Source organism: Bradyrhizobium sp. HKCCYLRH3097, assembly GCF_051167875.1.
Lineage (GTDB): Bacteria > Pseudomonadota > Alphaproteobacteria > Rhizobiales > Xanthobacteraceae > Bradyrhizobium.
Genome location: NZ_JBNPTX010000007.1, coordinates 279,619 through 394,961, shown reverse-complemented (window position 1 = coordinate 394,961; position 115,343 = coordinate 279,619). Strand labels below are relative to the sequence as shown.

101 protein-coding genes and 1 pseudogene (3 of these 102 cut by a window edge) are annotated in these 115,343 nt (G+C 66.2%); 29 read left to right on the top strand and 73 right to left on the bottom strand.

The features are described from left to right. The 3 genes from ACQR0U_RS19845 to ACQR0U_RS19835 form a co-directional block, all read left to right on the top strand. Positions 1–608: the 3' portion of an efflux RND transporter periplasmic adaptor subunit gene (locus ACQR0U_RS19845; RefSeq protein ID WP_316170643.1), read on the top strand. 508 nt of this gene lie to the left of the window's left edge; only the last 608 of its 1,116 coding nucleotides appear in the window; the start codon falls outside the window, past its left edge; the stop codon is at positions 606–608. A gap of 32 nt (positions 609–640) precedes the next feature. Continuing rightward, positions 641–3,712, top strand: a complete 3,072-nt coding sequence (locus ACQR0U_RS19840; protein WP_316170644.1) for an efflux RND transporter permease subunit — start codon at positions 641–643, stop codon at positions 3,710–3,712. A gap of 111 nt (positions 3,713–3,823) precedes the next feature. Continuing rightward, a complete protein-coding gene (locus ACQR0U_RS19835) occupies positions 3,824–4,513 on the top strand; it encodes a PadR family transcriptional regulator (protein ID WP_316170645.1) in 690 nt (229 codons plus the stop codon). Positions 4,514–4,788: 275 nt separating this feature from the next. Here ACQR0U_RS19835 and ACQR0U_RS19830 read toward each other — a convergent pair whose 3' ends face one another. Then, on the bottom strand, positions 4,789–5,625 hold the full coding sequence (locus ACQR0U_RS19830; protein ID WP_315715661.1) for a class III extradiol dioxygenase family protein: 837 nt from the start codon (positions 5,623–5,625) through the stop codon (positions 4,789–4,791). A 5-nt stretch (positions 5,626–5,630) separates the two neighbouring features. Beyond that, the gene (locus tag ACQR0U_RS19825) at positions 5,631–5,984 is read right to left on the bottom strand and encodes a protocatechuate 4,5-dioxygenase subunit alpha (protein WP_315751972.1); all 354 of its coding nucleotides are present in this window, start codon (positions 5,982–5,984) and stop codon (positions 5,631–5,633) included. A gap of 123 nt (positions 5,985–6,107) precedes the next feature. Here ACQR0U_RS19825 and ACQR0U_RS19820 point away from each other — a divergent pair, with 123 nt between their 5' ends. Next, positions 6,108–7,040, top strand: a complete 933-nt coding sequence (locus ACQR0U_RS19820) for a LysR family transcriptional regulator (protein WP_315826444.1) — start codon at positions 6,108–6,110, stop codon at positions 7,038–7,040. Between the two features lie 24 nt (positions 7,041–7,064). Here ACQR0U_RS19820 and ACQR0U_RS19815 read toward each other — a convergent pair whose 3' ends face one another. The 3 genes from ACQR0U_RS19815 to ACQR0U_RS19805 form a co-directional block, all read right to left on the bottom strand. Continuing rightward, positions 7,065–7,451 (bottom strand): VOC family protein, encoded by a 387-nt coding sequence (locus tag ACQR0U_RS19815; RefSeq protein WP_315715658.1) that lies wholly within the window; start codon positions 7,449–7,451, stop codon positions 7,065–7,067. A gap of 73 nt (positions 7,452–7,524) precedes the next feature. After that, positions 7,525–8,802, bottom strand: a complete 1,278-nt coding sequence (locus tag ACQR0U_RS19810; protein WP_434843956.1) for a flavin monoamine oxidase family protein — start codon at positions 8,800–8,802, stop codon at positions 7,525–7,527. Then, the gene (locus tag ACQR0U_RS19805) at positions 8,795–9,514 is read right to left on the bottom strand and encodes a RibD family protein (protein ID WP_315751975.1); all 720 of its coding nucleotides are present in this window, start codon (positions 9,512–9,514) and stop codon (positions 8,795–8,797) included. Before ACQR0U_RS19805 ends, ACQR0U_RS19810 begins: the two co-directional genes overlap by 8 nt. A gap of 165 nt (positions 9,515–9,679) precedes the next feature. Here ACQR0U_RS19805 and ACQR0U_RS19800 point away from each other — a divergent pair, with 165 nt between their 5' ends. Further along, entirely contained in the window at positions 9,680–11,206 is a 1,527-nt protein-coding gene (locus tag ACQR0U_RS19800; RefSeq protein ID WP_315751976.1) for an alpha/beta hydrolase, read from the top strand. Positions 11,207–11,338: 132 nt separating this feature from the next. After that, a complete protein-coding gene (locus ACQR0U_RS19795) occupies positions 11,339–11,692 on the top strand; it encodes a DUF2200 domain-containing protein (RefSeq protein ID WP_434843955.1) in 354 nt (117 codons plus the stop codon). 24 nt (positions 11,693–11,716) lie between these two features. Here ACQR0U_RS19795 and ACQR0U_RS19790 read toward each other — a convergent pair whose 3' ends face one another. Then, on the bottom strand, positions 11,717–12,634 hold the full coding sequence (locus ACQR0U_RS19790; protein WP_315751977.1) for a PaaI family thioesterase: 918 nt from the start codon (positions 12,632–12,634) through the stop codon (positions 11,717–11,719). Between the two features lie 261 nt (positions 12,635–12,895). Between ACQR0U_RS19790 and ACQR0U_RS19785 the strand changes: the two genes are divergently transcribed. After that, positions 12,896–13,564, top strand: coding sequence for a hypothetical protein (locus ACQR0U_RS19785; protein ID WP_315751978.1), 669 nt, complete (start codon positions 12,896–12,898; stop codon positions 13,562–13,564). Between the two features lie 75 nt (positions 13,565–13,639). Here the strand turns inward: ACQR0U_RS19785 and ACQR0U_RS19780 are convergent, their stop codons facing one another. Next, positions 13,640–15,193 carry a L,D-transpeptidase gene (locus ACQR0U_RS19780; RefSeq protein ID WP_434843954.1) on the bottom strand — a complete coding sequence of 518 codons (1,554 nt, stop codon included), beginning with the start codon at positions 15,191–15,193 and terminating at the stop codon, positions 13,640–13,642. A gap of 463 nt (positions 15,194–15,656) precedes the next feature. On the opposite strand from ACQR0U_RS19780, the gene ACQR0U_RS19775 reads away from it, so the two are divergent. After that, positions 15,657–15,974 carry an antibiotic biosynthesis monooxygenase family protein gene (locus ACQR0U_RS19775; protein ID WP_315826451.1) on the top strand — a complete coding sequence of 106 codons (318 nt, stop codon included), beginning with the start codon at positions 15,657–15,659 and terminating at the stop codon, positions 15,972–15,974. Between the two features lie 13 nt (positions 15,975–15,987). Here the strand turns inward: ACQR0U_RS19775 and ACQR0U_RS19770 are convergent, their stop codons facing one another. Next, entirely contained in the window at positions 15,988–17,376 is a 1,389-nt protein-coding gene (locus ACQR0U_RS19770) for a pyridoxal phosphate-dependent decarboxylase family protein (RefSeq protein WP_316170650.1), read from the bottom strand. A 108-nt stretch (positions 17,377–17,484) separates the two neighbouring features. On the opposite strand from ACQR0U_RS19770, the gene ACQR0U_RS19765 reads away from it, so the two are divergent. Beyond that, positions 17,485–18,165, top strand: a complete 681-nt coding sequence (locus ACQR0U_RS19765; RefSeq protein WP_316170651.1) for an ArsR/SmtB family transcription factor — start codon at positions 17,485–17,487, stop codon at positions 18,163–18,165. Positions 18,166–18,337: 172 nt separating this feature from the next. Next, entirely contained in the window at positions 18,338–18,862 is a 525-nt protein-coding gene (gene fabA / locus ACQR0U_RS19760) for a bifunctional 3-hydroxydecanoyl-ACP dehydratase/trans-2-decenoyl-ACP isomerase (RefSeq protein WP_434843953.1), read from the top strand. Between the two features lie 12 nt (positions 18,863–18,874). Here fabA and ACQR0U_RS19755 read toward each other — a convergent pair whose 3' ends face one another. The 9 genes from ACQR0U_RS19755 to ACQR0U_RS19715 all read right to left on the bottom strand — a co-directional run bounded on the left by ACQR0U_RS19755 (position 18,875) and on the right by ACQR0U_RS19715 (position 29,421). After that, positions 18,875–19,753, bottom strand: coding sequence for a bifunctional helix-turn-helix transcriptional regulator/GNAT family N-acetyltransferase (locus tag ACQR0U_RS19755; protein ID WP_434843952.1), 879 nt, complete (start codon positions 19,751–19,753; stop codon positions 18,875–18,877). Positions 19,754–19,996: 243 nt separating this feature from the next. After that, on the bottom strand, positions 19,997–20,932 hold the full coding sequence (locus ACQR0U_RS19750; protein ID WP_315715648.1) for a sugar-binding protein: 936 nt from the start codon (positions 20,930–20,932) through the stop codon (positions 19,997–19,999). Positions 20,933–21,015: 83 nt separating this feature from the next. Next, positions 21,016–22,113 carry an ABC transporter permease gene (locus tag ACQR0U_RS19745; protein ID WP_434843951.1) on the bottom strand — a complete coding sequence of 366 codons (1,098 nt, stop codon included), beginning with the start codon at positions 22,111–22,113 and terminating at the stop codon, positions 21,016–21,018. Further along, positions 22,113–22,868, bottom strand: a complete 756-nt coding sequence (locus ACQR0U_RS19740) for an ATP-binding cassette domain-containing protein (RefSeq protein WP_315715808.1) — start codon at positions 22,866–22,868, stop codon at positions 22,113–22,115. Before ACQR0U_RS19740 ends, ACQR0U_RS19745 begins: the two co-directional genes overlap by 1 nt. Positions 22,869–22,914: 46 nt before the next feature. Beyond that, complete coding sequence (xylA, locus tag ACQR0U_RS19735) at positions 22,915–24,237, bottom strand: xylose isomerase (RefSeq protein WP_315767971.1); 1,323 nt, start codon at positions 24,235–24,237, stop codon at positions 22,915–22,917. Positions 24,238–24,241: 4 nt separating this feature from the next. Further along, on the bottom strand, positions 24,242–25,690 hold the full coding sequence (gene xylB / locus ACQR0U_RS19730) for a xylulokinase (RefSeq protein ID WP_315826456.1): 1,449 nt from the start codon (positions 25,688–25,690) through the stop codon (positions 24,242–24,244). A 118-nt stretch (positions 25,691–25,808) separates the two neighbouring features. Continuing rightward, a complete protein-coding gene (locus ACQR0U_RS19725) occupies positions 25,809–26,837 on the bottom strand; it encodes a LacI family DNA-binding transcriptional regulator (RefSeq protein ID WP_315767965.1) in 1,029 nt (342 codons plus the stop codon). A gap of 321 nt (positions 26,838–27,158) precedes the next feature. Further along, positions 27,159–28,331, bottom strand: coding sequence for a 4-hydroxybenzoate 3-monooxygenase (pobA, locus tag ACQR0U_RS19720; RefSeq protein WP_315715643.1), 1,173 nt, complete (start codon positions 28,329–28,331; stop codon positions 27,159–27,161). A 172-nt stretch (positions 28,332–28,503) separates the two neighbouring features. Continuing rightward, positions 28,504–29,421: a helix-turn-helix domain-containing protein gene (locus tag ACQR0U_RS19715; protein ID WP_434843950.1), complete on the bottom strand. Its 918-nt coding sequence runs from the start codon at positions 29,419–29,421 to the stop codon at positions 28,504–28,506. 133 nt (positions 29,422–29,554) lie between these two features. Here ACQR0U_RS19715 and ACQR0U_RS19710 point away from each other — a divergent pair, with 133 nt between their 5' ends. Further along, complete coding sequence (locus ACQR0U_RS19710; RefSeq protein WP_315767959.1) at positions 29,555–30,718, top strand: cytochrome P450; 1,164 nt, start codon at positions 29,555–29,557, stop codon at positions 30,716–30,718. Between the two features lie 104 nt (positions 30,719–30,822). Here the strand turns inward: ACQR0U_RS19710 and ACQR0U_RS19705 are convergent, their stop codons facing one another. Further along, on the bottom strand, positions 30,823–31,941 hold the full coding sequence (locus ACQR0U_RS19705; RefSeq protein ID WP_434843949.1) for an NADH:flavin oxidoreductase: 1,119 nt from the start codon (positions 31,939–31,941) through the stop codon (positions 30,823–30,825). Between the two features lie 181 nt (positions 31,942–32,122). Between ACQR0U_RS19705 and ACQR0U_RS19700 the strand changes: the two genes are divergently transcribed. Then, complete coding sequence (locus ACQR0U_RS19700) at positions 32,123–32,446, top strand: winged helix-turn-helix transcriptional regulator (RefSeq protein ID WP_409977936.1); 324 nt, start codon at positions 32,123–32,125, stop codon at positions 32,444–32,446. Between the two features lie 20 nt (positions 32,447–32,466). Here ACQR0U_RS19700 and ACQR0U_RS19695 read toward each other — a convergent pair whose 3' ends face one another. Continuing rightward, positions 32,467–33,951: an AMP nucleosidase gene (locus tag ACQR0U_RS19695; protein WP_315715638.1), complete on the bottom strand. Its 1,485-nt coding sequence runs from the start codon at positions 33,949–33,951 to the stop codon at positions 32,467–32,469. Between the two features lie 251 nt (positions 33,952–34,202). On the opposite strand from ACQR0U_RS19695, the gene ACQR0U_RS19690 reads away from it, so the two are divergent. The 3 genes from ACQR0U_RS19690 to ACQR0U_RS19680 are packed head-to-tail and all read left to right on the top strand — an operon-like array spanning position 34,203 to position 37,100. Next, positions 34,203–35,045: a shikimate dehydrogenase gene (locus ACQR0U_RS19690; RefSeq protein WP_315751987.1), complete on the top strand. Its 843-nt coding sequence runs from the start codon at positions 34,203–34,205 to the stop codon at positions 35,043–35,045. A gap of 24 nt (positions 35,046–35,069) precedes the next feature. Next, a complete protein-coding gene (locus ACQR0U_RS19685; protein WP_315715636.1) occupies positions 35,070–35,921 on the top strand; it encodes an amidohydrolase family protein in 852 nt (283 codons plus the stop codon). A gap of 24 nt (positions 35,922–35,945) precedes the next feature. Further along, complete coding sequence (locus ACQR0U_RS19680) at positions 35,946–37,100, top strand: ABC transporter substrate-binding protein (protein WP_315751988.1); 1,155 nt, start codon at positions 35,946–35,948, stop codon at positions 37,098–37,100. A 58-nt stretch (positions 37,101–37,158) separates the two neighbouring features. Here the strand turns inward: ACQR0U_RS19680 and ACQR0U_RS19675 are convergent, their stop codons facing one another. From ACQR0U_RS19675 to ACQR0U_RS19630, 10 genes are all read right to left on the bottom strand, one after another. Continuing rightward, the gene (locus tag ACQR0U_RS19675; RefSeq protein WP_434843948.1) at positions 37,159–38,118 is read right to left on the bottom strand and encodes a Gfo/Idh/MocA family oxidoreductase; all 960 of its coding nucleotides are present in this window, start codon (positions 38,116–38,118) and stop codon (positions 37,159–37,161) included. 1 nt (position 38,119) lies between these two features. Further along, positions 38,120–38,983, bottom strand: coding sequence for a class III extradiol dioxygenase subunit beta (locus ACQR0U_RS19670; RefSeq protein ID WP_315715633.1), 864 nt, complete (start codon positions 38,981–38,983; stop codon positions 38,120–38,122). Continuing rightward, on the bottom strand, positions 38,984–39,373 hold the full coding sequence (ligA, locus tag ACQR0U_RS19665) for a protocatechuate 4,5-dioxygenase subunit alpha (RefSeq protein WP_257168873.1): 390 nt from the start codon (positions 39,371–39,373) through the stop codon (positions 38,984–38,986). A gap of 12 nt (positions 39,374–39,385) precedes the next feature. Further along, the gene (locus ACQR0U_RS19660; RefSeq protein WP_434872220.1) at positions 39,386–40,300 is read right to left on the bottom strand and encodes an amidohydrolase family protein; all 915 of its coding nucleotides are present in this window, start codon (positions 40,298–40,300) and stop codon (positions 39,386–39,388) included. A gap of 8 nt (positions 40,301–40,308) precedes the next feature. Further along, positions 40,309–41,247 (bottom strand): NAD(P)-dependent oxidoreductase, encoded by a 939-nt coding sequence (locus ACQR0U_RS19655; protein WP_315715630.1) that lies wholly within the window; start codon positions 41,245–41,247, stop codon positions 40,309–40,311. Between the two features lie 2 nt (positions 41,248–41,249). Beyond that, entirely contained in the window at positions 41,250–41,945 is a 696-nt protein-coding gene (gene ligK, locus ACQR0U_RS19650; RefSeq protein ID WP_011925385.1) for a 4-carboxy-4-hydroxy-2-oxoadipate aldolase/oxaloacetate decarboxylase, read from the bottom strand. 17 nt (positions 41,946–41,962) lie between these two features. After that, a complete protein-coding gene (locus ACQR0U_RS19645; RefSeq protein WP_008971778.1) occupies positions 41,963–42,988 on the bottom strand; it encodes an amidohydrolase family protein in 1,026 nt (341 codons plus the stop codon). 48 nt (positions 42,989–43,036) lie between these two features. Further along, complete coding sequence (locus ACQR0U_RS19640; protein ID WP_434863314.1) at positions 43,037–44,413, bottom strand: MFS transporter; 1,377 nt, start codon at positions 44,411–44,413, stop codon at positions 43,037–43,039. A 444-nt stretch (positions 44,414–44,857) separates the two neighbouring features. Next, positions 44,858–45,757 (bottom strand): LysR family transcriptional regulator, encoded by a 900-nt coding sequence (locus ACQR0U_RS19635; RefSeq protein WP_315751993.1) that lies wholly within the window; start codon positions 45,755–45,757, stop codon positions 44,858–44,860. 246 nt (positions 45,758–46,003) lie between these two features. Continuing rightward, on the bottom strand, positions 46,004–46,417 hold the full coding sequence (locus ACQR0U_RS19630; protein WP_315752142.1) for a TspO/MBR family protein: 414 nt from the start codon (positions 46,415–46,417) through the stop codon (positions 46,004–46,006). Positions 46,418–46,693: 276 nt separating this feature from the next. On the opposite strand from ACQR0U_RS19630, the gene ACQR0U_RS19625 reads away from it, so the two are divergent. Then, a complete protein-coding gene (locus ACQR0U_RS19625; protein ID WP_315751994.1) occupies positions 46,694–47,653 on the top strand; it encodes an AAA family ATPase in 960 nt (319 codons plus the stop codon). 7 nt (positions 47,654–47,660) lie between these two features. Continuing rightward, complete coding sequence (locus tag ACQR0U_RS19620) at positions 47,661–49,034, top strand: vWA domain-containing protein (RefSeq protein ID WP_434872219.1); 1,374 nt, start codon at positions 47,661–47,663, stop codon at positions 49,032–49,034. Positions 49,035–49,336: 302 nt separating this feature from the next. On the opposite strand, the gene ACQR0U_RS19615 is transcribed toward ACQR0U_RS19620, so the two are convergent. From ACQR0U_RS19615 to ACQR0U_RS19600, 4 genes are all read right to left on the bottom strand, one after another. Continuing rightward, the gene (locus ACQR0U_RS19615; protein ID WP_315715622.1) at positions 49,337–49,612 is read right to left on the bottom strand and encodes a hypothetical protein; all 276 of its coding nucleotides are present in this window, start codon (positions 49,610–49,612) and stop codon (positions 49,337–49,339) included. A gap of 700 nt (positions 49,613–50,312) precedes the next feature. Beyond that, on the bottom strand, positions 50,313–50,759 hold the full coding sequence (locus ACQR0U_RS19610; RefSeq protein ID WP_315751996.1) for a RidA family protein: 447 nt from the start codon (positions 50,757–50,759) through the stop codon (positions 50,313–50,315). A gap of 21 nt (positions 50,760–50,780) precedes the next feature. Then, positions 50,781–52,472, bottom strand: coding sequence for a benzoate-CoA ligase family protein (locus tag ACQR0U_RS19605; protein ID WP_315751997.1), 1,692 nt, complete (start codon positions 52,470–52,472; stop codon positions 50,781–50,783). A 165-nt stretch (positions 52,473–52,637) separates the two neighbouring features. Next, positions 52,638–53,132 (bottom strand): MarR family winged helix-turn-helix transcriptional regulator, encoded by a 495-nt coding sequence (locus ACQR0U_RS19600; RefSeq protein WP_315751998.1) that lies wholly within the window; start codon positions 53,130–53,132, stop codon positions 52,638–52,640. A gap of 305 nt (positions 53,133–53,437) precedes the next feature. Between ACQR0U_RS19600 and ACQR0U_RS19595 the strand changes: the two genes are divergently transcribed. Then, positions 53,438–54,622, top strand: coding sequence for an ABC transporter substrate-binding protein (locus ACQR0U_RS19595; RefSeq protein WP_434841947.1), 1,185 nt, complete (start codon positions 53,438–53,440; stop codon positions 54,620–54,622). A gap of 20 nt (positions 54,623–54,642) precedes the next feature. Further along, the gene (locus ACQR0U_RS19590; RefSeq protein ID WP_315751999.1) at positions 54,643–55,101 is read left to right on the top strand and encodes a cupin domain-containing protein; all 459 of its coding nucleotides are present in this window, start codon (positions 54,643–54,645) and stop codon (positions 55,099–55,101) included. Positions 55,102–55,218: 117 nt separating this feature from the next. Here the strand turns inward: ACQR0U_RS19590 and ACQR0U_RS19585 are convergent, their stop codons facing one another. The 4 genes from ACQR0U_RS19585 to ACQR0U_RS19570 all read right to left on the bottom strand — a co-directional run bounded on the left by ACQR0U_RS19585 (position 55,219) and on the right by ACQR0U_RS19570 (position 60,602). Next, on the bottom strand, positions 55,219–56,466 hold the full coding sequence (locus tag ACQR0U_RS19585; RefSeq protein WP_434841946.1) for a flavin-dependent oxidoreductase: 1,248 nt from the start codon (positions 56,464–56,466) through the stop codon (positions 55,219–55,221). Between the two features lie 53 nt (positions 56,467–56,519). Beyond that, on the bottom strand, positions 56,520–58,868 hold the full coding sequence (locus ACQR0U_RS19580) for a bifunctional salicylyl-CoA 5-hydroxylase/oxidoreductase (protein WP_434843946.1): 2,349 nt from the start codon (positions 58,866–58,868) through the stop codon (positions 56,520–56,522). An 87-nt stretch (positions 58,869–58,955) separates the two neighbouring features. Continuing rightward, complete coding sequence (locus tag ACQR0U_RS19575) at positions 58,956–59,792, bottom strand: enoyl-CoA hydratase family protein (protein ID WP_315752002.1); 837 nt, start codon at positions 59,790–59,792, stop codon at positions 58,956–58,958. A 48-nt stretch (positions 59,793–59,840) separates the two neighbouring features. Further along, positions 59,841–60,602: an SDR family NAD(P)-dependent oxidoreductase gene (locus tag ACQR0U_RS19570; RefSeq protein ID WP_315752143.1), complete on the bottom strand. Its 762-nt coding sequence runs from the start codon at positions 60,600–60,602 to the stop codon at positions 59,841–59,843. A gap of 170 nt (positions 60,603–60,772) precedes the next feature. Here ACQR0U_RS19570 and ACQR0U_RS19565 point away from each other — a divergent pair, with 170 nt between their 5' ends. Genes ACQR0U_RS19565 through ACQR0U_RS19545 form a run of 5 tightly spaced genes read left to right on the top strand, consistent with a single transcriptional unit; the run spans position 60,773 to position 66,500 of the window. Further along, a complete protein-coding gene (locus tag ACQR0U_RS19565; RefSeq protein WP_315752003.1) occupies positions 60,773–61,600 on the top strand; it encodes an alpha/beta fold hydrolase in 828 nt (275 codons plus the stop codon). Next, a complete protein-coding gene (locus tag ACQR0U_RS19560) occupies positions 61,600–62,886 on the top strand; it encodes an acyl-CoA dehydrogenase family protein (protein ID WP_315715611.1) in 1,287 nt (428 codons plus the stop codon). The genes ACQR0U_RS19565 and ACQR0U_RS19560 overlap by 1 nt, the downstream gene beginning before the upstream one ends. Before the next feature lie 2 nt (positions 62,887–62,888). Next, positions 62,889–64,403: a class I adenylate-forming enzyme family protein gene (locus tag ACQR0U_RS19555; protein ID WP_316164299.1), complete on the top strand. Its 1,515-nt coding sequence runs from the start codon at positions 62,889–62,891 to the stop codon at positions 64,401–64,403. Positions 64,404–64,422: 19 nt separating this feature from the next. Further along, positions 64,423–65,517 carry an NAD/NADP-dependent octopine/nopaline dehydrogenase family protein gene (locus tag ACQR0U_RS19550; RefSeq protein WP_315752005.1) on the top strand — a complete coding sequence of 365 codons (1,095 nt, stop codon included), beginning with the start codon at positions 64,423–64,425 and terminating at the stop codon, positions 65,515–65,517. Continuing rightward, complete coding sequence (locus ACQR0U_RS19545) at positions 65,514–66,500, top strand: 3-hydroxybutyryl-CoA dehydrogenase (protein WP_315752006.1); 987 nt, start codon at positions 65,514–65,516, stop codon at positions 66,498–66,500. The genes ACQR0U_RS19550 and ACQR0U_RS19545 overlap by 4 nt, the downstream gene beginning before the upstream one ends. Positions 66,501–67,605: 1,105 nt before the next feature. On the opposite strand, the gene ACQR0U_RS19540 is transcribed toward ACQR0U_RS19545, so the two are convergent. The 6 genes from ACQR0U_RS19540 to ACQR0U_RS19515 form a co-directional block, all read right to left on the bottom strand. Continuing rightward, positions 67,606–68,652 (bottom strand): peptidase M29, encoded by a 1,047-nt coding sequence (locus tag ACQR0U_RS19540; RefSeq protein WP_315752007.1) that lies wholly within the window; start codon positions 68,650–68,652, stop codon positions 67,606–67,608. A 31-nt stretch (positions 68,653–68,683) separates the two neighbouring features. Beyond that, positions 68,684–69,445, bottom strand: coding sequence for an ABC transporter permease (locus ACQR0U_RS19535; protein ID WP_315752008.1), 762 nt, complete (start codon positions 69,443–69,445; stop codon positions 68,684–68,686). Then, entirely contained in the window at positions 69,442–70,218 is a 777-nt protein-coding gene (locus ACQR0U_RS19530; RefSeq protein ID WP_315715605.1) for an ABC transporter permease, read from the bottom strand. The genes ACQR0U_RS19535 and ACQR0U_RS19530 overlap by 4 nt, the downstream gene beginning before the upstream one ends. Further along, on the bottom strand, positions 70,215–71,060 hold the full coding sequence (locus ACQR0U_RS19525; protein WP_315715604.1) for an ABC transporter ATP-binding protein: 846 nt from the start codon (positions 71,058–71,060) through the stop codon (positions 70,215–70,217). The genes ACQR0U_RS19530 and ACQR0U_RS19525 overlap by 4 nt, the downstream gene beginning before the upstream one ends. Positions 71,061–71,165: 105 nt before the next feature. After that, entirely contained in the window at positions 71,166–72,872 is a 1,707-nt protein-coding gene (gene ilvD / locus ACQR0U_RS19520; RefSeq protein ID WP_315715603.1) for a dihydroxy-acid dehydratase, read from the bottom strand. A gap of 23 nt (positions 72,873–72,895) precedes the next feature. Continuing rightward, complete coding sequence (locus ACQR0U_RS19515) at positions 72,896–73,873, bottom strand: ABC transporter substrate-binding protein (RefSeq protein ID WP_316170664.1); 978 nt, start codon at positions 73,871–73,873, stop codon at positions 72,896–72,898. 287 nt (positions 73,874–74,160) lie between these two features. Between ACQR0U_RS19515 and ACQR0U_RS19510 the strand changes: the two genes are divergently transcribed. Continuing rightward, positions 74,161–74,511 carry a RidA family protein gene (locus ACQR0U_RS19510; RefSeq protein WP_315715601.1) on the top strand — a complete coding sequence of 117 codons (351 nt, stop codon included), beginning with the start codon at positions 74,161–74,163 and terminating at the stop codon, positions 74,509–74,511. An 18-nt stretch (positions 74,512–74,529) separates the two neighbouring features. Here ACQR0U_RS19510 and ACQR0U_RS19505 read toward each other — a convergent pair whose 3' ends face one another. The 10 genes from ACQR0U_RS19505 to ACQR0U_RS19460 form a co-directional block, all read right to left on the bottom strand. Then, positions 74,530–74,766, bottom strand: a complete 237-nt coding sequence (locus ACQR0U_RS19505; protein ID WP_316170665.1) for a hypothetical protein — start codon at positions 74,764–74,766, stop codon at positions 74,530–74,532. A gap of 187 nt (positions 74,767–74,953) precedes the next feature. Then, complete coding sequence (locus tag ACQR0U_RS19500) at positions 74,954–76,330, bottom strand: sigma-54-dependent transcriptional regulator (RefSeq protein WP_316170666.1); 1,377 nt, start codon at positions 76,328–76,330, stop codon at positions 74,954–74,956. Positions 76,331–76,342: 12 nt separating this feature from the next. After that, positions 76,343–78,145 carry a sensor histidine kinase gene (locus ACQR0U_RS19495; RefSeq protein ID WP_434843945.1) on the bottom strand — a complete coding sequence of 601 codons (1,803 nt, stop codon included), beginning with the start codon at positions 78,143–78,145 and terminating at the stop codon, positions 76,343–76,345. A 155-nt stretch (positions 78,146–78,300) separates the two neighbouring features. Then, positions 78,301–79,623, bottom strand: coding sequence for an NAD(P)/FAD-dependent oxidoreductase (locus tag ACQR0U_RS19490; protein WP_434843966.1), 1,323 nt, complete (start codon positions 79,621–79,623; stop codon positions 78,301–78,303). A gap of 303 nt (positions 79,624–79,926) precedes the next feature. Beyond that, positions 79,927–81,249, bottom strand: coding sequence for a dicarboxylate/amino acid:cation symporter (locus ACQR0U_RS19485; protein WP_315715597.1), 1,323 nt, complete (start codon positions 81,247–81,249; stop codon positions 79,927–79,929). A gap of 896 nt (positions 81,250–82,145) precedes the next feature. Then, on the bottom strand, positions 82,146–82,364 hold the full coding sequence (locus ACQR0U_RS19480) for a helix-turn-helix domain-containing protein (RefSeq protein WP_434843965.1): 219 nt from the start codon (positions 82,362–82,364) through the stop codon (positions 82,146–82,148). Positions 82,365–82,495: 131 nt separating this feature from the next. After that, positions 82,496–83,026 (bottom strand): hypothetical protein, encoded by a 531-nt coding sequence (locus ACQR0U_RS19475; protein ID WP_434843944.1) that lies wholly within the window; start codon positions 83,024–83,026, stop codon positions 82,496–82,498. Then, positions 83,016–83,906 carry an FAD:protein FMN transferase gene (locus tag ACQR0U_RS19470; RefSeq protein ID WP_434843943.1) on the bottom strand — a complete coding sequence of 297 codons (891 nt, stop codon included), beginning with the start codon at positions 83,904–83,906 and terminating at the stop codon, positions 83,016–83,018. The genes ACQR0U_RS19475 and ACQR0U_RS19470 overlap by 11 nt, the downstream gene beginning before the upstream one ends. Further along, positions 83,887–84,345, bottom strand: coding sequence for an FMN-binding protein (locus ACQR0U_RS19465; protein WP_315752014.1), 459 nt, complete (start codon positions 84,343–84,345; stop codon positions 83,887–83,889). Before ACQR0U_RS19465 ends, ACQR0U_RS19470 begins: the two co-directional genes overlap by 20 nt. A gap of 629 nt (positions 84,346–84,974) precedes the next feature. Then, positions 84,975–86,969, bottom strand: coding sequence for a multicopper oxidase domain-containing protein (locus ACQR0U_RS19460; protein ID WP_434843964.1), 1,995 nt, complete (start codon positions 86,967–86,969; stop codon positions 84,975–84,977). Between the two features lie 574 nt (positions 86,970–87,543). On the opposite strand from ACQR0U_RS19460, the gene ACQR0U_RS19455 reads away from it, so the two are divergent. After that, positions 87,544–87,846, top strand: a complete 303-nt coding sequence (locus ACQR0U_RS19455; RefSeq protein ID WP_316170669.1) for a hypothetical protein — start codon at positions 87,544–87,546, stop codon at positions 87,844–87,846. Positions 87,847–87,932: 86 nt separating this feature from the next. Here the strand turns inward: ACQR0U_RS19455 and ACQR0U_RS19450 are convergent, their stop codons facing one another. The 13 genes from ACQR0U_RS19450 to ACQR0U_RS19390 form a co-directional block, all read right to left on the bottom strand. Next, positions 87,933–88,619 carry a hypothetical protein gene (locus ACQR0U_RS19450; RefSeq protein WP_316186875.1) on the bottom strand — a complete coding sequence of 229 codons (687 nt, stop codon included), beginning with the start codon at positions 88,617–88,619 and terminating at the stop codon, positions 87,933–87,935. Beyond that, positions 88,616–89,173 carry a type II secretion system protein GspM gene (gspM, locus tag ACQR0U_RS19445; protein WP_434843942.1) on the bottom strand — a complete coding sequence of 186 codons (558 nt, stop codon included), beginning with the start codon at positions 89,171–89,173 and terminating at the stop codon, positions 88,616–88,618. The genes ACQR0U_RS19450 and gspM overlap by 4 nt, the downstream gene beginning before the upstream one ends. Next, a complete protein-coding gene (locus ACQR0U_RS19440) occupies positions 89,170–90,273 on the bottom strand; it encodes a PilN domain-containing protein (RefSeq protein ID WP_434863319.1) in 1,104 nt (367 codons plus the stop codon). The genes gspM and ACQR0U_RS19440 overlap by 4 nt, the downstream gene beginning before the upstream one ends. Beyond that, positions 90,270–91,211: a general secretion pathway protein GspK gene (locus ACQR0U_RS19435; protein WP_316172183.1), complete on the bottom strand. Its 942-nt coding sequence runs from the start codon at positions 91,209–91,211 to the stop codon at positions 90,270–90,272. The genes ACQR0U_RS19440 and ACQR0U_RS19435 overlap by 4 nt, the downstream gene beginning before the upstream one ends. Positions 91,212–91,213: 2 nt before the next feature. Beyond that, positions 91,214–91,915, bottom strand: coding sequence for a PulJ/GspJ family protein (locus ACQR0U_RS19430; RefSeq protein WP_315828117.1), 702 nt, complete (start codon positions 91,913–91,915; stop codon positions 91,214–91,216). Next, the gene (locus ACQR0U_RS19425) at positions 91,915–92,328 is read right to left on the bottom strand and encodes a PulJ/GspJ family protein (protein WP_315828116.1); all 414 of its coding nucleotides are present in this window, start codon (positions 92,326–92,328) and stop codon (positions 91,915–91,917) included. The genes ACQR0U_RS19430 and ACQR0U_RS19425 overlap by 1 nt, the downstream gene beginning before the upstream one ends. Continuing rightward, positions 92,297–92,770 carry a prepilin-type N-terminal cleavage/methylation domain-containing protein gene (locus ACQR0U_RS19420; protein WP_315828115.1) on the bottom strand — a complete coding sequence of 158 codons (474 nt, stop codon included), beginning with the start codon at positions 92,768–92,770 and terminating at the stop codon, positions 92,297–92,299. Before ACQR0U_RS19420 ends, ACQR0U_RS19425 begins: the two co-directional genes overlap by 32 nt. A gap of 2 nt (positions 92,771–92,772) precedes the next feature. Beyond that, positions 92,773–93,252: a type II secretion system major pseudopilin GspG gene (gene gspG, locus ACQR0U_RS19415; protein WP_315828114.1), complete on the bottom strand. Its 480-nt coding sequence runs from the start codon at positions 93,250–93,252 to the stop codon at positions 92,773–92,775. Positions 93,253–93,270: 18 nt separating this feature from the next. Continuing rightward, on the bottom strand, positions 93,271–94,485 hold the full coding sequence (locus ACQR0U_RS19410; protein ID WP_316204007.1) for a type II secretion system F family protein: 1,215 nt from the start codon (positions 94,483–94,485) through the stop codon (positions 93,271–93,273). A 4-nt stretch (positions 94,486–94,489) separates the two neighbouring features. Beyond that, positions 94,490–96,166: a GspE/PulE family protein gene (locus tag ACQR0U_RS19405; protein WP_410052311.1), complete on the bottom strand. Its 1,677-nt coding sequence runs from the start codon at positions 96,164–96,166 to the stop codon at positions 94,490–94,492. Between the two features lie 113 nt (positions 96,167–96,279). Beyond that, positions 96,280–96,807 carry a tetratricopeptide repeat protein gene (locus tag ACQR0U_RS19400; RefSeq protein WP_316194511.1) on the bottom strand — a complete coding sequence of 176 codons (528 nt, stop codon included), beginning with the start codon at positions 96,805–96,807 and terminating at the stop codon, positions 96,280–96,282. Further along, positions 96,804–99,161: a type II secretion system secretin GspD gene (gene gspD, locus ACQR0U_RS19395; protein WP_316194510.1), complete on the bottom strand. Its 2,358-nt coding sequence runs from the start codon at positions 99,159–99,161 to the stop codon at positions 96,804–96,806. The genes ACQR0U_RS19400 and gspD overlap by 4 nt, the downstream gene beginning before the upstream one ends. Positions 99,162–99,298: 137 nt before the next feature. After that, positions 99,299–101,137, bottom strand: coding sequence for a porin (locus tag ACQR0U_RS19390; RefSeq protein WP_316194509.1), 1,839 nt, complete (start codon positions 101,135–101,137; stop codon positions 99,299–99,301). A gap of 917 nt (positions 101,138–102,054) precedes the next feature. On the opposite strand from ACQR0U_RS19390, the gene ACQR0U_RS19385 reads away from it, so the two are divergent. The 3 genes and pseudogenes from ACQR0U_RS19385 (at position 102,055) to ACQR0U_RS19375 (ending at position 109,590) form a co-directional block, all read left to right on the top strand. Further along, positions 102,055–107,091, top strand: a complete 5,037-nt coding sequence (locus ACQR0U_RS19385) for a helicase (protein ID WP_316194508.1) — start codon at positions 102,055–102,057, stop codon at positions 107,089–107,091. Between the two features lie 37 nt (positions 107,092–107,128). After that, on the top strand, positions 107,129–108,643 hold the full coding sequence (locus tag ACQR0U_RS19380) for a formylglycine-generating enzyme family protein (RefSeq protein WP_434843939.1): 1,515 nt from the start codon (positions 107,129–107,131) through the stop codon (positions 108,641–108,643). A gap of 384 nt (positions 108,644–109,027) precedes the next feature. Further along, positions 109,028–109,590: pseudogene (locus ACQR0U_RS19375) on the top strand (DUF4399 domain-containing protein). A 507-nt stretch (positions 109,591–110,097) separates the two neighbouring features. Here the strand turns inward: ACQR0U_RS19375 and ACQR0U_RS19370 are convergent. Beyond that, positions 110,098–111,021 (bottom strand): NAD-dependent epimerase/dehydratase family protein, encoded by a 924-nt coding sequence (locus tag ACQR0U_RS19370; RefSeq protein WP_315828109.1) that lies wholly within the window; start codon positions 111,019–111,021, stop codon positions 110,098–110,100. 3 nt (positions 111,022–111,024) lie between these two features. Next, a complete protein-coding gene (locus ACQR0U_RS19365; RefSeq protein ID WP_315715577.1) occupies positions 111,025–112,026 on the bottom strand; it encodes a fumarylacetoacetate hydrolase family protein in 1,002 nt (333 codons plus the stop codon). Next, on the bottom strand, positions 112,026–112,601 hold the full coding sequence (locus ACQR0U_RS19360) for a cupin domain-containing protein (protein WP_315715576.1): 576 nt from the start codon (positions 112,599–112,601) through the stop codon (positions 112,026–112,028). Before ACQR0U_RS19360 ends, ACQR0U_RS19365 begins: the two co-directional genes overlap by 1 nt. A gap of 16 nt (positions 112,602–112,617) precedes the next feature. Further along, positions 112,618–113,775: an MFS transporter gene (locus ACQR0U_RS19355; protein ID WP_316174801.1), complete on the bottom strand. Its 1,158-nt coding sequence runs from the start codon at positions 113,773–113,775 to the stop codon at positions 112,618–112,620. Between the two features lie 49 nt (positions 113,776–113,824). After that, entirely contained in the window at positions 113,825–114,955 is a 1,131-nt protein-coding gene (locus ACQR0U_RS19350) for an FAD-dependent oxidoreductase (protein WP_315828108.1), read from the bottom strand. A gap of 37 nt (positions 114,956–114,992) precedes the next feature. Beyond that, positions 114,993–115,343, bottom strand: partial view of a Rieske (2Fe-2S) protein gene (locus tag ACQR0U_RS19345; protein WP_315715574.1) — the 3' portion only. The gene runs 9 nt beyond the window's last position; the window shows 351 of its 360 coding nt (coding positions 10–360); its start codon lies beyond the right edge, outside the window — the gene reads right to left on this strand; its stop codon occupies positions 114,993–114,995. Next, on the bottom strand, positions 115,336–115,343 hold the 3' portion of the coding sequence (locus ACQR0U_RS19340) for a VOC family protein (RefSeq protein WP_434843938.1). Its footprint extends 946 nt past the window's final position; only the last 8 of its 954 coding nucleotides appear in the window; its start codon lies beyond the right edge, outside the window; the stop codon is at positions 115,336–115,338. The genes ACQR0U_RS19345 and ACQR0U_RS19340 overlap by 17 nt, the downstream gene beginning before the upstream one ends.

Sequence of the window (115,343 nt, the reverse complement as noted above, 5' to 3'; positions counted from 1 at the left end):
TCGCCGGCCGGCTCGGCATCCGCGCCGTCGATCTCGGGCAGTATCTCGGCGCCGGCACCACCATTGTCACCCTGCAGAGCCTCGATCCGATCTTCGTCGATTTCTACCTGCCGCAGCAGTCGCTCGCCGACATTCGGATCGGCCAGGACGTCGGAATCGCCGTCGACGCCTATCCCGGCGAACGCTTCACCGGTCAGATCTCCGCGATCAACGCCAAGGTCGATTCGACGAGCCGCAACGTCCAGATTCGCGCCACCCTGCACAACGATGCGACGCGGTTGCTGCCGGGCATGTTCGCCAAGGTCGAGATCGCGACCGGCAAGCCCGAACAGCTCGTCACGCTGCCGCTGACAGCGATCGTCAGCAATCCCTATGGCGATCTCGTCTACGTGGTCGACGATCTCAAGGACGGCGAGGGCAAGGCGCGGCAGACGTTCGTGAAGAGCAAGCCGGCCAAGGGCGACCGGATCGCGATCACCGACGGCATCAAGCCGGGCGAGACGGTGGTGATCGCGGGACAGATCAAGCTGCGCAACGGCAGCCCGGTGAGAATCGACAATTCGCACGTGCCGGTCGCGGAAGCCGCGCCGGATGTCGTCGACCAATAATCCGGCCAGCCCGCACCATCAGAGTCATCACTATGCGTTTCACAGACATCTTCATCCGCCGGCCGGTGCTGGCGCTCGTGGTCAGCGCCCTTATTCTCGTGCTCGGCCTGCGTTCGATGACGACGCTCGCCATCCTGCAATATCCGCGCACGCAGAACGCGATCGTCACGGTGAGCACGGCCTATGCCGGCGCCGATAGCGACATCATCGCCGGCTTCATCACCACGCCGCTGGAAAATGCGATCGCCCAGGCCAACGGCATCGACTACATGACGTCGACCAGCGTCACCGGCAGCAGCACCATCACCGTGAACCTGCGGCTCAACTACGATTCCGGCAAGGCGATGACCGAGATCAACGCCAAGGTGAACTCGGTGCTGAACCAGCTGCCGACAGGCACGCAGCAGCCGACCCTGACCTTGAAGGTCGGGCAGACCATCGACTCGATGTATATCGGCTTCGCCAGCGACGTGCTGGCGCCGAACCAGATCACCGACTACCTCACCCGCGTGGTACAGCCGAAGCTGCAGGCGGTCTCCGGGGTGCAGACCGCCGAACTGCTCGGCGCCAAGAAATTCGCGCTGCGCGCCTGGCTCGACCCCGACAAGCTTGCGGCCTATGGCCTGACGGCAACCGACGTGTCGACGGCACTGTCGGGCAACGACTACATCTCCGGGCTCGGTACCACCAAGGGCCGCCTCGTGCAGGTCGATCTCGCCGCCGCGACCAACCTGCATTCGCTGGAGCAATACCGCAATCTCGTCGTCAAGCAGGTCAATGGCGCCATCATCCGCCTGCGCGATGTCGCCAATGTCACGCTCGGCAATGACGACTACGACAGCGCGACGCGCTTCAACGGCAAGACCGCGGTCTACATCGGCATCCAGGTGGCGCCAACGGCGAACCTGCTCGACGTCATCAACGGCGTGAAGGTCGTTTATCCGGAGCTGCAGCGACAGCTGCCGAACGGCATCACCAGCGAGATCCTGTACGACTCCACCGATTTCGTGAACTCGTCCATCGACGAGGTGATCCATACGCTGGTGGAGGCGATCGGGATCGTAATTGTCGTCGTCTTCATGTTCCTGGGATCGTGGCGCTCGGTGCTGATCCCGGTGATCGCCATTCCGCTGTCGCTGATCGGCACCTTCGGCCTGATGCTGCTGATGGGCTTCTCCATCAACCTGCTGACCTTGCTGGCGCTGGTGCTCGCGATCGGCCTGGTCGTCGACGACGCCATCATCGTCGTCGAGAGCGTGCACCGCCTGATCGACGAGGGTGTGCCGCCGGTCGAGGCTGCCATCCAGTCGGCGCGCGCGCTGGCGAGCCCGATCATCGCGATGACCGTGGTGCTGATCGCGGTCTACGTGCCCGTCGGCTTCCAGGGCGGCCTCACCGGCGCCCTGTTCACCGAATTCGCCTTCACGCTCGCCGGCGCCGTCACCGTCTCGGCGGTGATCGCGCTGACGCTTTCGCCGATGAACTGCGCCTGGCTGCTGCGCCGGACCGAGCGCGACGCCACCACGGTCGAGGCGCGGCTGGTGCGTGCGATCGACCACGTGCTCGAACGGCTCGCACAGGGCTATCGCCGCGGGCTCGAAAGCGTGTTCGCGACCAAGCCGGTGGTCGTGGTGTTCGCGCTGCTGCTGCTGGCGATGATCCCCTGGCTCTATGTCAGCTCCACCAGCGAGCTCGCGCCGGACGAGGACCAGGGCATCGTGCTGTCGCTGACGAATTCGGCGCCCTCGGCCACGCTCGAGCAGCGCCAGTTCTACGGCCAGCAGCTGTACGGCCTGATTGCCCAGCGGCCGGAGACGCGCACCGTGTTCCAGATCGACACCTCGACGCAGGTGATCGGCGGCTGGGTGCTCAAGCCCTGGGATCAGCGCAAGGCGACGACCAAGACCCTGCAGCCGGAATTCCAGCAGCTCCTGAACGGCATCGCCGGCGCCCGCTCGGTGGCGTTCCAGCCCTCGCCGCTGCCGGGCAGCAACGGCCTGCCGGTCCAGTTCGTGATCGGCACCACCGGCGCGTTCGGCGAGCTCAACGACGTGTCGCGCGATTTCATGGCCAAGGCGCTGGCGAGCGGCCGATTCATCTTCCTCGACAGCGATCTGAAGATCGACAAGCCGCAGACCACAGTGGTGTTCGATCGCGACAAGGCCGCCGATCTCGGCCTCAAGATGAGCGATCTCGGCGGCGCGCTCGCGACCATGCTGGGCGGCAATTATCTCGACTATTTCAGCCTGGAGGGCCGCTCCTACAAGGTGATCCCCCAGGTCCGGCAGAACGACCGCCTCACCGACAGTCAGTTGCTCGACTATTCGATCCGCACCAGCGGCAATGCCATGGTGCCGCTGTCGACCGTGGCCCGGCTCGAGCACAAGACAATCCCTGAGTCGCTCAATCACTTCCAGCAGATCAACGCGGCGACCATCTCCGGCGTGGCGATGCCGGGTATCGCGATGGGCGACGCGCTCGCCACCTTGAAGGAGATCGCGAAGTCGCTGCCATCGGGTTACTCGATCGACTATGGCGGCGCGTCGCGACAGCTCGAGCAGGAATCCGGCGGCTTCGTCACCACCTTCGTGTTCGCGCTGATCATCATCTTCCTGGCGCTCGCCGCCTTGTTCAACAGCTTCGTCGATCCGATCATCATCCTGGTGTCGGTGCCGATGTCGCTGGCGGGCGCGCTGATCTTCATCAGCCTCGGCATCGGCGGCGCCAGCATCAACATCTACACCCAGGTCGGCTTGGTCACCCTGATGGGCCTCGTCAGCAAGCACGGCATCCTGATGGTCGAGGTCGCGAACGAGCTGCGCGAACAGGGCAAGGACCGCACCGAGGCGATCATCGAAGCGGCGACCGTCCGGCTGCGGCCGATCCTGATGACCACGGCGGCGATGGTGCTCGGCGTGATCCCGCTGATCACCGCGAGCGGCGCCGGCGCGGTGTCCCGCTTCAACATGGGGCTCGTGATCGCGACCGGACTCGCGATCGGCACCCTGTTCACGCTGTTCGTGGTCCCCGTCGCCTATGCGCTGATTGCGCATCGCGGCACGGCGCACGAGGTCGCGGGTCGCGTGACCGAGGCAATCCCATAAATCGCGTGAAATAAACGCGTTATTTGCAGATTCGGAAACGTGCATCGGTCACGGTTGACAAACGAAACATATAAACGATATATCGTTCACACGAAACGGAGATCATATCGTATGAGACATCATCATTGGACATTTGGCCCCTCCCGCAGAGACGACGACAACCAGGAGCGCGGCTGGGGACATCGCGGACGTCATGGACGGCGTGGCTTCGACGAAGCCTGCGAGGAGATGCGCATGGGCGGGCGCGGCGGCGGGGTCGGCCCGCGGGCGGCCGGCCTGTTCGAGCGTGGCCGCCGCGGCGGTCGCGAGGAGTTCGGGCGTGGCGGCGGCGGCCGCTTCTTCGGTCCCGGCGATCTGCGCAGCCTGCTGCTGTGGCTGATCGGTGAGAAGCCGCGCCATGGCTATGAGCTGATCAAGGCGGTCGAACAGTTGGTCGGCGGGGCGTACTCGCCGAGCCCGGGCTCGGTCTATCCGATCCTCAATCTGCTCGAGGACATGGGCCAGATCGAAGCGGCATCGGCCGAGGGCGGCAAGAAGCTGTTCGCGATCACCGACGCCGGCCGTCAGGCGCTGAAAGAGGATGAAGCCGCCATCGATGGCCTGCTGAGCCGGCTGCGCATCATGGCCCGCACCATGGGCGGCATGCGCCCGCCGGAGCCGGTGCTGCAGAGCGTGCAGACGCTAAAGATGGCGCTCAAGATGCACCGGCAGGGCTGGAGCGACGCGGAAGCGAAGCGTGTCAGCGACATCCTCACCCGCGCCATCGCCGATATCCAGGGCGACGAGGGCACCGCGAGCTGACATCAACATCAGCCAGGAGCGGAGCCGTGGCAACCGGAATTGATATCCGTGCTCGCGCCGCCCAGACGCTGCGCTCCCTCTCAACCGTTCTTCACGGCGAGAGGGTCGGGTAAGGGCAGCCGCACGGAAGTCGGTCCGAAGCGGGCCACTGACAGCCGCATCCCTCGATAGCATCCGCGGTACGGGTCCGGCGTTCGCCGGGACCCATACCGCGTGATCGTCGTTGGCAGACGACTCTCAGTCGTCGCCTTCCGATAAAGACTCTCGCAGGGGCCCTACACCGGCTCCAGCACCATCAGCCCGGTCGCCGTATTCGAGATCGGGATGTGATAGTTGGCGTGCTCCTTGCGGACCTTCTCCGGCAGGGTGCCGCGCGCGACCATCCAGTTCAGCAATTCGACGCCCTGGGTGCCCGACAGCTCGACCAGCTCGGTGGTCGAATACTTCGTCGCCCAGGCGGGATCGTCGACCATGCTGGCCATGAACTTCTCGTCGAAATCCTTGTTGATGAAGCCGGCACGCTCGCCGTCGAGCTGATGCGACAGGCCGCCGGTCCCCATCACGACGACGCGCTCGTCCTTCGGCCAGGATTGAACCGCCCGCGCCAGCGCCTGGCCGAGCTTGTAGCAGCGCGCGGCCGACGGCAGCGGCGCCTGCACCGTGTTGACGACCACGGGCACCACCCGCACCGGCCATTTCTGATCGGGCCAGCACAGCGCCATCGGCAGTGTGAAGGCGTGATCGACCACCATCTCCTGGCAGGTGGTGAGGTCGAAATCCTCCTTCACCAGATGCTCGATCAAATGCCAGGACAATTCGCTGTCACCCTTGAACGGCGCGGTCTGCGGAATGCCCCAGCCCTCGTCGGCATTGCTGTAGCTGTCGGCCGCGCCGACCGCGAAGGTCGGCATCTTGTCGAGGAAGAAGTTGAGGCCATGGTCGTTATAGACGAGCACGACCACATCCGGTTTGACCTTGGCGAGCCACTCGCGGACATGCGGGAAGCCGTCGAAGAACGGTTTCCAATACGGATCCTGCTGCAGGCCCTTGGCGATCGCGCCGCCAATGGCCGGAACGTGCGAGGTGGTGATGCAACCGACGATCTTTGCCATGACGATTACCCCCTCGCCGCCAGAAGCTTGGCCTTGAACTGCTCTTTCGTCAGCCCGGTCTGCTGCGCGCCGATGTCCTGCATGTCGAGCCCGAAGATGCCGGCGAACTTGGCGAGGTAGTAGGCGTTGCCGCCGGCCTCGATCAGCTCCAGCACGTTGCGGTTCCTGATCGCCGCGCGCTGCTGTGCATTGAGGCCGTATTTGGCGCAATAGCCGTCCTCGTCGGCGACGAACGCCTTGCGGTTGGCGGCATCGTTGAACGAGTAGCACATCTTGTTGAGGGCGTAGCCTTTGCGGGCCTGCTCGCCGTCGAAGATGGTGGTGCCGGGCACGGGCTGCCGGGCTGACGTGGTGGACATCTGAGCCTCCCCTGGGCGTGTTTCGGACGGCCGCGCTTGATCTGGATCAAACGCGGCGCCGTTCGTGCCCGCCAGTATCGCCGACAGACACCGTCAATAAAGGCCGCGCGACCGATCCGATCCATGAGCCAATTCGATCATTTGGACCTCGACGGCCACCTGCTGCAGCTCCTGCTCGCCGTCATCGAGGAAGGCTCGGTCACCCGCGCGGCGCAGCGGCTCGGAGTCACGCAGTCGGCCGTCAGCCATCTGCTCGACAAGCTGCGCGCGATCACCGGAGATCCGCTGTTCGTGAAGTCCGGCCGCGGCATCGTGCCGACCGCGCATGCGCAGCTCCTGGCGCTGCGCGCCCGCGCGCTGCTCGACGATCTCCGGAGCTTCTCGCACACCGCTGCGTTCGAGCCGGCGAAAATCTCCGCGCAGGTGACGATCGCGGCCAATGATCTGCAGCGCGACCTGCTGCTGCCGTCCCTGCTCCGTTACGCCCGCGCGCAGGCGCCGGGCCTCAGCCTGCGCGTGATCCCTTCCGGCGCACCGACGCCGGAGATGCTGCGCGAGGAGCACTGTCAGCTCATCATCACGCCGCGCCCGCCCGAGGGCAGCGACATCCTGCAGAAGCGGCTGTTCGAGGACAGCTATCGCGTGTTCTACGATGCGAGCCAGCGCGAGCCGCCGCAGAGCCTGGAGGACTATCTCGCCAGCGACCACGTCACGGTACTGTACGAGCCGCGGCGCCGCCTCGACATCGACGAGGTCCTGGCCGAGCGCGGCCTCGTCAGGCGTTTCGCGGCGCAGGTGCCGGGCTTCGGCGGCATCGGGCCGTTCCTGCGCGGCAGCCGCATGATCGCGACCCTGCCGAGCCTGCTGCGCGCCTACATGCTGCGCGGCCTGGCGGTGGCGCCGGTGCCCGTCCCCTGCCCGGCGATGCCGATGTACATGGTCTGGCACCTGCGACACCACGAAGATCCGATGCACCGCTGGCTGCGCCAGCAGCTCGAGATCGTGGTCGCGCCGAGCTTGGCCGCGGCCGCCGAGCACATGCCGGTGATGGCCTGACTCATCCCGAGGGGTAAGCGGCCCTCACGCCGGCGCGTGGCACACCGCCTCGATGTTGTTGCCGTCGGCGTCGCGCACGAACGCGCCGTAATAGTTCTCGTGATAATGCGGCCGCAGTCCAGGCGCGCCGTTGTCCATTCCGCCTGCGGCGATCGCCGCTTGATAGAACGCATCGACCGTGGCGCGATCCTTGGCGTGGAACGCGACATGCGTCGAGGTCGCGGCCGTCCCGCCGGTGCCGATCCAGAAATCCGGACGGCCGTCGCCGAAGCCGGCGTGATCACCGTGGCCGCCGGTCTGCGCGTCGGTGATCTCCATCATCAGGACATAGCCGAGCGGCGCCAGGGCGGCCGCATAGAACGCCTTGGCGCGGGCGAAGTCGGAGACAGGGAAGCCGACGTGGTCGAGCATGGTGATCCTCTCGATGATGACGGCCGAATGCTAGCTCCGCGGGCAGGACGGCGCAACGAGGCACGCGGCACGATCACACCGCGAGGATCCACCGCGCCGTCCGTTGCCCGCTCGCCAGCGCCGCCTCGACCGTTCCCATGTCGCGGCCGCGATACAACGCCTCGCCGGAGATCAGCACTCGTCCGCCATCCCGGCGCGAAAGCGTATCCTGCGCCTCGCGCGACGTCAGCGTCGCGTAGGAATAGGCGCCGCGCGCGAACGGATCCTTCGCCCAATCCGTGACGTGCGACGCGACGAGTTGCCGCTTCAGCGAGCACACGGGCTGTGAGAAGATGTTTGCGAGCGCCGAAAGCCCTTTTTCGATCAGCGCGTCCTCGTCGCACGCGGCGAAGGCAGCGGCCGGCGGCCCGGCGAGCCAGCCAGTCATCACCGCGTCATCGTTCGGATGCTGCGTCCACCACACCGGCACGTCGGCGTCGGACAGCACGAACAGCATGTCGGAAAGGTCCTCGGTCCGGGCCTCTCGCCACCAGCGACGCTCGAAGCGCAGCAGCAGCTTGATGACGTTGCCGAAGCCGATGGTTTCGGCTGCGGCCAATTGCGGGCGCATGGCCGGCGGCAGCGCGATGGTTCGCAGCAGCGGCAGCGGCACGGTCAGGATGACGAGATCGCCGCGCTGCGCACGGCCGTCAGCCAAGCGCACGACGACACCATCGTCGGAGCTCTCCACCGCGCGGACCACCGCCTCGAGCAGCATCGCCACGCCATGCGCCCGGCACTCCGCCAGGAGATGATCGAGCAGCGCCGCGTAGCCGCCGACGATGCGCGCCTGAGCGCCGCGGTCGCCGCCCATCCATTCGTCGCGCAGCGCGAACACGCTGGCACGACCGGGATCGGCCGCGTCATAGCCCTGCACCATCCCCAAGACCGACTTGCGCAGGGCGGCAAACTCCGCGCCGGCGAAATGCCGATCGAGCAGCGCCGTCACGGTCATATCCTCGTCGAGCTGACGCGCCACGCGGTGCAACTGGCGCATCTGCCGATCAGCGGGATCCTCGCGCGAGAACGCGCCATCCGTCACGTACCAGCGCGCGCCATCGACCGGCGTCGAGGTGAGCCCCGCCTCGGCCATCAGCGCGTGGGTGACGGGCGCCTCGCCATGGATGAATTCCGCACCTGCATCCGCGCGATATCCGAACCTGCTCGCGGGCAGCGGATGGATGCGCCCGCCGCAGCGATCGCGCGCCTCCAGCAGCGTCACCTGCTGGCCTGAGCGGGCCAGTTCGCGCGCCGCCATCAGGCCCGCGGCACCGGCCCCGACGATGATGATGTGCATTCGCCGCTCAGCCATGACTTGCCTGGGTCGGCAAGGCCGAGCCGTTGGTGATCTTGTAGCGCAGCCACAGCGCGCCGCCCTCCAGCGCCGTGCTGCTTTCGAGCGTCATGGCCGTGATCGGGGCACGCTCGCCGGACTCGGCTTCCGTCGAATCGAACACGCTGGGCGCCCCCTTGGCGCCATCCACCGCCGGACACAGAACGAGGTTGAACTCGTCGACCAGGCCCGCGCGAAGGAACGCGCCGTTGGCACCGCCACCGCCTTCGAGCAGCAGGCGTTTCACGCCGAGCTCCTGCGCGACGATCTCGAGCACGCGCGAAAGATCGAGCTTCGCCTGGCCGGCGAAGATGTACGACACGCCCTCGCCGCGCAGTCCCGAAAGATGCGCATCCGACACGGCCTCGGTCAGCACGACGACGATCGGATCGCCGCCGATGTCGGAGCGACCCCAGCAGATCTTGCCATGGGGATCGAGCACGATGCCGTAGGCCTTGGCATCGCGGCGCGCGATCCACTGAGTGCGCGGGAATCGCTCCGTCGTCTCGGCCGGATAGGCCGAGCCCTTGGCGAATTCCTGGCCGGTGACGCGGCCGATCAGCCAGGCGTCGCCGCCGAGCTTGTCATGCACCTGCTCGAACAGATCGCCCGATCCCTTCGGACGCCAGCGGCTCGGCAGGGTCCGGCCGTCGACGCTCGACGCCATCAGGCAGATGACTTCCGGTTTCATGCATCCTCCTTGTCGCCGCTGAACGGGGGTCACCGAATATCGCTCCGGCGGCGTTGTCAACGAAGTGGCGTGCGTTTCGTTCGATTGCGCCGGTGCGGCTCGCCTGCGCTGTCGTTGTTACCGCACCAATTCCTGCGCTAGTTTCGGCTGCAAACGGAGCCGATCATGGACGCTGCGCCGCGCAGACGAGACGCCATCGGTTTGCGCGGGGCAGCCCTGCTGGCCGCAGCGCTCGCCGGCCTCGCGCTCTGCGTCGCCGGGATCTGGCGCCTCGAAGCCGAGCGCGCGGGCATCACGATCACCCTGCTGCAGGCAGGCACCACCCCCATCACCGTCTATCGGCGCGACGACGCGGCTGCGTCGCCCGTGGTCGTCATTGCCCACGGCTTTGCGGGCTCACGCCAGTTCATGGAGGCCTATGCGCTGACATTGGCGCGCGCGGGCTATGTCGCGGTCTCGTTCGACTTCGAGGGGCATGGCCGCAATCCGACGCCGATGTCGGGCGACGTCACGCGCGTCGACGGCACGACGAAGAAGCTGATGCGCGAGATCGGCCGCGTCACCGACGCCGCGCTGTCCCTGCCGGGGAACGACGGCCAGGTCGCCCTGCTCGGACACTCGATGGCTTCCGACATCATCGTCCGCCAGGCGCTGGCCGATCCGCGTATCAGGGCGACGGTGGCGATCTCGATGTTTTCCGAGGCCGTCACGGCGAGCGCGCCGCGCAACTTGCTGATCATCACAGGCGAATGGGAGGCGGCCCTGCGCCGGGATGCGCTGCGCAACCTCCGGCTCGCCGATCCCGCCGCGCGCGAGGGCGACACCGTGGGCGATCCCGCCGCAAATGGCGGACGCCGCGCCGTCGTCGCGCCCGGAGTCGAACACGTTAGCGTGCTGTATTCGACGACCGCACTGCGCGAGGCGCGCGACTGGCTCGATCGGGCGTTCGGCCGCGCCAGCAGCGGCCCGGTCGCTTCGACTGGCGGTGCGGTCGCGCTGCTGCTCGCCGGCATCGTGCTGCTGGCGTGGCCCTTGGCCGAGCTGCTGCCGAAGGGTGATGCGCCGCCGCCGACAATTCCGCTGCGCAGTCTTGCGATCGCCACGCTGGTGCCGGCGGTGACGACACCGATCGTCCTGAGGTTCGTCGAGACCCGCTTCCTGCCCGTTCTGATCGCCGACTACCTCGCCGTACATCTCTTCGTGTACGGCACGCTGTCGCTCACGCTGCTACGCGCGCAGGGCGTTCACTTCGGCCGCGTGGCCTGGCTCGCGGCGCTGGCGCTGGCCGCCTACGGCATCTGCGGCTTCGGTGGCGCGCTCGACCGCTACGTCGCCTCGTTCATGCCGATCGCGGCGCGCCTGCCGATCATCGCCGCGATCGCAATGGGCGCGGTGCCCTACATGCTGGCGGACTGCATCGCCAACAGGGGCGGCCACGCCGCGCTGTGGCGCACCGTGTGGATCCGCACCGCCTTCCTGGCCTCGTTGGGCGGGGCAGTCGCGCTCGACCTCAAGCGGCTGTTCTTCCTGCTCATCATCATCCCCGTGATCGTGCTGTTCTTCATCGTGTTCGGACTGATCGGCGGCTGTGTCGGTCGCAGGACCTGCTCGCCGATGGCCGAAGGCCTCGGTCTCGGCCTGATCCTGGCGTGGTCGCTCGGGGTGTCGTTTCCGATGTTCCTGCCGGGCTAGCGTCCGTTTCCGACATGTGCGAACGAACGTGCTGTCCGACGATCCGAAACGCGGACATGAAGCACGCGCTCGTGCCGCGCCGTCGCCCCTCGCAGACCCGACATGCCTCGCCTACGATCCGATGGAGTCAGCATGGCAAAACACCGCATCTACACGACGAGCTTCGCGAGCGTGTACCGATTGTACGTCGCGAAGGCCGAGAAGAAGGGACGCACCAAGGCAGAGGTCGATCAGGTGATCTGCTGGCTGACGGGCTATGGCCAAAGCGCGCTTGAGATCCGGTTGGAGCGTCAGACGGACTTCGAGACCTTCTTCGCACAGGCGCCAGCGATGAATCCGGCGCGGACCCTGATCAAGGGCATGATCTGCGGCGTCCGCGTGGAGGATGTCGAGGAACCGACGATGCGGGAGATCCGCTACTTGGACAAGCTGGTCGATGAGCTGGCGCGGGGAAAGGCAATGGACAAGATCCTGCGCAAGGCCTGATCGTGTCTCGCGACCCGGTCTCCCTCAATCCTGCTCCTGCCCTGGCGCCGGTCGTAGCATGAAATGGCCGAAGGCGGTGGCGATCGGCTTCGTCGCATCGTCCTGCCAGGCGCGGGCCTCGAAGGCGACGACGCGGCGTCCCTGCTTGACGATCGACGCCGATGCGACGGTGTCGAGCGCGCGGCCCGACCTCAGATAGTTGATGGTGAGGCCGACCGGCTTCGGCGGCGCCGTGGCGCCGAGCTCGCGCATCACGGTGACGATCGCTGCGGTCTCGAGAAACGCACCGGTCATGCCGCCATGGATCGCAGGCAGCACGGGATTGCCGATGATCCGGCGCGAGAACGGCATCACCAGCGTGTCGTTCTCGGCGAAGCGGATGCCGAGGCAGCGCGCGAACGGACTGGTGGGAAACGGCCCCGCCGGATCGTCCGGGGCGTCGAGCGGCGGTGGCACGCCGTCGAAGGCCGCCCGGTCGGTCAGCATGTTGGTGCGGTTGGCGCCAATCATGAAGCAGGCGGTCGCGGTGGCGACCGGTGCGGTCTCCTCCTCCTGATAGGCGGTGGCGCGCACGAACGCGATCGAGCGCGTGACGCGGAAGCAGACCGCATGGGCCTTGATGTCGAGACCGGGGGTCGCCGGCTTCTGATAGTCGATGCGCAGATCGAGCGTGGCGATCGCCCGGCTGCCGTCGAGCGCAAGCTGCACCGCCATGCCGCAGCTCTCGTCGAGCATCGCGGTGACGACGCCGCCATGGATCACCCCGGTTTCGCTGTCACCGACGAACACGGGACGATAAGGCAGGGTCGACCAGGCTTCGCCGGGCGCGCAGCGATCCATCCTGAGCCCGCTGATATGGCCATAGACCGAGCGGCGCTGCCCGATGGCCTCGGCAAGCGCGTCGAATGCCGGCGGTGCGGCGGTGGGTGGAATGTCGGACATGCGCGATTTAGATCACGATCCCGAGGACGCACGAAGCCTTTTCCGACGGATCCGATCTGAGTGCCAACGATCCAGGCTAGGCCATCACCGTCCCTGCATCCGCACTCTTGAGCGCCGCCGGTCATGCTCACAACTCGAGGCTGCGAGAGCCCATTCCCGCAAAACTACGTGGATGAAATGTTCCGCTGGAGCGGCGCGCTTAGAACATTGGCAACCTTAATATGATCATAATTGTCTCCATCAAATCCCGGAGACCCGTCGATGCGCAGATCCACCAAGACGCCGGACGCCCCGCCGAGCAGCGGCACGGCCTCTCTACGAATTGTCCTGAGCCTGGCGCTCGCAGCCAGCGCCGGTGCGATGTGGTGGAGCAGCGGCGGCGCCAACAGCTTCTCCTTCGGCACCGGAGCGCCTTCGCTCGAGAGCCGCGTCGCCACGCTGACCTCGGAGCTGGCGCAGCTCAAGGCCGAGACCGCCCAGCTGCGCGACCGCCAGAGCGACACCTCCGGCGAGCTTCTGCAATTGCGCGCCAGCCTCACCACGGCCGAAACGGGCCTGGCCGTCTTGCGCACCGCCGCCGACGAGACCGAGGCGCGCCGCCGCGATACGGCCGACAAGATCGAATCCGATCTCGCGCTGCTGAAGCGCCAGACGATCCGCCTCCGCGGCGCCCAGGAAGATACGGCGACCGAGCTGAGCGGGCTGCGCACCGCGGCCGCGAACAGCGACATGACCATCGAGCAGCTCCGGACCTCCACCGGCGAGATGCGTCAGCAGTTGACGCGCATCGAGACCGCTCGCGAGGCGACCAGCTCGATCTCCCGCAGGCCTCACCGTGTCAGGCGCGTGGCGCGCGCGACCGAGGCGCAGCACGAGCCGCAGCCTTTCCTGATGCAGTGGCCCGGCGTCATCCCCGCAGGTCGCAACTGATTTGAAGCGCCATCCGGCCTGACCCGCGAATCGCGGTCAGGCATCAGCCCGGCTGGTCACCACCAGCCCGGCTGGTCACCACCAGCCCGGCTGCACCGGCCGGTAGTAGGTCGGAGGCGGACCGCGACGGCGCGGCGCCGCGACGGGCTGGCCATCCCAGCTGCGCTGGAAGAAGCTGCCGAAGCCGTCGTCATATTCGTCCCCGCTGGCGACGACGTCGACATTGGTCGTCGGCCGGCGCGTGATGAAGCCGCCCTGCGGCTGGTTGCTCAGCACCGCGACGAACTCGGTCCGATAATTGGTCTCGCTCGACAGCGGCTCGTCCGAGACGATGATCGAGGAGCGCGGCACGGCCGTCGGCGCGATCCGGTCGAGCACGTCCTTCGGAATGGTGATGCGGTCGAGCGCGTCCTTGGCGGTGTCGCCGTCGTCGATGGTCACCGCCGTCCAGCGCAGCTCCGCGCCGTTCTGCGCCACCGCGGTGAACACATGCGTTCCGATCGGCCGGTCGGGATCGCGGATGGTCACCGGCGCCTCGATCGAGGTGTCGAACACCTCGCCGCCGCCATCGGGGGCCGGCTTGTGCGTGTTGCGCCTGACATAGAGCATCTGCGTCGAACGGCTGATATAGACCGAGACCGGCTCGGTCGCGAGCCTGGCGTCCGTCGCAGCCTTGCTCGCATCGGACTTCCTGGCCGCCGCCGCCTTGGCGGCATCCTTGGTCGAGGTCGCCGCAGCGAGCTTCGCGGTCGCGTCCGACTTGGCGGCCTCGAGCTGCGCTGCCGCGTCGGTCGCCTTGGCGGCGGCCTTCTGCTCCGCATCCTCGGCCAGCGTCCTGGCCTGATCGGTCTTGGCGGCGGCCAACTTCCTGTCGGCGAATTTGAGCTCGGCCTCGGCGCGCGCCTTGGCCTGCTCCAGCTTGCGCAAGGACGCCTTCAGAGCCTTGGCCTCGCGCTCGGCCGCGGCAGCCGCCGCCTTGGCCTCGTCGGCGCTCCTGGCGGCGTCCTCGGCCTCGCGGCCGAGCGTCGCGGCCCGCGAGGGCACCGCGGCGAGCGCCTGCGCATTCGGCGCGAACAGGGCGGGATGGGAGAACTCGACGGGCGCCGGGTCACCCGGCGCGATGATCACCCGCATGCCGATCCAGGTCCGGTCGAACAGCTTCTCGGCAAAGCCGTAGGGCATGCGGACGCAGCCATGCGAGGCGGCATAGCCGGGCAGCGGCCCGCCATGCAGCGCCACCCCGTTCCAGGTGATGCGCTGCATGTTCGGCATCCAGGCATCGTCGTAAAGAGTCGAGTGGTGGTCCTTGTCCTTCTCGATGATGGCGAACACGCCGGCCGGCGTCTCGCGGCCCGAGACGCCGGTCGACACCGGTGCGCGCCAGATCCAGCCATCGGCGTCGTAGAACGTCACCTTCTGGGTCTTGATCGACACGATCGCCATGATCGGATCGCCATGCGCACGCGGCGCCGTCGCCTCGATCACCGGCGCCGGACGCCCCTGCCGGGCGCGGGCCTCGACGCCGCCGGACAGCGCCAGCACAGCCAGCGCCGCAATGGTCACGAAGGCGGAACTTCCCCAACGCCGCCTGGCTGGAGCGAATTGCGACGCCGTAACCTGACCAGCCATGCCCTGCCTCGATTTCAATGCCCGTTGCCGCCCGCTCAGCGCGGGCGGCCGAGCACAGTCTTTGCGCTCGATCATGTTTTTTGGGTGAAGAACCTGGTGTCCAGGCTCGTGCGGGGCGCGAAGGCCGCGAGAATCGTGACTTGCCATACCGAGCCGAGAAACCTCCAGACGTGGCCGACGTGATCCTGCCGAGACGTGCCGTGTGCACAGGCGAACCACCCGGCCCCGTCGGACCAGAGACCCGGCAGGTTCCCTGCCATCCCGCGCGCTATCAGGAGAGTGGCGATTCGATTGCGCAAAGACAAGTCACCTACTCAGCAGTCGATCCGGCTCGCCCGTCGCATCCGCTGTCGCGAGGCGCGTAACAAATCCCAATGCCAATCGAATGGCCATTCAGCGCCCGGGGGGCGGCCCGCACCGACCTCTGGACGGCGCGCGAATTGATCGGCAAAGGAACGAAACCATGATCGGCGAAGTGATCGTCGTTGGCGATCTGAAGCTGCGCAGCGACGCCTCGCTCGACACATATGAGCGGCTGGGCGAACGCATGTACGGCATCGTGAGCAGACTTCCGGGCTTCCTGTCGGTCAAGTCGTACAAGGCGCCCGATGGCGAGGAGCTGACCGTGTTCCGCTTCGCCTCGGAGGAAGCGCTCGAAGCCTGGCGGACCCATCCCGAGCATGTCGAGACCATGAAGCGAGGACATGCCGAGTTCTTCGCCAGCGGATTCCTGCAGATCTGCAAGGTCGTCCGCGAGGTCGGACCGTTCGAGCACGACTGAGCTTTTCGATCCGTCATTGTGACGGACCGCCGAGGACGCACCGGGCTGCGGCAACGGCGCGATCGATGTCGGCCTCGTTCGTCTGCCAGTTGCAGACCGAGACCCGCATGCAGCGCTTGCCGCGCCACGTCGTGCCGCCGAAGAAAGCTTCTCCGGTGGCGCAGATCGCCGCGATCACGGCATCGGTCCGGCGATCGTGATCCATTTCGGTCGCGGCTGGACGCGGATCAAGGAACCTCAACAATCCCTGATTCAGGGTCGGCTCCCACATCACGGCCGCACCGGACAGCGTTCCGATCCGCATGACCAGGGCGTGAGCATAGGCACAGCATCGGTCGACGAGGTCAGCGATGCCCCGCCGGCCGAGCTGTCGGATGGCAGCATAGGTCGGAACGGCGCGGCCACGCCGCGACCATTCGGGGGTCCAGTCGATCGGGTCGCGGGCGCCGTCGACAAACATCGTATAGCTCGTACGATGCGAGAAGGCGCTCCGATGCGCCCCGGCACCGGCCACGAACGCGTAGCCGCAATCGAATGGCGTGTTGAGCCATTTGTGGCCGTCGTTGGTCCAGGAATCCGCGAGTTCGACGCCGCGCAGCAGATGCCGGTAACGCGAACTCGCAGCCGCCCACAGGCCGAAGGCCCCGTCCACATGCACCCATGCGTCGTGCGCGCGAGCGATGGGGATCAGGTCGACAAACGGGTCGAACGCGCCGATGTTGAGGTCGCCCGCCTGCAGGACCACGATCGTCGGCTGCAGGCTGTCTGCCAACGCGCGTTCGAGCGCTGACGGCGTGAGCTGCCCTGCATCGTTGCAAGGCAGAGACTGCACCGCGTTCTTGCCGAAGCCGAGCAGGCGCAGCGCGCGCTCGACAGAGCCGTGCCGCTCGCTACTCGTGATGACGCGAATGGAAGGCGCGCCGAACAATCCCCGTTCCTCGACATCCCATCCCAGCCGCGCGAGCAAGCGATGACGCGCCGCGCCGAGACAGGTCACATGCGCCATCTGCGTGCCCGTCACGAATGCGAAACTCGCCGTCATGGGCAGCCCGAACAACTCCTTGAGCCAAGCGCCCGCAATCTCCTCGATGACGGCCTCTGCAGGACCACAGGCATTGATCGCCGCGTTCTGGTCCCAGGCGGAGACCAGCCAGTCGGCGGCCAGCGCGGCCGGCATAGTCCCGCCGATCACCCAGCCGAAAAACCGCCCGGATGTGCTGCCGAGGATTCCACCGTCGACGTCGCGAACGAGATCATCGATGACGCGCGCAGCGGCAACTCCGTCACTGGACAGCGCACGGCCTAGCCGAAGTCGTAGATCTTCAAGTGAAGCCGTCGCGTGGACCGGCGTGCTGTCCTGGCGCTCCAGATGCCGCACGGCATGCTTCAGCGCCAATTCCAAGGTCCCGATCCATTCATCGCGTCCCGGCATATATCCGTCCATTCTTGCGTCAGGTCTGCAGCGTTATATGCGTTGAAACCGCCCCGATGCTTCGCTATCGATCACACCATGAGGGACGGTCCCAACTTCGCTGCCATCGCCGCGCTGATCGGCGATCCGGCGCGCGCCAACATTCTCTCCGCACTGATGGATGGACGCGCCCTGACCGTCAGCGAGCTTGCCAGGTCGGCGGACATCGGACTTCCGACCGCCAGCGCCCACGTCAGCAAGCTCGAGCGGGCAGAATTGCTCGTCTCGGTCCGGCAGGGACGCAATCGCTATGTGCGCCTGTCCGGCGAGGACGTCGTGCACACGTTGGAGACGCTGATGCTGCTGGCGGCGCGCACGGGACATCGGCGCGTTCGCACCGGTCCGCGCGATCCCGCGCTGCGCGAGGCGCGCGTCTGCTACGATCATCTTGCCGGCGCCCGCGGTGTCCAGATGTTCGAGAGCCTGCTGCGTGGCAGGCTGCTGGAGCGCAGCGGAGATCAAGTCACGCTGACCGACGCCGGGCGACTTTTCACCGAGCAGTTCGGGATCGATCTTGGTGAGCTGCAGTCGAAGGACCGCATGACCTGCGTCAGTTGCCTCGACTGGAGCGAGCGGCGAGACCATCTCGCCGGTCGTCTCGGCTCTGCCTATCTCGCGCGGATCTTCAAACTCAAATGGGCCCACCGCGACAAGGACAGCCGCGCCGTGCTGTTCAGCCCGCAGGGGCTGCGCCAGTTCGAACGGTTGTTTCCGGTCTGAGGACCCGCCCACCCTGGCGTGGCTCGCCTGCATCAGCAGAGCGCCTTTCGCTGCGTTATTTGACCGCCTCGGCTTGCACGGCCGGCACTGCATTCCCATCCTCTGTGGAGGAGGACGGCCCGCGGCTGGGTCCTTCCCTTGCCGATGCCCGATCGCTGACGGAGATGACGCGTTGCCCGACCCGCGCGATTTTCACGTGCCTCAATCGTCCTACGCCAAGGAGGATCTCCTTCGCTCAAGCGAAGGCGGCTATTTCGGCCCGGGCAATGCGCAGCTGCCGGCGCCGCCGATGCTGATGATGGATCGTATCACCGAGCTGAGGCTCGACGGCGGGCGCTATGGCAAGGGGCGTATCGTCGCCGAGTTGGACATCACGCCCAAACTCTGGTTCTTCGAATCCCTCTTCCGCGACGATCCGGTGATGCCGGGCTGTCTTGGCCTCGACGCGATGTGGCAGATGGTGGGCTATTGGCTCGGCTGGTCGGGCTCGCCCGGCAAGGGCCGCGCCGCCGGCGTCGGAGAAGTGAGCTTTAGAGGCCAGATCACGCCGGACGTCAATTACGTGCGCTACGAGGTCGACATGCGCCAAGTCAAACGCGGCCGCCTAGTGCTCGGCATCGCCGATGGCCGCGTGCTGGCGGACGGCGCGTGTGTTTACGAGGCCAATTCCATGAAGGTAGCGTTGACGACATCTTGAGCTTTGCTGCCGTTATGACGACAGCTGCTTCTCGAAGAACAGGTCCGGATAGGGATCGTCGTTGAAGCGGTCGATCTCCCTCCAGCCGGCGCGGCGATAGAGCTGGACGGCCTCGGCGAGCGCGCTGTTGGTGTCGAGGCGAAGAATGCTGATCGAGAGCGTGCGGGCAGCCTCTTCGGCCGCATCCATCAGGCGGCGGCCGAGGCCGAGGCCGCGCGCGGCGGGCGCGACCCAGAGCCGCTTGATCTCGGCGACATCGCCGCCGCTGCCCTTCAGCCCGACACAGCCGAGCGGCAGGCCGTCGGACAACGCCACGAAGAAAGCCCCGCGCGGCGCCATCATGTCCAAGGCATCGGGATCGCGCGACAGCGACACATCGAAGCCGCGTTCGAAGCGGCGCGACAGCTCGGCGTAGTACTCGCCGAGGCAGTAGCGCGACTGCTCGCCGCGCGGATCAACCTCGTCGATGGCGATGCGGCTGCGTCCGAGCGCGGCCGCGACCAGGTCCATCGCCGCCAAGAGCGCCTCGGGCTGCCCGTGACGCGCCAGCATCGATTCGGCCTGGGCGTTGGAGAGCGTCTCATAGGCCTCGAATTCGCGCCGCCCGGCGGCTGTGAGCCTGGCGACGCGGCGGCGCGCGTCGTCGGGATGCGGCCTGGTCATCACCAGCCCCTCCTCCTCCAGGCTGCGCAGCAGCCGGCTCATCAGCCCGGAATCGAGTGCGAGATAGTCGCGCAGCTCCGCCACGTCGCTGCGGCCATGGCCGATTGCATTGAGCACGCGGGCCGCCCCGAGCGGCCGACCGCGCCCGAGGAACGAGGTGTCGAGCGCGCCGACCTCCGAGGTGACGGCGCGGTTGAAGCGGCGGACGCGGGAGACGGGGTCGAGCATAGTATCTGACTTAAGTCAGATATTTCCGTCTGTCAATTGTGACCGTAGTCGAGTGCAGGCAGCCGCTCCAGCCTCTGTCGTCGTTGCCTGCGCAAGCAGGGCATCCAGTACGCCGCAGCGTTTCGATTGATCACAACCGTCATGTCCAGTCCGTGGGTACCAAAAGCATCCCCAAACAAAAAGGGCGGCCCAGCCGCCGGCCGAAGCCGGTTGCCGGACCGCCAGGTTTTCCCCGGGAGGAACTCAGTTCAAAAGCTTGGCGACGTTGTCCTTGGTGACGAGGTCGAGGCCGGTGTAGATCACCTCCGGCACCTTCTCGCCCTTCTTGATCGCGAGCAGCGTGTCCATCGCCTTCTCGCCCATCTCGAACGGACGCTGGCCGGTCAGCGCGTTGGAATAGCCGTCGCGCAGCAGCTCGAGCTGCATCTTCAGCGTATCGGCAACGACCAGCGTCAGCTTGCCAGCGTCGATGTCCTTGCGGTTCTTGTTGACGAAGGCCTTGTAGCCCTCGGGCGCGAACATCGGCCAGCCGCCGATCGGCACGATGGCGCCGAGATCCGGCGTCGCGGTGCGCAGATCGGCCATCTGCTGCACGGCGAGCGCGGGATCGTCGTTGCAGAAGGTCGGCGAGCCCGCCACTTCCGTCCACTTCGAGCCCTTGAGCGCCTCGCGCACGCCGTCGACGCGCTCGGCAAGGTTCTTGGCGCCGGGACCGCCGGAGACGACGGCGTACTTGCCGCCCTCAGGCCGGAGCTCGCGGAGCTGCTTGCCGAGCGCGAGGCCGAAGTCCTTGTTGTTGGTACCGATATAGGCAATGCGCTTCGAGCCCGGCGCATCGGCGTCGAAGGTGATGACGGGAATGCCGGCCGCCGTCGCCGCCTCGATCGATTTCGTCATCGATGGAACGTCGGCGACCGAGATGGCGAGGCCGTCGACCTTCTGGGTGATGAAGTCCTGGATGATCTGCGCCTGCGTGGCCGGCTCGTGCTCGACCGGGCCCTTGTAGATGCACTCGACATTGCCGAGCTCCTTGGCGCGCTTCAGACAGCCGTCGCGTGCGACGTCGAAGAACGGATTGTTCATCGCCTTCGGCACGATGGCGAAGCGGTATTTGGTCTCGGCCTGCGCCGGGGCCATCAAAATCGCGAGCGATGCGACCGCATAGAGCAGCTTCTTCATGGGTTTCCCTCCTCCATGTCTATCCCTGATCATTGTCTGTTCCGGGTGAGGATAGACGCGATTGTCACCCCGGCCAGTATTCGTCACAGCAGGCGCGCGCGGATACGATCCACAAGCACGGCGGCGATGATGATCACGCCGACCAGGGTCTGCTGCCAGTAGGAGTTGACCTGCGCCAGCACCAGCCCGTTACGGATCACCTCGAGCAGGACGCAGCCGACGATGGCGCCGAGCGGGCCTCCGAGACCGCCGGCGAGGTTGGCGCCGCCGATCACGGCCGCGGCGATCACGTTGAGCTCGTAGGACGTCGCCATGTTCGCGGGCGCCGATCCGAGCCAGCCCGAGATGATGATGCCCTGCAGGCCGGCGGCAAGCGCGCCGATCACATAGACCTCGATCTTCACCCGGGGCACGGAGACGCCGGTGAGCTCCGCGGCCTTCTCGTTGCCGCCGATCGCGAACACGTGGCGGCCGAACGCGGTGTGGTGCAGCACCAGCGCCATCACCAGCGCCAGCACGATGAGATAGATGAAGGGCGCCGGCACGCCGTACACATCGCCCTGCGTCAGCGCATAGAAATAATCGGCGTCGGGGCCGCCGGGGAAGCTGCCCTTGCCGTTCGAGATCACGTAGCTGAGACCGCGCACGATCGACAGCATGCCGAGCGTGGTCACGAACGGCGACAGCCCGAGCAAGGCGATGCAGGCGCCGTTGATCAGGCCGACCACCAGCGAAACCGCCAGGCCTGCCAGCACCGAGACGATCAGGATCAGGCCGGGCACGTTCGCGACCACGGTCTTGCCGTCCGCGGCGAGATGCACGAACAGCGACGACAGCGGCATCCCCGGTGTCGATAGCGTCGTCATCACCATCGAGGTGATCATCGCCGCGAAACACATCATCGAGCCGACCGACAGGTCGATGCCGCCGGTAATGATGACGAAGGTGATGCCGAGCGTCGCGATGGCGATGAAGGAGAAGTTCTTGGCGACGTTCTGCAGATTGCCTTCGGTCAGAAAATAGGGACTGGCGAAGCTCATCACGATGATGAGGGCGATGAGCGCCAGCGTGACGTAGGCTGTCTGCGAGGCGAACACGCCGCGGTGCCACCATCTGATGACGCCGACATTGGTGAAGGTGACGTCGGTGCCGGCGGAGCTGGTCTCGGATGGAACGGACATCACGCCGCCTCCTTGGCGCCAGTGATCAGCGCGGTCACTTCCTCGGGGCTGGTCTCGCCGACCGGCTTGTCGGCCTTCTTTTCGCCGCGGCGCATCACCACGACGCGATCGCACACCGCGAAGATGTCGGGCATGCGGTGCGAGATCAGGATGACGGCGATACCCTGTTCCTTCAGGCGATGGATCAGGCTCAGCACCTGCTCGACCTGGCGCACCGAGATCGCCGCGGTCGGCTCGTCCATCATCACCAGTCTGGCGTTGGACAGCCGCGTCCGCGCGATCGCCACCGCCTGGCGCTGGCCGCCCGACATGTCCTTGACGAGATCGTGCGGCCGCGTCTCGGAGCGCAGCTCGCGAAACAGCTCCAGCGCGCGCGCCTCCATGCCCTTGTGGTCGAGCAGCGCCAGCGGGCCGAAATTGCGCTTCAGCTCGCGGCCGAGAAACACGTTGGCCGCTGCCGTGAGGTTGTTGGCGAGCGCGAGGTCCTGGTACACGACCTCGATGCCGACGCTGCGCGAATCCATCGGGCGATGGAAATGCACCTCGCGGCCGCCGAAATGGATCGTGCCCTGGCTCGGCGGAAAATTGCCGGCGATGATCCGCACCAGCGTGGACTTGCCGGCGCCGTTATCGCCCATCAGGCCGACGACCTCGCCGGAGCCGATCGAAAGATCCACGCCCTGCAGCGCGCGGATCGCGCCGAACTGCTTGCCGATGCCCTTCAGCTCAAGGACCGGCTGCGCGGCGGTGCTCATCACGGCGCGCTCAGCGTCATTCGTCATCGTGCGCAGGCTGCTGTCGTCAGACATAGCGGTTCACCACGCTTTCGAGATATTCCTGCCGGCCGGACCGCGGCTGCGGATCGAGGCCGGTGTTGACGGCGCGGTCGGCGAGCTCGGCGAGCGAGCGGCGGCCGGCGAGGATCGCCTGCCCCTCGTCGCCGTCCCAGCCGGCGTAGCGCCGCGCCAGCGGCGCGGTCAGCGCGCTGTCGGTCAGCATCTCGTCGGCGGCGATCAGCGCCCGCGCGCAGGCATCCATCGAGCCGACATGGGCGTGCAGCAGGTCATCCGGATCGATCGACTGCCGGCGGATCTTGGCGTCGAAATTCAGCCCGCCCGTGGTGAAGCCGCCGCCCTTGAGCATGTCGTGGAACACCAGCGCCAGCTCCGGCACGTTCATCGCGAACTGGTCGGTGTCCCAGCCGAGCAGATCGTCGCCGCGGTTGATGTCGAGGGAGCCGAACACGCCGAGCGCCTGCGCCAGCGCGATCTCGTGCTGGAACGAATGACCGGCGAGGATGGCGTGGTTCTGCTCGATATTGAGCTTGACGTCGTTCAAAAGGTCATAGCGCTGCAGGAAGCCGTAGCAGGTGGCGACGTCGAAATCATACTGGTGCTTGGTCGGCTCCTTCGGCTTCGGCTCGATCAGCAGCGGGCCCTTGAAGCCGATCTTGTGCTTGTGCTCGACGACCAGCGCGACGAAGCGGCCGAGCTGGTCGAGCTCGCGCTTCATGTCGGTGTTGAGCAGGGTCTCGTAGCCCTCGCGGCCGCCCCACAGCACGTAGTTGGCGCCGCCGAGACGATGCGTCACCTCGAGTGCGGCACGCACCTGTCCCGCCGCGTAGGTGAACACGTCCGGATCCGGATTGGTCGCGGCGCCCGCCATGTAGCGGCGATGCGAGAACAGATTGGCGGTGCCCCACAGCAGCCGCACCTTGGCAGACGCCATCTTCTGCTCGAACAGATCGCCGATCGCATTGAGATTGGCAACCGACTCCTTCAGCGTCGCGCCTTCCGGCGCTGCATCGACGTCGTGGAAGGTGAAGAACGGCACGTCGAGCAGCCGGAACAATTCGAACGCCACGTCGGCCTTGGCCCGCGCCATCGCCATCGCGTCGTCGCCATGCTGCCACGGCCGCAGGAAGGTCTCGCCGCCGAACGGATCGCTGCCCGGCCAGCAGAACGAATGCCAGTAGCAGACCGCGAAGCGCAGATGATCCTCCATCCGCTTGCCCCGGATGACGCGATCCTTGTCGTACCAACGGAACGACAGCGGGCTGCGTGACTCGGGCCCGCCATAGCTGACGGTCGCGCCGGTCTGGAAGAAGGGGGCCTGGACGTTCACGACGTTACTCCTTGAGAGCAGGATAGAGCTTGCGCCATTGCGCGTAGGCGGCGTCATATGCCGCGCGCTGCGGCGCGCGGGGTTCGAAACTCTGCAGCCGCTGCGGCTTGCGGCAGACATCGGCCGGTGCTGCGCCGGTCGCGGCAAGACGGCCGAGCCGCGCGGCGCCGATGGCGGCGCCGACCTCGCCCTCCTCGACCCGGTGCACGGTGACGCCGAGCACGTCGGCCATGATCTGCGCCCACAACAAAGAGCGCGAGCCGCCGCCGACGAGATCGAGCTCTGTGATCGGCTGCGCGCTGCGCGCGAGCGCGGCGAACATGTCGCGTGAGGCAAACGCCACGCCCTCCAGCACCGCCTGCACGAGATCACCGCGGCCGGCTGCGCTGCGCAGGCCAACCAAGGCGCCGGCGGCATGGGCATCGTTGTGCGGCGTGCGCTCGCCGTCGAGATAAGGCAGGAACTGCACCGGGCTCGGACGTTCGACGCTGATACCGAGCGGCGCCAGCAGCGCGGCTTCCGGCGTCTCGAGAAGGCGGGCCAGCCACGCCAGCGAGGCCGCGGCCGACAGCATCACGCCCATCTGATGCCAGAGACCGCCGAGCGCATGGCAGAACGCATGCACGGCCGCTTCCGGCGCTGGCGCGAAGCGGTCGGTCACCCGGAACAGCACGCCTGATGTGCCGAGCGACAGGAAGGCATCGCCGGGCGTGATGGCGCCGAGCCCGATTGCGCTCGCCGCGTTGTCGCCGGCGCCGCCCGCGATCACGACGTCAGCGCCCATGCCCCAGCGCCGCGCCAGCTCGGGCGACAACACGGCACTGCGCTCATTGCCCTCGACGAGGCGCGGCATGTGATCGAGACCGAGCCCGGTCGCCGCCAGCAGTTTCTCCGACCAGCGCCGCGCGCCGACATCGAGCCACAGGGTGCCCGCCGCATCCGACATGTCCTCGACCATCTCGCCGGACAGCCGATAGCGCACATAGGCCTTCGGCAGCAGCACCTTCGCGACCTCGGCAAATATCTTCGGCTCGTGCTTCGCCACCCAGACGAGCTTCGGCGCGGTGAAGCCGGGCATCGCGAGGTTGCCGGCGATGGCGTGCAGTTCGGGACAGCGGCGTTCGAGCTCGGCGCATTCGGCCTGCGAGCGGCCGTCATTCCAAAGGATCGCCGGCCGCAGCGGCCGACCGGTGCGGTTCAGCAAGGTCGCGCCGTGCATCTGGCCGGACAGGCCGATGCCGCTGACGGCAGCGGTCTCGCGCGGACGCTCCCGCGCGAGATCATCGACCGCGCCGATGACGGCCTCGACCCAGTGATCCGGATTCTGCTCGGACCACAGCGGCTGCGGATGCGACAGCGCCAGCGGCCGCGCGGCGCTCGCGATCAGCGCGCCCGTCTCGTCCTCCAGCACGGCCTTCACGCCGGATGTGCCCACATCCAGTCCGAGAAACACGTCTCCACTCCTCCCACCGACCGCAAGGCGCTTCGGCGATCTGCCGTCGCCTCGAGACCAGCGCCTCGGTCGTTTCTCATTCCGTGTTCGGGCCGACCGCGTTATCGCGGCCACCCGCTCACGGCAGATTGTCCCGCATCACGATGTCGATGCGGATCGTCTCCTGTTCGCTCAGGATCGGCTCGCCGCGCGCCAGCGCGAGGAGCACGCGCACCGCGGAGCGCGCCTCGTGTCCCGGGTTCTGCGAAATCGCCGCGTCCATCACGCCGTTCAACAGCAGCTTGCGCGTCAGTGCCGTCACGTCGTGGCCGACGAACACGATGTCGTCGGCGCGCCCCGACTCGGTCAGCGCCTTGGCGACGCCGGCCGTGCCAGCGCCGACATTGTAGAGCCCGACGATGTCACGATGCTCGGTCAGCAGCTTGCGCATGAGGTGCTCTGAGCGATCGTCCACGTCATGCCCCTCAGCGACCGGCAAAACCTCAAGTTGCCGAAACTCCGCCGCGAGGACCTGGCCGAAGCCGAAGATGCGCTCGGCATGATCGCGTAGGCTTTGCGAGCCGGCCATGATCGCGACCCGCCCCGCCCTGCCGCCGGCGAAGCGTCCGACCAGCGCGCCCGCGGTGCGGCCGGCGGCGATGTTGTCGATGCCGACATAGTGATGCCGTCGCGACGACGGCACGTCCGACACCAGCGTCACCACCTTGGCGCCGGACTCGACGAGATCGTTGATCGCCGCGCGCACGCTCGGATGATCGAGCGCCACCACCGCGACGCCGTCGACCTGACCGACGAGCTGCTCGAGCTTCGCGGCCAGCACGGCCGCATCGAACACGTCCGTCGTGACCACATCGACCGTGAGCCGGCGCGCGGCCATCCAGCTCGTCAGATCGCCGAGATGCGCCTGAATCTGCTGCATGAAGGGATTGGCGCCGGACGGCATCACGAAGGCAAAGCGCCGCGCGCGGGCACGGGCGAGTTCGGAGGCCGCCGCATGCGGCTGGAACGCGCTGCGCTCCATCGCGTCCTTGACGCGTCGCACCGTATCCGGGCGCACGCCGGGCCGGTTGTGCAGCACGCGATCCACAGTGGCGAGGCTCACGCCCGCCTGCCGCGCAATATCCCGCAATGTCAGCGGCGCGTTCATGCTCCTCCCCTTTGGGTTGAGGACCATAGCGCGGTTTTTGAGGTGCGCAACTCATTTTTGAGGGCGAGCGGGGGAAGCCGACAGACTGAGGCAGCCGGCGCCCTTCCCGACAGCGCGTCCCGGATCGTCTGCCCCCTCCATCTCGAGCTGAGCGAAGTTGCACCAGCCGAAGCAGCCGCAGGCGGATGGGCAAAGCCAATCGCCAGCCTGCCTCAAACCGCTCCCTGGGTATGGGTGCCGGCGTTCGCTGGAACCACAGCGAGGCTATTGATGCGTGATGCCATCAAGCAGCGCAGGCGAAACGCGTCGCGATGACCCCGCTCAAAACGGCAGCCCGACATAGTTCTCTGCCAGCGACCGCTGCGCGGCCTCGGACGAGAACAGATAGGCGAGCTCGGTGTCCTGCAGTCTGTCGTCGTAGGACAGCCGGTCGGGGAAACGATGCAAGAGCGTCGTCATCCACCAGGAGAAGCGCTGCGCCTTCCAGATCCGCGCCAGCGCCCGCTGCGAGTAGCCGTCGATGCCGCGATCGTCGCCTTTCTTGTAGTGGTCGAGCAGCGCGTGATAGAGATAATAGATGTCGGACGCAGCCGAGTTCAGCCCGCGCGCGCCGGTCGGCGGCACGATATGGGCGGCGTCGCCGGCCAGGAACAGCCTGCCGTAGCGCATCGGCTCCGCGACGAAGCTGCGCAGCGGCGCGATGCTCTTCTCGATCGACGGTCCGGTGATCAGACGGCCAGCGATCTCCGCCGGCAGCCGGCGCTTCAGCTCCTCCCAGAACGCGTCGTCGCTCCAGTCCTCGACCTTGTCGGTGAGCGGCACCTGGACATAGTACCGGCTCAGCACCTGCGAGCGCAGCGAGCACAGCGCAAAGCCGCGCTCGTGCTTGGCATAGATCAGCTCCGGCGACACCGGCTTGGTGCGCGACAGCACGCCGAGCCAGCCGAACGGGTACACCCGCTCGTATTCCGTCAGCTTGTCGTGCGGGATCGACTTGCGGCTGACGCCATGAAAGCCGTCGGCGCCGATGATGTAGTCGCAGTCGATGCGGACGACCTCCTCGTCCTGACGGTAGGTGACGAAGGGCTTGTCGGAAGCGATGTCGTGCGGCGTCACGTCGGCCGCGTTGTGCACGACCTTGCCGCCGAGCTTGTCGCGGGCCTCGTAGAGATCGCGCGTCAACTCGGTCTGGCCATAGACCATCACCGAGTTGCCGCCGGAGTATTTGTGCAGGTCGACGCGATCGAGCTTGCCGTCATGGGCGATGTAGAAACCGTGATGGATCTCGCCCTCGCGGTCCATGCGCTCGCCGCACTGCGCCTCGCGCATCAGCTCGGCAAAGCCGTGCTCGAGCACGCCGGCACGGATGCGCGACAGCACGTAGTCGCGGCTGGATTTCTCCAGGATGATCGTATCGATGCCCTGCAGATGCAGGAGCTGCGACAGCATCAGGCCCGACGGGCCGCCGCCGATGATGCAGACTTGGACTTTCATGGGCGTGTTCTCCCGGATTCGCAGACGCAGGCTTGTTGGGTATGCTTTTCAGTCGCGGATTTTAGCAAGGAATGCGCAGGGATCACTTGGATGGACGCGGCATTCTCTTGCACTTTTCCGACACCATGCCGCGATGCACAACGAACGCTGCAATGGTATCGGGCGGTGCCGATCAGCCTGCCGGCGGCGCGTCGTCTCCGACGCCCATCGCACGGCGATAGTCGCGCGGGCTCGCCCCGGTGTGCCGCTTGAAGAAGCGGCAGAAATAGGCCGGGTCCTTGAAGCCGAGCTCGAACGCCAGCTTCGACACCGGCGCCGCAATATAGGTGAGCCGCCGGCACGCCTCGCGCGCCAGACGCGCATGCACGATGTCGAGCGCGGACTGACCGGTCTCGGCCCGCGTCAACCGATTGAGCCGCTCCGGCGTCATGCCGAGCTCGTCGGCGTAGCGCGCCACCGACCAGTGATCGCGGTGATGCGCCTCGACCAGCACGATGAAGCGGGTGAACAGCGCCGCGTGCCCGCTGCCGCGCCGCGCGCCTTGCGACTGCCGCGCGCTCTGCTGCGCCAGCCGCCACACGATCGAGCGCCCTAGCCAGTGCGGCACCGGCGAGGCCGCGGAATCGGCCGCGGCGAACTCGTCGGCGAGGTCGACGAACAGCGCGGCGATGCGCCGCGTCGCGACCGCCTGCGCGTCGAGATGCAGGATCTGCGCGGTTGCGAACAAGTCGCGCAACGCCTCGCCGGTCGCCGGGACGTCGCCCTCCACCACCGCCCGCGGATTGAACGTCAGCACATAGCCGTCGGTGTCGCGCGAGAAGCGGAAGGCATGGACGACGCCGGGGGGAATGATCACGGCGACCGGGCCGGTACAGCGCTCTCGGCTTTCGTCCAAGGCGATCTCGGCCGGACCGGCAGCGACCCAGAGGATCTGGTGGAGGCCATGATGGGTGTGCGCCTCGATCTCCCAGCGATACAGCTTGCTGCGCACCTGGATCGGCTCGACATGCAGCATGTCCGGCTGCGCGGCCAACGCTTCGCCGTACAGCGCGAACGCGGGGATCGATGGCTTGGTGCGAAAGCGGGGCATGAGCGAGAGCTAACCCTGAATGTCGGAAAAGTACAAGTCTTGGCCGGCTTTCGTGTCTCACGCCGCGGCCAAGGCTCGGCTAGATCAGTGAAAAGAACAACAACGACCACACTCAATGGAGAGGAGGCCCAACATGTTCGCGTTCGACCCGTATTCGCCTGCGGTCGATGCCGACCCGTTCCCGTTCTACAAGACGCTGCGCGACGAGCACCCCTGCTTCTGGAGTCCGCAGGCCCAGGTGTGGATCCTGTCGCGCTATGCCGATGTGGCGGCGGCCGGAACGAACTGGCAGACCTATTCGTCGGCCAAGGGCAACCTGATGACCGAGCTGCCGAACCGTGCCGGCGCGACGCTCGGCACCACCGACCCGCCGCGCCACGACCGGCTGCGCGGCCTCGTCCAGCATGCCTTCATGAAGCGCAATCTGGAGAGCCTGTCAGGCCCGATCCGCGACATCGCGCGCGACTGCGCCGAGGCGCTGCGCGGCCAGGACCGGTTCGACTTCATCGAGGCATTCTCGTCGAAATTCACCGTGCGCGTGTTGTTCGCCGCGCTCGGCCTGCCGCTCGGCGACGAGCAGACGGTGCGCGACAAGGCGGTGCTGATGGTGCAGAGCGATCCGGTGAGCCGCGCCAAGGGACCGCAGCACATCGCAGCCTACAACTGGATGCAGGACTATGCGGCCGGCATCATCGCGGAGCGCCGCGCGCGGCCGCAGAACGACCTGATCTCGCACTTCAGCATGGCCGAGATCGACGGCGACAAGCTCGACGAGCGCGAGGTGCTGCTGACGACGACCACGCTGATCATGGCCGGCATCGAGTCGCTCGGCGGTTTCATGACGATGCTGGCGTATAATCTCGCCGATCACGCGGAGGCGCGCCGGGCGGTCGTCGCCAATCCCGACCTGATGGCGGACGCCGTGGAAGAGTCACTGCGCTACAACACCTCGGCGCAGCGCTTCCGCCGCTGCCTGCAGAAGGACGTCACCCTGCACGGCCAGACCATGCGCGAGGGCGATTTCGTCTGCCTCGCCTACGGCTCCGCCAACCGCGACGAGCGGCAGTTTCCCAATCCGGATGTTTATGACATCAGGCGCAAGCCACGCGGCCATCTCGGCTTCGGCGGCGGCGTGCACGCCTGTCTGGGATCGGCGATCGCGCGCATGGCGATCAAGATCGCGTTCGACGAGCTGCACAAGGTCGTGCCGGACTATCGCCGCACCCAGGAGCAACTGCCCTGGATGCCGTCTTCGACCTTCCGCAGCCCGATGTATCTCGAGCTGACGGTGCATTAGTCATCGCGAGGACTAATGGCAGGCTCGCGCTCGCGCCTCGCTGACGGTACGCCCCCCTCGCCCCGCTTACGCCGGACGAGGGGCACCAACGGGTCTACAACAGCTCAAACCAGCGCGCCGAGATCCGCTGCGCTGAAGCCCTTCAGGCCCGCCTTGTCGCCGGCCTTGATCTTGGCGACCCATTCGGCATCGCTGATCAGCGCGCGGCCGACCGCGATCAGGTCGAACTCCTCCCTGGCCATGCGCTCCAGCAGCGCATCGAGATCGGCCGTCGTCGACGGCTTGCCGGCGAAGGCCGAGAAGAATTCATCGGACAAGCCGACCGAGCCGACGCTGATGGTCGCAGCGCCCGTGATCTTCTTGGCCCATCCGGCGAAGTTCAGGCCCTTCTCGCCGTCGACGTCCGGGAATTCCGGCTCCCAGAAGCGGCGCTGCGAGCAGTGCAGGATGTCGACGCCGGCCGCGACCAGCGGCTGCAGCCAGTCGGCCATCAGCGCCGGCGTCTCGGCGAGGCGCGCCGCATAGTCCTGCTGCTTCCACTGGCTGACGCGCAGGATGATCGGGAAATCGGGACCCACCGCCTTGCGGATCGCGGCGACGACCTCGCCGGCAAAGCGGGAGCGCTCCTTGATGGTGGCGCCGCCATAGCGGTCCTCGCGCTGGTTGGTGCCGGACCAGAAGAACTCGTCGACCAGATAGCCGTGCGCACCATGGATCTCGACGGCGTCGAAGCCCGTGCGCTTGGCGTCGGCCGCGGCTTGCGCGAATGCGGCAACGGTGTCGGCGATGTCGTTCTCGGTCATCGCGTTGCCGCGCGGCTTGCCGGGCGCAACCAGCCCGGATGGGCTCTCGACCGGCGCATCGGGCTCCCAGCGGCTCATGCCCTTGGTCGAGCCGGTGTGCCAGATCTGTGGCGCGATGCGGCCGCCGGCGGTGTGCACGGCGCTCGCCACGTTCTGCCAGCCCGCCAGCGCGGCATCGCCGTGGAAAAAGGGAATATTGGGCTCGTTGCGCGAGGCCGGGCGGTTGACGACCGTGCCCTCGGTGAGGATCAGCCCCACGCCACCTTCCGCGCGGCGGCGGTAATAGGCGGCATTGGCCTCGCCGGGAATGCCATTCGGCGCCGCATTGCGGGTCATCGGCGCCATGACGATGCGGTTCTTCAGCTCCAGCGACTTCAGGCGAAACGGACGAAACAGCACGCTGGTATCGAGGTCGGACATTCAGGGGGCTCCATTGCGTTCGGAACCGCTCCAGTATACTTCGTAAACCTGAAGTCAATCAGGCACCCGAAGTCGCTCAGGTATATCGGAGGAAACCGCTGTCGTGACCGCCGCATCGACATCACAGAGCGCCCCGCTCCGCTGCAAGCCGCAGCACTTCTCGTCGGAATGCCCGAGCCGGGTGCTGATCGACCAGATCGCCGACAAATGGTCGATGATGGTGCTGGCGGTGCTGGACTCCGGTCCACTGCGCTTCAACGCGATCAAGAAGCAGCTCGAGGGCGTCACCCAGAAGGCGCTGACGCAATGCCTGCGTCGGCTCGAGCGCAACGGCCTCGTCGCCCGCGAGGTGATCGCGGACTCGCCGGTCGCGGTTCAGTACGAGATCACGCCGCTCGGCCGTACCCTGCAGCCACCGTTCCGCGCGCTCTATGCCTGGACCATCGCCAAGATGCCGGAGGTCGAGCAGGCCCGGCAGGCCTTCGACGAGCGCCGGAGTCGCTAATCCCAGGCGGCCAAAGGCCGCTACTGGAAGGCCACCTCCGCGAAGCTGCGCAGCTTGCGCGAATGCAGCCGCTCCGACTCCTGATGCTTCAAGAGCTCCAGCGCCTTCAGCCCGATCTGGAGATGCTGGCCGACACGCTGGCGATAGAAGTCGCTCGCCATGCCCGCGAGCTTGATCTCGCCATGCAGCGGCTTGTCGGAGACGCAGAGCAAGGTGCCGTAGGGCACGCGGAAACGATAGCCGTTGGCGGCGATTGTGGCCGACTCCATGTCGAGCGCGATGGCGCGCGACTGCGAGAGGCGATGGATCACGGCCGGGCCGGAGATCTCCCAATTGCGGTTGTCGACGCTGGCCACGGTGCCCGTGCGCATCACCCGCTTCAGCTCGAACCCGGAATAGCCGGTGACCGTCTCCACGGCCTCCTCGAGCGCGACCTGCACCTCGGCGAGCGCCGGGATCGGCACCCAGGGTGGCAATTCCTGGTCGAGCACATGGTCCTCGCGGACATAGCCGTGCGCCAGCACGTAATCGCCGAGCCGCTGCGTGTTGCGCAGCCCCGCGCAGTGGCCGACCATCAGCCAGGCATGCGGCCGCAGCACCGCGATGTGGTCGGTGACGTTACGCGCGTTCGACGGCCCGGTACCGATGTTGATCAGCGTGATGCCCTGGTGCCCCGGCTCGACGAGATGAAGCGCCGGCATCTGCGGCGTGCGCGCCGGCGCGGAGCCGGTGGTGCCGCCGCCGAGACGGGCATTGCGGGTGATGACGTTGCCCGGCTCGACGAAGGCCTCGGCTGCGCCCTGCCCGGCCGCCAGTTGCTGGCGGCCCCAATCCGCGAAGGCGTCGACATAGAACTGATAGTTCGTGAAGATCACGAAGTTCTGGAAATGGTCCGGGTCGGTGCCCGTATAGTGATAGAGCCGGCGCAGCGAGTAGTCGACGCGCGCGGCGCGAAACAGCGACAGCGGCTCGGGCATGCCGGGCTTCAGTCCGAGCGTGCCGTCGGCGATCGCATCGTCCATGGTCGCGAGATCCGGAGCGTCGAACACGTCGCGCAGCGAGCGCGTCACCAGCGGGCTCTCGTGGTGCGGAAGCGCCGTCTCGATGTTGATGTCGCGGCGGTAGGCGAAATGCACCGGGATCGGCTCGGCCGACTCACCGATCTCGACCGGCACGCCATGATTCTCGATCAACAGACGGATCTGCTCGGTCAGGTACGAGCGGAACAGGTCCGGCCGCGTGACGCTGGTCTCGTGCACGCCGGGCCCCGCGACGAAGCCATAGGCGAGACGCGAGTCGAGCCGGGCGTGACTTGCGGTGGTCAGCCGCACGAAGGGATAGGTCGCGCGGATCCGTGTCGCCGGCACGACGCCGTTGGCATAGGCCTCGAAATGGCCGCGCAGGAAAGCGGTATTGCGCTCGTAGATCTCTTCGAGCCGGGCCACCGCGGCGGCCGCGTCGGTGAAGGTTTCTGTTGCCACGGGTGGCGGAGATTGGACAGTCAATGGCGATCCTTTGTATCCGGCGGACGGTCGTCGAGGCAGACTTGCGCAATCATAGAAATCACCCCTGGCTTTGCCCAGGGGGGCGGGTCACGCGACGACGCCCATGAACTGGACGTTGAGCCATGATGCGCTGCATTGCGACAAGGATTTGTGGCCGAATGTTTCAATTGCCTGTGCGCGTCATTGCTCATAAGACGGTTTCACATTGGCCGGAACAGGTCGATATCTGAAAAGGGAGGTCATCGCGCAGCATGTCGCAAGCGAATGGATTCGGATTGGCTGGCGTCATCGGCATGCCCGTCGCTCATTCCCGCTCGCCCACGATCCACAATTTCTGGCTCAACGCGCACGGCCTGCGCGGCGCCTACGTCCCGCTCGCGGTTCAGCCGGAGCGGCTGAAGGATGCGCTGGCTGGGCTGGTGGCGCTCGGATTCCGCGGCTGCAACGTGACCATGCCGCACAAGCAGACGGCGATGCCGCTGCTGCACCGGGTCAACGACACCGCACGACGCATCGGCGCCGTGAACACGATCGTGGTCGAAGCGGATGGCACGCTGAGCGGCTTCAACAATGACGGCAACGGCTTTGTCCAGAGCCTGCGCGATGCCAGGCCGAACTGGCGCGCCGACGAAGGCCCTGTTCTCTTGCTCGGGGCCGGCGGTGCAGCGCGCGCGGTCGTTGTGGCGCTGCTGGAGAATGGCGCCCGCGACATCCGCATCAGCAACCGCACCACCGAGAAGGCGCAGTCCATCGCAGCCGAATTCGGGACGGCCATCAGCACGGTGGCGTGGGATGATCGTTCGGCGGCAGTCGCCGATGTCGCGCTGCTCATCAACAGCACCGATCGCGGCATGATCGGAAAGCCCGCACTGGAGATCGATCTGGGACGACTGTCCGCGAAGACGCTCGTCGCGGACCTGATCTACACACCGCTCGAAACGCCCTTCCTGGTGGACGCGCGCGGGCGCGGCTGCACGACGGTGAACGGGCTCGGCCTGCTGCTCAACCAGGCCCGCCTCGCCTTCGAGGCCTGGTTCGGGGTTCTGCCCGACGTCACGCCCGAACTGATCAAGGCGATTCAGGCGACGTTCTGAACGTCGGTCAGAGAGGGCTCGACCATGGCACTTCCGGCAGGCCCCAGGATCGATTGCCACATCCACGCCATCGATCCCGCGCGCTTCCCCTACGCGCCGGATACGCCCTATCGTCCGACCGGCCAGGAAATCGCGCCCGCCGCGCATCTCATTCGCGTGCTCGACGTCTTCGACGTCCGGCACGCGCTGATCGTCGCAACCAATTCCGGCTATGGCTCCGACAGCCGCATCCTGCTCGACACACTCAGGCTCGGAGATGGCAGGTTCAAGGGCGTCGCGGTCGTCGAGAAGGACGTCGACATCGGAGAACTGGAGCGGTTGAAGGCCGCAGGCGTCATCGGCGTCGCCTTCAACGTGCCGTTTCATGGCACCGACTATTACCGTGACGCCGCGCCGCTGCTGGACAAGCTGACCGACCTCGATCTGTTTCTGCAGGTCCAGGTCGAGCAGGATCAGTTGCTCGACCTGCTGCCCCTCATCGAGCGGTCGACGGTCCGCCTCGTGTTCGATCACTGCGGCCGGCCTGCCGTGGAGCATGGGCTGCAACGCCCATCCTTCCAGGCCCTGCTCGCGCTCGGCCGCGACCGCGACGCGCATGTGAAGCTGTCCGGCTACTACAAATTCGCGCGCCAGCCCTATCCGTACGCCGACACATGGCCGTTCATCGCCGCGCTGGTCGAGGCCTTCACGCTCGACCGCTGCGTGTGGGGCTCCGATTGGCCGTTCCTGCGCGCGCCCGAACGCCTCGACTACGGGCCGCTGCTGGCCGGCATTACCGAGATCTTTCCGGACCCGGACGATCAGCACCGGCTGCTATGGCGAACGCCGTCGCGACTACTGGGTTTTGCAGAGGCACCCGCAAGTTCATCATCATAAGCAAAAAACAATCGGGAGGACGTCATGAGGCATCTGGGAAGATTGAGCGGCTTGGCGGCCGCCATGTCATTGTGGACGGGTTTGGCCTGGGCAGAGAACACCGTCTACATTCCCGATGTCGTCGAGCTGTCCGGCCCCGGAGCCGTGTCGGGCACGAACTGGCGCGATGGCGTCGCCCTGGCGGTCGACGAGATCAACAATGCCGGAGGCATTCTCGGCCGCAAGATTGCGACCGAGCACCTCGACACCCAGAGCAATCCCGGCGTCTCCCGGGCCCAGGTGCAGAAGGTGCTCGACCGCGAGCCCTATGTAGTGCTGGGGCCGATCTATTCGGGCTCGGTCAAGGTCAACATGGCGCTGACGCAGCAGGCCGAGGTGCCGCAGATCGTCGGCGCCGAGGCCGCCGATATCACGACGCAGGGCAATCCCTGGATCTTCCGCACCGCCTTCGGCCAGCAGTTCAGCATGCCGAAGATCGCCAACTATCTGCATGACCAGCTGAACGTGAAGTCCGTCGCGGTGGTCTGGGTGAACAACGATTTCGGCAAAGGCGGCCGCGACAGCTTCGTCAAGGAGATGAAGGCCCGCGGCATCGAGGTGGTGTCGGACATCTCGACCGAACAGGGCCAGGTCGATTTCGGCTCCGACGTCATCAAGCTGAAGAACGTCAAGGCCGACGCGATCTTCGTCTACACCAACGAGGAAGAAAGCGCGCGTTTCCTGATCGAGGCCAAACGTCAGGGATTGTCGGTGCCGCTGTTCGGAGAGACAACGCTGCTCAGCCAGAAGGTCGTGGAGCTCGCAGGCCCCGCCGCCAACGGCGTGCGCGGCCATGTCGGCCTGAGCGCGGATGCGCCCATTCCTGCCATCCAGGCCTTTGCGAAGAAGTTCAACGAGCGCTACCGCTACTGGCCCGACCATAACGGCATCAAGGGCTATACCGCGGTCTATCTCGTCAAATACGTGACCGAGATGATCGGCAAGTTCGACGGCCACGCTTTCGGCGCCACCATGAAGGGATTGACGCTGACGCCGGACAAGGCGCCGGGCATGCTGATGGAGGCAAGCTGGGACCAGAACGGCGACATCGACCGTGAGAGCTTCCTGGCCGAGATCGTCGACGGCAAGCAGAAGATCGTCGCGACGCTGCCGAAGCTGAAGCCGTCCAAGGCGCCGTAGATCTGCGCCATCGTAGAAGCCCTCCTCACGCGCAACGCGCGCAAGGAGGGAAGAAGTATCAGCCCTTGGCGAGCTGCACGTCGAGATCGTGCAGCACCTGGTAGCAGGGCAGCACCTGGGCCACGGAGGCGTTGGGCTCGCGGCCCTCGCGGATCGCGGCGAAGAACTCGCGGTCCTGCAGCTCGATCCCGTTCATGGAGACGTCGACCTTGGAGACGTCGATCTTCTCTTCCTTGCCGTTCACCAGATCGTCGTAGCGGGCAATGTAGGTGCCGGTGTCGCCGATGTAGCGGAAGAAGGTGCCGAGCGGGCCGTCATTGTTGAACGACAGCGACAGCGTGCAGATCGCGCCATTGGCGGCCTTGAGCTGGATCGACATGTCCATGGCGATGCCCAGGGTCGGGTGGATCGGACCCTGGATCGCATTGGCCTTCACGATCGGCGAGCCCGCCTGATAGGCGAACAGGTCGACGGTGTGGGCGGCGTGGTGCCACAGCAGATGGTCGGTCCAGCTGCGTGGCTGGCCCAGCGCGTTCATGTTGGTGCGGCGGAAGAAGTAGGTCTGCACATCCATCTGCTGGATGTGGAATTCGCCGGCCTTGATCTTCTTGTGCACGAACTGGTGGCTGGGATTGAAGCGGCGGGTGTGGCCGCACATCGCGACCAGCTTGGTCTCCTTCTGCAGCTCCACCACCTGCTGCGCGTCCTTCAGCGAGTCGGCGAGCGGAATCTCGACCTGGACATGCTTGCCGGCCTTGAGGCAGTCGATCGCCTGCGCCGCATGCATCTGGGTCGGCGTGCAGAGGATGACGGCATCGACCTCCGGCAGCCTGAGGCTGTCGGCGAGCTCGGTCGAGACGTGCTTGATGCCGTATTTGTCGGCGACTTCCTTGGTCTGGTCGAAGCGGCGGCCGACCAGCGACACCACCTCGACCCCGTCGATGTTCTTGATGCCGTCGAGATGCTTGATGCCGAAGGCGCCGGCGCCGGCGAGCGCGACCTTGATGGTCTTGACCATATCAGTTGTTCTCCAGGATCAGATGGCCGACGGCCGTGTTGCTCGCCGGCACATGATAGAAGCGGTGACGCACGGTCGGCGCGTTGCCCTTCTTGGTCTCGTTGACGTCGCTCATGGCGCCGCGCGCGATCAGCCACATCACGAGCTCGATGCCCTCGCTGCCGGCCTCGCGGACGTACTCGATATGCGGCACCTTGGACAGGCCTTCCGGATCGTTGATCAGCTTGTCCAGGAACATGTTGTCCCATTCGCGATTGATCAGGCCGGCGCGCGGCCCCTGCAGCTGGTGGCTCATGCCGCCGGTGCCCCAGATCTGCACGTTGAGCGGCTCGTCATAGCTCTCGATCGCCTTGCGGATCGCCTTGCCGAGCATGAAGCAGCGGCGGCCGGACGGCACCGGATATTGCACGACGTTGACGGCGAACGGGATCACCGGGCACGGCCAGGCATCGACCTGGCCGAAGATCAGGCTGAGCGGCACGGTGAGGCCGTGATCGACGTCCATCTTGTTGACGATGGTGAGGTCGAAATCGTCCTGGATCACCGACTGCGCGATGTGCGCGGCGAGCTTCGGATGCCCGATCACCTTGGGGACCGGGCGCGGGCCCCAGCCCTCGTCGGCCGGCTGATATTCAGCCGCGGTGCCGATCGCGAACGTGGGAATCATGTCCAGGCTGAAGGCGGTCGCATGGTCGTTGAAGACCAGGAATACGACGTCCGGCTTCTGCTCCTTCTCCCACTGCTTGGCGAAGTCGTAGCCGGCGAAGACCGGCTTCCAATAATCCTCGCCGGTCTTGCCGAGGTCGAGGGCTGCGCCGATCGCCGGGACGTGCGAGGTGAAGACGCTTGCGGAGATATGGGCCATTTACTTCTTCTCCCCGGTGTAGCGGTTGCCCTCGACCGAGCGGCCGCCCTTGATCATCATCTCGCGGTACTGGTCTTCGGTCATGCCGGTCATGCTGCCCGCCATCTGCTGAAAGCTCTTGCCGTCGGTCGCGCCGATCTTGGCGAGGAAGTAGATGTTGCCGCCGAGCGCAATGCAGCGGTTGAGGTCGCGGTCGAGCACGGCCTGCTTCTGCTCCTCGCTCATCGGCCATTCGTCGAGATAGGCGCGCTCATTGGCCTTGAAGCGGGCGCGGTTCTCCGCCTTCATCAGGGACATGCAGAACTGGTTGAGGTGATAGCCCATCCGCGACATGTCCGCGTCGAAGATGGTCGTGCCGGGAACGTCGGTATAGGGTTTGTCGAGCGACATCGCTTCCCTCCTTCAGGATTCTTCGGGCCAGTACAGCCGCATCGGATTGTCGACCAGGAGCTTGTGCTGCAGCTCCGCGGTGACGGCGATATGCGGAATGAAGTCGACCAGCAGGCCGTCGTCGGGCATGTGGTCCTTCAGGTTCGGATGCGGCCAGTCGGTGCCCCACAGCACGCGATCCGGGAAGGTCTCGACGATGCGCTTCGCAAACGGCACCACGTCGCGATAGGCGTTCTGCTCGCCATTCAGCGCCGGCGGTCCCTTGACCGAGAGACGCTCCGGGCAGCTCACCTTGGACCAGACGTTGCCGTGCTCGCGCATGAACTTCACGAACAGCTCGAACTCCGGACCGTCGACCGGCTTGGTGACATCGGGGCGACCCATGTGGTCGACGACCACGGTGGTCGGCAGCGAGGTGAAGAAGTCCCACAGCTCCGGCAGGTCGACGGCCTCGAAATAGATCACCACATGCCAGCCGAGCTTGTTGATGCGGTTGGCAATCTCGACCAGCTCGTCCTTCGGCGTGAAGTCGACCAGACGCTTGACGAAATTGAAGCGGACGCCGCGCACGCCGGCGTCGTGCATCGCCTGCAGCTCGGCGTCGCTGACGCTGCGCCTGACGGTGGCAACGCCGCGGGCCTTGCCGTTCGAATGCACCAGCGCATCGACCATGGCGCGGTTGTCGGCGCCGTGACAGGTCGCCTGCACCACGACGTTGCGGGCAAAGCCGAGATGGTCGCGCAGCGCATAGAGCTGCTGCTTGGAGGCGTCGCACGGGGTGTACTTGCGCTCGGGCGCATAGGGGAATTCGGCGCCGGGGCCGAACACGTGGCAATGCGCATCGACACTGCCGGCCGGCACCTTGAAGCGCGGCTTCGACGGGCCGTCATACCAATCGAGCCATCCCGGGGTCTTCTGGAACTCCATGAGGTTCCCTACTCCTTGGACTTGATCTTGTTGAGAATGCGATCGGCCTCGGTGCGCCAGTCCGGGCTGCGCGCGAATTCCTTGGTGCCGCGGGTGCCGAACAGGCCGCCATCGGCGAGATCGGCGACCCAGGCCTGGCGCTCGGCGGTGCCTTCCGCCGACCACGGCGTCAGCCCGATGTCGCGCACGGTCTCGGCAACCTCCCTCACCTCCTCGGCGCGGCGGCGGCCATGCTCGATCACGCGCTGAAAGAAATAGGCGCCCTGCTTCTCCCAGTCGATGCCGGGGAACGTCTCCTGCAGCGAAGCTAGCACCGCGTCCTCGACGCCATAGGCGCGCGCGGTGGTGAAGCTCTCGATCACCATCGCCTCGAGGCCCTTGATCATGATGCTGCGGCACATCTTGGTCGCCGAGGCGACGCCGAGCTTGTCGCTGGCGGGCTTGGCGGCGAAGCCAAGATCGTTGAGCAGCGGCGCCAACTCGCGCGCGCCGGCGCCGCCGAGCAGCAGCGGCACCTTGATGCGATACGGCGGCACCGAGGTCATGACCGCGCCCTCGACATAGCGGCCGCCGGCGCCGTCGATCAGCGCGGCGGCGCGCTGCTTGGCGCCGGGCGAGGCCGAGTTGAAGTCGAGGAACCACGCGCCAGGCTTGATGGCTGCAGCGCAGGCCTCGGCGACGGCCACGTCCTGGCTGGCGGTCACCGCGGAGACGATGAAGTCGGCCTCCGCCGCCAGCTCCGCATGCGATGCGGCCAGCGTCACGCCGATGCTGTCGGCGTGGTCACGCATCGCGTCGCCGCGCGAGTCGGCCAGCTTGACGTCATAGGCCGAGACGCGCACGCCGTCCTTGCGCAGATCCTCGGCGAGGATCTTGCCGACCTCGCCGTAGCCGATCAGCCCGACATGCCATCGGTTCGAAGGATTTGGGTTGGACGCCGCGGTCATGCTCAATCGATGTATTTGAGCCCGGCCTTCGCCAGCGGCTCGCGCATCTTGTACATGTCGAGGCCGAGCACGCCGGACGCGAGCTTCTCGCGCTTGTCGGCCTCGTTGGCCTCGCGCGCAGCAGCGGCGTCGGCTGCCTGGTGGGCGACCGCGGCCGGCACCACGACGATGCCGTCGACATCGGCGACGATCACGTCACCCGGATTGACGGCAGCTCCGGCGCAGACGATCGGGATGTTGACCGAGCCGAGCGTGGCCTTGACGGTGCCGCGAGCCGAGATGGCGCGCGAGAACACCGGGAACTGCATCTCAGTCAGATCAGCAACGTCGCGCACGCCGCCGTCGATCACGAGGCCCTGGGCGCCGCGGGCGCGGAAGCTGGTCGCCAGCAAATCGCCGAAGAAGCCGTCGGTGTTCTCGACCGTGCAGGCGGCGACGACGACGTCGCCGGGCTGGATCTGCTCGGCCGCAACATGCAGCATCCAGTTGTCGCCGGGCTGCAGCAGCACGGTGACGGCCGTGCCGCACATTTTCGCCGTCGGATAGATCGGGCGCATGTAGCACTGCATCAGACCGACGCGGCCCATCGCCTCGTGGATGGTGGCGACGCCGAACTTGGACAGCTTCTCCACCGCTGCCTTGTCGGCGCGGGTGATCTTCGTCTTGACGATGCCGAGATTGTTCATGGGGGTGCTCATATCGCCTGCCCTTTAGATTACTTGCCCTTGGCCTTCAACGCGGCGTCGAGCCGCGGGAACACGCGCCGTGCATTGCCTTCATAGATCTGGTGGCGCTGCTCGGGGGTCAGCTTGGCGGCCTCGATATAGCGCTTGGTGTCGTCGTAGTAGAAGCCGGTCTCCGGGTCGATGCCACGGACGGCGCCGATCATTTCCGACGCGAACAGGATGTTGTCGATCGGGATCACGCCGGTGAGCAGGTCGATGCCCGGCTGGTGATAGACACAGGTATCGAAGAAGATGTTGTTGAGCAGGTGATCCTTCAACAGCGGCTTCTTCAGCTCCTGGGCGAGGCCGCGGAACCGGCCCCAGTGATACGGCACCGCGCCGCCGCCATGCGGGATCAGGAACTTCAACGTCGGGAAGTCCTTGAACAGGTCCGACGTGAGGCACTGCATGAACGCGGTGGTGTCGGCGTTGAGGTAGTGTGCGCCCGTGGTGTGGAAGCAGGCGTTGCAGCTGGTCGAGACGTGGATCATCGCGGGGATGTCGAGCTCGACCATCTTCTCGTAGATCGGATACCAGTGCCGGTCCGACAGCGGCGGCGAGGTCCAGTGGCCGCCCGAGGGATCCGGGTTGAGGTTGATGCCGACGAAGCCGTATTCCTTGATGCACTTCTCCAGTTCGGGAATGCAGGTCTTGGGGTCGACGCCCGGCGACTGCGGCAGCATCGCGACGCCGATGAAATTGTCCGGGAACAGCTTGCTGACGCGGTAGCACAGCTCGTTGCAGATCGCGGCCCAGGTCGAGGACACCTGGAAGTCGCCGATGTGGTGAGCCATGAAGCTCGCGCGCGGCGAGAACACGGTGAGGTCGCTGCCGCGCTCCTTCATCTTCTTGAGCTGGTTGCTCTCGATGCTCTCGCGCAGCTCGTCGTCGCTGATCTTGAGCTCGGAGGCCTTCGGCATGACGGACGGATCCTTGATGCCCGCGATCTGCCGGTTGCGCCACTCTTCCAGCGCCTTCGGAGCCGTCGTGTAATGGCCGTGCACGTCGATGATCACGTCAGTCTCTCCCTCAAAGCTTCTGTGTCTTGCGGTGGCGCGCGCCGCTCAATGCGCCACCACGGCGGAGCCGACATCCTCGCCGCTGCCGCGGCCTCCCGGTCCCACGACCTGCTTTACCACAAGGGCGAGCGCCGCGATCAAGCCGGGAACCGCGATCACGGTGAAAATCTCGCTGAAGGTCAGGTGGCGCGCGGTCAGCTCGGCGACCAGGAATGAGCCGGCGATACCGCCGAAGCGGCCGATGCCCATCATCCAGGCCACGCCGGTGGCCCGGCCCTGGGTCGGATAGAAGGAGGCGGCCAGCGCCGGCAGCGACGACTGCGCCGTGTTCATGACGACGCCGGCGACGAACACGATCACTACCAGGAAGCCCATGTTGCCGACCGCCTGCCCGATCAGGAAGATCGTCACCGCGGTCAGGGCGTAGCCGACCGCGACGATGCGGTTGGCGTTGAAGCGGTCCATCAGCAGGCCAAAGAACACCGCGCCGACGCCGCCGAGCGGGAACAGCGCCGAGATCAGGGTCGCGGTCTGCGGATTGAGCCCGACATCCTTGAACAGGACCGGCATCCAGTTGATCAGCGAGTAGAAGATCACGAGCCCCATGAAATAGGTGACCCACAGCATCACCGAGCCGACGCGCAGCACCGGCGACAGCACCATGCCGATGCCAGTCGCGTTGACGCGCCGGGTGGTCTCGGCGTGCTCCGGCTCCAGCATCACGAACTGGCCGACATCGGAGGCTGCAGCCGATATCCGGCGCATCACCTTGCGGACGCGCTCGACGCTCGCGCCGCGCGACAGCAGGTAGTGCACCGACTCGGGCAGGATCGCGATCAGCAGCACGGTCAGCACCAGCGGCGTGACGCCGCCGAGCACCAGCACGCTGCGCCAGCCCCATTGCGGGATCATCCACGCCGCGAGGAAGCCGCCGCAGGCCGCGCCGAGCGGAAAGCCGCAGAACATCAGGTTGGTCATGGTCGCGCGCAGCCGGCCCGGACAGTACTCGCTGAGCAGGGTCACGGCATTCGGCATGGCGGCACCGAGGCCGATGCCGGTGACGCAGCGGAGCACGGTGAGCTCGGTGAGGTTGGTCGCGAACGCCGAGGCCAGACAGGCGATGCCGAAGACCAGCACGGAGCCGACCAGCACCAGCTTGCGGCCGAGACGATCGGCGATCGGCCCCGCGAACAGCGCCCCGCCGGCAAGACCGAACAGCGCCGCGCTCAGCACCGGTCCCAGCGCCGATTTCTCGATGCCCCACTCCTTCAGGAGCGACGGCGCGATGAAGCCGATCGCCGCGGTGTCGAAGCCGTCGAGCAGCACGATGACGAAGCCGAGCGCGAAGATCAGCCACTGGAAGCCGGAAAAGGGGTGGTCGTCGAGAAAGGCCTGGACGTCGACGCGGGCGGTCGTTGGCATCGCTTCTGCTTCCTTGGGTGCTGTTCTGGCGCGTTGGCCGAGGTCCGCAGGGCGCGCGATCCCTGACGGGATCGGCCCTGCTGCTTCGGCGGCTTGACCGGGTATGTGACCGAGCGCGCCGGCCCGCGCCAGCGCCCGGGGGCTTCTATCAGCTATTCTGAAACGGCATAAGATATCAGATGAGCCATGCTGATTTTAGAATGGGTCTGAACAACTCCGCTGTTGGCTTTCGCACGGCTCAGACACCGCGGGCTCCACCCTCCCCTGGAGGGGGAGGGTCGGCTCACGGGGAGCGAAGCGAGCCGTGAGGCGGAGTGGGGTGATCTCTCCAGATGCACCGGTGCCCATGGCTTCACCCCACCCCGCTCGCCCGCTTCGCGTGCGAGCGACCCTCCCCCTCCAGGGGAGGGTGGGCACCGGTAGAGCGGATACAGAGTGCTTCAGTTACCGCGGTAGCTTCCGGATCAGCGCGGTCGCCAGCTTGATCGTCTGCTGCACCAGCGGCGTCGGGCGCTTGTGTGCCGAGGTGACGAAGCACAGCACGCTGGTCGGGGCGGGCTCGGTCAGTGGGCGGATGGCGAGCTCGCTGGCGCGGCCCGAGGCGGCGACGCCACTCGGGGTCAGCACGGCGTGGCCGTAGCCGGCGCAGACGAGATCGATGATCGAGGGCACGCTCGACACCTCCCAGGCGATGTCGAGCTTGATGCCGGCGAGCGCCGCCTGCGTCTCCAGCAGGCGCCGCATCGCGTGCACCCGCTCCGGCATGATCAGCTGGTAGCGGGACAGCTCGGCCATCGGCAGCGGCGCGGTGACGCGGCGCTTGCCCTTGGGCGCGTGGCTCACCAGCGCCAACGGCTCCTGCAGCACCGGCGTGATCTCGATGCCGGGCTGGGCTTCCGGATTGTAGACCATGCCGACGTCGATGCGTCCGGTGGTGACCCACTCCACCACATGCGTCGACAGCCCCTCGACGACGGCCAGTCGCGCCGCCGGATACTCCTTGCGGAAGCGATCGATCAGCGGCAGCGTCAATTGCCGCGCGATGCTCGGTGGCAGACCGATGGTGACGCGGCCGACCGGCGCATCGCGGCTGGCGCCGAGATCTTCGCGCGCATGCGCCACCAGCTGCAGCACGCCGACGCTGTGGTCGAGCAGCCGCTTGCCGGCCTCGGTCAGCGCCACGCCCCGCCCGTTGCGCGCGAACAGCTGCTGCTTCAACTCCGATTCCAGCGCCCGCACCTGCCGCGACAGCGCCGGCTGCGCGACGTCGAGCACGGACGCGGCCTTGCTGAACGATCCGAGCTCGGCGACCTGCACGAAATATTCGAGCTGCTTGAGGTTCATGGGTGAACGCCTCGACCATCAAGCGTCAGTCTGCCGCGCTGCCCGCCCCACCCCCGACTGTCGTCCCTGCGAACGCAGGGACCCATAACCACCGGCCCTGATTGTTGAGCACGAAAGGCAACTCGGAGTCTTTTCCGACAATCGGCCGTCCGCGGTATGGGTCCCTGCGTTCGCAGGGACCACAGCGGAGGATGCGGCGGCAGCACACCCGATTGTTGACAGCGTCGCCCCATCAGCCGCCTCATCTCAATTCAGCACGTTCACCGAGAAATTCAGCGCCGACGCGAACGCGACCCAACAGGCATAGGGCACGAGCAGCAGCGCCGCGATCCGGTCCTCGCGCCATTGCATCACGATGAAGGTCACGATCAGCACGAACATGCTGGCGATGATCGCGAACGCGACCCACATCAGATGCGCGGTGAAGAACACCGGCGACCAGGCGAAGTTCAGCACTAGCTGTCCCCACCACACCTGCATCACCGCACCGCTTTCGACCCGCTCATAGGTGCGCCAGCCGGCGACCGCGATCATGACGTAGAGCACCGTCCAGGCGATCGGAAACAGCCAGCCGGGCGGGGTGAACCAAGGCTTGTTGAGCGAGCCGTACCAGGCGCCGGGCATGTTGGAGGCGCCGATGATCCAGCCGCCTCCGACCACGAGAACCAGCAGGACGAGGAGATGCAGGATGGATCGGTTCATATTCCGCTCGGCGTGATTTGCAGGAGGAGGTTCTCGGTCCGGTCCGCTGGCGACCGGCAGCCATGCGGCCGAGGCACCCACGCGCGCACTGGACAGGGCTGCCCGGGACGCGTAGCCAGGACATAACACAATGCGAGGAAAAGTCAGGGTTTTCGCCTGACCACCAACGTCCAGGGACCGGAACGCCGATCACATCTGCGCCGGGTCCTGATACCAGGAAACGGAGTTTCGTCAGTGGCTGATTCCCCGGCCCCCTCTTCAGCCATCGCCTCGATCGCGGCCGTCGAAGCCGGCCTCGCCGCCGAGGGCTATATCGCCAGCCGCCAGATCGCCACCGCCGTCTACCTGTCGCAGGCGATCGACAAGCCGATCCTGGTCGAGGGCCCAGCCGGCGTCGGCAAGACCGAGCTTGCCAAGGCGATCGCCGCCTGGCGCGGCCTCAAGATGATCCGGCTGCAATGTTATGAGGGGCTCGACGAGGCCAAGGCGCTGTATGAGTGGAAATACGCCAAGCAGCTGCTCTACACCCAGATCCTGAAGGACAAGCTCGGCGAGGTGCTCGGCGGCGCTCAGACCTTGCATGCGGCGCTCGGCCAGCTGCACGATTTCGGCGACGTGTTCTTCTCCAAGGAGTTCGTCGAGCCGCGGCCGCTGCTGCAGGCGCTGCTCGAGCCCAACGGCTGCGTGCTGCTGATCGACGAGATCGACAAGTCCGACGCCGAGTTCGAGTCGCTGCTGCTGGAGATCCTTTCGGACTTCCAGGTCACGATCCCCGAGCTCGGCAGCATCGCCGCCGCCAAGCCGCCGACCGTGATCCTGACCTCCAACTCCGAGCGCAATCTCGGCGACGCCCTGAAGCGGCGCTGCCTGCATCTGCACATCGGCTTCCCCGAGCAGCGGCTGGAAGAGCGCATCGTCGAGAGCCGCGTGCCCGGCATCTCGCAGAATCTGCGCCGGCAGCTCGTGGCCTTCATCCACGACGTCAGAACGCTCGACCTGAAGAAGCAGCCGTCGGTCAGCGAGACCATCGACTGGGCGCGCGTGCTGGTGCTGCTGCAGGCGGCCGAGCTCGGCCATGACGTGGTGAAGGATACGCTCAACGTGCTCTTGAAATACGAGTCCGACATCGAGGTGGCGCTGCCGCAGGTGACGACCTTCGTCGCCAAGGCGCAGCGCCAGAACATCTTCGGGTGAGGCTCTCATGCAGGAGAACCTGTATCGGTTCTTTCGGGCGGCGCGCGGCGCCGGCGTGCACGTGTCGCCGGCCGAGAGCATCGACGCGATGCGCGCTGTGGCGAGCGTCGGTCTCGCCGATCGCACGGTGCTGCGCGACAGCCTGCTGCTGACGCTCGCCAAGAGCGAGGACGAGAAGAAGGCGCTCGGCGCCTGCTTCGACCTGTTCTTCGCCCATGTCGATCCGGCGCAGGCCGAGGCGAATGACGAGACGCAGCAGGACGCGGCGTCGAATGAGGCCCAGTCGGCCCCGCCATCCGGAGAGCCGATCGGCGGTGAGGCGGACGCGGAGCTCGGCGCTCTTGCCCAGATGCTGCTGGCGCAGAACACGGCTGACATCTCGGCCGCGATCGCCAACGCGTCCAGCGCCGTCGGGCTGTCGGAGATCCGCTACTTCACCCAGCGCGGCCTGTTCTCCAGCCGCATGCTGGAGACGATGGGGATCCAGCGGCTGCGCGACGATCTCGATAGGCTCACCGAGACCAATCCGGCGTTGGCGGAGCGGCTGCAGGCCGGGCTCGACGGCCTGCGCGACACCGTGCGCGATGCGGTCGCGCAGGCGCTCGCGCTGTACGGCCGCGAGGAGACCGAGAACCTTCGCCACGAGATCCTGCGCAACGCGCAGCTGTCGCGGATCGAGCCGCGCCAGGTCGCGGAGATGCGGGCGCTGATCCGGCAGATCGCGCGCCGCCTGCGCGAGCGCTATGCGAAGCCGCGCAAGCGCCAGCGCCGCGGCCATCTCGACGTCCGCCGCACGCTCCGCCGCAACGCGGCCTGGGGCAGCGTGCCCTTCCTCACCGCGTGGAAGCGCCGGCACCGCGACCGCCCGAAGATCGTCGCGCTGTGCGACGTCTCGGGCTCCGTCGCCCGCGTCTCGGATTTCTTCCTGCTGCTGATCCACAGCCTGCACGACGTCGTCAGCGATGTTCGCTCGTTCGCGTTCTCCGGCCACCTGATCGAGGTCAGCGAGATCCTTGAGCAGAAGCCGGCCGAGGAGGCCATGGCCGAGATCATGCACAAGGTCGGCTTCGGCTCGTCCGACTACGGCTCCTCGCTGGTGGATTTCGAGAAGCAGTTCATGTCGTCGGTGACGCCACAGACCACCGTGATCATTCTGGGTGATGCCCGCAGCAACAAGCTCGACCCACGCGCCGACATCCTCAAAGCCATCTCCGAACGTGCCAAGCGCGTGGTCTGGCTCAATCCAGAGGGCCGCATGACCTGGGGCTGGGGCGATTCAGAGATGCCGCGCTACCAGACCTTCTGCAACGTCGTGCGCCCCTGCGCGACAGCTCAGCAATTGGAACGCGCTGTGAGCGACATCGTCTCGGCGTATCAGTAGCACTCCGCTCTCCCCACGCGTCATTGCGAGCGCAGCGACGTGTCCGCCGAAGCCCTCTCGGGCGAAGGCGGAAGCAATCCAGGGCCGAGTGCGCGACTCTGGATTGCTTCGTCGCTGCGCTCCTCGCAATGACGCCATAAGTTCGTAGGGTGGACAAAGCCGTCGTGCGGAGTAAGCCGCACGATCGCGTGCCCACCGGCGGACCATCCGCGAACAACGGCGGGCACGGCGCGATCAGACCGTGCCAAAAAACAATCGCGATCAGGGCGCGCCTTTGCCCACCCTACGCACCGGGAGCGGAGCTACCGTCCCCCCGCGGCGCGCTTCAGCAACGCCGCGCGCTGCTGATCTGTAAAAGTCACACCCGACTTCTTCTCGACCACCCGCACGGCCCACGACCGCATCGGATCGTCATCCACCCGCGCCGGCTCGCGCAGGATGGCGACGCCGATTTCCAGCATCTTGGCGTCGGCCTGATGCTCGATGCCGCCGCCCCCGGCCGTCGCCAATGCCAGCGCGCCGGCCGCGGCGCCGATGCCGGCGGCCAGCGCCGTCGTCACGAAGAGTTTCCAGTCCAAGTCCGCCCCCTGCTCTCACCCGCCACTGCGCCGTCACGCTCGAACAGGTTGATGTCTGCGACATGGCGATCCCAAGTCGTTCATTCGGCGACAGGATCATCAGACGACCACAATTGTTCCACTAACGAAGCGACATGCCTGCGAACTGTGATGTCTTGTGTGACTGCCCGTCGCGTTACCATGTCGCAGCGCGCTGGCCTTGTGCCGTCGGGCAAATCACGACGATGCTTGCGCCCAACCTGCCCAGGCGAAGAGGGGCGTACGCGTCGTCACGATACGTGGGGCAGGCCGCGGTGGACGCCGTTGCATCATGCGCTTGTTGCGCGGACGAGTGATGTCGTGGCGTACGGTGAAGTCGTGATGTCCTGATACCCCGACGCTGGTATCACGTTCGCGACGATGCTCAGTGCATCGCGCGGATCATGGTGGCCAACAAGCCCGGCGCACCAGGGAGACCACGTATAAGCCGTCAAACATCGCGCAGGGAAGGCCGGCATGTTCGGCCCACCTGTGGTTCCTGCCCCGTGCATTTTCTGTCGCACGGGGGCCGCGGGTGTGGTGGACACCCGGCCTTCCCTGCGCCCTCGATTTTCGCCGGGGGTGATCGACCAGCAAAGCTCGGGCCGACCAGCCGCGAGAACGCGATGTCACATTCCAATTCGACCGATCAAAGACCAGCCCCTGCCGGCAGCACGCGCCCTCAGCGCGGCACCACCGCAGTCGCCTCGATCTCCACCCGCGCGGCCTTCTCGACCAGCCTGACGACCTGCACCAGGGCCATCGCGGGATAATGACTGCCAAAGATCTCGCGATAGATCTTCCCAAGCTCCCTCAAATTGCCGAGATACTCATCCATGTCGACGACGTACCAGGTCAGCCGCACCAGGTGCTCCGGACGCGCATTGCCTTCAGCCAGGATCGCGGCGATGTTTTCCAGCGCCTGCCGCACCTGCGCCACGAAGCCACCGGCGAGCGTCTCGCTCGCGTCCCAGCCGATCACGCCGCCGGTGACGACGATGCGCCCCTCGGCACTGATGCCGTTGGCGTAACCCTTCGGCATCGGCCAGCCGCTCGGCTGCAGAACGCGCATGCCCTCGGCCTCATCCTGCTTCACCACGGCCAGCGTGGGCGCCTTGGTCGTGCTCACGAACGTCTCTCCTTGTCTCTCCTACGAGGCCGCGCCGGGCGACGGCGTAGCGGCAGCCTGCGCGATCTGCCGCAGGGCGAACCGCTTCAGCTTGCCGGTCTCGGTCTTGGGCAGTTGCGTCACGAACTCGATCGCGCGCGGATATTTGTACGGCGCGATCTCGCGTTTGACATGCTCCTGCAGCTCGGCCACCAGCGCCGGCGTGCCTTCTACCCCCGGCGCCAGCACGACATACGCCTTCACGACCATTCCGCGCGCGTCGTCGGGAGCACCGACGACGCCGCATTCGGCGACCGCCGCATGCGTCAACAGCGCCGCCTCGACGTCGGTGCCGGCGATGTTGTAGCCGGACGAGACGATCATGTCGTCAGAGCGCGACTGATACCAGAAGTAGCCGTCCTCATCCATCACATAGGTGTCGCCGGTGACATTCCAGCCGTTCTGGACGTATTTGCGCTGACGCTCGTCGGCGAGATAGCGGCAGCCGGTGGGACCCCGCACCGCGAGCCGCCCCATCGTGCCCGGCGGCACGTCGTGGCCCTCGTCGTCGACGATCTTGGCCTCGTAGCCCGGCACCGGCTTGCCGGTGGCGCCGGGACGGATCTCGTCCTCGACGGCACTGATGAAGATATGCAGCATCTCGGTCGAGCCGATGCCGTCCATCAGCTTCAGCCCGGTCGCCTTCAGCCAGGCGTCGAAGGTCGGCTTCGGCAGGGTCTCACCGGCGGAGACGCATTTGCGCAGCGAGGAGATGTCGCGCCCCTCGAGCTTGCTCAGCATCGCCCGATAGGCGGTCGGCGCCGTGAAGCAGATGGTGGCCTTGTAGCGCTCGATGGCCGCGAGCAGATCGTCCGGCGAGGTCTTTTCCAGCACGACGTAGGATGCCCCGATGTGCATCGGAAACAGCACGCCGCCGAAACCGAAGGTGAAGGCGAGCGGTGCGGTGCCGATGAAGCGGTCGCTCTGGCTGGCGCGCAGCACGTTGCGGGCGTAGCCGTCGCACACCGCGAGCATGTCGCGGTGGAAATGCATGGTGCCCTTGGGATCGCCGGTCGTACCGGAGGTGAATGCGATCAGGCAGAGATCGTCGGAGGCGGTATCGACCGCGGTGAACTCCGGGCTGGCATCGGCGATCAGCGCCTCCAGCGCGTTGGGCTGGCCGTTGCCCCAATAGACCACCTGCTTCAGCGCCGGCGCGATCGGGCGGGTCTTTTCCATCTCGTCGGCCAGCTTGCCGTCGCACAAGGCCAGCGCGATCTGCGCCTTCTGGATCGGATAGGACAGCTCCTTGGCGCGCAGCAGCGGCATGGTGGCGACCACGATGCCGCCGGCCTTGATGACGGCCAGATAGGTGGCAACCATCATCGGATTGTTTGCGGAGCGGAGCAGCACGCGGCCGCCGGGCACGAGACCGAGCTTGCCGACCAGGACGTTGGCGATCCTGTTCACCAGTGCCTGCAGCTCGCGATACGTGTAGCTGATGTCAGCGCTGATGATGCATGGCGCATCGCCCCGCCCCTCCTTGACCCAGCGATCGACGAAATGCGTCACGCAGTTCAGCCGCGGCGGATACTGGAATTCGGGCCGGCTGAAGACGAAGTCTGGCCACAGCTCACGCGGCGGCAGATTGTCCTGGGCGAAGGTGTCGACGTGGGCGCTATGCGCATGCGCGCTGGCGCTCTCCGGCTGCTGAACCTTGGCGGCAGTGGCCATCACACGCTCCTGTCTGAAGGGAAGGACGCCCGGCACGTTTCAGTCCTAAACATTTTAGACTTAAAACATCTAGGCGCAAGAGCCGAAGATTGTGCGCTGCCCGCAAATTGTTTGAGCGCCTGCCGCGCGTGGCAGCGTGGCCTGCGACGTCCTGTCAGGCCCGCTTCAATCCTGCCGGCGCTGCACGGCCTTCTGCGCCGATCCCTTGGTCTTGGCGAGCAGCCGCATCAACTCGCGCACGTCCTTCTCCGTGAGATCGCCGAAGATGTCCGCGATCCAGGTCTCGTGCTCGGCCGCCATCTTGCGGAATTCGGCGCGGCCGAGCTTGGTCAGCCGGATCACCTGGACGCGGCGGTCGGTGTCGGAGGTGCGGCGATCCAGATGGCCGGATTCGACGAGGCGCTCGACCAGTCCGGTGACGTTGCCGTTCGAGACCATCATGCGCTTGGAGACGTCGGACAGGGTCATGCCATCAGGCGCCTTGTCGAGCTGCGCCATCAGGTCGAAACGCGGCAGGGTCACGTCGAAACGCTCGCGCAGCCGGCTGCGGATCTCGCCTTCGATCAGGGTCGTGCAGGTGAGCAGGCGCAGCCACAGCCGCAGCTCCTCGGCATGGTCCTCGGGCAGCTCGACGGCCTTGGTCTCGGAATCAAGCGTCATGACGGAATCACTTGGGCACTTTCAGCCTCGTCTGGCGAGGCTCGTGAGTTTGACCTTCAGGACCTCCTGGGAGCAAGGAAAAATGTACCGTCATTTTGCGCAGGACGATGAGGCGGCAATTCCTTTAACCTTCAAGCAATTGGCGCGGCGCTTGCATGCGTGCCGAAACTGCCCCTTCCGCGAGCAGCTCGCTTGCAGCTGAGGGCGTCATCAGACTAGGCTTGTGACCAAGCTGCGGTCTGGCCCATCGTTTGGTCAGGTGCAAAAAACATAAACCTGAATTTCCGCATCCCGGGGGAGTTGTCATGAAAATAAGTTCGAAGCTGGCCGGTCTCGGCGTCGGTCTTGGCATTGCCGCGAGCCTGCTCGCCCAGCCGGCGCTGGCCGACGACAAGATCAAGATCGGCGTCATCGTCACCCTCTCCGGCCCCGCCGCCGCGCTCGGCGGCCAGGTCCGCGACGGCTTCAACCTTGCCATCAAGGACCTCGGCGGCAAGATGGGCGGCAAGGACGTCGAGGTGGTCGTCGCCGACGACGAGCTGAAGCCGGATGCCGCGATCACCAAGGTCAAGGGCCTGCTCGAGCGTGACAAGGTCGACTTCGTCGTCGGTCCGATCTTCTCCAACATGCTGCAGGCGATCCACCGGCCGGTCACCGAGAACAAGACCTTCCTGATCAGCCCGAATGCCGGTCCGTCCAGCTACGCCGGCAAGGAGTGCAGCCCCTACTTCTACGTGACCTCGTACCAGAACGACCAGGTGCATGCCGTTCTCGGCAAGGTCGCGCAGGACCGCGGCTACAAGAAGATGTATCTGCTGGTTCCGAACTATCAAGCCGGGCGCGATTCCGTCGCCGGCTTCAAGCTCGACTACAAGGGCGAGATCGTCGAAGAGTCCTACGTTCCGCTCAACACGCTCGACTTCCAGCCCGAGCTGTCCAAGATCTCCTCGCAGAAGCCGGACGCCGTGTTCACCTTCATGCCGGGTGGCATGGGCGTGAACCTCGTCAAGCAGTTCAAGCAGGCCGGCCTTGCCGACACCATTCCGGTGCTCTCGGCCTTCACGGTCGACGAATCCACGCTCCCCGCACAGCAGGATGCCGCGGTCGGAATGTTCGGCGGCGCCAACTGGGCGCCCAATTTCGACAATCCGCAGAGCAAGAAGTTCGTCGCCGGCTACGAGGCCGCCTACAACAGCGTGCCCGGCACCTACGCGATGCAGGCCTATGACGCCGCGCTGCTGATCGACAGCGCCGTGAAGGCGGTCGGCGGCAACCTCAGCAACAAGGATGCAGTGGCCGCGGCGCTGAAGAAGGCCGATTTTGCCTCGCTGCGCGGTAACTTCAAGTTCAACACCAACGGCTATCCGATCCAGGACTTCTATCTGACCAAGGTCGCCAAGCGGCCGGACGGCAAGTTCCAGACCGAGATCGTACAGAAGGTGTTCGAAAACTACGCCGACCGCTACGCCAAGGATTGCGCGGCCAAGTAACAGCAGGGAGCGAAAACGACATGAACCATCCGGAAATCGCCGGCATCACCCGGGCCAATGAGGGCATCCAGGGCATCTCTTGGAACATCCTCGGCCAGGTCTATGTGCCGAAGAACCGCACAGAGCACAGCTTCTCCTGGCACGCGACGTTCCCGGTCGGCACCTTCGTGCCGCCGCACATCCACCCCGACCAGGACGAGTATCTCTACATCCTCGAAGGACGGCTCGACTTCTTCCTGGATGGCGCCGAGGAATACGCCACCGCCGGCGACACGGTGCGGCTGCCGATGGGCAAGCCGCACGGCATCTTCAACAAGTCGCAGCAGACGGCAAAGACGCTGTTCTGGGTGTCGCCGACGCGGCGGCTCTACGAGCTGTTCTGGGCGATCCACAACATGCGCGAGCAGAACCCGGACGACGTGGTGAAGCTCGCCGCCGAGCATAACATCCACTTCCTGCCCCCGCCTCCGGGGGCGTGAGCCGGATCTGGCGCTTGTTTCGAACTGTCGCGCAGAACGCAGCGCGCTCCCTCTCCCCGTCCTCACGGGGAGAGGGATGGGGCGAGGGGCAGCCGTTCGGGCAGTCTCAGATCGTTGCTACGACGCCTGCCGCGTCACCATCCGCGCGGCAAAGCCGGCCCGGCTCGCATAACCGCGCACGATACCCTCTCGGGCCTCGTAGTTGAGGATGGTGTTGATGTCCGTGAAGCCTTGCGGCGCGAGCTGCTCGACGGCATCGATGACGCCCTCGGGGCCGCCGCGGCGGTTCGACGCGACGATCTCGGCGGTCATCGGCAGCCGCTTCTGCTCATAGGCCATCAGCGCCTGGCGCGGATGCTCGGAGCGGGCCAAGGCATCGGCGAGCGCGCGGGCATCGAGAATGGCCTGCGAGGCGCCATTGGAGCCGACCGGGTACATCGGATGCGCGGCATCGCCCAACAAGGTGACGCGGCCGCTCGACCAGTACGGCAGCGGATCGCGGTCGCAGCAGGGATATTCCCAGAACTCCGGCGTCGCCCGCACCATCGCGGCGAAGTCGACCTGGGGAATGGAGAAGCCGTTGACATGCGGCATCAGCTCATCCGTCTTGCCGAGCCGCGACCAGTCCTCACGCCGCGGCGGCGCGGTGTTGGCATCGCCGATGCGCACCAGCACGGCCCAGTTGGTGAGGCGGGTCGCGGGGCTCGAGCCCTCGGCGATCGGATAGATCACCGCCTTGGCGTTCAGGCCGCCGGCGATGATCATCGACCGCCCGGTCAGGAACACCGGCCAGTCGGTGGCGCCGCGCCACAGCATCAGGCCGTTCCAGCACGGCGCGCCCTCATTGGGGAACAGCGTCTGCCGGACCTTGGAATGAATGCCGTCGGCGCCGATCAGGACGTCCCCGCGGACGGTGTGAACATGAGCGCCGGTGCGGTCGAAGAAATAGGCGGTCACACCGCCCTCGTCCTGGGTGAACGAGCCGAGCCGGCAGCCGGTGTGGACCTTCTCAGGCCCGAGCCGCTGCATCACCGCCTGATGGATCACGCTCTGCAGACGGCCGCGGTGAATCGAGAATTGCGGCACGTCGTGGCCGGCGTCGAGCCCGCGGGTCTCGTGCCAGACCTCCTGGCCGCGCCGAGTCAAGTAGAACAGCTCATAGGTCCGGATGGCGACTTCGTCGAGCCGGTCGAGCAGCCCGAGCTGGGCGAGCTCCCGGATCGCGTGCGGCAGGGTGTTGATGCCGACACCGAGCTCGCGGATTGCATCCGCCTGCTCGAACAGCTCACAGTCGATGCCGCGCGCCCGCAGCATCAGGGCCGTGGTCAATCCGCCGATACCGCCGCCAACGATGATCGCCTTCATCGCCTCTACTCCACTCGTACTTCTCGTACCGGGCAGCAGCGTGGCACGGAGCCTTACTCCGCCGCAAGCGGCTTCGCAGCCTCTGCCGTCAGCTCGGCCCGCGTCTTCGGCTTAGCCTTAATCTTCAGCTCCTCGAAATCCTGCCGGTCGCGGACGCTGTTGCGGAAGATTTGCTCCTTGCCCGGCAGATATTGCGGCGGACAGAACATGTCGGCGCCGTACCAGGCCGCGGCCTTCATCGTGAAGGCGGGGTCGACCAGATGCGGACGGCCGAGCGCGACGAGATCGGCGCGGCCGGCGGCCAGGATGGTGTTGACCTGGTCGGCCGAGGTGATGTTACCGACACACATGGTCGCGACATCAGCCTCATTGCGGACCTGATCGGAGAACGGCGTCTGGAACATGCGGCCGTAGATCGGCTTGGCCTCGCAAACGGTCTGGCCGGTCGAGACATCGACGAGATCGACGCCGGCCTCGCCGAACGCGCGGGCGATCAGCACCGCGTCGTCACCAGTGACGCCGCCGTCGGCCCAGTCGGTGGCGGAGATGCGCACCGACATCGGCTTGTGCGCCGGCCACGCCGCGCGCATCGCCGCGAACACTTCCAGCGGGAAGCGCAGCCGGTTCTCCAGCGCGCCGCCATAGTCGTCGGTACGCTTGTTGGTCAGCGGCGAGATGAAGCTGGCGAGCAAATAGCCGTGGGCGCAGTGCAGTTCGAGCATGTCGAATCCGCAAGCGTGGCCGCGTTCGGCGGCCGCAACGAAGTCGGCCTTGATCGCGTCCATTGCCGCGCGGTCGAGCTCGCGCGGCACCCGGCTGTCCGGGAAGTACGGCAGCGGCGACGCCGACACGATGTCCCAGCCGCCCTGCTCCAGCGGACGGTCCATGCCGTCCCACATCAACTTGGTCGCGCCCTTGCGGCCGGCGTGGCCGAGCTGCAGCGCGAACTTCGCCCGCGAGTTCGCATGAACGAAATCGACGATGCGCTTCCACGCCGCTTGCTGCGCATCGTTCCAAAGGCCGGCGCAGCCAGGCGTGATACGCGCATCGCGGCTGACGCAGGTCATCTCGGTGAACAGCAGGCCAGCGCCGCCGATCGCCCGCGAGCCATAATGCACGAGGTGGAAATCGCCGGGCACGCCCTCCTCGGCCGAGTACATGCACATCGGCGACAGCACGGCGCGGTTGGCGAGCGTCATCTCGCGCAGCTTGAGCGGCTGGAACATCGGCGCGACCGGCTTGTCGACATCGACGTCAAAACCCTTGGATCGCACCTGGCGCGCGAAGGCCTTGTCGACCTCGGCCACGAAGTCCGGCGCGCGCAGAGTGAGATTGTCGTAGGTGATCGCTTTCGAGCGCGTCATCACGCCGAACGCGAACTGAACCGGATCGAAATCCCAGAAGCGGTCGACGTGCTCGAACCAGACCAGCGACACGTCGGCGGCGTGCTGGGTCTTCTCGACCTCCTCGCGCCGGCCATGCTCGTAAAGATCGAGCGCCGCCGGAATGTTGGGCGCGCGCTGCATGGCGTCAGCCAGCGCGATCGCGTCCTCCATCGCAAGCTTGGTGCCCGAGCCGATCGAGAAATGCGCAGTCGACTTGGCGTCACCGAGCAGCACCATGTTGTCCTTGACCCAGCGCTTGTTGCGGATCATCGGGAAATTGCGCCACATCGAGCGGTTGATCAGCAGCGGATGGTCGCCGAGGAACCAGCCGAAGATCTCCTTCATGCGGTCGGCGGACTGCCGCTCGTCGAGCCCGGTCAGGCCGGCCCGCTCAAAAGTCTCCGGATCGGTCTCGAAGATCCAGGTCGAGTGCCCCGCCTCGTATTGGTAGGCGTGCGCGATGAACGGACCCCACTCGGTCTCCTGGAAGATGAAGGTGAAGGCATCGAGCGGCTTGGTCGAGCCCATCCACGCGAACTTGTTGGCGCGCAGATCCACCTCCGGCTGGAAGTGATCGACGTACTTCTGACGGAAACGACTGTTGATGCCGTCAGACAGGATCAGGAGATCCGCATCAGCGAATTGCGACTCGTCCTCGAGGTCGACCTCGAACTGCAGGGTCACACCCAGCTCGCGCGCTCGCTCCTGCAGGATTCGCAGCAGCGTGCGGCGCGAGCAGCCGCAGAAACCATTGCCGCCGACCCGGTGGACCGTGCCGCGGAAATGCACGGCAATATCATCCCAGTAGGCGAACTCCTGGGTGATCCGCTGGTAGCTCGGCAGATCGTGCTTCTCGAAATTGTCGAGCGTGGCGTCGGAGAACACCACGCCGAAGCCGAACGTATCGTCGGCGCGGTTGCGCTCGTAGACCGCGATGTCGGCGCTGGGCCGCTGCTTCTTGAGCAATATCGCCGCATAGAGACCGGCAGGTCCGCCACCGATGATCGCGATCTTCATGAGCGCCTCCACTGGAGAGCCGAGCCAATGAAAATTATTTTAGACCTAAAATATCTCCTGGCAAGTCCCTTCGGTTCCCGCAGCAGCTCAATTCCCCTGGAAGACCGGTTTGGACTTGGCGGCGAAGGCTTCGAAAGCGCGATTGAAATCCTCTGTTGTCATGCACAAGGCCTGGGCAACTGCCTCCGCCTCGATCGCCTCCTCCACCGACATCGCCCATTCCATGGCCAGCATGCGCTTGGTCATGGTGTTGGCGAAGGTTGGACCGTTCGCGATCTCGGTCGCCAGCGTCACCGCCTGGGTCAGCACTTCGGCCGGCGCAACGATACGGCTGAAGAAGCCCCAGCGCTCGCCTTCGTCCGCGCTCATGAAGCGGCCGGTGTAGAGCAGCTCGGAGGCGCGCGACTGGCCGATGATGCGCGGCAGGATCGCACAGGCGCCCATGTCGCAGCCGGCAAGGCCGACCTTGTTGAACAGGAAGGCGACCTTGGCACCGGTCGTGGCGAGCCGGATATCCGAGGCCATCGCGACGATCGCGCCCGCGCCGGCGCAGATGCCCTCCACGGCAGCCAAGACCGGCTGAGGACAGGCGCGCATCGCCTTGACCAGATCGCCGGTCATGCGGGTGAACGCGGTCAGGCCCTTAGTGTCCATCTTCACCAGCGGACCGATGATCTCGAAAACGTCGCCGCCGGACGAGAAATTGCCGCCTGCACCGGCCACGACGATCGCCTTGACGTCATCGTCGAACGCGCAGGCCCGGAAGAAGTCGGTCAGCTCGCGATAACTCTCGAAGGTCAGCGGGTTCTTGCGCTCGGGCCGGTTCAACGTCACGGTCGCGACGCGATCCTTGACCGCAAGCAGGAAATGGCTCGGCTTGTAGTCCGCCAGCGGCACGGTGACGGGATTGGCCGGTCTCGACATGTAAGCTCCCTCTGTTCAACTGTCTTCGTTAGGCCAGGGCGCTGCGGCTCACACTTCGCCGCCGGCAACCGCGATCGCCTGCCCTGTGATCGCACCGGCACCGCTGCCGCACAGCCACAGCACGGTGTCGGCAACCTCCTGCGGCGTGATGAGACGCCCCTGCGGATTGTGCTTGGCAAGTTCGGCGATCGCTTGCTCCCGGCTGCGGCCGGTCTTTTTCATGATGTTGTCGACGCTTTCCGCGACAAGATCGGTATCGGTAAAGCCGGGACACACGGCATTGACCGTGACGCGCGTCGCGGCCAGCTCCAGCGCCAGCGATCGCGTGAGGCCGACGACCGCATGCTTGGCCGCGGTGTACGCGCTGACATAGGGATAGCCCTTGAGACCCGCGGTCGACGCCACGGCGACAATCCTGCCATAGGGCCTGCCCTTCATCGCCGGCAGCACCGCCTGCACGGCGTGTACGACGCCCATGAAGTTGATGTCCATCATGCGGTGGAACAGCGCGGTGTCGGATTTCAGGAACGGCGCCGATTCTGCGCTTCCCGCATTGGCAATCAGGATGTCGATCGGCCGACGCGCGGCGGCGCTTGCGGCTGCGGCATTGAGCGCCGCCGGATCGGCAACATCGGCGATTGCGGCGTGATCCGCGCATCCGGCCGCGACCGCCTCATCGAGCGTTGCGCTGTTGCGACCGACGATCGTCACGGTTGCGCCCGCAAGCTTCAAGGCGCGCGCGATTTCACGGCCGATGCCGCGCCCGCCTCCCGTCACCATCGCATGCGCGGCTTGCGGAAGTCCGGACATGCGTGCGCCTCCTCTGATTTCGTTGGCAGGTCTCGACGGGGAAGTTATTTTAAACTTCAAATTTTTGCAACAACGCGCCGGAAGCGGCTTGACACCTCGGTTACCGCGACTAGCGTTCAAGGGCCCGGAGCGAGCAACGTAGCGGCCTCGGGCATATCTCGGAGGTCTGCGTGCCTGCGTCGCAAATCTTTACCACGAAGGACGGCCGCTTCGGCTACGAGGCATCGGGGACGCCCGAGCAACAGAGCGTTGTGTTCCTGCACGGCATCGGTGGTGCCGCGCGCGCATGGCGTGGTCAGCTCGATTATTTCGGCGAGCGCTGCCATGCGGTGGCCTGGGACATGCCGGGCTATGGCCGATCCGCACGGCTCGACATGGTCAGCATCACCACGCTCGCCGCTGCGCTTGAAGACTTCCTGATCCAGATCGGCGCCAAGCAGCCGATCCTCGTTGGTCATTCCATCGGCGGAATGATCGTACAGGAATGGCTGACGACGCATCCGCAGGCCGCGGCAGCCGTGGTGTTGGCTCAGACCAGCCCGGCGTTCGGCAAGGCCGACGGCGACTGGCAGAAGTCGTTCATCGAGGCGCGTCTCGGACCGCTCGATCGGGGCGCGACGATGGCGTCGCTGGCGCCGGACCTGGTCAAGGAGTTGGTCGGCGACGATCCCGATCCGCATGGCCTTGAAATTGCAACCTCCTGCATGGCCGGTGTACCCGAGGCAAGCTATCGCGCCAGCATGCTGGCCCTGCTCGGTTTCGACCGGCGACAAGCCTTGAAGGACATCAAGGTGCCGGCGCTGGTGCTCTCGGGCTCGAAGGATCGCAACGCGCCGGCGCCGATGATGGAGAAGATGGCGAGCTTCATTCCCTCGTCCGACTACGTCGAACTTCAGGGCGCCGGTCATCTCGTCAATCTCGAACGGCCCGGCGAGTTCAACGCCGCACTCGATACGTTCCTGACGGCACGTGCAACACCAGCGACAGCGGAGAGATGATGACGATCCCGGTCCAGAAGACGGCGACAGCCTCCGGCGAAGCCCTCGATGCTCCGATGTTCGATCCGGCGGCATATCGGCTCACGGCCGAGCAGGCCGACATCATCGCACGGGCCCGGGAACTCGGGCAGAGCGTACTGGCGGGCCGCGCCGCGACCTGGGATCGCGAGGCGAGCTTTCCGACTGAGAACTACAAGGACCTGCATCGCGCGGGCCTGCTCGGCATCTCCGTTCCCAAGGCTCTCGGTGGCCTCGGTGCGGGCTACCAGACCTATGCACTCACCGCCGCCGAGATCGGCCGCTATTGCGGCGCCACCGCGCTGACCTGGAACATGCACGTCTGCTCGACCCTGTGGTCCGGACCGCTCGCCGACGATCTCGACATGGACGAGGACGTCCGCGCGGAGCACGAGCGGCGGCGCGCGATCCACTACAAGCGCATCGTCGACGACGGCGCGATCTATTCGCAGCCGTTCTCGGAGGGCGGCGCGGCGGCAGCGGGCGGCGTCGCGTTCGGCACCGAGGCCAAGCCGGTCAAGGGCGGCTGGCTGATCAACGGCAAGAAGATCTTCGCCTCGCTTGCCGGACACGCAGATTATTATGGAGTGCTATGCACCGAAGTCAGCGAGGGTGAGAAGGCGTCCCGCCGCAACACGCTCTATCTCGCGGTGCCGGCGAAAACGGAGGGCGTCTCTGTCGTCGGTGACTGGGATCCGCTGGGCATGCGCGGCACGGTGTCACGCACACTGCTGTTCAAGGATGTCTTCGTTGCGGAGGACGCCGCCTTGATGCCGCGCGGCGTCTACTTCCAGGCAGCGATGCGCTGGCCGCACATGTTCATGACGCTGTCGCCGACCTATATGGGGCTGGCGCAGGCCGCGTATGACTTCACCGTCAAATATCTGCGCGGCGAGGTGCCGGGCATGCCGCCGGTCAAGCGGCGGATGTACCCGACCAAGCAGATCGCGGTCGCGCAGATGCAGATCAAGCTGGAACAAGTCAAAGGCATCTGGTTCCAGGCCGTCACCGAGGCACGCGCCAATCCGACGAAGGAGCAGGTGCTGCGCGCCTATGCGGCGCAGTACTCGGTGATGGAGGGGGCCAATGATCTGGCGGCGCTCGCCATCCGCACCTGCGGCGGACAATCGATGCTGAAGACGCTGCCGCTGGAGCGCATCTATCGCGATAGCCGTTGCGGCTCCCTGATGTTGCCCTGGACCGCGGAATTGTGCCTCGACCGCATCGGCCGCGAGGCACTGTACGAGCCCGGCGAGACGGACGACTGAGCGTGGACCTCTGCAGCCTGATCGAGCGCAATGCGGCGTTCACGCCGGACAAGCCGGCGATCCATTTCGAAGGCGTAACGCAGAGTTATGCCGATTTCAGCGAGCGCATCGCGCTGATGGCCCGCGCGCTCAAGTCGGAGTTCAGCGTCGGACGTGGCGACCGCGTCGCGATTCTGAGCCTCAACCGGCCGGACTATCTGGTCCTGCTCTATGCCTGTGCGCGGCTCGGCGCGATCCTGGTGCCGTTGAACTGGCGGCTTGCAGTGGCCGAGCAGGTCTTCATTCTCTCGGATGCTGCCGCCAAGGTGCTGGTGCTGGAGCAGGCGTTCGCGCCGGTGCTGCCGGCGCTGGCCGAGAGCCACCCGGAGACAGCGCCGGTCGGCATCGACTTTGCCCCGGCCGACGGACTGACGCTCGATGAACTGCTGGCGCGCGGTCATGGCGACGACCGCAACCCGCACATCGATCTCTCCTGCCCGCTGCTGATCGTATACACCTCGGGCACCACGGGCCGACCGAAGGGCGCGGTGCTGCGGCAGGAGGCGCTGCTGTGGAACGGGGTGATGAGCCAGCACATGCATGGCCTGACCTCCGATGATCACGTACTGACGGTGCTGCCGCTGTTCCATGTCGGCGGCCTCAACATCCAGACCACGCCGGCCCTGCATCACGGCGCCACCGTCACGCTGCACGCCCGCTTCACGCCGGATTCGACGCTGGCAGCGATCGTCAACGACCGGCCGACATTGACCGTGCTGGTGCCGGCAACCATCCAGGCCGTCACCGAGCATCCCGATTGGAACGCGACGGACCTGTCCTCGCTGAGAGCTGTTGCGACCGGATCGAGCATCGTGCCGCCAGCGCTGATCGAGCGTATCACGGCGCGCGGCGTGCCGGTGCTGCAGGTCTATGGCTCGACCGAGACCTGTCCGATCGCGGTCTACACACGGCTCGGCGGCGACCTCTCGCGCGCAGGCTCGACCGGCCTGCCCGGGCTGTGCTGCGAGGCCAAGATCATCGACAAAGACGGCGACGAGCTTCCGGCGGGCAAAGCGGGCGAGATCGCCGTGCGCGGGCCCAATTTGTTCTTCGAATATTGGGGCAACGCCAAAGCCACGCAACAGGCGATCCATGACGGCTGGTACCGCACCGGCGACATCGCCCAGCGCGATGCCGAGGGGTACTTCTTCGTGCTCGAGCGCAAGAACAACATGATCATCTCCGGCGGCGAGAACGTCTATCCGGCCGAGATCGAGCGCGTGCTCCGCGAGCATCCCGACGTCGTCGAATGCGGCGTGATCGGCCGGCCCGATCCGCGCTGGGACGAGGTGCCGGTGGCGTTCGTCGTCAGGCGCCAGGGCTGCGCGCTCGATGTGGACACCTTGCGCGCGCATCTGCAGGCGCAGCTCGCGCGCTTCAAGGTGCCGCGCGACATCGTGTTCGTCGACGACCTGCCGCGCACTGCGCTCGGCAAGGTGCAGCACCATCTGCTGCGCCAGATCGACGGCCCCAAATAAGCGAGACGGAGACGCACTCTTGAAAATTGCAGTGCTCGGCGGCGGCAACGGCTCCTTTGCAGCGGCAGGCGATTTCGCGCTGGGAGGTCACGAGGTCCGGCTGTGGCGCCGCGATGCGGACGCTGTCGCGCAGCATCGCGCGGCGGGCTCGACGATCGTCGTCAAGGACGTCAATGGCCGGCATGAGGCGCGGCTCGCGCTGGTCACGACCGACATCGGCGAGGCTATCAGCGGTGCCGAGCTGATCCTCTGCCCGGCGCCGGCCTTCGCGCAAGCCGACATCGCCCGCCTGCTGGCGCCGCATCTCGCCGATGGGCAGGTCGTGTTCCTGCCCCCGGCGACCTTCGGCACCATGATCTTCGCAGCGGCGGCGCGCGAGGCCGGCAATGAAGCCAGCGTCAGCTACGCCGAGACCGGCACCCTGCCCTGGCTGACGCGCAAGCACGGCCCGTTCGAGGTTGCCATCACCATCCGGGCCAAGCGGCTCCCGGTCGGCGTGTTTCCTCTCAAGACGGCGGAGCACGCGCTCGCGGTGATCGGCCGCGCCTTCCCCGGCGTGATCGAGCCATGCGGCGATGCGCTGTCGGGCGCTCTGATGAATGCCGGCTGCATCATCCATCCGCCGCTGATCGTGATGAATGCCGGCCCCATCGAGCATTTCGAGCGCTGGGACATTCACAAGGAAGGCACGCAACCTTCGATCCGCCGCGTTACCGATGCGCTCGATGCGGAGCGGATCGCGGTGCGCGAGGCGCTCGGCTACGGCGCGCCGCATTTTCCGCTGGCGCATCACTATGCCAAGGAGGGCGAGATCTGGATGTATGGCCGCGGCTCGCACGATCGGTTGACCGATTCCGGCGATTGGCGCGAGCAGCTCGTGCTGACGCAGCACCGCTACATGCGCGAGGATCTCAGGCTCGGCCTGTCGTTCCTGATCTCGGCCGCCGAGCTGACCGGCACGCCGACGCCGCTCGCCCGCGCCTTCCTGGCCATCGGCGGTGCGATCTGCGGTGAGGATTTCATGGCAACGGGACGCACGCTGGCGAGCCTCGGCCTGGCTGGTCTCGACCGGACCGCACTGCAGGCGTTGCTGCGCGATGGATTTGCTCAATGAGCGCGCGCGGTCATATCGCCTGCCTCGGCGCCGGCCGCATGGGCCGCGGCATCGCCGTCGCCTTCGCCTATGCCGGCCATCCCGTGACGATGATCGACATCAAGCCGCGCACGGCGGAAGAGTTCGCCAGCCTGCAGCGCGATGCGCTCGGCGAGGTCGGCGCGACATTCGCGACCTTGGCGCGGCTCGGGATGCTGCAGGCCGCTGACGCCAACAAGCTAATGGACAAGATCGCCGTCGCGCCGGCCGGCTCGAGCGGCGATGTCCTCGCACAGACCACGCTGGTGTTCGAAGGCGTGCCGGAGATCGTCGACCTCAAGCGCGAAGTGCTGGCTGCGGCGTCGCGCGCGGTCGCGCCCGACGTCATCATCGCCTCGACGACATCGACGATCCTGGTCGACGATCTCTCTGGTGCGGTGGAGCGTCCTGAGCGCTTCCTGAATGCGCACTGGCTCAATCCAGCCTATCTGATTCCGCTGGTCGAGATCTCGCCGGGCAAGGCGACCGATCCCGATGTCACCGCGCGGCTGAAGGCGCTACTGGAAGACATCGGCAAGGTGCCGGTGGTCTGCGCGGCGACGCCGGGCTTCATCGTGCCGCGCATCCAGGCGCTCGCCATGAACGAGGCGGCGCGCATGGTCGACGAAGGCGTCGCCAGCGCCGAGGAGATCGACAAGGCGATCCGCTACGGCTTCGGCTTCCGCTACGCGGTGCTCGGCCTGCTCGAATTCATCGACTGGGGTGGCGGTGACATTCTCTACTACGCCAGCCGCTACCTCGAAGGCGCGCTGGGCAGCGACCGCTACCGCGCACCCGAAGTGATCGAGCGCAACATGGCCGAGGGCCGCATCGGCCTGCGCACCGGCGCCGGCTTCCTCGATTATTCCGGCATGGACGTTGCGGCCTATCGCGAGCAGCGGCTCGGCGCGCTGGTCGAGATGCTGCGGCATTTCAAGCTCGCCCGGCCGCCGGTGGTGGATTGAGGCGGAGCACGCGGCAGCAACGGAGCCGTGAGGTGGGCAAAGGCGCGCCACGCCGTCGCCGGATCGTGACGATCTCTCGCGCGCCGTGCCCACCAGTCGCGCCGATTGCGTGGATCTACGGTGGGCACGCAACCGCCCTGCGGGTGGCCGCTTTGCCCGCCCTACGGCTGCGGTGATCTTCGCCTCTCGCGAATGTTGACCGCAACGACATCAACGAACTCCGACGTCGTCCCGGCGAACGCCGACGGCGGTGGGTGGGGTGGGTTCACGGCTCAAACAGCGGGCCAAATAAACAGCTACGACATAACTGGTCGTTCTCGCGGCGCATCTCGCCCGAGTCATGCATCGAATGGGTCCCTCGCGAATCATGCAGAGGGCGCAGGGAATGCCGGGTGAAGGCCTCACCCATGGCCCGCCTGCGAAAAAAATGCAGGCGGCAGGTACCACAGGCAAAGCCGAACACGCCGGCATTCCCTGCGCGATGGGTCTAACGCTTATACGCAGTCTCCCTGGTGCGCCGGGCTTGTTGGCCACCATCACCGCGCGGCACTCAGGCCGACGCGACTTGATACCAGCATCGGGGTATCAGGACGCTGCGACTTCACGTCCGCGAGCGATCGTTCGTCCGCGCCCTCGTAAGAAGACGCTGCGATCTCTCGCGGCCATCGCATCCCCACCTCGCGTGTCGTGACGATCGCGCGCAACGCCCCTCCGCAGTGAGGCGGGATGCAGAGAGAGAACCATGATTTCCGAAAAATCGCAATAAGATTATTTTTAACAGAATAGCGGGATGATTCTGTCTCGGCGCTTGTCATTTGGGCCGGCCCGCCCCGTGAGGACGGTGCGCTCCCCTCCCCCTTGCGGGGAGGGGTTGGGGGTGGGGGTCCACGAGTTGTGCTTGGAGCGACGAGCACAAGAGCCCTGCATCGATCAACCGACGGCGTGTTGCGGCCCCACGCGTCTCACAGTGGAGGTTTGGGTACGAGCAGTTGTGCCCACAACGAAGTTCAGCGTATGGGGACCCCCACCCCCGCCCCCTCCCCGCAAGGGGGAGGGGAGCGCACTACCGCCGCGGCGGCAGCTCGCCAGTAGAATGCGCAGGACTCTACCCGAACACATCCTGCAGCACGCCGTGCTTGATCACGGCGACCCCATCCAGCTCGATCGTGGTGCCCATCATCGGCAGGTCGAAATGACCCGCCGTGTAGCGGCCGGCAAACTCGTTGGCGCCGGTGGAGAACAGGAAGTTGCCGGGGACGGCGCGCAGCTCGGTGCCGTTGGTGTCGCGCTGGTCGTACATGGCCAGCGCCTCGTAGCGCGCGCCGGGGTTCATGCCCCAGCCGACATGCGACACGGCGTATGCCTCGCGGTCGCCCCAGGACGCGAGATAAGATCGCATCATCGCTGCGTCGGCGCCCTCGCCTGCCAGATCGGTCACGTAGTCGTCGCGCAGGGTCATCGTGACAGGCGAACTCAGATAACGCTTGAAGGTGAGGTTGATGTCTCCGGGCGCCATCACGATGGTGCCGTTGACCGATTTGCTCTTGGGGAAGCTGACGACGATGCCACCCGGCCAGTGCGCCAGGGTGCCCGGACGATCGGTCCAGCCCCAGACGCCGACGGTGGAGGCGCCCTCCATGATCACGTCGAGGTCGGTGCCGGCCTTCGACGTCACGCGCATCCGCTTGGTTCCGCGCAGCATCTTGGCTGCGGCGCGCACCCGCTTTTCGAGCGCCGAGTCCGGCACCATGCGCTCGAGCGCCTCGGGATGCTCGTTGGAGATCACCAGGATGCGCGCGCCGGCCTTCAGGATCTCCGGCGTCTCCACCGCATGCATCAGGCCTTCGATGGTACAGTCGACGACGAAGCCGGCCTGCTGAAGCGCTGAGACCACCGGCCCGAGCTTGCCGATCGCCTCCGACGCGCCGGTCGAACGGACGGGAACGGGATGCTTGTTGCGCGGGGTCGGCACCACGACATGGAACGGCCGCGCGCCCATCCGCAGCAACGCCAGCTCGGCGATGTGGACGTTCAGCGCCCGGGACTGCGTCTCCGACAGGATCGCAGCGGTGTCGCCCGCCTTCACGGCGCAGCGCTCGAAGATCTCACAGAATGCGTCGATCCATTTCGCCTCGATGCGATCCGCCAGCATGGTCGTTCTCCCGATTGTCGTTGTGTTGTTATCAGACCGAGGGGAAGCCGCGCAGCAGATAAGCGCGCAGGCCTTGCAGCAGGGCGTTGAGAATGAGGCCCAGCAGCGAGATCGTGATCAGCGGCACGAACATGTCGACGGCCTGGAAGGTGCGCGCGGCGGTCACCAGCACGTGACCGAGCCCGTCGGTCGAGGTGATCATCTCGGCCAGGAACACGACGATGCAGGAGATCACGAGGCCGATGCGGCAACCGGTCAGGATCGAGGGCATCGCGGCCGGCAGCACCACCTTCCACAGGACGTCGCGCGGCGGCGTCCCGGCGGCGAGCGCCGACCAGATCAGCTTCTGCTCGACCGTGGCGGCGCCGTAATAGCTCGACAGCAGGATCGGAAACAGCGCATCCGCCGCCACCAGCATGATCTTGGATTCGTGGCCGAAGCCGAGCAGCAGCAGGAAGGCCGGATAGAGCGCGACCTTCGGCAGCGGCGCCAGCACGCGCACGATCGGCTTGACGGCGGCGTTGACAGGCGGGCTCACCGCGGCGGCAATTCCCAGGGAAACACCGAGCACCACGGCGATCGCAAAGCCCGCGAACAGCCGGAACAGCGTCGCCACGATGTCCTGCTGGAAGGTGACGCTGGTGAGTTGCTGGCCCATGCGCTGGAACACCTGTCCCGGCGGCGGCAGCAGGGTCGGCGGCGCGTAGCCGAACGACACCAGCCCCTGCCACAGCAGCAGGACCAGCACGATCGGCGCGGCGCCCAGCAGGATGTCGTTGGAGGTGCGCGTCATGAGAAGCTCAGCGGCATGTCGAACTGCGGCTCGGACCAGCGCACCAGCCAGCGCCTGACGACCTCGAACGCCGCATCGAGGCAGATGCCCATGGCGCCGATGATGATGATCATCGCGAACACCGTGTCGTACTGGCCCATGTCGAGCGCGTTGAACAGGATGTTGCCGGCGCCGGACTGCCGCGCGATCATCTCGCTGGTGACCATCGTGATCAGCGCCAGCACCAGGCCGGTACGGCAGCCGGTCAGGATCTCCGGCAAGGCTGCGGGCAGGACGATGCGCAGCAGGCGCTCGCCGGCCGAGAGTCCCATCGCCGCGCCCGACCACAGCATCTTCTCCTCGACCGCCTTGGCGCCCTCGAAGCTGTGGTAGATCACCGGAAGGCTGACGCCGAGGAAGATCACCAGCGTCTTGGAGATGTCGCCGACGCCGAGCCACAGCATGATGATCGGCATCAGCGCCGCCTTCGGCACCGGGTAGATCAGCATCAGCAGCGGATTGAAGAAGGCGGCGGTCGACCGGCTGCGCCCCATCAGCAACCCGAGCGGAATCGAGAACGCAAGCGCGAGCGCGAAGCCGATCGCCATCCGCCGCAGCGAGGCCATGATATTGATCAGGGATTCCTTGTCGGTGAGGATCGGCGGGATCGCGCGCAGCGATTCCAGCGCGGTCGGGAAGCTGTCGTTCTTGAGCCCGAGCGAGGCGAGCTGCCAAGCCAGCAGCAGGCCGCAGCAGGCCAGAATCGGCGCGAGCGGCTTCGACAGACCATTCATGACGGCAGCTCGTTGTCACCGGAATCGTCGAACATGCGCTCGATGTCGACGATGTATTTCTGATAGCGCGGGTCCAGCAGCAGTTCCTCGCGGCGGCGCGGCCGGGGCAGATCGATGTCGATCACCTCGCGGATTCGGCCGGGCGAGCGCGACATCATGACGACCTTGTCGGACAGGAACACGGCTTCCTCAACCGAGTGGGTCACGAACAGGACCGTCTTACGGTCGCGCTCCCAGATGTCGAGCAGGTCGTTCTGCAGCCGCGTGCGCGTATGCGCGTCGAGCGCGCCGAACGGCTCGTCCATCAGCAGCACCTCCGGCCCGTAGGCCAGCGTGCGGGCCAGCGCGACGCGCTGCTTCATGCCGCCGGAGAGCTCCTTGGGATAGAATTTCTCGAAGCCGGTAAGTCCGACCATGGCGAGCAAAGTCCGCGCGAGCGCCTCGGCCTTCGCCGGCTTCTTGCCCTGCTGCAGCGGACCATACATGACGTTGCCGAGCACGCTCTTCCAGGGAAACAGCGCGAACTCCTGGAACACCGGGCCGCGATCGGTGCCGGGACCGGTGATCGGCTTGCCCTTCATTTTCGCGGTGCCGCTGGTCGGGCTGACGAAGCCACCGACGATGTAGAGCAAGGTCGACTTGCCGCAGCCGGAGGGACCGAGGATCGAGACGAAGGCGCCCTCGCCGACCGTCAGCGAAATGTCCGACAGCGCGGTGTGGTCGCGGCGCGACGAGGTCTTGAACACCTGCGACACGTGATCGATCTCGATGATCGGCGTGGCCGCGCGACGGCCGAGCGGAGTGCCCGCGAGCTGGCCGGGTCGGATCGGGGTCACGTCCATGTCGGCTTCTCTTTCCGATGCAGCACGCTCAAACGCTCCGTGAAATCAGGCAAGACAGACTGCCGCAGATTAGCAAGAAACCTGCCAATCGTCGCCACGCGCGGATCATTCCCGGTCCTGATCGAACCAGGGCCATTCGGCCGGCCCTTCGTGAGTCACGGCGCCGAGCGGTGCCTGCCCAACGAGTTTCGCGTATTTCGCCAGTGCCCCTGCCCTGTGCCGCGGCGGCCGCTGCGACCACGCGCTGCGACGCACCGCGAGCTCGGACTCATCGAGCAGCACGTCGAGCGTGCGCGCCTTCGCATCGATGCGGATCGGATCGCCGTCTTGCACCAGCGCCAGCGGACCGCCGACGAAGGCTTCCGGCGAGACATAGCCGATGCACATGCCGCGGGTGGCGCCGGAGAAGCGGCCGTCGGTGATCAGCGCGACCTTCTCGCCCATGCCCTGGCCATAGATCAGCGCCGTGACGCCGAGCATCTCGCGCATCCCAGGACCGCCGACCGGACCCTCGTTGCGGATGATCAGCACCTCGCCGGCCTGATAGTTGCGTGCGCGCACCGCGGCGACGCAGGCCTCCTCGTCCTCGAACACCCGCGCGCGGCCCTCGAACACCAGGTTCTTGAGGCCGGCAACCTTGATGACGGCGCCGTCGGGCGCGAGGTTGCCCTTGAGGACAGCGACGCCGCCATCCGCCATGATCGGCCTGGCCGGGCTGAACACGATCTCGCCGTCCGGCGCATTGGCCGCGCCATATTCCTCGGCCAGCGTGCGGCCGGAGACCGTGATGCAGGAGCCGTCGATGTGGCCGCTCTCGATCAGCGCGCGGATCACAACGGCGGCGCCGCCGATGTCGTAGACGTCCTTCGCCGTGTACTTGCCGCCCGGCCTGAGATTGCCGATCAGCGGCGTGCGCGCGAAGACCTCGCCGACATCGTCGAGCGTGAAACGGATGCCGGCCTCATTGGCGATCGCCGGCAGGTGCAGCGCGGCGTTGGTGGAGCCGCCGGTGGCCGCGACAATGGCCGCCCCGTTCTCCAGCGCCTTGCGGGTGACGATGTCGCGCGGCAGCGGCCCGCCGCGCGCGAGCATCTGCATGATCAGGCGTCCGGCCTGACGCGCGACGTGCGCTCGCTCGGCATAGACGCCGGGAATCATCGAGACGTTGGGCATCGACAGGCCCATCGCCTCCGACAGCATGCCCATGGTGTTGGCGGTGAACTGCCCGGCGCAGGCGCCGATCGTCGGGAGGCAGGTCCGCTCGATGCCTTCGAGCGTCCGTGCATCGATCTCGCCGGTCATGTAGCTGCCGACGGCCTCGTAAGAATCGAGCACCGTGAGCGTCCGGCCCTGGTAGTTGCCGGGCAGCGCGCTGCCGCCATAGATGAAGATCGACGGCACGTTGCAGCGGACCATGCCCATCATGACGCCAGGCAAGGTCTTGTCGCAGCCGCCGAAGCCGATCAGCGCGTCATAGGCGAGGCCATGGACGACGGCCTCGATGGAGTCGGCAATCAGCTCGCGCGAGAACAGAGAGAACTTCATTCCCTCGTGGTTCATGCTGATGCCGTCGGAGACCGAGACGGTGGCGAACTCGCGCGGCGTGCCGCCGGCCTCCGAGATGCCCGTCTTGGCCGCATCGACCTGGAAGTCGTGCGTCATGTTGCAGGGCGTCTGCTCGCCCTTCTGGCTGACGACGCCGATCATCGGCTTGGCGATGTCGGCATCATCCAGCCCCATCGCGCGCATGAAGGCGCGGTGCGGGGCGCGATCGAGCCCCTCCACCGTCACGCGCGATCGCAGCTTCCTCATCGACAAGGCTCCGCGCCGGCCGCCTACTGGATCGGCGCGACGATCGTCGGATGCTTGAACTGGGCGACGTCGAGCTTCGGCAGCATGCCGGTCTCGGCGTAGATGTCGAGCATCTTCTGGATCGCCGGGAAGTTCGGCGCGGCGACCGGATCGCGGCCGAAATCATTGTCCTTCAGCAGATAGGTGTCGATGACGGCAACCGGCGCCTTCATGACCTCCGACACCACCTTCAAGGTCTCGTCGCGATTGGCGAGCGCCTTCTTCATGCCCGTCGTGATGTCGCGGACATAGGCCTTCACCAGCTCCGGGTTCTTGTCGACGAAGTCGGCGCGGCAGGCCTCGAGGATGTGCACGATGTTCGGCATCGCCTCGGACAGCGAGAACAGCTTGCGGGTGCCGCCCTTGGCCTCGGCGCGCGCTGCAAAGGGTTGATTCATGTTGACGGCGTCGACGCGGCCCTGGCGCAGCGCATCCTCCGACACCGCGAAGCCGACCTCGACCAGCTTGATGTCCTTGGCGGGATCGAGCCCGGCCTGCTTCAGCAGCATGTTGAACGGCCCTTGCGTGCCGCCACCGATCACGGAAATGCCGACCGTCTTGCCCTTCAGGTCGGCGATGGTCTTGATCGGGGAATCGTCCTTGACCGCCCAGTAGACCGAGAAACCGCCCGGCTTCTCATAGACGTGCTGGGCGACGATGTAGGCCTTGAGGCCGCCGCCGACCACGCCGTTCGCCAGCGACAGCGGCGCCTGCGTGGCGCAGTCGAGCGCGCCGGCGGCGAGCGCCTGCGTCATCGGTGCCGTTCCCTGGAACTGGGTCCACTCGATGTTGTAGGTCTTGCCGAGATCCGGAAATTCGGTGGGCCGCTTCATCATCCAGTACTTGGATTCTTCCGCCGGGATGGTCCAGCCGACGCGGATCGTCTGCTGTGCGAATGTCGGCCCCGCGCTCGTCACCAAAGCCATCGCCGCGAGTGCCGCCAGCATCGATCGTTTCCGCATCACGCCCCTCCGCCATTCAAAAAGCAACCTCGCGGAGAATGTTTCATGTCTCAAATATCTGTGCAAGCGCGGAAAACGCCCGCCTTTGCCTGCCCCATGGGCAAGCCCGCCTTGCAGCGCGACAAGGGCGGATCATCGTGAAGTGCCGCGTTCCGTGTGCCGCGGCGCTGTCGACAACGCAAGGTCGCACGCCCCAAGGTGGCGAGAGTGGCCGTTCGGCCGACTGGCGTTGCCGCGTCGCACGCGCTAGGGAGAAGCCCCGAATTGACCTTTTGAGGAGTTCTTCGATGTCGATCCAGCGTTTCGAAATTGGCCCGCGCATGAGCCAGGTCGTCGTTCATGGCAATACCGTCTATCTCGCCGGCGTCGTCGCGCAGAAGACGGCCGGTGAAAGCGTTACCAAGCAGACCGAGGAGATTCTCTCGATCATCGACGGCCATCTCGCCAAGGCCGGCACCGACAAGTCGAAGCTGTTGTCGGCGACGATCTACCTCACCGACATCAAGACATTCGGCGAAATGAACGCCGTGTGGGACGGCTGGGTCTCGGCCGGCAACACCCCGGCTCGCGCCACCGTAGAGGCCGGGCTTGCCGCGCCGCAATACACCGTCGAGATCATGGTGATCGCGGCGAAGTAGGCGCTGGGTCGCCGCGCACTAGTCGGTGTCGCGGCGACCAGTGTTGCGATTGAGCGGATCACGCCGCTCGCGCCTGAGCCCTTCCGGAAGCACCGGCTCGGTGCCGGGCAACGGCTCGGCCCGCACGTCGGCGCCCCACTGCTCCTGCTGGTGGGGCGTCGTTTTGTCCTTGACCTGTTGCGGCTGCGGCAGACCGTCCTTGCTGACGGGGTCGTAGGCGCCGGAGCGCAGGTCGCGGGTGTCTCGGCCTGTCATGATCCTTCAACAAGCCTTCTCCAGCATTCGTTCCTGATCGCCGGCATGGAACAGATGCCTTCCTGCCGCCGCAGGACGCCCCTGTCCGCGAGGAGCATAAGTCGCGCGTCGCAACATCAGATGAGCGCAGTGGTGGTCGGCGTCGACGCGATGATGATGCGGACGAGCGCTGGCGATGCAGCCACGGTCAGGACTGCGGCCGCAGCGGCGCGCCCTCGCGGATGCCATCGACCTTCACGGCGAGCCGCTTGATCTTGTCGTAAAGCGTCTGCTTCGGAATGCTCAGCAGCGCCGCGGTCGCCGGCACGTCGCCGAGCTTGCGGCGCAACGCATCCTCGATGATCGAGCGCTCGATGTTCTCCAACTGCCGTGGCAGCGACAGCTCCGAGGCTGCGGCGCCCGAGCGGTCGAGGACCTTGCGGTCGAGCACACCGAGCACGAAGCGGTCGGCGACGTTGCGCAACTCGCGCACGTTGCCCGGCCATGAGTAGCCGAGCAGCAGCGACATGGTCTGCTCGTTCACGATCGGCGCGTCGCGCTCGAACCGCTTGGCGGCCTCGAGGGTGAAGTGCTCGAACAGGATCGGGATATCCTCGCGGCGTTCGCGCAACGGAGGCAGCTCGATGAAGGCGACGCCGAGACGATAATACAGATCGGCACGGAACAGCTTCTGCTCGCTGAGCTCGAGCAGATTGGCCTTGCTGGCCGCCACCACGCGGCAGTCCACCGCCACGGGCTTGTTGGAGCCGACGCGCTCGACCGAGCGGTCCTGCAACGCCCGCAGCAGCTTCACCTGCACGCTGAGCGGCATGCTCTCGATTTCGTCGAGGAACAGCGTGCCGCCATGGGCATATTCGATCTTGCCGATCCGCTGCTTGGTCGCGCCGGTGAAGGCGCCGGCCTCGTGGCCGAACAATTCGCTCTCAACCAGTGATTCCGGCAGGCCGCCGCAATTCACCGCGACATAGTTGCCGCCGCGCCGGGCGCTGTGAGCGTGCAGGCAACGGGCGACGACGTCCTTGCCGGTGCCGGTCTCGCCATAGATCGTCACGTCGACATTGGTCGAGGCCAGATTGGCGACGAGGCGGCGCACCTCCTGGATCTGCGGCGAGCGCCCGAGCAGGCTCGCCTCGATGCCCTGGCGGTCGGCGAGCGCCGAGCGCAAGGTGCGGACTTCGAGCGTCAGGCGACGCTTGTCGAGGGCGCGGCGCACGACGGAGACGAGCTGCTCCGACGAGCACGGCTTCTCGATGAAGTCATAGGCGCCGTTGCGCATCGCTTCCACGGCCATCGAGATGTCGCCATGACCGGTGACCAGGATGACCGGCAGGTCCGGATCGAGCCGGTGCAGCTCGGACAGCCACTCGGTGCCGCTCTTGCCGCGCAGCCGCACGTCGGAGACCACCACGAACGGCATGTCGGCGCGAACGATTCCGCCTGCGGCTTCGGCGGAGGCGAACGGCGTCACCGACAGGCCGGCGAGCTGCAGCGCCTGGACGGCGCCGATGCGGACATCCTCGTCGTCCTCGACATAGATCACGCCGACCGGTTGCTCAGGAGTCATGTGGGAACCTCTTCAATCGGCGAGCGGCAGCAGCACGATGAACTCGGCGCCGGACGGCTCAAGATTGCGCGCCCGCAGCTCGCCGCCGAACGACCGCGCGATGTGATTGGCGATGACGAGCCCAAGTCCGAGACCCTTGCCGGCCGGCTTGGTCGTGACGAAGGGCTCGAACAGGCGCGGCAGGACATCGGCGGCGATCGCCGGGCCGCTGTTGGCGATGGCGATGCGGCACTGCTCCTCCTCACGCACGGCGCAGATGTGGATGGACTTCCGCGCGGCGCCCTCGACGGCATCGAGCGCGTTGGCGATGATGTTGCAGAGCAGTTGCTCGAGCCGGATCTGATCGGCCCTGACATGAAGCTCGGGCGCGAGATCGATGGTCACGTCGACATGGCCGTCCTTCACCCGCGCGCCGAGGATCTTGAACGTCTCGGACAGGGCCTGCTCGACCGCGACGGCATCGAGCGGCGCGTTCGATTTGTAGGCGAAAACGCGCAACTGACCGGTCAGGCGCGCGAGACGGCGGACCATCTCGCCGATGCGGATGAGATTGCCGCGGGCCTCGCCGATCATGCCGCGATCGACGAATTGCACGGCATTGTCGGAAGCGGTCTGCAGCGCCGCCAAGGGCTGGTTGATCTCGTGCACCATGCCGGCCGACATCTGGCCGAGCACGGCAAGCTTGCCGGCATGGACGAGCTCGTCCTGCGCGGCGCGCAATTCGGCGGTGCGCTCCTGCACCCGCATTTCCAGCCGATCATTGGCGGCCTGCAGCGCGGCCTGGCTCGCCAGCCGCTGCCGGATCTCTCGGCGTCGCTGCGCCAGCAGGCCGAGCGCCAACAGCGCCACGATGCTGGCGAGACCCGAGAGCGTGCCGATGATCAAGGCCGTCCGCCGGATCGGCGTCTCGTCGTCGAGCAGCAGCAGCTGCCATTGCCGCCCGTTGAGCGGACGCTCGTCGACGCTGTAGACCGCGCCGCGCTCGGTCGCGACCTGGCCGCCGCGATCGGTCCTCTCCATGAAGGTCCAGCCGAGCGGCGCGAGGCTGGAGCTGCCATAGGGCTTCGACGTCGCGATTTCCTCGAGCGCATCCACCGAGAGCGGCGTCAACGGGCGGAAGCGCCATTCCTCGCGCGAGGCGAGAATGGTGACGCCGCGGGCGTCGACCAGCAGCATGTCGGCACCGCGGTTGCGCCATTCGCGCTCGAAGGCATCGAGATTGACCTTGACGACGGCGACGCCGATCGTCCGTCCCTGTTGCTTGACGGCATAGGACAGGTAATAGCCGGCGCGCGCGCTGGTGATGCCGATGCCGAAGAACGCGCCGCGGCCGGTCGCCAGCGCCTGGCGCATATAGGGCCGGTAGGACAGGTTGCTGCCGACCGGCGTCCCCGGCTGATCGAAATCGGCGGCGGCGATCGCATCACCGGCGACGGTGAGGACATAGAGGTTGTCGGCGCCGGCCAGCAGATTGATCGACTTCAGATGCAGGCTGACGCTCTGCTGCAGCGCGCGATCGTCCGGCGTGCCGAGCAGCCGGAAGACATCGGGCGAGGTCTCCAGCAGCGAGGGCAGATATTCGAAGCGCGAGAGGTAGCCGTCGAGCTGCGCGGCCTCGACCGCCAGCCGCTGCTGGGCCGCGGCGTGCCGCTGATCGAGCCCGCGGGAAAAGGCAATGGCATAGCCGAGCCATGCCGCGACGCCGACCAGCGCAGCCGCCATCACTCCGCGAACGACCAGGCCCGCGCGCCTGCGGACCACCGCGGTGACGTCGGGATGTCCCTCGAGGCCGATCCGGAATGGAAGGTCCGTCATTCCCTTTTCCAGGCCCATCATGTCCAGGCCCATCACGCCCCGGACCCATGTACCGGGCCGGGCCTGCCGTATCCGTAATTGTGCTGCAAGTCTAAGGTCTTGCCGGGCAATAGGCGACAACAAAATCGGCCGTGCCGGCGCCCTCGGCGCGCCCGTCAGTGCAGCTTGACGTGCGGCTCGGTGCGGCGGGTGATCAGGCGCGCCAGCGTGTCCAGCGTCACCTTGGCGAGCCCGTGCAGCGCGTATTCGTGCAGCTTGTAGAGCGACAGATACATCATGCGCGCGAACAGGCCTTCGAACACCAGATTGCCCCCGACCAGCGCGCCCATCATCGAGCCGACCGTGCTGAACTCGCCAAGCGACACCAGGGAGCCGAAATCGTGATAGCGGTAGTCCGCCAGCGGCTCGCCCCTGACGAAGCGCGGAATCTGCTTGTAGAGGTGCGAGGCCTGCTGATGCGCGGCCTGCGCCCGCGGCGGGACGTTGCCGCGCTCGCCCCAGGAGCAGGCCGAGCAGTCGCCAATGGCGAAGACGCGCTCGTCACGCGTGGTCTGCAGGGTCTGCCTGACCACGAGCTGGTTGATGCGGTTGGTTTCCAGCCCCGCGATGTCCTTCAGGAAGTCGGGCGCCTTGACGCCCGCGGCCCAGACGATCAGCTCGGCCGGGATGAGACGGCCGTCGGCGAGGCTCACCTTGTCGGGCCCGACCTCGGCGACCTTGGCGCCGACGAGCACCTCGACGCCGAGCTTTGCGAGCAGCTTCTCGGTCTCGCGCGAGACCCGCTCAGGCAACGCCGGCAACACCCGGCCCGCGGCTTCGATCAGCGTGATCCTGATGTCCTTCTCGGCGTCGACCTGGTCGAGACCATAGGCCACCACCTCGCGCGTCGTGCGATGCAGCTCCGCGGCCAATTCGACGCCGGTCGCGCCGGCGCCGATGATCGCGACCTTGAGCTGGTGCGGCGCGATCGGCGAGGACTGCGAATGGACGCGGATGCAGGCATTGACCATGCGCTCGTGGAAGCGCCGGGCGTCGTGCTGCGATTCCAGCTTGATCGCGTGGTCGACCACGCCGGGCGTGCCGAAATCATTGTTCTGGCTGCCGATGGCGATGACGAGCACGTCATAGGGGATGGTCCGCCGCGGCGTGACCTCGCGCCCCTCCGCATCGAGATAGGGCGCCACCAGCACCTCGCGCTTGTCGCGGTCGAGGCCGATCATGTCGCCGATGCGGTAGTGGAAGCCGTGCCAATAGGCCTGGGCGAGATAGTCGACCTCATGGGCCGAGAGGTCCATGCTGCCCGCGGCGATCTCGTGCAGCTTCGGCTTCCAGACATGGGTGCGGTTGCGCTCGACCAGGGTGACGTCGAGCTTGCCCCTGCGGCCGTATCTGTCTCCGAGCCGGGTCGCGAGCTCCAAGCCGCCGGCGCCGCCGCCGACGATCACGATGCGAGGGACACCAGGCTGCGCAACGGCCATCATCGAACCTCTCCAAGGGTGACCGCGGCGCGACGGCATGACTCCGATGTCACGCCGGTGACGTCGTCCCTCCGGCACCGCCGCCCCAGCCAGCGCGACCATGTTCACGATACGCCGTATCGTCGCGATGGCGTCGGAACCTGCTCGGCCTTGCGGCAACAGGCGGGATGCCTCCACGGTAAGCCCCTGCCCGCCGCCACCTTAGCAGATTATCCGAGATGTTGGCGGCATCGCGATTGGGCATGGCCGCGGCCGGCGCCACCGACGCTGGAATGCGACGGCAGCGCCCCCACGACCGCAGGCCTATCCCGTCGTGACCGCGACTTCGACGTCGGCCGGGTCGATATCGCGATCGAGCGCGATGCGCAGCTTGTCGCGATCGAGCTCGCCTTCCCACCACGCCACGATCACGCAGGCGACGCCGTTGCCGCACAGATTGGTCAGTGCGCGGCACTCGCTCATGAACTTGTCGATGCCGAGCACGATCGCCATGCCGGGAACGAGCTCCGGCCGCACAGCCGCCAGCGTTCCGGCCAGGGTGATGAAGCCGGCGCCGGTGATGCCCGAGGCGCCCTTCGAGGTCAGCATCGCGACCAGCAGGATCGTGATCTGCTCACCGAAGGACAGGTGAACGTTCATCGCCTGCGCAATGAACAGCGTCGCCAGCGTCATGTAGATGTTGGTGCCGTCGAGATTGAACGAGTAGCCGGTCGGAACCACCAGGCCGACGACCGGCTTGGAGCAGCCGAGGCGTTCAAGCTTCTCCATCATCTGCGGCAGCGCGCTCTCGGACGACGAGGTGCCGAGCACGATCAGCAGCTCGTCCTTGATGTATTTGAGGAACTTGAAGATCGAGAACCCGGCAATGCGGGCGATGATGCCGAGCACGACCACGACGAAAGTGAGCGCGGTGAGATAGAAGGTCGCGATCAGGCCGGCGAGGTTGCCGAGCGCCTGCGGCCCGTAGCGGCCGATGGTGAAGGCCATGGCGCCGAAGGCGCCGATCGGAGCGGCCTTCACCACGAGGGCGATGACGCCGAAGATCGCGTGCGCGGCGTCGTCGATGAACGCGCGCATCGTATGGCCGCGCTCGCCGAGCGTCATCAGCGATATGCCGAACAAAATCGAGAACAGCAGCACCTGCAGGATCTCGCCCTGCGCGAACGCTCCCACCACCGTGTCCGGGATGATGTGGAGCACGAAGTCGACCGACTTCATCTCGCTCGCCTGCTTGGCGTAGTTGGCGACGGCGGCGGCGTTGCTGCTCTGGCCCTGGAAGCCTGCCCCGGGCTGAATGAAATTGCCGACGATGAGCCCGAGCGCGAGCGCGAAGGTCGAGACGATCTCGAAATAGATCAGCGCCTTGACGGCGACGCGGCCGACCTTCTTCACCTCGGAGACATGCGCGATGCCCGACACGACGGTGCAGAAGATGACCGGCGCGATCACCATCTTGATCAGCTTGACGAAGCCGTCGCCCAGCGCCTTGATCCATTCGTTCCTGCCGAGCTCGGGCCAGAGCCAGCCGACGATGACACCGAGCACGATCGCGAACAGGACCTGCACATAGAGGACCCGGTAGAACGGTTTCTGCGGCGCCGCGGCCGCTGTGGTGGTTGCAGACATCGAATCTTCTCTCCCTGATCTCACTCGGTCTATCTCTCTGGTCTGCCTATGACCCGCTTCCGCGCGGGCTCCATTGCGTGCCGGGGCAACGTCGTGCGTCTGGACGCGGGCCGCGCCGGGGGCGGACCCGAGAAGCTCGCACAGGCGGGATCGCCTGTCGCCGGGTCTCAGGTCAGGAATGAGCTGTGGGCTGGCATCCGGACGTCCCCTCGCATCTGTTGTTCTGGAGCTGGCGCTCGTTTGGCGGCTCAGTAAGCAGCAATCGTGCCAGCGGAGCGGCGCCGCATGAGGCGCCTGCATGTCCTTCAGTTTGCTACGATTTGTGAACCATCACGCGGCGCGCGACCAAGCCACAGCCCTCGACCTGTCTGGACTTCCGGAAATTTGCCGTCGCAGGCGCCCGAAACATCGGACACGCCGGCGACATGGTTCCCACCGGCAATATCCAGCCCTGCCTGTCGCGCTCGACCTGGCTGGGGCGGGAGGGATCGAACCTCCGAATGGCGGAATCAAAAGTTGCGCGGTCCGCTATACAAATCAACGCGCATTCTGAAACACAGAGAGAAACCGACCCTGGGTTTTCCAATAGGTTACATCGCTATTCGGAACGCGAGCCGGCCTACGGACTGCCAAATCGGTCTCGAACCACTTCCCGGGTTGCGGGCGCGTCAGGGCAAGCGTGAAGAACAGGGCGAATGACCAATGAGCCATCATTGGCTATTCTCGCGCCTTGATCGCAAACGCGAGGCGCCCGCGGCGCCCGTCGCATCCGAGTGTTGAACTCGGCTATTGGCTTCGCCAGAAGTTGCCGCGGCTGCAGAGTAGATGATGGCCAATTCCATGGGCGGCTAGCGAGCCCAGGGCGACTTTGGAATCTGAGCGATCGGAGTTAACTATCAGCGCGCCAATCGAACACCGGGCTGGTCGCCGTCGATGAATTGCACGCCTCCCGCCTCCAGGGCGCGCCTGACGGCCGCCAAATTGTTGATTGACGGGATCCGGCCGCCTTTTTCGAAATCGCGAATGGTACTCTCACTCAAATTGGACCGAGCAGCCAATTCAGCCTGAGACCAGTCGAGCAGACCACGAGCTGCCCGAGATCGATCGGGAGTCATCAAACAGCCATTTCATGGGACGCATCGATCGCCGGCTCGGAGAATTCCTCCATGCGGCGGTTGGCCAACTGCGAGCAAGGAAATCGTTGCCGGGATGGAGACCTGCTCGGCCAGCCGAACGCCGGATGCGGTCAACCTACCTTGCTCATGACGTTGACCAGATCGGCATCGGCAGGCGCGTCGGCAGGAACCAGGGTCGGAGAGGTCGCACGTTGTGGCCGCACGGACTGAGCCGTGGCGACAACGCTCGAGCGGCCGACGATGATGTGGGCGGTGATGACAGCCGGAACGCCGAGCCCGAACGCAATGTGGACCGTGCTGATCCAGGGCCGAAGCGCTTCGGATCCGACGTAGTAGAGCCCGAACGCCGTCGCGATGAGCAGACCATACATCGCGAGGCTGACGATACCGGTCGCTCGATTCTTCCCGGCACGCCACGCGCGCTGGACGTGCAGGGGACCGAGCGCCCCAAGCAGCAACAGCGTCACCATCGCGGATCCGCCATGCATGCTCAGCAGGTATGCGGCGGCCTGCTGCCACATCTCGCTGTCCAGCTCCGTGCGGGTCTTCATCTGGTCGGCATAGATCCACAGCGCGCCGCTGGCGAACAAGAGCCCGAGAATTCCGTAGAGGGCGAACCGAAACAAGCCTTTAAGCCGCATGCTGGTGAACTCCTTGCCAGTCCGGTGTCGTATGAATGTCGCCGTTCGCCGCAATCAACATGGCGCTCGCCTGGAAGCGCGCCAATGACGCCGCGGACTGCTCGCCGGCGACCATGACGACCTTGGTCAGCGCGTCGGCAACCATGCAGGTTGGCGCGCTCACGGTGGCGCCGTGGGCCGCCCCTGTGGGCAGCCGGGTCGAAGGCGTGACGACCGCCGTCTCCATCGTCTCGGTCGAACGAAACGGGTCGAAGCGGCGCGCCGACGAGGCGAGCGCCGCATTGCGCACTTCGACCTGGCACAAAAGCCTGTCCGGGAAACGCGGGTCGCGAATGTGGACGATGCGGGCATCGGGCCCGAAGGCGGCGAGGTCCCCACCTGCATTGACCATTGCGGAGCGCACGCCGCGGCTCTGCAACGCCGCGATCGCGCGGTCCACGGCGAACCCCTTGGCGATGCCGCCGAGATCGATCTTGACGGCGGAATCGCGGAAACGGACGCGGTCGTCGGCGAGCAACTCGATCGCAGTCGACTGCGGGACATCCGCTTGCGCCGTCGAGCCCACAGACGGCTTTGCCGCGCCGGCGACGGCAACGTCGAAGGCGCCGTCGGAGTGATGGGTCACATCGAGCGCCATCTTCAGCACGGCGTAGGTCCAGGAATGCACCTTCACGACGCCGCTCGATGCCGCGCGGTTCAGCCGCGACACGTCGCTGTCGGGATCGTGGAAACTCATCAGCCGATGCACGTCGGTCACCGCGGAAAACGCCGCTTCAACGGCATTCTCCGCATCGCAGCGGCGTGCATCCGTGACGTCGATCTCGACGAATGTCCCGAGCAGAGCCCGTGCTCGTCGAAGGCTAGCGGAAGTGGCTGGCATGATACGACAGCACCTTCTTAACGCCCTCGGTCAAATGGGTAGAGGACAGCGTAGCGCCCGAGATGTTGCGAATGTCGGAGTTGATGCGAAGCTCGTTCTGACTGCTCTTGCCGACGAACTGACCGAGCCAGCTGGCATCGTGCACCTCGCCGCCATAGGATTCGCGATAGTTCAGAATGTCGACGCGACGCACCCGCCCGTCGGGTCCGACGGCAACCGTGTAGTCGATCAGGAGGTGCTTGCCGACGACGTGATCGTAATAGAAGTAGCCGCCATTGCTCGACTTCCATACCCTGCCCGGCTGGACTTCGGAAAAGCTGGCTCCCGGAAAAGCGGCCTTCTGCGCCTCTTCGACGCTCATGTACTGAATGGCATGGGCCGGTGCGGCGATCGACATGACGGCCACGGCGGGCGCCGTCCATTTCAACCAATCGCTCATCTCGTCCACCTCAACTTTGTTTCCATGGTACGCCCTCCCTCGCCGAACGCATTTTCGTCTTCTCAGGGCATCGATCGCTGTCAACCTCTCCTGCGAAGCCGTCTAAACCGCCGCAGCGACGCTCCGAACCATCCAGTTCAGTGCGACGATGAACCCGAGCGATCGATCACACTTTGCCTCGGCAACAGCCCTACCCGTTCGCGGGTCTGCCTCCGTCCTTGCGACGTTCGCAACCAAGCGCGCTGCAAATGGCTCCGAATGTCAGTCGAGAGAGTAGTGTTTCGATTGCGGCGAATTGCCGCGTCGATGTTGGCGATTTGCCGGAGCGGCTGGGGAATAACAATGTTGCTGCAGATCGCCACATCGCGGGGACCCGCGCTCGCGCAGCTTGCGGCACGCGAGCCTGACATTTCAAAGTCATGCAAAGACGTTTGCAGCTGTTTAGATCGATTCAAAATGCGTAATCCCTTCTTCGAACAGGACCTGGAAAGCGCGTCGCGTTTGGCAGGCGATCGTCCTTCGCGGCAGTAAGGCGGCCGCGCATGAGCATCGCTGCGCACAAACGAAGGTCGGCGCCGCAGATGTGGCGCCGACCTCGTGAACGACATGGCAGAAGACCGCTGCCGCAACTACCACGGCATCTGGTTCATTGCCTCCCACGGATTGCCGCCATAGGGCGAGGGCACGACCTTGATCTTCGCCATCATGCCCCCGTCCTCATGTTCGAGAATATGGCAGTGATAGACGAACTCGCCGACCTGTGAGAACGGGATATCAACCACCACGGGCTTCGACGTGCACTGCCCGTTCCGCCACTGCTCGATGCTGCAGACCCCGCTCTGGGATTCCATTACTTCCGGGACGTTCGGAGTCGCGACGCCGAGCGGGACGTTGTCCTGCAGCATGCCCCCGCCGATGCTCCTGTTCAGCGATACCGACAGCGGCGTGTTCTCCCCCGCCTTGCTGTTGACGGTCCGGAAGCGCGTCTGGTGAATGTGGAAGTTGTGATTTTCCGTCGACAGCTGCACCAGCTCCCAGGTCTCGTGGACGGGGCGCTGTCCCGGCGCGAGCGGCAGACAGACGATGTTCTGCGACGGGTCGAACTGGCTCACCGGGAGCTGGGTGCCGGGCACGGGGTTGCCGTTCTGATCGACTTCCTCATAGCCGAGACCGAAGGTGCCGTCGTCGGTCAGGTCGGCGATGCCGAAGAATATCCGGCGGCGATGCCCCGCCGGCAGCGGACGGCAGCCGGCACGCAGCGGCGCGGCGTTCGCGTACGGCACCTTGGCATCGAGGATGCCGGACGGCTGCATGGTCGCCAAGGCGTCTCCCCTGATGTCCATGGCGTAGGCGATGTGATTGCGCCAACCGCGCTGGTGGAAGTGCACCTTGGCAAGATCGACCGCCGGCCACTGGTCGCCGCTGCCCATCGTCAGTCCGGCCATCTTGAAGGTCGCGGAGGCGGACCGCCCGAGGCTGGCGATCGCGCCTGTCGCGGGATCGCGATAGGTGACGAACACCTCGGTGCGCGAGCTCGGCATCATGACCATCTGGGTGACGCAGACCGGCTTCGAATGGAAGCCCGACGTCGGCGACGGCGGACAGGGAACGACCCTGAAGCGGGCGCCGCCGAGACGAACCATGGTGTCCATCGTCGTATCCTGCGGCAGGTTCACGCTCACGCCGTCGACCGAGATCAGCTGCATGACCATCGGCTTCTGCGTCTCGTCATCGGTCAGCTGAAGATTGTAGGACAGGCTGCCGGACGCATTGGTGAGCCGCCAGACCTCGCCATCGGGATCGGTGACCTTGATCTTCGGGAACGTCTGGCCGTTGACCGTGAAGAACCATTTGCCGCCGGAGAAGTTGGAGCCGCCATCGGTCGACAGATCGACGCCCGGGCACGACCCCTCACGCACTTCGGAGCTGTCTGCCGGAAACTGGGCGCAGAAGCCCGGATCCTGCTGGTTGATCACCTCGCCCGGCTGGACGTCCACTGGACCGCTGTCGAACTGCACCGGGCCGCCGGGCGCGACCTGAAGATCCTTCAGGATCAGATGGCGCACGCTCGCGTCCGGAAACGGCGAATGCCTGGCATCGCCATGCGCGTAGTCCGAGACCTCGCCGACCGAGATGATGCCGGCCAGTCCCTGCGAGACCTGGTTGAGCGAGATGCCGTGGATGTGCGGGTGAAACCAGAACTGGCCCGACGGGTGGTTGCGCGGAATCTCGATGCGGTAATCCGCGGAGTCCATCTTGTTGGAGCCGTGCTGATGGGTGGTCTGCGGCACCGGCATGCCGTTGGCCGAGTTGAAGATCTGAACGAAGACGTAGTCCCCGAACGTCTGGTCGGTCAGCGTCGGCGCGCGCGGCTCGACGATCAGCCCATGGGTATGCAGGTTGGTCGGATTCCGAAACAGGTTGGCCTGGCCGGGATCGGTGTTGTGATTCACCTTGGCCGGGTCGAGCTGCGGCAGCTGGTTCACCAGCCTGATCTTCAGCGTATCCCCCTTCTGCAGCGCCAGCCGCACGCTACCATAATCCGCCACCGCGGCGCCGGCAGGGCATTTGTCGCCTGAGGCCGGCCGCCGACAGATCTCGTAGACCCAGCCGGTCGGGTTCATCGGCGAGCCCCCAGGGGGCTCATAGGTGATCGTCGAGATCGGCTTGGGGCGCGCGATCATCAGCAGATCGAGCACGCCATGCCAACTCCTGAACACCGTCGGCTCGGCCAGATCATGGGCCTGCGCCGCAGGACCCGCAACGGTCAAACCGGCCAACATCGCGGCCGCCGATGTCAGTAATCGCAGAGTTGGCTTGCGCACACGCCCAACTAACATGCCTGATCCCCATCTGGCTCGAGATACACCGGTAGGAACGATCACCGTCCCCGGGATGCGGAATTCGAATGAGCAGTCCGAACTCATCAGCCGATCTGCCGCATCGTCCCCTCAGCCTTCGTCGCCATGTCGGGTGGCTCCTTTGTGACGTTTTCTTTCGCTTTGTGAGAATTGCCGACCGGCGTTTAAGAATCGATCTAACTACACGTCCAGACGCCTGCGTTGTGCGCGTGGCGGACAGCAGCGACACAAAAACGACAACCAGCTCTCGTAGCTCGCCATGAAGCTCATGAGATCGTGTCGGACGCGAACGCTGCCGGACATGTTTGTGAGTGCCCCGCTCCGAGGAGACCGAACGATGCTGCTTGCTGTTGTTCTCGCATGGGCCTGCAACGTAACCGGCATGGCCTGTGGAGCACCGACCACCGAGATCATCCAGAAAGCCTACGAGCAGGAGGCGCCGTCATCCGGCGTCCGCCACGACAAGGGCCTCAAGATCGTCGAGGCGACCTGCGACAAGGGCGACCAGGGCGGGCGTTTCCTGTGCCAGGTCTCTTTCGTATCGGAGGACGACCCCGACAAGCGCCTGTATTTCGACATCGTCTCCGCGGCTCTCACGGACAAGGGATGGGTGCTGACGAGCGGATTGTGCAAGCGCTGAGCGCCATCGACCGAGAGCCGCATCGCTTTTGTCGGTGCGGCCTGCCGGCGCCTATCATCACGCTTCGATCCAGATCGGATCCATCCTTACAATTGACGGCGTCCCGAGCGTTGGCGTTGATGCATCCGGAGCAGCCTCGACTCGGGCGACAGAAAGGGCGGCCCTGCTTGAGCCAGCGGAGGCGCAGTGGGGGTTGACGGTATCTGCGCAAAGCTTTCGTTAGCTGAATTTGTCGGCTGGGCCGGCGCCTGCGCCGGCAGCAGCGTGAGAACGGTGACGTCCTCACCCCGTTGCAGCGTGACCGATCTCGCCTCGACGAGACGCAGCGTCCAACCCTGATAGTCCGCGCCGGTTCTGATCCGCAACGGCGTCTTGCTGCTCGTATCGACGAACACCGCAAGGCCGCGGTCTCCGTTCACGACGGTGCCGACGAGCGCGAGTTGCGGCCTTTCCGGTGCGGGCGGCCCCTGCACCACCGGAGCCTCCACGACGGCCGGCAGCGGAGCCTCCGTCGGCGGAGGGCGGCGCGACGGCGAAAATAGCGGGCGCTCGCGCGTCGCCGACAGCTGCTCGAGCGGAATGCCCCATAATGGGTTGCCGGTTCGCGATGGCGTTCGCTGCGCGATGGACGAGGCTTGCGCCGTTCCGTTCGGCTGTTCGGCGGAGACCGCTCCCGAGACGTCCAGACCGGCCGAATGGGCGATGCCGAACGCCGACGCCACCGCCAGAACGCTGCAACAGCCGATCATGCAAAGCTTCGCGCGACTACTCATTGCGGGCCCTGCCACTGTCCGGAGACCGTCATCAGCACGCGTAATTTTCCGCCGGATGCCGCCGCGGGCGCGTTCCCCTCGACGACAAGTTCGTCGACGAACAGACAGGGCATGCCGGCCTCCAGATCGTAGAGGATCGGCTGCAGATCGGACTGACCGGCCTCGAAGCTCGCGCTCCCGCTGATATGACCGTCCTTGGCGCGGGGGCCCTGCACATCGAGCTGCGACGACGACACGCTGCCGCCGTGACGCGTCACCACGTCGCCGAGGCGCTGCAGCAGCGCTGCTCCTGCCACGGTCACCGTCGGTCCTTCGAGAAAGGCCGATCCCGTCATGCCGGCATCGCCGTTGCCGTCCTGACGTGCGGCCGCCATGCTGTGGGCGTCCAGCAAATGAAGTGTATCGGCGAGCGAGGTCACCTCGCTGCGCTGATCGATCATGCTCTTGATCGACAGCACCGTGACCGAGATCAGCACGATCAGCAGTCCCGCATAGGCGGCGGCGGCGATCGAGGGCGATGCGGAATTGTCCGTGACGAGCTTTGCGACGCTCATGTGCCAAGTCCAAAATGGGGCTTGATGCCCGCTTCGATATGAAAGCGTTCGCCGGGATCGTCAGCCGAACGCGTGGTCGGCGCGAAGAAGGTCGCGCGCGTGAAGTGCGCCGACTGCTCGATCAATTTGACCAGTGCCGGCGCATCCTGGGTCATTCCGACGATTTGCAGTCTGTCTTTCTCGATCCGCAGCTCGGTCACATACGTGTTGTCGGGCAGTATCCGGGACAGCGCCTCCATCAGCACGACCGCCGCGGGGCTTTCCTGCTTGCGTCGCATCAGGCCTCGCAGCGCGGCGTTGTCGGTGCCCTGCAGATCGAGGCGCAGCGCTGCGCGCCGCTCGGATATCCTCCGCGTGAGCTGGCCTTGCTGCTCGTCCAGCCTCTCGCCCAGCGGGCTCCCCGCCGCGAAAGACAGCGCCGCTGAGATTGCGGCGACGATCAACAGAGCGGCCAGGACCCGACTGACACGGCCGACGTCGAGCGATCCCCCCAGGCGCTGCTCGTTCAACCTCGTTGCATTGGTTGCGGTGAGCCGGTCGTCGACCGGCATCGGCGCCGTCTCAGGCGCAGCAAACAGGATGATCGATCCAGCCCGCCAGGACTCGGCGAGGCGAATGAGAGATTCCAGCTTCGGCCTTGGCGCGGCGATCACGGTTGTTTGGATGCGCTCACTCGATATCTCGACCGGCGCAGTCCTGCCGAACACGGCCTCATGCGCCGACCACGGCGTCAACCGGTCGAGCTGCGAGCGGACCATGGCATCGAGAAACTCGACGGCGCGCTTGGGCAGATCCAGCGGCCGCCAGAGAAAACGGTCCGGCCTCAGCACGACTTCGATCCGGCTGCCGTGAACGGCCGCCTTCCAGCTCTCCGGAGGCGCGGGCAGGCTCGCGTCGCCGTCCGGCAGGAGAATGCGACAATCGGGCGGGACGGATCGCCCGGGTCGCGCGAGCATCCGCATGATGAAGACGTTCCGTTCAATCTCGATCAGCCGGACAGACGGCTTGATGGTGAGCCGGCCTATCGCGGCCACCACGGCTTCGGCGACGGAGCCGATCCAGGCCGCCAGTTCGCGGCGCACGCGCGTCGACATCGTCATCTCGGCGCCTTTCCTGTTGGCCGAAGCATCCCCGGAGTGTTGACATCATCGCGCCACGCCAGGACGCGGTAAGGATCCTCACCATCGCCCAGCAGGATGACCGCTTCCGTTGCGGCCCTGCGACCGCCGTCAAAGCCGATCGTGACCCACACGCGGACGGCATCGGCGACCTCCAAGGTCGCTCCGGCGCGCGCCGGCCCCAGCGCCGCGTTGAGCGACCTGACGTCGCGGCGCAGGCCGGCCCGCTGATCGAGGAAGCTCTTCAACTGCTCCTGGGTCATCCCGGGAAGCGCGGCCACCACCTCGGGGGCGGCCTCCAGCGCGTCGATCTCGCGCCGGCCGCTGAAGACGGTGACGAAGGACATGGCTCTGTCGACCAGCGGCGGCGGCAGGTTGAGCACCAGCCGAAGCTCCTCGACGTTTGCGAACGGCGCGGAACGAGGCATGTAGTCCGCGCCGGCCGTGCGGTAGAGATCGCGCTCCGCGTCCGCAACGTTGTCAGCCGGCGGCGTTCGCCAGCCGACGATCCGCTCGGCATACTCGCCGGCCTTGTCCGCGCGCGCGCCGAGAACCTCGAACAGGTTGGCCAGCATCTGCCTGGATGCCTGGTTGAGATCGATTCGGGCGGCTTCCGACCGGAACGTGACCGAAACCTGCGCATGATCGAGCCGGAATGAAAACGCGCCGGCGGCGGGGCGCTGCGGCTTCGGCGACGCGGACAATCTGTAGGCCGCAAGCTCGAGGCCTGCCGAGGCCAGCGCCGCCGATCGCAGGCGAGCATCATCGAGCGACAGGCGTTGAGAGGTGCTGACGAGATAGACGGACAAGGCTCCTGCCAGTCCAGCCAGCGAGACCAGGAGCCACAGCACCGCAATGAGTACGAAGCCGCCTTCCCGATCATCGGGATCCGGATCTCGCGGGTGCTTCTGTCGCCACATCATCATTGCTTCGATGCTGTGGAGGCGCGCCCGACCGTTGCATCGGCCGAGAGAGCGTGTCTGTCGCAGGTGGGGTCCGCGGGCCGGCAGACGCTGTCGGGCGGCGCCGAAACACGAATGACGGCGATCCGTGACAGCGACGGTGCGCTTGCGCGGCTTCCGTCGTGCACCGTCACCCGCACGGCCGCAGGCAGCCTTTCTGCATTCTGCCACGATGGACTCCAGATCCGGTCTGTCCCCGCATAGGCAAACGACACCCGGTACGGCGCCTTCAGCAGCACCACCGGATCACCGAAATCCCGGGCGGACGCACTGCCGGGCGCGAATGCCGCGCGGGTGCGGGTCAACGCCGCGCCATCGCCGCCGCCTTCGGCGATGCGGACCACGTCCAGTCCGCTGCCCCGATGCGGTCCGAGCGCCGTTCGGACGAGCGTGATCGAGGTCTCCGACCCGTCGAACAGAACGGACTTGGCCTGCCCATCCGGCTTGATGAATTCGGAGGCCGCGATATCGGCGCCGATGCGATCGAGCGCCATGCTGATGGATTCGCTGCGCTGGATGCGATACAGGCCGCGATCCCAGTTCGGCAGCCATTGCGACGTGACCGCGAGCAGCCCGGAGATCAGCAGCCCCATCAAGACCATGGCGACGAGGACTTCCACGAGGGTGAAGCCAGCTTGAGTATCGTTGGTCCGCGTCGCCATCACTCGGCCCGCCTTCGAAACAGCCGGACGGTTTCCAGCTCCATGGTCGCGCCCGATGGCGATCGCACCTGGAGCACGATCTTCTTTGGGACCCACGCCGACGCGCTGTCCGGTGCGCCGCCATCGATGGCGAATGGCTCCGCCTGCGCGCGCCAGAGATGAGCCGTCGACTCCCCTGACTGGGTCGGCGATGCCGGCGGCAGGCGGGACGGAAAGGCCAGCCACAGTGCGTTATAGGCCGCCTGTACCAGAGCGACGTGCTGCTCCAGCTTCCTGCTGCCGCGCGCCGAGGACCCCATGAGCGCGCCGATCGCGACGAGCGACACCGCCATGATCGCGAGCGCGACCAATGTCTCGATCAGGGTAAATCCTGCCGTCGGCCTATCGGCTCGACAGACCAGTGCTCGGGACAATCTCGATCCCTCCTGTCAGCCAGTTGACGCGAATTTGGTAGCCCGCATCGAGATGGGTGAGCGTGATGACGCCGCCGCACGACATGCCCGATCCGAAGAAGCTGATGGTCTGGATTGCGGGCCGATCGTCGCAACGACGCGGCAGCACCGTCTCGACCCGCACGTCCGTCGGCAAGCGAACGACCTGCCCGTTCGCGCCCGAGCTGAACGAGCGCGCCTGCGCGTCGATGCGAGTCACGACCTCCAAGCCTCGCCTGATCGCGGCGTTGCGATCGGCCTTCAACAGCGCAGCAGCCTCGATCGCATAGGCCTCGAGTTGCGGCCGCGAGGTCTGCCGCGAGACGGCGGGGACCGCGACGGACGCCAGCAGCGCGACGATCGCGAGCACACAGACCATCTCGATCAGAGTGAAGCCGGCCTCGCAGCCGTCACGGCCGACCATCGTTATTTGGCACCCATCGTGATCGACGAAGAGATGTCGGCGGCAAGATCCACGCCGCCCTCCTGCCCGTCCGATCCGTACGACACGATTTCATAGGGCACATGCTGTCCGGGCGACCGGTAGACGTAGGCGTGATTCCAGGGATCGCTCGGGACATTTCCTCCCTTGAGATACGGACCCGCCCAGCCTGCGATGGTCGAGGCAGGCCGGACCAGCGCGGTCAGACCTTCCGACGAGGTCGGATAGCGCCCGGTGTCGAGATAGAACAGATCGAGCGCGCTCGAAAAACTCTGAATTTGAATCCGGGCGGTCTTGACGCGGGATTCGTTCAGGGATGTCAGCACACGCGGTCCGATCAGACCCATGATCATTCCGATGATGGCGATGACGACCAGCATCTCGACGAGCGTGAAGCCGCTCTGAGGGTCGTCGCGCGCAATGTTGGTCCGCCGCGCGGTACAGCTGATCCCTGACTGTTTCATGCGATGGTCCATCTTGTTCTACCCGACGAGTTGCGTCACCGACAGCAGCGCGGTCATCACCGAGACGATGAGACCGCCCACGACGGTGCTGATGAGAATGATCGCGGCCGGACCGACGATGCCCACGATGCGATCGAGGCCGCGCTGCAGCTTCGCCTCGTAGAACTCGGCGATGCGGCCGGCGAGGACCGAAAGCTGCCCGGTCTCCTCGCCGATCCGGATCATCCGCGTGGCCATGGCCGGCAGAATGTTCGTCGCTGCCAGCGCTTCCGACAGCTTGCCGCCGTGACGAACGCGGTCGGCCGCGGCGTTCCACGCCGCGGTGCTGCCGGTGGCCGCCATGATGTCGACCAGGATGCGCAGCGTCGCCGTCAAGGTCAGCCCGCTGCCGAGCAGGATCGCGAGATTGCGGCAGAATACGCTCGTGCGATACGACCTGAACACGGTTGCGAGACCCGGAAGCCGGCAGACCCGCGCGATCACGGCAGCGCGCACGCTTGCGCGGCCAAGGAGGAGGAGAGCCGCAGCAATCAGCGCGCTCGCCGACAGCGCGATCGCCGCGCCATTGCCGCGCACGAAATCGGAGATGTCGAGAAACGTGTTGATGGCGGCGTCGGACCTGGCGCCGAAATCGCGCAGCACCGCCGAGAACTGCGGCAGCACGACGATGAAGAAGAACAGCATCACCAGAAGCGCGGCGATCAGGACGAACAGCGGGTACTGCATCGCGTCGCTGAGCTTGCGACGCATCGCCTCCGCGCGCGCCCGCTCGGCGCCGAGCACATCGAGCACATGATCGAGGGTGCCCGAGACCTCCCCGACCCGCACCAGCGCGACGTACATCGCGGGAAACTGCAAGGCATGATGCGTCAGCGCTTCGGCGAAACTTTCTCCAGCCAGGACGCTGGATCGCAACCGGCTGACGATCGGACGCAGCCGACCGATATCGGCATCGCCAGCGAGAAGCTCGAGCGAGTCCTCGAGGCGGGCTCCGGCCTTCAACAACAGCGCCAGATCGCGCGTGAAGGTCGTGACATCGCCAGGCGTCGGACCGCCGAACAGCGCCAACGCGTCGCGGGCGAGGACGCTCGCGGCCCTTTCCTCGACCGTCTCGATCGGCAGCAGCCGCAGATACTCGATCCGGTCGATCACCTCCTTGGCGGTGGCAGCCGAGATCGTGCCGTGCACGACGTCGCCGTTCTCGGTCAGTGCACGATAGCGGAATTTGCTCACCGTCTCACCGTAACGTTGTGACGCGCAGGATTTCCGCGACCGACGTGGCGCCGGCCCGGCACTTCGCGATGCCATCGTCGAGCATCGTGGTCATGCCGTTCAGAATGGCGCCGCGGTCGATCACGGCCGCATCGGTCGTGCCCTGGATCAGTGACCGGATCTCCGGATTCAGCTCCAGAACCTCGAAGATGCCGAGCCGGCCGCGATAGCCCGTGCCGCCGCAGCGCTCGCAACCCGCCGGCTCGTAGACCGTCTCGCCGACGTCGAAGCCCACCGCGGCGTAGCGCGGGTCCGCGCAGAGATCGTCGGCGCTCAGCATCCGCTTCGACCTGCAGCGCTCGCACAGCCGGCGCACCAGCCGCTGGGCGATCACCGCGCGGAGCGTCGAGCGCAACAGAAAATCTTCCACGCCGAGATCGAGCAAACGCGGCACGGCGGCCGCCGCGTTCTCGGTATGCAGCGTGGTCAGCACGAGATGGCCGGTCAGCGCGGCATGGACCGCGACGTGGGCGGTCTCGCCGTCACGGACCTCGCCGACCATGATCACATCGGGATCCTGCCGCACGAAGGAGCGCAAGGCCGAGGCGAAGGTCAGCCCGATCGACGACTTGACCTGCGATTGGTTGATCCCCGGTATCTCATACTCGACCGGGTCCTCGATGGTGAGGATCTTGCGCGTGGGCTCGTTGAGGATCGACAGCGCAGTCGCGAGCGTTGTGGTCTTGCCGCTGCCGGTCGGCCCGCAGATCACGATCATGCCGTGCGGCAGCGCCAGCAGGCGGCGCAGCGATCGATCGTCGTGGGGAGAAAAGCCGAGCTTCTCGATCGCGAGCAGACCCCGATCCTTGGGAAGCAGCCGGATCACCGCCGACTCGCCATATTGCGTTGGCATCACGGCGACGCGCACGTCCAACTCGACGCGGCCGATGCGAAGCCGCGCAGCGCCATCCTGAGGCAGGCGCCGTTCCGCGATGTTCAGCCCGGCGACGATCTTGATGCGCGAGATGACGGCTCGGGGCAGCACGCCGGACGGCTCAGGGAGCAGCTTCAGCAGGCCGTCGACACGCATCCGGACCGATAGCCCGCTCCGCATCGCCTCGACATGGATGTCGCTGGCGCGCAGCTCCACCGCCCGCTCGAACAGATCGTTGACCGCGCGCACCACCGGCGCTCCGGTGGCGAGGTCGCGCAAGCCCTCGATGTCGTCGTCGCGCAGCTGCGGCTCAGCCGTTTCGCTGCGCGCCGGTACCTCGTCCTCGCCGGCGAGCCGGTTCAGCGCGGTGGCAACATCCTCGGCGGAGGCGACCACCAGTTCGACCGCCGTGCCGAACACCAGCTCCGCGGCGCGTGCCGCTGCGGTGTCGCGGGGATCCGCCACCGCAAGGCATGGTCCGTGCCCGGCGGATTGGAACGGGAAGACCATCGTCTCCCGCAGAAAGCGCCGTGAAAAATGTTCTGTGAGCGGTTTGGACGCCAGCAAATCGGACAGCGCGATCCGAGTCAATCCGAGCTGCCGCGCGATCTCGTCGGCGGACTCGGGACCTGCGGGATTGGTCGCCGTCGATGATCCCATCCCCGCGCGGTGCTGCGCCGCAGCGTCGACCCGTCCAGCGGCGAGCCGGACCGGCCCCCGGCCATCCCGCAGATCGTCGGCCAATCGTAGAGGAGGAGTCGAGCTCATGGCGCGTCCCGTGACGGATCGTTGTCGATCACCTCATTGCCGAGGTCCCGACTGTCGAACAGTTCGTTCTCGATACCAAAGATGACCCTTCTGCGGTCAGCTGATTAGAACAACTACAAACCCGAAATCGATGCGGTCGCGCGAACTCCGCCGGGCTGCGTCGGCCGCCATTCGATCGCGAGCCGTTGGCCGTCGGCGATCTGATCGGGCGACATCTTGAACGCGATGGCGTCCCGGATTCGAAAATAAGGTTCGCGCAGACGATTGGGCGCTGCGGCCGCTGCAAGATTGAGCCATTTGTAGGCCAGCACGAGGTCCTGGCAGACGCCATGCCCCTTGTCGTAGCTCAGACCCAAGAGGTGCTGCGCCGTCGGGTCGCCGCGCTCGGCGGCTCCGATATAGAGCTCGACCGCCGCCTCGTAGGACTGCGGGACGCCGAACCCGTTTTCATACATGTAGCCGAGCGCGGTCATGGCGGGCGGATGTCCACTCTGCGCCATCGGCGCCAACGCTGCGGCCGCCGTAACATAGTCGCCGCGCGCCAGCGCGGCCCATGCGTCTCCGCGCGGCCGCGCGTCGGCCGCGGCGATGCCGAAGGCGAGCGCCAGAACAGCGAAGGCCGTCGTCGCATGCCGCATCATCGACTGATCCGCGGTGTCTGAAGCGCACTCGTCGAGACCGGCCTGATCGTGCCGCGCAGCTTGGAGCGCAGCTCTTCCGCGACGTAGTGGGCGTCGGTGCCGTCGCGGATGATCTGGGGGCGAATGAAGATGATCAGCTCGGTCCGTCCGCGACTGCGGTCGTTGTTGCTGAAGAGGTCGCCGAGGCCCGGGATCTGGTCGATCCCCGGCACGCCACTGCGGGTGCCCTGATGGGTCTCGCTGATGAGACCGGCCAGCAGCACGGTCTGGCCGCTGGCAACTGCCACCGAGCTCTTCACCTTGCGCTGCGCGACAGTCGGCGTGAGGCTGTTGGCGGTCTGCGGCGAGACGTTGCTGATCTCCTGCTCGATCTCCAGCCGGACGTTGCCGTTCTCGTTGACCCGCGGAGCGACGCGCAGGATGATTCCGGTGTTGCGGTAGTCGATCGTGTTGACGACCGTGTTGTTGGTCGTCAGCACCGTGGCGCTGCCGGTCGAGACCGGCACCTGGTCGCCGACCTGCAATGTCGCCGCCTGGTTGTCGATCACCACCAGCGACGGGTTGGACAGCACCTTGACATCGGTGACCGTATGCAGCGCGCTGAGGATCGCGCTCGGCTGGGATTCCGACCCGACCAGGAAATTGAACCCGGGAAAAGCGCGGCTGAGAAAGGCGTTGGTGATCGTTCCCGCGGCCGAGGCGACCGTTGCCGGCGCCGATGTCGAGGTGGTGTTGAGCACTGAGCCCTGGTCCGGCCTCAGGCCGAGGTTCTTGCTGGTGAGATAGGCCTGCACGCCGTAGTTCAGCGAATCGTTGAGCGTGACTTCGGCGATCGTCGCGTCGATCGCGACCTGCAGCTGCGGACGATCGCACTGACGCAGGGTAGCTTCGATCAGCCGGTAGTTTTCCCTGTCGGCATAGATGAGAAGCGTGTTGTTGACGACGTCGGGGGTGATCCGCACGCCCTCCATGAGCGGCTTGCCGCCCGAACCCGATGCGCGCGATTCCGATCCCGCATCGAGTCCCGCCTGGGTCGGCGGCGGCGCCCCGCCGAAGCCGCGGTTGGCGACCAGGCCGGCGTTGCCCTGCTGCTGGCTCGCGAAGCCGCCCGACTGGGCCGTCGCGCCGGCGGCCGAGAGCCGTTCGCTGCTCGAGCTCGACGATGCTCCGGACCCGGGAGCGAGGTCAGTCGACGATCCCTCGGCCGCGCTGCCCGCGTTTCCGGTGAACATGTCGTTCAGCACCCGCGCCATCTGGCGCGCCTCGCCATACTTGACACGGTAGACATGGACGCTGTTGCGCAGCGTGTTGCCGGCATCGAGCCGCTTGATCCAGGTCTCCGCCGTATGCAGCAGCGCCGGCTTGCGGCTGATGACCATGACGGCGTTCATCCGGCTGACAGTCTGGAACTTGACCATGTTCTGGCCGAGCCCGCTGTCGCCGGTGTCCATGATCTTCTCGAGCTCGGCGACGATCGGCTCGGGATTGCCATTGACGATGGGAAAGATCCCGACCGACTGTCCGCGCATCCAGTCTGCATCGAAGCTCAGCGCGGCATCGATCGCGGTGCGTCGCTCGGCGCCCGTCCCCTGGATCAGCAGCACGTTGCGGCCGGGATCGGCGCGCACCGTGCCGGGCTTGAGCGCAAAGCTGTCGAGCAGCTTCAGCAGTGTCGGGGCGGAGACATATTGCAGTGGCAGCACGGAGATGCCGTAACCAGGCTCTGCCGAGCCTCCGGCGGCATCGACGTTGCCGGCACCCACTGCGTCGCCGAGTGGAATCAGCCGGTATCCGGAGTTGTCGCGAACCAGCGCCGTCCCCGAGAGCCGGAGCGCGTTCTCGAGCACGTAGGCAACGTCCGATTTCGGGACCGGGCGCACCGAGGACAGGCTGACCGTTCCCTGGATCCTTGGATCGATGGTGTAGCCGACGCCGAGAACGTCGCCGAGCACCACCTTGGCCACCGTCGCGATCGGCGTATTCTCGAAGTTCAGCTCGAACCCGTTGCCAACCGGCTGCGAATGCGCGGCCACCTGCTGGATCGGAAGCGAGCCCGCGGCCGGCGCTTCCGCTCGCGCGTCCCTGGCATCTCGTGCATCGTCGTTGCCGCCATAGATCTCGGCACGGGCGCGCCGCGCCGCCGGCGACTGCTCCGGCATGGCCTGCCTGGGATAGCGCGGCGAAAGGTCGATCCGGCCGACCTTGTCAAGCACGTCATCGCCGCGGCTATCGCTGCCGAGCGTCGCCGGGTTGCAGCCCGCCAACGCGATCGACATCGTGAGCAACGTTGCGAGCGTGCGGCATCGCAGCCAAGCTGCGCTCAAATCAGCAATCTCAACCACTCGCCCGCCCACCCGATCTGCCGAGTCCGTTCTACGTTTCGAGGCACACCCGGGCGGAGAGCGGTCGCGCTCCGCCCGGGTGCTCCAACCTGTGTCTTGCGAGGAGACGCCGCTGCCGTCAGGCCGCGGCCCCTGCTCGCGTCGGTCGGCTACCAGAGCCAGCCGACGCCCGCGAGAACCCGGTCGGACATCGCCCCCGCCGCGCTGTGATCGATCACCTTGGTGTAGTTCAGCTTGTAAACCAGGCTGGGATTCGGAAACACGGCAAGGCCGACGTCGTGGAACGTCATGTCACCGCTGCCCGTGATGTTGTTCAGGCCGTTGGTGAGATCGGAGCCGAGCATGCCCGACGTCTGGAAGTTCTGTCGGGTATAGCGATAGAACGGCACGATGTCGTAGTCGTTGGGCGCCCTGAAGTGGTAGGCGATCTCGCCGGAGTAGCCCCACATGTTCTTGCCGACGTTGTTGTCGTCGACGAGATCATTGTTGGCGCGGAGGTTCTCCGGATTGGAGAAGTTTACGTGGGCATATTCAGCCCGCAGCTCCAGCCCGGTGTTCGGAACGCGATAGCGGGCCTCGGTATTGAAGATCGTCATCGCGTTCTTGCCGAGGGGCACCTCGCTGCCGTCCGGCAGCGTCGCATAGGCGCCCCGCGGCGTGACGTTCGGCGAATAATAGATCGCCGAGCTTCCGGCAAAGCCGGGAAGGAACGACGGCGTGTAGCTCAGCCGCAGTGTATAGGCGAGCTGGTTGCTCAGCTGCCGGAAATCGCCGATCGGCGCTCGCGAGAGCGCGAGCGCTTCCGAGCCGTTGATGCCGCCTTCATAGCCGCCCGGATTGATATGACCATTGTCGCCGCGATGATCGAATCCGTCGCCGAAATCCTCCGCGCTCTGGCTGACCTGGAACTGATAGTTCAAGCCGTCGATGATCTTGCCGTGAAACCCTGCCGATGGCGCGTACCATGTCGTCGGGATCAGGCCGTTGGCAAGCTCCGGCCGCTGCACGCTGTAGAACAGCGTCGGCTCGTGATACAGGTTGGTGAAGGAGATCGGGATGAGATCGATACCCGGCGAACGCAGGGTGAAGTGGTCGTTGAACTTGACGTCGAAGAAGGCCTGCTCGACCTCGACCGCACCATGCAGCTTGTCGTCGTTATCGAATGCGGTGCCGCCATGCTCCCATTCCAGCTCCGCGTTGAAAGTGATGGAGTCATTGACCTGATAGGTCGGCAGCAAGACAAGGCGGGCCATGTCGAAGCCGTTCTGCCACTGACCGTTCGCTGCGGGATTTTGCACCGAGCCGAGCTTGATCTCGCCGTACATGCCGATCTTCATGCCGGGGACCGGCGACGGCGCGGCGCCGAACAGGTCTCTGCTGGGCTGCGGCGCAGGTGCTTTTAGATCTGCTGCCGGCAGGAATCGCGGCTTGGAATCCGAATCGGCGAACGCAGCCGCCAGCCGTGATGCCGGGGATGGCGATGGTCCGGCATCGGCCCCCTTCGCCCCACTGTCCCTGACGTCCTTCGAGTCGGCGAGCGCCATGGCGTTGCCGACCGGCTGGCTTGACGCAGTCTGCGCGTTGTCGGAGGCTTTCGCACCTCCGGCACGCGCGTCCTTGGCGCCGATCAGAGGCATCGGGTCGGCCGGGCGGCGAGATGCGAGTGATGCGGACTGTCCGACGCTGGTCGTCTTCTTTGCCTTGGCGTCCTTGAGCTCGACTTGAAGACTGTTGATGCGCTGCTCCATGGACTCGAGCTTCGCCATCAGCGCTTTGACGGCTGCCCCGTCCGTGGACCGCGCCGAGCCGGCGTCGGCCGCCTGGGCTGCTGCGGCGCTCAACGCCAATGTCGATACGGCGGCAAGCAGAGATGGCAGGAGTCGGTCGCGGCCGCGGAGCGGGCCACCGCCTTTGCCAATACTCAAAGCGCCGTCGTGTGAAGACGCGGAGCAATCTGCGCGCCTTCCGCTGCAGCTAATCAAGACCATCAGTCAAACCTCCCCATGATGATGCGCGGACGTGCATCCCCTTCGCCCGCGCCGCCGTGAGCACAGAATTCGTGCGCGACTGCGAGCCATTCGCGCTAGAAGCCCGCGATGTCGATACTTGGGCTCGTCGGAGATGCTCGCGTGTCAGCACTTGGGCGGCGCTCGTTGCGCGGCGGAGGCACGGCTTGCCGACCAATCGCTTGGACGCCAGCCGAGATCTGGCTAAGTGTTTTCAGTCATTGATAATTGCTGCTGGGTTCATGTCCGGCGTGCGGAGCGTCGAGCGGCGCAGCGTAGAGCTGCATTCATGCCTTTGCATCGCGAAGTAATAAGCGACGTCACACTTCGCCAACGACGGCCCTACTCCGAAAGAAATTGCGTTCGTGCGATGGCGCAGCTCGGACGAAGCAATGGAATCCAACGAAAAGCCGCAAGCGGACGCGACTGAGATTGCGGCAAGACGCCGCACGCTTCTCTCGTGGAGATGTCGCATCTACGCACGCGAATACCAGTCCCTTCCGATCAAGGCAGTCAAACCGGAAAGGCGCTCGGCTTCTTTAAAGAGATTCTAAACCGGTTACGCGAACCGACAGCGGTGGTTCTCGAAATGATAACAAATCAGTTGGCGCAGTTTTCAGGGTCGACGACACGCCCGGACTCGCTCCCATCATTACGCCGCATTGCGTGACGCTATTATTCGCCAGTTAGTGTGGTCTATCTGACGTTGGCTTCAGTATTCCCTCGAATGCCATCGACGAAGACGTCGCCTGACCACATCAGGATCGTGAATAGTCAGATACGTCCATCTTCTTCGACGCGCGTGACGGAATTTTCTGCAAAGCGGGACGGACGTCAGGACGGGAGTTGAGGGTGAACCGATTGCTTCGCTTGGTCGCCGCTATCATCGGAGAGGCACTATGAACGCTGTCCATCGGTTGGAGCCGGCGGCCGGACCGTTGCAGAATGTTCTTGGGTATCTCACCGAGATGATCCTGCGCAATGCACGTGCGGTCGCGCGCCTGTCTGACCATCGGCTTGCGGGCGGACAATGCTTCGTGTTCCATCAGCATGAGCTGGAGAAGCTGCCCGGCATTACCTACAACACGTTCGACGCTGATGGGCCCGTGTGGCTCTCCATCGAACGCCTGGTCGCCACCGATCCTCCCGCCGTCGAGTACGACCTGGCGATGTGGATTGACGTGTCCGCTGATCCGGACCGTCGCCCGCTGGTTCGGCAACGCGTGACGATCACGGTGCACGCGGCGGAAAAAGACCGGTTGATCGCGGCCGGTGACGCACGCGGCGAGCACTGCTCGCCGGCGAACGGCCCGGGGGTGGCCGCCGGGCTCTGGAACGTGCGATTGCATCTTGAGCAACGCCCGGACATCGTCGAGCGTCTGGACCGCTATCTCGCCGGCTCGTGGACAAATTGGGCCGCGGCCGAGCGGCTACGCCGCAAGACCATCGCGGTTCATCAGCGATTGCGCGAGATGGCTCGCGTGGCGGGAGCCGGAGGCAACGATGGCAGCTGCGAAATCGTGTGGGGCATTGGCGTGTCACGCTGGCGGCAACAAGGCCGCGAGTTGGATCTTCCGCTGCTCGAACGCCTGGTCGAGATCGAGGTCCTCGATGGCTCCGACACCGAAATCAGAATCCGGCCCCGCATGGTCGGCGCGACGGTCAATCTCAAGGCGTTCGAACCGCTGACATCAGCGGCCGGATTGGCGGGGCAAACGGCCGAGCAGTTGCTCGAGACGATCGAGCGCGGCAACGAGCTTTCGCCATTCCAGCCCGCCAGCTTCGAGCCGGTTCTCAGCGCCATCGGCTCACAGCTCGACCCGCATGGGATCTACTGTCCCACCATGCCCGACTCCGCGTTGCTGCTTCCCGAGGAGGACGAGCAACTGGTCGTCTCCGATCGCTGGGTGATCTTTGCGCGGCCGCGCTCGGACGCACTGCTGTTGCGCGACATCGAGCGGCTGAAGCGAGCGATCGAATACGCGCCCGGCGACGCTTGCTGCCTGGCCGCACTGTCTCGCCTTCTGCTTGGCGCGCCGGACCACGAAGCCCATGACGGCGCGCGCCGTCGTCTATCCGGCGTGATCGGTGAACCGATCGACGTCGGGCCGGATGCGCAGATCGCGGCGGATCACGGCGACCTGTTCTTTCCGCTGCCGACGAACTCCGACCAGATGGAGGTCGTGCGACAGCTCCGGCGATCGGACGGACTTGTCGTGCAAGGCGCGCGCGGGTCCGAGCGCACGTCCACCCTCGTCAACCTGGTTTGCCATCACCTCGCAATGGGCCTGCGCGTTCTCGTCGTCTCGCGCAACGAGGCTGCACTCGGACTGTTGTCCGAGAAGCTGCCGCGCGCTGTCCGTGATCTGACCGTCGATCTAACCGGCTCCGACAAGGACGTCTTGAAGCATGCGGAGACAGTCGTCAGCCGGCTGCTGTCGATCCTCAAGACCACGAACCCGCGCGCGCAGGCGGAACAGGTCAATCGGCTGGAGCGCGACATCATCGCGACCAGCGTCGAGATATCGCGTCTCGATGACGCGTTCGCAGACATCGCCAGCCGCAGCATGCTGCGGTCATCCGGTGTCCCCGACCTGCCGTTCGACGCGTTGACCACGCTGATCGCCGACCGCGACGCCTATGCCTGGTTCACCGATCAGCCGTCACGATTCGTGAGTGAGAGCGACCTTCTGGTTGCGGCAGTCGAGCAGGCCCGTGAGGCGCGTGTTCGGCTGGGTACCGATCTCGCATATGTCGACGACGCGCTCCCGGAAATCGCGGCCCTGCCGGACGCCGTGACCGTGAGACGTTTGCACGAGGACCTGCAGCCGGCGCGGATCGACGGCGAAAGCCATGACAGCCGGCTTGCCTGCCAGATCATCGCGGAGCTCGGGCCGGACGGAGCGGACTTGCTCGCCGGCGACCTCGACGCGCTCGCGGCGGCCCACCGGATCATTGCCGACGAGCCCTGGCTCGCAGCGCTGTCGCCGGTCGGCCGCAAGGCCGATGCAATGTCGGTTGACGGTGGCATCCTCGTCGATTTTGCCCGCGATGCGTCGTCCCTGCTGTCGCAACGTGCCGGCTTCCTGGTTCGGCCGGTGGAAACGCCGGCGGACGCCTTCGCCAGCCAGGAACTGCTCACGATTGTCGAACGGCTGTCGGCCGGAGCAAGGCCGTTCGCGACATTCTCCCTGTCCGGCCGTGCGTTGAAGCAGACCGTGGAGGCGATCAGGGTGGCTGGCTTCGCGCCGAAAGGCGCGGCCGACTGGGGCCATGTTCGCGACTATCTGACCTGGCGTCGTCACCTGCATTCGCTCGACGCCAGATGGCGATCGCTGGCGGCCGAAATCGGTGCGCCTGCGCCCGAGCCGGACTCCTCTCACACGTTCCACGGTCACGAGCGCGTCGTCAAAAGCGTCGAGGCCGCGATCGTGCTGGCGGCGCTGGCGAAGCGCAATGTTCTCACCGCCGCACCGAAGCTGTCGATGCCGGACGACGCGATCGCCGGATTGCTCGGTGACGGCCGACGACTTTCTGCGCTGGCAGCTGCGGTGAGGAGCATGGCTCTCCGCATCGGCAAGCAGCGGCTGGAGCTCACCCGGCTGAACGGGCTGTTTGGCGGCAGCGGCAAGCTCGCAACGCAGGCTCATGCCGACGTGCTCTCGCAGATCGGCTGCGATGGTGTCGACCCGCGCGACATCGAGGCGCGCTGGAGCACCCTTCGCACCCGGCTGCAGTCGCTGCACGACCGGCGCCAGGATCTCGAGCTGCTCGACGAGGTCTGCCGAGCGATCACCGAGGCCGGAGCGGACGCCTTCGCCCGGCGGATCAGGACCGAGCCGGCACATCCGCAGACCGGGGATCCGGTGCTCGTTGCAGATTGGATGATGGCCTGGAATTGGGCGGTGCTGATGCGGCAGACCGAAGGCATCGGTCAGCATCAGCGTTTGCAGGACCTGTCCGACCAGCGCGCGGCGCTGGAGATGCAGTTGCGCGAGCTGTTCGGCCAGGTCGTCGTGGCACGGATGCATCTCGGCCTGGCACAGAACACCGGCAGCGCCATGAGGCAGGCGCTCACCGTGTTCATGACCACGCTGAGAAAGATGGCAGCGACCTGTTCCGGCCCCACCGCATGCCGGTTGCGTCAGGCTGCACGCGAGGCACTCGAGAGCTGCTGCGAAGGCATCCCATGCCAGCTCGTGCCAGCATGGCGCGTGGCCGAGCAGCTACCGGCCCGGCTCGGCGCATTTGATCTCGTCGTCATCGACGATGCCTCGCAATCCGATCTCCGCGAACTCACTGCGATGCTCCGAGCCCGCAAGGTCGTCGTCATCGAGGACGATCGGCAGACCGGCGAGCGCGTCGCGCAAGGTGAGCACGACATCGAAACCATCGCACGCAGCATCCTGCGCAGCGGTCCGGCTGCCATGCGCCGGTTCCTGCTGCCGGGCGCAGCGCTCTGCGATTTCGTCAAGATGCTGTTTCCCGACCGGATGATCAGACTTCGGGAGCACGCTCGCCGGGTCGATCCGGTCGCGCTTGCAGCCGTCGGCTCACAGCAGCCATCGGCACAGCCGGCGACCAGCCCGCATCCGGCTGCCGCGCGGCTCACTGGCGCGGCGGAGGATCACCCGGCATCCGCGCGATCCGTAACGCGCCGCGCCTATTCGCTGGAAGACGAGATCGCCACGGTGGCCGAAAGCCTGTCGCTGGCGCGGCTCTCGGAGCAACGCGCTGAGCCGGCCATCTCGATCGAGAGCCCGGTGCCGGATTGGCTGGGCAACCGCGCCGGCGCCGGCATCGGGGCGCGTCCAACGCGGCGCCGCGAGCATGAGGTCGCGACCGATGAAACGCGTGCCGCCTCGTCGTCTGATACGCCCGCCTCTGCGCCGCCCGCGTCCGTCGCGCCCGCAGCGCCGGTCGAGATCGAGGAGAATCAGCCGTCCGCGGCCGATCGGCTCGCGGAGGCTGCGAGGTCGCCGGCCGACGATGCCACCATCGCGCGGGTGGCCGTGCTCGCCCGCCCGGCGGAACTGTCCGAGACGACGACGCGCGGCCAAGCCGAGTCGGAGCGCGACGCCGTGCATATCGATCATCGCGCGCTGTCGCCGGGTCGGCGTCCGCGGCCTGATCATGGAGCGAGGCGTCCACACCGCTCGCTCCGCCGGCACATGATGGCCGCTGCCGCCGGCTTGGCGGTCGCGGTGGTTGGCGCATCGATCTACTGGCAGCCGGCGGCGAGCCGGATCACGACGTCCTTGCAAACCGTTTTGAACCGACTCCCGGTGTCCTGGAATGCCGCCTCGCCGGCCGCCGCCGAGCCGCGCAAGGTCATCGCGGATCGGATAACGCCTGACGCCAGGGGCGGTGCTGGCGGCGATGCGATCACCACGGGGAGCGCGACCGAGACGATGGTGTCACATGCCGTGCTGTACCAGGAGGATCCGCAGGATCCGCACGGCAAGCGCTATCTCGGGAAAGTCACCTGGCATGTCGAGCCTGCGGCAGGAGCGGTGCCAGCCTCGATCAAAGGCGATGTCGAGATCGACAAGAGGATGACGGCGACGTTGTCGCTGCGTCCAAACAAGGAAGCCGAAATGCCGGCGAGCCACATCATGGAGATCAAGTTCAACTGGCCGGACGACCCGTCTCACGCCGGGGTGGAGACCTTGAAGGGCGTCAGCATGAAGCCCAAGGAAGCGGGTCGCGGGACCCCGTTGACCACCATGACCGCCAAGGTGACGCCGGAGTTCTTCATGATCGCGCTGTCGGCGGGGGATGTCGACATGAAGCGGAACGTGTTGCTGCTCAAGGGCAAGGACTGGATCGACATCCCGATCGTCTACAATGGCGGCAGCCGGGCGGTGCTGGCGATCGAGAAGGGAGCGGACGGTGAGCGCGCGTTCAAGGATGCGTTTGCCGCCTGGGGACAATGATCCGGCGGCAAGGCCGACGCACGGAAGGCGCCGTCCTATGATCGGCATCGACATCCTCGCGCCATCGCAGGCTCCGGTCACCGATCGGGACGAGCGACCGCTGACCGCCGTGACCTATCCGGTGCCTTGCGAGCAGTGCGGCCGGATCGTGCGGGTGGCGATGAACACGCTGCGCCCACCCGGCTTCCACCGCCTCGACGAGCAGGTCGCCTGCCCCGAGATCCAGGAGCGCCGCAGCAGGGGCGACGGCGGACTGCTGTTGATGATGTGCGGCCCCTTGAAGCAATCGCTCGCCGCACGATGCGATGCGGCCGAGGTCGAGGCCACCGCTCCCGGTGGCGGACAGCCGGGACGGGTCGTCTGCAGCATTCCCGGCGTCTCGATCGCTCAATACGCCCCGAACGAGGCGCGCAGCCGCGCGGAGATCTGGCAGGCGCACGGCTACGACAAGCTGGCCACGAGGCTGCGCGCGGCCGCGGCAAGGGCGGAGCGCAGGCCGCTGGTCTGGACCCGCGCTGCGGCGGCCAGCCTCGGCGCATTGTTGCTCGCTGCCGCCGCCAGCTGGTTCATGCTGGCGCGGGAGCCGGCCGCTCCCCCGCCAACACAGCCGCAAGCCGCCGAGGTCTCCGTGGCCGCGTGGAGCCGCGCAAGCGTCGAGAGTTCGGGGCGCGTCGTCACGGCAGAGGCCATGTCAGCCGCGACCGCCCCGGCGCCGATACCGGACGCGCCCTCGGACCCTGCAACGCTCTCGCGTTCCACGGAAACCGCGCCGCTCGAGGCACCCGCCCTGCTCGCGTCGGCAAGCGCTGCGACCGCTCCCGAGACTGCGCCGGCAGCAGAGTCGACCGCGACCCCAGGGCCGGCGGAGGCAGCGGCGATTCGCCTGCCTGACATGGTGATGATTCCAGGAGGGGCATTCGCGATGGGCGGCGTCGAGAGCTCCGAGCTTCCGGTCCACCGCGTCACGATCAAGCCGTTCGCGCTCGGCAAATACCCGGTCACGATTGGCGAGTGGAAGGCGTGCGTGGCTGCCAAGGCCTGCACCGACGTGATGAGCGGTCCGGACGACAACCCGGTGACGAATGTCGGCTACGACGACGTCAGGGACTATCTGGCTTGGCTCTCGCGGGCCGTCGGCAAGCCGCTCCGGCTCCCGACCGAGGCCGAATGGGAATATGCAGCGCGCGGCGGCGCAACGACGGCGTTCTGGTGGGGCGACCGGATGCGCTCCGGCATGGCCAATTGCAACGGATGCAACGAGCCCGGCGCGCCCGCGCAGCTCATGAAGGTCGGAAGCTTTGCGGCCAATCCGTTTGGCCTGTTCGACATGGGCGGGAGCGTCGACCAATGGGTGGCCGACAGCTGGCACAAGAGCTATCAGGGCGCGCCGTCCGATGGCTCGGCATGGATCGACGAGCAGAGCTTCGTCCATGTCATTCGCTCGGGTTCATGGAAGAAGGATGCGAGCTATGCCCGCAGCGGGAGCCGCGACCGCTATGATGGGCGCGTCAGGTATCCGACCCATGGCTTTCGCCTCGCTCTTTCGCTCTGATGCGGCCGCGGTATGCTGAGCCAGGCCAGCGTGCCGTCGACGCCGATGCGGGGCCTGCGCCCGCAAATGTCTCGCGCCACAGCGAACACCAGCGTCGCAGATCCGCAGGACGCCTGGTCTGCCGAGCCTCTTTATTCAAATTCTTATCGGGAATCGTAGGACGAGACCGATCGAAACCTCAAATTTGCCGCGCTACGCCCCATTCATGGACCGGCTACACCGCTCGATATTTGCGATCGATGATCGTCGTTGTTTATGAGTTGGGGATTTATGTGGAGTGAGAAATCTACGCGCCGCGCGCCGCTACTGGATCTGACGCCCTGGCGACGACGTCGTCTCGCCGCAGTCGCGACGCTCGGGTCCACCGTGTTGGCCTGCACGCTGGTGCTGTTGCCGACTCTCGCATGGGCGCAGGCGAAAACGGCGCCGAAGGACGCCTACCTGTATTTCATCACGCCACCGACGGCGACACCGTGAAGACCGCGTTCTGGTGCCGGTTCGGACTTCGCAACATGGGCGTGACCCATGCCGGTGACGCCTTTGCCAACACCGGCCATCATCACCTCCTGATCGACGCCGATGAGCCGATCAGCCCGGGCGAGCCGATTCCGCAGGACAGAAAGCACCTGCACTACGGCGCGGGCGAGACCGAGGCCCTGATCGAGCTGCCCCCCGGCAAGCATAACCTGCAGCTCGTCCTGGGCGACGGCATGCACTTCAACTTCGATCCACCGCTGGTATCGAAGAAGATCACGATCACCGTGAGCAGTGCTTCGCAGAGGCACGGGCAGAGCGCCACTCACGCCCACCGGCGGACGCGGCATCTGCACGCGCACACCGCGCGTCAGGCGGCGCAACCGTCGGCCACCGAAGCGCCGCCGTCCGATCCGGCAAAATCGGCGGGAGCCGTCGATTTCATCAAGAGCTTCCTGTCGGGTGCGAAATGAGCCTCCGCCGCTCCCCGATGGAGCCGGCCGGCACATCAGTTCATCGCGACGTGCCGGAGCCTCCAACCGCAGCACTGCATTTGTCCGGCTCGGCTCTATTGATACGACCTCCAGACGCGAGGCTTGCTTCGCCTCGGCGAGCGCCAAGAGCGATCATCAGCATCGGTCCAAGCTCGGAGGCGAGGCGCGGGGAGACCACGCCATTGATCGTCCGGAACAGGTACGACAGGAAATAACCAGCCGCGAATGGAATGAACACCAGAGCCGTAACGGTCCAGCCTGGGATTGCGGCACCACCGACCTTGGCGTCAACGCCCATCCTGCCGAACATGTAGTCCGGCTCAAACTCCCAGAAATCAATAGTTCAGCTTGGAAACTGGCGCTCCCTAAGGAAGCAGGGAAAACCAACAAACTCAAAGAATCAGCACTCCTTTCGGGACGCCATGGCTGCGGTGCCCGTGGCCTCGCCCGACAGATGCTGGTCCGGCGAGTTGGGCTCATTCCCCGTCATGCGATCGCGCGCACCGCATTCGCGATCATCTCCGCCACCGATCCATCGTGGGCGAAGCCGAGGGCCAGCTCGGCGGTGGCATCCAACTCGGGATAGCGGCCGAAGACGTCCTCTATGCCTTGATCGGGATCGAACGTCACGCGCGCGGCGCGCTCCGCGCCGAGCAGCTGCGCCAGGCCGTCCACCACCTCGGCGATCGAGAGACGAAGCGCCGGAAGCTGCAGGGTTCCGCAGACATCGAGCTTCCCGGCGAGGAGGAGATTGTCGACGGCGGCCTTCGCGGACAACCACCAGGCCGTCGCGCCCGGCGACACCGGACAGACATAGCGCTCGCCCGCGGACAGCGCGTGCAGCAGCTCGCTCATGAACGCCGATCCGAAGCCGCTCACGGGCCTGGGCCGCGCCACGATGCCGGGCAGCCGCAGTGCGATACCCGACAGATCTCCGCGTCGCGTGTGATCGGCGAGCGCGATCTCCACCATCCGCTTGTGCGCGCCATAGGTGATCGCCGGCCGCGCCTCCGTGCGTGCGCCGACCCGCGCCTCCGCAAGCGCGCCGTAGACGGCGATGCTGCTGGCATAGACCACGCGCGGCCGATGTCGGCTCTCCGCCAGCAGCTGGAAGAGATCCAGCGACGCATCGAGATTGACGCGGCGGCCGAGCGCGGGCGCGGCCTCGGCGCGGCCGCCGGGAATGCTGGCGAGGTGGAACACGAGGTGGAACGGCGCGGCGCCGAGTTGCTCGAGCACGGCGGGATCGTCGAGGCCGCCTCGGATCCAGGACAGACGCGCACCGGACAATCCCGCTGGCGCCTCGGCGAGATCGAGTGCGGTGATTTCAGCACCGTCCATGTCGATCAGCAACCGATGCAGCAGCGCACGGCCGATGAAGCCCGCGGCCCCCGTGACAAGAATACGCATGGTTCAATCCGGCCGATCGGCGCCCGCCGCACGAACCACGCGCTGCGCGACACGCCCGAACGGACCCGGCCGGCCATCGGCGAAGCAGGCCTGCATGGTCACCTCCTCACCGAAGCGCAGGAACGAGGTCCGCGCCGCGCCGTGCTCGATCATCTCGATCGCCCGGACCTCGGCAAGGCAGCTCGATCCGGCGGCGCGATCGGCGTTCGAGACCGTGCCCGAGCCGATGATCGTGCCGGCCGTCAACCGCCGCGTCCGCGCCGCATGGGCGATCAGCTGCGGGAACGAGAACGCCATCTCGCGGCCCGAGGCTGCGCCGATCCGCTCGCCATTGCGCCGGACATGCAGGGCCATGTCGAGCCGGCCATCGCGCCAGGCATCGCCGACCTCGTCCGGCGTCACCGCAAACGGCGCGAAGCTGGTCGAGGGCTTCGCCTGCAGGAAGCCGAAGCCGGTGCGAACCTCGCGCGCGCCGACCGCGCGCAGGCTCCAGTCGTTGATCTGCACCAGCAGCCGGATTCGTTGCGCAGCCTCTTCGGCAGAAGCAGCCATCGGCACGTCGTCGACGATGACGCCGAACTCGCCCTCGAAGTCGATGCCATCAGCTTCTGTCACGAAGGGAACATCGTCCTGCGGCCCGAGGAAGTCGTCGCTGGCGCCCTGGTACATCACCGGGACGGTGTCGAAGTCGGGGATCGGCGGCTTGTTGAAGGCGACATCCATCAGCCGTCCGTGATTCAGGAAGGCCGAGCCATCCAGCCATTGCGGCGCGCGCGGCAGCGGTGCGAGGCATCGCGCGGGATCGAACGCCGTTACATCGGCAGCCGATCCATCCTCGAGACTTTCAGCGAGCTGGCGCAACGCCGGCTCGACCTGCTGCCAATTCCGCAGCGCCGTCAGCAGATCCGGTGCGATGGCGCTGGCATTGCACGCGCGCGCCTGATCCCCGGAGACGATGACCAGGCCGCCGTCGGGGCTGCCGTTCCGATAGGTCGCGAGTCTCATCAGCTGGCCTTGGTCGGGTTGGCTTCGGGACCGAACTTGCCGTCGACCAGGATGAACAGCATCCGGCACGGCTTGTCGCTGCGGTTGGCCCAGGCGTGGTTGGTGCCGCGCTGGATCACCACGTCGCCGACCTTGAGGTCAGCGGTGCCCTTGTCGAGCACCAGCGTGATCTCACCGGAGATGACGATGCCATAGTCGATCGTCTCGGTGCGGTGCATCAGCGGATGTGGCGATTCCGTCGTCACGGTCGAGGCGTGGGGGTCGCCGATCTGGCTGAACGCGGCATTCATGCGCGCCGCGCCGTTGCGGAGAAAGTCCTCGGTATCCGGCGGAATGTCGACGAAGCGGATGCGGCTGCCATGCGTTGGCGGCGGCAGCCGCAGCGGCCCGATCGTCGGATCGGGACCGTTGTCGATCAGCGCCGGCGTTGCCTGCGTGCTCCAGACCTCGTGGAAGAAGGTGCCGGGGATCGCCGCCAGCTCGGTGACGGTTGGCAAGGCGCCGTCGGACGAGATCACGGCGGCGCCCTGCGCGTCATGGCCGGTGACGACGCGGCGGATCTGCGGAAGGGTCATGCTGGAGGCCTCCTGGTCAGGCGATTTCGAGAGAGGCGGCGGACGCCGCGCCGCGCGCAGCGAACACGCGCGAGAACATCACGACGGCGACGGATGAGATGATGACGGCGCCGAGCCCGAGCGCAGGATAGCCGAACAGCTGCACCAAGGTGCCGCCGAGAATGGGGCCGATCGCAGCGCCGATCATCAGCATCGCCGGCGTGCCGGCCAACGCCCGCGCGGTCGGGTCGAGACGCGACAGCAGCCCGAACGCAAAGGTGTGGGTGAAGATCATTACCGCGGCAAAGATCGCGGTCGGGACCGCATAGGCGACGAAGCCGGAGCCGAAGGTGATCGTCACGGCGATCAGCGCCTGGCAGACCGGGCCCGCCAGCAGCACGTGTCTCGCCGGTAGCCGCCGCTCCATTATGGCGGCGAGCGGCGCCGGCAGCAGGTTGACGAAGCCGAGCGCGATCAGCACGCCCGTCACCGCGTCAGCTTCGAAGCCGCGGTCAGCGCCGATCCGCTCGATGAAGCTGAACAGCATCGCCTGGGTCAGCGCCATGCAGCTGATGCCGGCAATGCCGAACCAGACGGCGCGCGGCAGATGGCTGACCTCCGCGATCAGATCCTCGTCACTGCGCACCACGCCCTTCGGAAATGACAGCGCCGCCGCCAGCGCCGCGACCGCCATCACGCCGGCAAACACGACGAACAAGGCCTGGCCGCCGAAGCTCGCCACGAGATTGGGCGTCATGCCGAGAAACAGAATGGCAAACACACCGAGCGCCATTCCGACGATGGCGAACAGGCGGTGCGGGTTGGCGCTGCGTGCGATGGTGCCGTGAGTGAAGCTCAGCCCGCAGGCCGCTGTTGCGCCGCCCAGCGCGTGCAGCATCGCGAGCAGCGCAAACTCCGACGTTCGGCTCGCGGCCAGGAACACCAGCGCGGCCACGCCATATCCCGCAGCCGCCGCCAGGCGGGCGTTCATCCGGTTGAAGCGAGGTGCGAAGAACAGGCTGCTGAGCACGGCGCCCAGCAGGAACAGCGTGGCCAGCAGTCCCGCCTGCTGCGGGCTGAACCTGTAGCGCTCGATCAGCGCGCCCACCCAGACCGGCAGCGCGACGAGATCGACCATCCCGGCGCAATGCGCGACCATCAGCGCGATGCGTCCGCGCCACGTCTCCGTCGTCACCGTCATGGCTTCCTCCCCGTTGATGATGTTGTTCGTTGATGTTGTTGGCTCAGATCGGCTGCGTCAGCCCGACGATCGACTCGCGCATGATCCTGGCGTGCTCCGCCTTGTCGCCGTTCTCCATTTCGATGCGGCAGAGCTGCGCGGAGTTCTCGATCACCATGCGGCAGCGCTCCCAGCGGCGCGCATGGAAGCGGTCGAATGCCTCCTGCAGGGTCGTCGCGCGAGCCAGCTCCTCGGCCAGCACGATGCCGCTCTCGATGCCGATGCCCGCGCCGGAGGCGAGGTGAGGCGTGGTCGCGGCCACGGTGTCGCCGATCAGGATGACGCGGCCGCGATTCCACGGCGCCGGCACCAGCAGGTTGGCGAGCGGCCGATAGTCGATGGCGGCGTCGGGAGCGAACAAATGCGCCCGCAGTGCCACCAGCACGGGATCGCTGAACGGCGCCAGCAGGTCCGCGACCAGTTGCGGCCAGGACGCGCGCTCGGCCTGGAGCTTTTCCGGCCGCGCCTCCGTCACGAACATATACATGTGGCTCGGCGACACCGGGTTGACGCCCGCCTTGACCGCACCACCCAGCCACATCCGCGGACGCACGATGTCGGCCGGCCGCGGCAGCACGGCGCGCCAGACCACCTGGCCGATGTATTGCGGCGACTTGACCTCGGGAAACAGCAGCGCCCGCGTCTTCGAATGCACGCCATCGGCAGCCACCACGAGATCATAACGGCCCGTCGTGCCATCGGTGAAGGCGACCTCGACATCGCCGTCGTGCTGCGTGATCCGCGTGTAGGTGCAGCCGACACGCACGTGAACGCCAGCGGCGCGCGTCGCATCGGCGAGGATGCGCCCGAGTTCGGGCCGCATGATTCCGCCGCCGCCGGGCACATCCGATCCTACGGCCTTCGGTGTCGGGATCTCGCCGATCCGATGCCCCGATGGCGCGAACAGGTCGACACCGTCAGCCGTGTAGCCGCGCCGCGCGAATTCCGCGAACACGCCGATCGTCTCGAGCGCGCGCAAGGTCGGTCCGCTGACCGTGATGCCGGCGCCCTCCGGCCGCCAGTTCGGATCGACCTCGACGAGATCGATGTTGATGCCCGCCTTGCGCATCTGGATCGACGCGGCCATACCGGAAAAGCCGCCTCCGATCGTCAGCACCCTGCTCACCACTGCCATGGTGCTTCCCCCTCTGCAGTCCGCCCTTGCGGGCATGTTATGACTTTACGAACAACTCGCCGTCGATGACGACGAGCTCGAGACGGCTCAACCGCTCGCCGCGGCACGGCCCCTGCACGCACAGCCCGGTGTCGGGCATGAACTCGGCGCCGTGCGCGTGACAGACGATACGCGTGCCGTCGGCGTTGAGATACGCATCCCTGCGCCAGGCCATCGGCGCACCGCCGATATGCGGACAGGCGTTGCGCCAGCCATGCAGCTGTCCGTGCCGGCGCACGACGAACAGGCTGTCCTGCCCCTCATCATCGGGATCGAAGCCGCGCGACTGCGCCTCGCCGATCTCATCGGCGCGGCACAGCCGGATCCATCGCGCCTCGGCCTCACGCGT

Excerpts from the sequence above, each read along its gene's own strand:
- ACQR0U_RS19840 (WP_316170644.1), top strand. The coding sequence starts at position 641 with ATGCGTTTCACAGACATCTTCATCCGCCGGCCGGTGCTGGCGCTCGTG.
- ACQR0U_RS19835 (WP_316170645.1), top strand. The coding sequence starts at position 3,824 with ATGAGACATCATCATTGGACATTTGGCCCCTCCCGCAGAGACGACGAC.
- ACQR0U_RS19830 (WP_315715661.1), bottom strand. The coding sequence starts at position 5,625 with ATGGCAAAGATCGTCGGTTGCATCACCACCTCGCACGTTCCGGCCATT.
- ACQR0U_RS19825 (WP_315751972.1), bottom strand. The coding sequence starts at position 5,984 with ATGTCCACCACGTCAGCCCGGCAGCCCGTGCCCGGCACCACCATCTTC.
- ACQR0U_RS19820 (WP_315826444.1), top strand. The coding sequence starts at position 6,108 with ATGAGCCAATTCGATCATTTGGACCTCGACGGCCACCTGCTGCAGCTC.
- ACQR0U_RS19815 (WP_315715658.1), bottom strand. The coding sequence starts at position 7,451 with ATGCTCGACCACGTCGGCTTCCCTGTCTCCGACTTCGCCCGCGCCAAG.
- ACQR0U_RS19810 (WP_434843956.1), bottom strand. The coding sequence starts at position 8,802 with ATGGCTGAGCGGCGAATGCACATCATCATCGTCGGGGCCGGTGCCGCG.
- ACQR0U_RS19805 (WP_315751975.1), bottom strand. The coding sequence starts at position 9,514 with ATGAAACCGGAAGTCATCTGCCTGATGGCGTCGAGCGTCGACGGCCGG.
- ACQR0U_RS19800 (WP_315751976.1), top strand. The coding sequence starts at position 9,680 with ATGGACGCTGCGCCGCGCAGACGAGACGCCATCGGTTTGCGCGGGGCA.
- ACQR0U_RS19795 (WP_434843955.1), top strand. The coding sequence starts at position 11,339 with ATGGCAAAACACCGCATCTACACGACGAGCTTCGCGAGCGTGTACCGA.
- ACQR0U_RS19790 (WP_315751977.1), bottom strand. The coding sequence starts at position 12,634 with ATGTCCGACATTCCACCCACCGCCGCACCGCCGGCATTCGACGCGCTT.
- ACQR0U_RS19785 (WP_315751978.1), top strand. The coding sequence starts at position 12,896 with ATGCGCAGATCCACCAAGACGCCGGACGCCCCGCCGAGCAGCGGCACG.
- ACQR0U_RS19780 (WP_434843954.1), bottom strand. The coding sequence starts at position 15,193 with ATGGCTGGTCAGGTTACGGCGTCGCAATTCGCTCCAGCCAGGCGGCGT.
- ACQR0U_RS19775 (WP_315826451.1), top strand. The coding sequence starts at position 15,657 with ATGATCGGCGAAGTGATCGTCGTTGGCGATCTGAAGCTGCGCAGCGAC.
- ACQR0U_RS19765 (WP_316170651.1), top strand. The coding sequence starts at position 17,485 with ATGAGGGACGGTCCCAACTTCGCTGCCATCGCCGCGCTGATCGGCGAT.
- ACQR0U_RS19755 (WP_434843952.1), bottom strand. The coding sequence starts at position 19,753 with ATGCTCGACCCCGTCTCCCGCGTCCGCCGCTTCAACCGCGCCGTCACC.
- ACQR0U_RS19750 (WP_315715648.1), bottom strand. The coding sequence starts at position 20,932 with ATGAAGAAGCTGCTCTATGCGGTCGCATCGCTCGCGATTTTGATGGCC.
- ACQR0U_RS19745 (WP_434843951.1), bottom strand. The coding sequence starts at position 22,113 with ATGTCCGTTCCATCCGAGACCAGCTCCGCCGGCACCGACGTCACCTTC.
- ACQR0U_RS19740 (WP_315715808.1), bottom strand. The coding sequence starts at position 22,868 with ATGAGCACCGCCGCGCAGCCGGTCCTTGAGCTGAAGGGCATCGGCAAG.
- ACQR0U_RS19725 (WP_315767965.1), bottom strand. The coding sequence starts at position 26,837 with ATGAACGCGCCGCTGACATTGCGGGATATTGCGCGGCAGGCGGGCGTG.
- pobA (WP_315715643.1), bottom strand. The coding sequence starts at position 28,331 with ATGAAAGTCCAAGTCTGCATCATCGGCGGCGGCCCGTCGGGCCTGATG.
- ACQR0U_RS19715 (WP_434843950.1), bottom strand. The coding sequence starts at position 29,421 with ATGCCCCGCTTTCGCACCAAGCCATCGATCCCCGCGTTCGCGCTGTAC.
- ACQR0U_RS19710 (WP_315767959.1), top strand. The coding sequence starts at position 29,555 with ATGTTCGCGTTCGACCCGTATTCGCCTGCGGTCGATGCCGACCCGTTC.
- ACQR0U_RS19705 (WP_434843949.1), bottom strand. The coding sequence starts at position 31,941 with ATGTCCGACCTCGATACCAGCGTGCTGTTTCGTCCGTTTCGCCTGAAG.
- ACQR0U_RS19690 (WP_315751987.1), top strand. The coding sequence starts at position 34,203 with ATGTCGCAAGCGAATGGATTCGGATTGGCTGGCGTCATCGGCATGCCC.
- ACQR0U_RS19685 (WP_315715636.1), top strand. The coding sequence starts at position 35,070 with ATGGCACTTCCGGCAGGCCCCAGGATCGATTGCCACATCCACGCCATC.
- ACQR0U_RS19680 (WP_315751988.1), top strand. The coding sequence starts at position 35,946 with ATGAGGCATCTGGGAAGATTGAGCGGCTTGGCGGCCGCCATGTCATTG.
- ACQR0U_RS19675 (WP_434843948.1), bottom strand. The coding sequence starts at position 38,118 with ATGGTCAAGACCATCAAGGTCGCGCTCGCCGGCGCCGGCGCCTTCGGC.
- ACQR0U_RS19670 (WP_315715633.1), bottom strand. The coding sequence starts at position 38,983 with ATGGCCCATATCTCCGCAAGCGTCTTCACCTCGCACGTCCCGGCGATC.
- ligA (WP_257168873.1), bottom strand. The coding sequence starts at position 39,373 with ATGTCGCTCGACAAACCCTATACCGACGTTCCCGGCACGACCATCTTC.
- ACQR0U_RS19660 (WP_434872220.1), bottom strand. The coding sequence starts at position 40,300 with ATGGAGTTCCAGAAGACCCCGGGATGGCTCGATTGGTATGACGGCCCG.
- ACQR0U_RS19655 (WP_315715630.1), bottom strand. The coding sequence starts at position 41,247 with ATGACCGCGGCGTCCAACCCAAATCCTTCGAACCGATGGCATGTCGGG.
- ligK (WP_011925385.1), bottom strand. The coding sequence starts at position 41,945 with ATGAGCACCCCCATGAACAATCTCGGCATCGTCAAGACGAAGATCACC.
- ACQR0U_RS19640 (WP_434863314.1), bottom strand. The coding sequence starts at position 44,413 with ATGCCAACGACCGCCCGCGTCGACGTCCAGGCCTTTCTCGACGACCAC.
- ACQR0U_RS19635 (WP_315751993.1), bottom strand. The coding sequence starts at position 45,757 with ATGAACCTCAAGCAGCTCGAATATTTCGTGCAGGTCGCCGAGCTCGGA.
- ACQR0U_RS19620 (WP_434872219.1), top strand. The coding sequence starts at position 47,661 with ATGCAGGAGAACCTGTATCGGTTCTTTCGGGCGGCGCGCGGCGCCGGC.
- ACQR0U_RS19605 (WP_315751997.1), bottom strand. The coding sequence starts at position 52,472 with ATGGCCACTGCCGCCAAGGTTCAGCAGCCGGAGAGCGCCAGCGCGCAT.
- ACQR0U_RS19600 (WP_315751998.1), bottom strand. The coding sequence starts at position 53,132 with ATGACGCTTGATTCCGAGACCAAGGCCGTCGAGCTGCCCGAGGACCAT.
- ACQR0U_RS19595 (WP_434841947.1), top strand. The coding sequence starts at position 53,438 with ATGAAAATAAGTTCGAAGCTGGCCGGTCTCGGCGTCGGTCTTGGCATT.
- ACQR0U_RS19590 (WP_315751999.1), top strand. The coding sequence starts at position 54,643 with ATGAACCATCCGGAAATCGCCGGCATCACCCGGGCCAATGAGGGCATC.
- ACQR0U_RS19585 (WP_434841946.1), bottom strand. The coding sequence starts at position 56,466 with ATGAAGGCGATCATCGTTGGCGGCGGTATCGGCGGATTGACCACGGCC.
- ACQR0U_RS19580 (WP_434843946.1), bottom strand. The coding sequence starts at position 58,868 with ATGAAGATCGCGATCATCGGTGGCGGACCTGCCGGTCTCTATGCGGCG.
- ACQR0U_RS19575 (WP_315752002.1), bottom strand. The coding sequence starts at position 59,792 with ATGTCGAGACCGGCCAATCCCGTCACCGTGCCGCTGGCGGACTACAAG.
- ACQR0U_RS19570 (WP_315752143.1), bottom strand. The coding sequence starts at position 60,602 with ATGTCCGGACTTCCGCAAGCCGCGCATGCGATGGTGACGGGAGGCGGG.
- ACQR0U_RS19560 (WP_315715611.1), top strand. The coding sequence starts at position 61,600 with ATGACGATCCCGGTCCAGAAGACGGCGACAGCCTCCGGCGAAGCCCTC.
- ACQR0U_RS19545 (WP_315752006.1), top strand. The coding sequence starts at position 65,514 with ATGAGCGCGCGCGGTCATATCGCCTGCCTCGGCGCCGGCCGCATGGGC.
- ACQR0U_RS19540 (WP_315752007.1), bottom strand. The coding sequence starts at position 68,652 with ATGCTGGCGGATCGCATCGAGGCGAAATGGATCGACGCATTCTGTGAG.
- ACQR0U_RS19535 (WP_315752008.1), bottom strand. The coding sequence starts at position 69,445 with ATGACGCGCACCTCCAACGACATCCTGCTGGGCGCCGCGCCGATCGTG.
- ACQR0U_RS19530 (WP_315715605.1), bottom strand. The coding sequence starts at position 70,218 with ATGAATGGTCTGTCGAAGCCGCTCGCGCCGATTCTGGCCTGCTGCGGC.
- ACQR0U_RS19525 (WP_315715604.1), bottom strand. The coding sequence starts at position 71,060 with ATGGACGTGACCCCGATCCGACCCGGCCAGCTCGCGGGCACTCCGCTC.
- ilvD (WP_315715603.1), bottom strand. The coding sequence starts at position 72,872 with ATGAGGAAGCTGCGATCGCGCGTGACGGTGGAGGGGCTCGATCGCGCC.
- ACQR0U_RS19515 (WP_316170664.1), bottom strand. The coding sequence starts at position 73,873 with ATGCGGAAACGATCGATGCTGGCGGCACTCGCGGCGATGGCTTTGGTG.
- ACQR0U_RS19510 (WP_315715601.1), top strand. The coding sequence starts at position 74,161 with ATGTCGATCCAGCGTTTCGAAATTGGCCCGCGCATGAGCCAGGTCGTC.
- ACQR0U_RS19505 (WP_316170665.1), bottom strand. The coding sequence starts at position 74,766 with ATGACAGGCCGAGACACCCGCGACCTGCGCTCCGGCGCCTACGACCCC.
- ACQR0U_RS19500 (WP_316170666.1), bottom strand. The coding sequence starts at position 76,330 with ATGACTCCTGAGCAACCGGTCGGCGTGATCTATGTCGAGGACGACGAG.
- ACQR0U_RS19495 (WP_434843945.1), bottom strand. The coding sequence starts at position 78,145 with ATGACGGACCTTCCATTCCGGATCGGCCTCGAGGGACATCCCGACGTC.
- ACQR0U_RS19490 (WP_434843966.1), bottom strand. The coding sequence starts at position 79,623 with ATGGCCGTTGCGCAGCCTGGTGTCCCTCGCATCGTGATCGTCGGCGGC.
- ACQR0U_RS19485 (WP_315715597.1), bottom strand. The coding sequence starts at position 81,249 with ATGTCTGCAACCACCACAGCGGCCGCGGCGCCGCAGAAACCGTTCTAC.
- ACQR0U_RS19480 (WP_434843965.1), bottom strand. The coding sequence starts at position 82,364 with ATGACTCCCGATCGATCTCGGGCAGCTCGTGGTCTGCTCGACTGGTCT.
- ACQR0U_RS19475 (WP_434843944.1), bottom strand. The coding sequence starts at position 83,026 with ATGCGGCTTAAAGGCTTGTTTCGGTTCGCCCTCTACGGAATTCTCGGG.
- ACQR0U_RS19470 (WP_434843943.1), bottom strand. The coding sequence starts at position 83,906 with ATGCCAGCCACTTCCGCTAGCCTTCGACGAGCACGGGCTCTGCTCGGG.
- ACQR0U_RS19465 (WP_315752014.1), bottom strand. The coding sequence starts at position 84,345 with ATGAGCGATTGGTTGAAATGGACGGCGCCCGCCGTGGCCGTCATGTCG.
- ACQR0U_RS19460 (WP_434843964.1), bottom strand. The coding sequence starts at position 86,969 with ATGAACCCGACCGGCTGGGTCTACGAGATCTGTCGGCGGCCGGCCTCA.
- ACQR0U_RS19455 (WP_316170669.1), top strand. The coding sequence starts at position 87,544 with ATGCTGCTTGCTGTTGTTCTCGCATGGGCCTGCAACGTAACCGGCATG.
- ACQR0U_RS19450 (WP_316186875.1), bottom strand. The coding sequence starts at position 88,619 with ATGAGTAGTCGCGCGAAGCTTTGCATGATCGGCTGTTGCAGCGTTCTG.
- gspM (WP_434843942.1), bottom strand. The coding sequence starts at position 89,173 with ATGAGCGTCGCAAAGCTCGTCACGGACAATTCCGCATCGCCCTCGATC.
- ACQR0U_RS19440 (WP_434863319.1), bottom strand. The coding sequence starts at position 90,273 with ATGACGATGTCGACGCGCGTGCGCCGCGAACTGGCGGCCTGGATCGGC.
- ACQR0U_RS19435 (WP_316172183.1), bottom strand. The coding sequence starts at position 91,211 with ATGTGGCGACAGAAGCACCCGCGAGATCCGGATCCCGATGATCGGGAA.
- ACQR0U_RS19430 (WP_315828117.1), bottom strand. The coding sequence starts at position 91,915 with ATGGCGACGCGGACCAACGATACTCAAGCTGGCTTCACCCTCGTGGAA.
- ACQR0U_RS19420 (WP_315828115.1), bottom strand. The coding sequence starts at position 92,770 with ATGGTCGGCCGTGACGGCTGCGAGGCCGGCTTCACTCTGATCGAGATG.
- gspG (WP_315828114.1), bottom strand. The coding sequence starts at position 93,252 with ATGAAACAGTCAGGGATCAGCTGTACCGCGCGGCGGACCAACATTGCG.
- ACQR0U_RS19405 (WP_410052311.1), bottom strand. The coding sequence starts at position 96,166 with ATGAGCTCGACTCCTCCTCTACGATTGGCCGACGATCTGCGGGATGGC.
- ACQR0U_RS19400 (WP_316194511.1), bottom strand. The coding sequence starts at position 96,807 with ATGATGCGGCATGCGACGACGGCCTTCGCTGTTCTGGCGCTCGCCTTC.
- ACQR0U_RS19390 (WP_316194509.1), bottom strand. The coding sequence starts at position 101,137 with ATGGTCTTGATTAGCTGCAGCGGAAGGCGCGCAGATTGCTCCGCGTCT.
- ACQR0U_RS19385 (WP_316194508.1), top strand. The coding sequence starts at position 102,055 with ATGAACGCTGTCCATCGGTTGGAGCCGGCGGCCGGACCGTTGCAGAAT.
- ACQR0U_RS19380 (WP_434843939.1), top strand. The coding sequence starts at position 107,129 with ATGATCGGCATCGACATCCTCGCGCCATCGCAGGCTCCGGTCACCGAT.
- ACQR0U_RS19370 (WP_315828109.1), bottom strand. The coding sequence starts at position 111,021 with ATGCGTATTCTTGTCACGGGGGCCGCGGGCTTCATCGGCCGTGCGCTG.
- ACQR0U_RS19365 (WP_315715577.1), bottom strand. The coding sequence starts at position 112,026 with ATGAGACTCGCGACCTATCGGAACGGCAGCCCCGACGGCGGCCTGGTC.
- ACQR0U_RS19360 (WP_315715576.1), bottom strand. The coding sequence starts at position 112,601 with ATGACCCTTCCGCAGATCCGCCGCGTCGTCACCGGCCATGACGCGCAG.
- ACQR0U_RS19350 (WP_315828108.1), bottom strand. The coding sequence starts at position 114,955 with ATGGCAGTGGTGAGCAGGGTGCTGACGATCGGAGGCGGCTTTTCCGGT.